This window comes from Streptomyces cinnamoneus (assembly GCF_014650495.1).
Lineage (GTDB): Bacteria > Actinomycetota > Actinomycetes > Streptomycetales > Streptomycetaceae > Streptomyces > Streptomyces cinnamoneus.
Genome location: NZ_BMVB01000015.1, coordinates 1 through 98,975 on the forward strand (window position 1 = coordinate 1; position 98,975 = coordinate 98,975).

Annotated in this window: 93 protein-coding genes, 2 tRNA genes, 1 pseudogene and 1 riboswitch; of the genes and pseudogenes, 46 read left to right on the top strand and 50 right to left on the bottom strand. The window is 72.5% G+C overall.

The genetic code is table 11. From position 1 onward, the window contains the following. From IE182_RS20700 to IE182_RS20715, 4 genes are all read right to left on the bottom strand, one after another. Positions 1-195 (bottom strand): hypothetical protein (locus IE182_RS20700; RefSeq protein ID WP_190111392.1); only part of this gene is annotated, 195 nt, incomplete at its 3' end. Between the two features lie 6 nt (positions 196-201). Next, positions 202-1,218, bottom strand: a complete 1,017-nt coding sequence (locus IE182_RS20705; protein WP_190111393.1) for an AAA family ATPase — start codon at positions 1,216-1,218, stop codon at positions 202-204. Between the two features lie 160 nt (positions 1,219-1,378). Beyond that, entirely contained in the window at positions 1,379-3,517 is a 2,139-nt protein-coding gene (locus IE182_RS20710; protein WP_190111394.1) for a VMAP-C domain-containing protein, read from the bottom strand. After that, complete coding sequence (locus IE182_RS20715; protein ID WP_229844979.1) at positions 3,514-3,999, bottom strand: CU044_2847 family protein; 486 nt, start codon at positions 3,997-3,999, stop codon at positions 3,514-3,516. The genes IE182_RS20710 and IE182_RS20715 overlap by 4 nt, the downstream gene beginning before the upstream one ends. Positions 4,000-4,131: 132 nt before the next feature. On the opposite strand from IE182_RS20715, the gene IE182_RS20720 reads away from it, so the two are divergent. Continuing rightward, complete coding sequence (locus tag IE182_RS20720) at positions 4,132-4,311, top strand: DUF6104 family protein (RefSeq protein ID WP_004937694.1); 180 nt, start codon at positions 4,132-4,134, stop codon at positions 4,309-4,311. A gap of 199 nt (positions 4,312-4,510) precedes the next feature. Here IE182_RS20720 and IE182_RS20725 read toward each other — a convergent pair whose 3' ends face one another. Next, a complete protein-coding gene (locus tag IE182_RS20725; protein WP_190111395.1) occupies positions 4,511-5,341 on the bottom strand; it encodes a hypothetical protein in 831 nt (276 codons plus the stop codon). A 131-nt stretch (positions 5,342-5,472) separates the two neighbouring features. Between IE182_RS20725 and IE182_RS20730 the strand changes: the two genes are divergently transcribed. Further along, positions 5,473-6,363, top strand: a complete 891-nt coding sequence (locus IE182_RS20730) for a DUF4097 family beta strand repeat-containing protein (protein WP_190111396.1) — start codon at positions 5,473-5,475, stop codon at positions 6,361-6,363. Continuing rightward, positions 6,363-7,271: a PadR family transcriptional regulator gene (locus IE182_RS20735; RefSeq protein WP_190111397.1), complete on the top strand. Its 909-nt coding sequence runs from the start codon at positions 6,363-6,365 to the stop codon at positions 7,269-7,271. Before IE182_RS20730 ends, IE182_RS20735 begins: the two co-directional genes overlap by 1 nt. A gap of 159 nt (positions 7,272-7,430) precedes the next feature. Here IE182_RS20735 and IE182_RS20740 read toward each other — a convergent pair whose 3' ends face one another. Continuing rightward, positions 7,431-8,840 (bottom strand): glycoside hydrolase family 5 protein, encoded by a 1,410-nt coding sequence (locus IE182_RS20740; protein WP_229844980.1) that lies wholly within the window; start codon positions 8,838-8,840, stop codon positions 7,431-7,433. A 7-nt stretch (positions 8,841-8,847) separates the two neighbouring features. Continuing rightward, positions 8,848-9,810 carry a zinc-binding dehydrogenase gene (locus IE182_RS20745; RefSeq protein ID WP_190111398.1) on the bottom strand — a complete coding sequence of 321 codons (963 nt, stop codon included), beginning with the start codon at positions 9,808-9,810 and terminating at the stop codon, positions 8,848-8,850. A gap of 188 nt (positions 9,811-9,998) precedes the next feature. Between IE182_RS20745 and IE182_RS20750 the strand changes: the two genes are divergently transcribed. Together IE182_RS20750 and IE182_RS20755 are read left to right on the top strand one after the other, a co-directional pair. Continuing rightward, on the top strand, positions 9,999-11,318 hold the full coding sequence (locus IE182_RS20750; protein WP_190111399.1) for a TolB family protein: 1,320 nt from the start codon (positions 9,999-10,001) through the stop codon (positions 11,316-11,318). A gap of 20 nt (positions 11,319-11,338) precedes the next feature. Then, complete coding sequence (locus IE182_RS20755; protein WP_190111400.1) at positions 11,339-12,661, top strand: TolB family protein; 1,323 nt, start codon at positions 11,339-11,341, stop codon at positions 12,659-12,661. A gap of 55 nt (positions 12,662-12,716) precedes the next feature. Here the strand turns inward: IE182_RS20755 and IE182_RS20760 are convergent, their stop codons facing one another. After that, complete coding sequence (locus IE182_RS20760) at positions 12,717-13,931, bottom strand: NAD(P)-dependent malic enzyme (protein ID WP_190111401.1); 1,215 nt, start codon at positions 13,929-13,931, stop codon at positions 12,717-12,719. A 574-nt stretch (positions 13,932-14,505) separates the two neighbouring features. Here IE182_RS20760 and IE182_RS20765 point away from each other — a divergent pair. The 3 genes from IE182_RS20765 (at position 14,506) to IE182_RS20775 (ending at position 17,658) form a co-directional block, all read left to right on the top strand. Then, the gene (locus IE182_RS20765; RefSeq protein WP_190111402.1) at positions 14,506-15,474 is read left to right on the top strand and encodes an ABC transporter substrate-binding protein; all 969 of its coding nucleotides are present in this window, start codon (positions 14,506-14,508) and stop codon (positions 15,472-15,474) included. A 424-nt stretch (positions 15,475-15,898) separates the two neighbouring features. Further along, a complete protein-coding gene (locus IE182_RS20770; protein ID WP_190111508.1) occupies positions 15,899-16,900 on the top strand; it encodes an amino acid ABC transporter permease in 1,002 nt (333 codons plus the stop codon). 5 nt (positions 16,901-16,905) lie between these two features. After that, positions 16,906-17,658: an amino acid ABC transporter ATP-binding protein gene (locus IE182_RS20775; protein ID WP_190111509.1), complete on the top strand. Its 753-nt coding sequence runs from the start codon at positions 16,906-16,908 to the stop codon at positions 17,656-17,658. Positions 17,659-17,734: 76 nt separating this feature from the next. Here the strand turns inward: IE182_RS20775 and IE182_RS20780 are convergent, their stop codons facing one another. Continuing rightward, positions 17,735-18,076, bottom strand: coding sequence for a hypothetical protein (locus tag IE182_RS20780; protein ID WP_190111403.1), 342 nt, complete (start codon positions 18,074-18,076; stop codon positions 17,735-17,737). Positions 18,077-18,291: 215 nt separating this feature from the next. Between IE182_RS20780 and IE182_RS20785 the strand changes: the two are divergent. After that, positions 18,292-18,750: pseudogene (locus IE182_RS20785) on the top strand (ABATE domain-containing protein); the annotation flags it as partial. Between the two features lie 44 nt (positions 18,751-18,794). Here IE182_RS20785 and sodX read toward each other — a convergent pair. After that, positions 18,795-19,271 carry a nickel-type superoxide dismutase maturation protease gene (sodX, locus tag IE182_RS32145; RefSeq protein ID WP_308432146.1) on the bottom strand — a complete coding sequence of 159 codons (477 nt, stop codon included), beginning with the start codon at positions 19,269-19,271 and terminating at the stop codon, positions 18,795-18,797. Positions 19,272-19,416: 145 nt separating this feature from the next. On the opposite strand from sodX, the gene sodN reads away from it, so the two are divergent. After that, on the top strand, positions 19,417-19,812 hold the full coding sequence (gene sodN, locus IE182_RS20790; RefSeq protein WP_071962366.1) for a superoxide dismutase, Ni: 396 nt from the start codon (positions 19,417-19,419) through the stop codon (positions 19,810-19,812). 64 nt (positions 19,813-19,876) lie between these two features. Here the strand turns inward: sodN and IE182_RS20795 are convergent, their stop codons facing one another. Beyond that, entirely contained in the window at positions 19,877-20,836 is a 960-nt protein-coding gene (locus tag IE182_RS20795; protein ID WP_229844981.1) for an alanyl-tRNA editing protein, read from the bottom strand. 238 nt (positions 20,837-21,074) lie between these two features. On the opposite strand from IE182_RS20795, the gene IE182_RS20800 reads away from it, so the two are divergent. Beyond that, entirely contained in the window at positions 21,075-21,794 is a 720-nt protein-coding gene (locus IE182_RS20800) for a VC0807 family protein (protein ID WP_190111405.1), read from the top strand. A 28-nt stretch (positions 21,795-21,822) separates the two neighbouring features. Here IE182_RS20800 and IE182_RS20805 read toward each other — a convergent pair whose 3' ends face one another. Both IE182_RS20805 and IE182_RS20810 read right to left on the bottom strand, forming a co-directional pair. Then, positions 21,823-22,278, bottom strand: a complete 456-nt coding sequence (locus IE182_RS20805) for a hypothetical protein (RefSeq protein ID WP_190111406.1) — start codon at positions 22,276-22,278, stop codon at positions 21,823-21,825. Between the two features lie 31 nt (positions 22,279-22,309). After that, positions 22,310-23,443: an amidase domain-containing protein gene (locus IE182_RS20810; RefSeq protein ID WP_190111407.1), complete on the bottom strand. Its 1,134-nt coding sequence runs from the start codon at positions 23,441-23,443 to the stop codon at positions 22,310-22,312. Between the two features lie 275 nt (positions 23,444-23,718). On the opposite strand from IE182_RS20810, the gene IE182_RS20815 reads away from it, so the two are divergent. Further along, positions 23,719-24,342, top strand: coding sequence for an HAD family acid phosphatase (locus tag IE182_RS20815; protein WP_190111408.1), 624 nt, complete (start codon positions 23,719-23,721; stop codon positions 24,340-24,342). A 15-nt stretch (positions 24,343-24,357) separates the two neighbouring features. Here the strand turns inward: IE182_RS20815 and IE182_RS20820 are convergent, their stop codons facing one another. Next, positions 24,358-24,624 (bottom strand): GlsB/YeaQ/YmgE family stress response membrane protein, encoded by a 267-nt coding sequence (locus IE182_RS20820; RefSeq protein WP_190111409.1) that lies wholly within the window; start codon positions 24,622-24,624, stop codon positions 24,358-24,360. Positions 24,625-24,767: 143 nt separating this feature from the next. Between IE182_RS20820 and IE182_RS20825 the strand changes: the two genes are divergently transcribed. Continuing rightward, positions 24,768-25,172 carry an ArsR/SmtB family transcription factor gene (locus IE182_RS20825; protein ID WP_190111410.1) on the top strand — a complete coding sequence of 135 codons (405 nt, stop codon included), beginning with the start codon at positions 24,768-24,770 and terminating at the stop codon, positions 25,170-25,172. Further along, a complete protein-coding gene (mgtA, locus tag IE182_RS20830) occupies positions 25,156-27,744 on the top strand; it encodes a magnesium-translocating P-type ATPase (protein ID WP_190111411.1) in 2,589 nt (862 codons plus the stop codon). The genes IE182_RS20825 and mgtA overlap by 17 nt, the downstream gene beginning before the upstream one ends. 73 nt (positions 27,745-27,817) lie before the next feature. Here the strand turns inward: mgtA and IE182_RS20835 are convergent, their stop codons facing one another. Next, on the bottom strand, positions 27,818-29,197 hold the full coding sequence (locus IE182_RS20835; RefSeq protein WP_190111412.1) for a hypothetical protein: 1,380 nt from the start codon (positions 29,195-29,197) through the stop codon (positions 27,818-27,820). A gap of 93 nt (positions 29,198-29,290) precedes the next feature. Further along, positions 29,291-30,781, bottom strand: a complete 1,491-nt coding sequence (locus IE182_RS20840; protein ID WP_190111413.1) for an LCP family protein — start codon at positions 30,779-30,781, stop codon at positions 29,291-29,293. 162 nt (positions 30,782-30,943) lie between these two features. Here IE182_RS20840 and tatA point away from each other — a divergent pair, with 162 nt between their 5' ends. From tatA to IE182_RS20855, 3 genes are all read left to right on the top strand, one after another. Continuing rightward, positions 30,944-31,141, top strand: coding sequence for a Sec-independent protein translocase subunit TatA (gene tatA / locus IE182_RS20845; protein ID WP_190111414.1), 198 nt, complete (start codon positions 30,944-30,946; stop codon positions 31,139-31,141). Positions 31,142-31,238: 97 nt separating this feature from the next. After that, positions 31,239-32,594 (top strand): alkaline phosphatase, encoded by a 1,356-nt coding sequence (locus IE182_RS20850; RefSeq protein WP_190111415.1) that lies wholly within the window; start codon positions 31,239-31,241, stop codon positions 32,592-32,594. A gap of 166 nt (positions 32,595-32,760) precedes the next feature. After that, positions 32,761-33,699, top strand: a complete 939-nt coding sequence (locus IE182_RS20855; protein ID WP_190111416.1) for a beta-ketoacyl-ACP synthase III — start codon at positions 32,761-32,763, stop codon at positions 33,697-33,699. A 7-nt stretch (positions 33,700-33,706) separates the two neighbouring features. On the opposite strand, the gene IE182_RS20860 is transcribed toward IE182_RS20855, so the two are convergent. Beyond that, positions 33,707-34,618, bottom strand: a complete 912-nt coding sequence (locus IE182_RS20860; RefSeq protein ID WP_190111417.1) for a glutaminase — start codon at positions 34,616-34,618, stop codon at positions 33,707-33,709. A gap of 50 nt (positions 34,619-34,668) precedes the next feature. Here IE182_RS20860 and IE182_RS20865 point away from each other — a divergent pair, with 50 nt between their 5' ends. Next, on the top strand, positions 34,669-35,613 hold the full coding sequence (locus IE182_RS20865) for a 1-aminocyclopropane-1-carboxylate deaminase/D-cysteine desulfhydrase (protein ID WP_190111418.1): 945 nt from the start codon (positions 34,669-34,671) through the stop codon (positions 35,611-35,613). A gap of 164 nt (positions 35,614-35,777) precedes the next feature. On the opposite strand, the gene IE182_RS20870 is transcribed toward IE182_RS20865, so the two are convergent. Then, the gene (locus IE182_RS20870) at positions 35,778-37,382 is read right to left on the bottom strand and encodes a Na+/H+ antiporter (protein ID WP_190111419.1); all 1,605 of its coding nucleotides are present in this window, start codon (positions 37,380-37,382) and stop codon (positions 35,778-35,780) included. A gap of 45 nt (positions 37,383-37,427) precedes the next feature. Here IE182_RS20870 and IE182_RS20875 point away from each other — a divergent pair, with 45 nt between their 5' ends. The 3 genes from IE182_RS20875 (at position 37,428) to IE182_RS20885 (ending at position 39,543) form a co-directional block, all read left to right on the top strand. After that, entirely contained in the window at positions 37,428-37,688 is a 261-nt protein-coding gene (locus IE182_RS20875; RefSeq protein ID WP_190111420.1) for a UBP-type zinc finger domain-containing protein, read from the top strand. A gap of 462 nt (positions 37,689-38,150) precedes the next feature. After that, on the top strand, positions 38,151-38,567 hold the full coding sequence (locus IE182_RS20880) for an ATP-binding protein (RefSeq protein WP_071962378.1): 417 nt from the start codon (positions 38,151-38,153) through the stop codon (positions 38,565-38,567). 16 nt (positions 38,568-38,583) lie between these two features. Further along, positions 38,584-39,543, top strand: coding sequence for an RNA polymerase sigma factor SigF (locus tag IE182_RS20885; protein ID WP_229844983.1), 960 nt, complete (start codon positions 38,584-38,586; stop codon positions 39,541-39,543). Between the two features lies 1 nt (position 39,544). Here IE182_RS20885 and IE182_RS20890 read toward each other — a convergent pair whose 3' ends face one another. Beyond that, complete coding sequence (locus IE182_RS20890) at positions 39,545-40,021, bottom strand: hypothetical protein (RefSeq protein WP_190111421.1); 477 nt, start codon at positions 40,019-40,021, stop codon at positions 39,545-39,547. 81 nt (positions 40,022-40,102) lie between these two features. Here IE182_RS20890 and IE182_RS20895 point away from each other — a divergent pair, with 81 nt between their 5' ends. Together IE182_RS20895 and IE182_RS20900 are read left to right on the top strand one after the other, a co-directional pair. After that, entirely contained in the window at positions 40,103-41,071 is a 969-nt protein-coding gene (locus IE182_RS20895) for a diacylglycerol/lipid kinase family protein (RefSeq protein WP_190111422.1), read from the top strand. A gap of 320 nt (positions 41,072-41,391) precedes the next feature. Further along, the gene (locus IE182_RS20900; protein WP_004937597.1) at positions 41,392-41,649 is read left to right on the top strand and encodes a WhiB family transcriptional regulator; all 258 of its coding nucleotides are present in this window, start codon (positions 41,392-41,394) and stop codon (positions 41,647-41,649) included. Positions 41,650-41,791: 142 nt separating this feature from the next. Here the strand turns inward: IE182_RS20900 and IE182_RS20905 are convergent, their stop codons facing one another. The 4 genes from IE182_RS20905 to IE182_RS20920 form a co-directional block, all read right to left on the bottom strand. Next, positions 41,792-43,261, bottom strand: a complete 1,470-nt coding sequence (locus tag IE182_RS20905; protein WP_190111512.1) for a sensor histidine kinase — start codon at positions 43,259-43,261, stop codon at positions 41,792-41,794. Between the two features lie 236 nt (positions 43,262-43,497). Next, the gene (locus IE182_RS20910; RefSeq protein WP_190111423.1) at positions 43,498-44,109 is read right to left on the bottom strand and encodes a helix-turn-helix transcriptional regulator; all 612 of its coding nucleotides are present in this window, start codon (positions 44,107-44,109) and stop codon (positions 43,498-43,500) included. 80 nt (positions 44,110-44,189) lie between these two features. Further along, complete coding sequence (locus IE182_RS20915; protein WP_190111424.1) at positions 44,190-45,374, bottom strand: LeuA family protein; 1,185 nt, start codon at positions 45,372-45,374, stop codon at positions 44,190-44,192. A gap of 116 nt (positions 45,375-45,490) precedes the next feature. Beyond that, complete coding sequence (locus IE182_RS20920) at positions 45,491-47,380, bottom strand: FAD/NAD(P)-binding protein (RefSeq protein ID WP_190111425.1); 1,890 nt, start codon at positions 47,378-47,380, stop codon at positions 45,491-45,493. Between the two features lie 305 nt (positions 47,381-47,685). Between IE182_RS20920 and IE182_RS20925 the strand changes: the two genes are divergently transcribed. The 4 genes from IE182_RS20925 (at position 47,686) to leuD (ending at position 51,524) form a co-directional block, all read left to right on the top strand. Continuing rightward, positions 47,686-48,267 carry a cysteine hydrolase family protein gene (locus IE182_RS20925; RefSeq protein WP_190111426.1) on the top strand — a complete coding sequence of 194 codons (582 nt, stop codon included), beginning with the start codon at positions 47,686-47,688 and terminating at the stop codon, positions 48,265-48,267. Beyond that, positions 48,264-49,442: a pyridoxal phosphate-dependent aminotransferase gene (locus IE182_RS20930; protein ID WP_190111427.1), complete on the top strand. Its 1,179-nt coding sequence runs from the start codon at positions 48,264-48,266 to the stop codon at positions 49,440-49,442. Before IE182_RS20925 ends, IE182_RS20930 begins: the two co-directional genes overlap by 4 nt. Positions 49,443-49,512: 70 nt before the next feature. Continuing rightward, on the top strand, positions 49,513-50,913 hold the full coding sequence (gene leuC, locus IE182_RS20935) for a 3-isopropylmalate dehydratase large subunit (protein ID WP_190111428.1): 1,401 nt from the start codon (positions 49,513-49,515) through the stop codon (positions 50,911-50,913). Positions 50,914-50,936: 23 nt separating this feature from the next. Beyond that, the gene (leuD, locus tag IE182_RS20940) at positions 50,937-51,524 is read left to right on the top strand and encodes a 3-isopropylmalate dehydratase small subunit (protein ID WP_190111429.1); all 588 of its coding nucleotides are present in this window, start codon (positions 50,937-50,939) and stop codon (positions 51,522-51,524) included. Positions 51,525-51,602: 78 nt separating this feature from the next. Here leuD and IE182_RS20945 read toward each other — a convergent pair whose 3' ends face one another. Beyond that, positions 51,603-52,418: an ArsR/SmtB family transcription factor gene (locus IE182_RS20945; RefSeq protein ID WP_190111430.1), complete on the bottom strand. Its 816-nt coding sequence runs from the start codon at positions 52,416-52,418 to the stop codon at positions 51,603-51,605. A gap of 65 nt (positions 52,419-52,483) precedes the next feature. On the opposite strand from IE182_RS20945, the gene IE182_RS20950 reads away from it, so the two are divergent. The 3 genes from IE182_RS20950 to IE182_RS20960 all read left to right on the top strand — a co-directional run bounded on the left by IE182_RS20950 (position 52,484) and on the right by IE182_RS20960 (position 55,478). Next, positions 52,484-53,941 carry an MFS transporter gene (locus IE182_RS20950; RefSeq protein WP_190111431.1) on the top strand — a complete coding sequence of 486 codons (1,458 nt, stop codon included), beginning with the start codon at positions 52,484-52,486 and terminating at the stop codon, positions 53,939-53,941. 23 nt (positions 53,942-53,964) lie between these two features. Beyond that, on the top strand, positions 53,965-54,378 hold the full coding sequence (locus IE182_RS20955; protein WP_190111432.1) for a cupin domain-containing protein: 414 nt from the start codon (positions 53,965-53,967) through the stop codon (positions 54,376-54,378). A 92-nt stretch (positions 54,379-54,470) separates the two neighbouring features. Continuing rightward, positions 54,471-55,478 (top strand): TauD/TfdA family dioxygenase, encoded by a 1,008-nt coding sequence (locus IE182_RS20960; protein WP_190111433.1) that lies wholly within the window; start codon positions 54,471-54,473, stop codon positions 55,476-55,478. A gap of 139 nt (positions 55,479-55,617) precedes the next feature. Here the strand turns inward: IE182_RS20960 and IE182_RS20965 are convergent, their stop codons facing one another. From IE182_RS20965 to IE182_RS20980, 4 genes are all read right to left on the bottom strand, one after another. Next, a complete protein-coding gene (locus tag IE182_RS20965) occupies positions 55,618-56,544 on the bottom strand; it encodes a LysR family transcriptional regulator (RefSeq protein ID WP_190111434.1) in 927 nt (308 codons plus the stop codon). 37 nt (positions 56,545-56,581) lie between these two features. After that, positions 56,582-57,289 (bottom strand): helix-turn-helix transcriptional regulator, encoded by a 708-nt coding sequence (locus tag IE182_RS32645; RefSeq protein WP_308432143.1) that lies wholly within the window; start codon positions 57,287-57,289, stop codon positions 56,582-56,584. 259 nt (positions 57,290-57,548) lie between these two features. After that, entirely contained in the window at positions 57,549-58,139 is a 591-nt protein-coding gene (locus IE182_RS20975) for a TetR/AcrR family transcriptional regulator (RefSeq protein WP_190111435.1), read from the bottom strand. Between the two features lie 47 nt (positions 58,140-58,186). Further along, a complete protein-coding gene (locus tag IE182_RS20980; RefSeq protein ID WP_190111436.1) occupies positions 58,187-59,236 on the bottom strand; it encodes an SIS domain-containing protein in 1,050 nt (349 codons plus the stop codon). A 113-nt stretch (positions 59,237-59,349) separates the two neighbouring features. Here IE182_RS20980 and nagB point away from each other — a divergent pair, with 113 nt between their 5' ends. Beyond that, positions 59,350-60,135, top strand: a complete 786-nt coding sequence (gene nagB / locus IE182_RS20985; RefSeq protein WP_190111437.1) for a glucosamine-6-phosphate deaminase — start codon at positions 59,350-59,352, stop codon at positions 60,133-60,135. A gap of 111 nt (positions 60,136-60,246) precedes the next feature. On the opposite strand, the gene IE182_RS20990 is transcribed toward nagB, so the two are convergent. From IE182_RS20990 to IE182_RS21005, 4 genes are all read right to left on the bottom strand, one after another. Continuing rightward, complete coding sequence (locus tag IE182_RS20990; RefSeq protein ID WP_190111438.1) at positions 60,247-61,731, bottom strand: glycoside hydrolase family 3 protein; 1,485 nt, start codon at positions 61,729-61,731, stop codon at positions 60,247-60,249. 11 nt (positions 61,732-61,742) lie between these two features. Continuing rightward, positions 61,743-62,588, bottom strand: a complete 846-nt coding sequence (locus tag IE182_RS20995) for a carbohydrate ABC transporter permease (protein WP_229844985.1) — start codon at positions 62,586-62,588, stop codon at positions 61,743-61,745. Next, the gene (locus tag IE182_RS21000) at positions 62,585-63,565 is read right to left on the bottom strand and encodes a carbohydrate ABC transporter permease (RefSeq protein WP_190111439.1); all 981 of its coding nucleotides are present in this window, start codon (positions 63,563-63,565) and stop codon (positions 62,585-62,587) included. The genes IE182_RS20995 and IE182_RS21000 overlap by 4 nt, the downstream gene beginning before the upstream one ends. A gap of 96 nt (positions 63,566-63,661) precedes the next feature. Next, positions 63,662-64,933 carry an extracellular solute-binding protein gene (locus IE182_RS21005; protein ID WP_190111440.1) on the bottom strand — a complete coding sequence of 424 codons (1,272 nt, stop codon included), beginning with the start codon at positions 64,931-64,933 and terminating at the stop codon, positions 63,662-63,664. 238 nt (positions 64,934-65,171) lie between these two features. Here IE182_RS21005 and IE182_RS21010 point away from each other — a divergent pair, with 238 nt between their 5' ends. Both IE182_RS21010 and IE182_RS21015 read left to right on the top strand, forming a co-directional pair. Next, complete coding sequence (locus tag IE182_RS21010) at positions 65,172-65,939, top strand: GntR family transcriptional regulator (RefSeq protein WP_190111441.1); 768 nt, start codon at positions 65,172-65,174, stop codon at positions 65,937-65,939. 94 nt (positions 65,940-66,033) lie between these two features. Next, positions 66,034-66,540, top strand: coding sequence for a hypothetical protein (locus IE182_RS21015; RefSeq protein WP_190111442.1), 507 nt, complete (start codon positions 66,034-66,036; stop codon positions 66,538-66,540). Between the two features lie 49 nt (positions 66,541-66,589). On the opposite strand, the gene IE182_RS21020 is transcribed toward IE182_RS21015, so the two are convergent. Next, complete coding sequence (locus IE182_RS21020) at positions 66,590-68,077, bottom strand: SulP family inorganic anion transporter (RefSeq protein ID WP_190111443.1); 1,488 nt, start codon at positions 68,075-68,077, stop codon at positions 66,590-66,592. Between the two features lie 74 nt (positions 68,078-68,151). Beyond that, entirely contained in the window at positions 68,152-68,763 is a 612-nt protein-coding gene (locus IE182_RS21025; protein ID WP_190111444.1) for a carbonic anhydrase, read from the bottom strand. Between the two features lie 410 nt (positions 68,764-69,173). Between IE182_RS21025 and IE182_RS21030 the strand changes: the two genes are divergently transcribed. The 5 genes from IE182_RS21030 to IE182_RS21050 all read left to right on the top strand — a co-directional run bounded on the left by IE182_RS21030 (position 69,174) and on the right by IE182_RS21050 (position 75,391). Then, positions 69,174-69,455: a DUF3311 domain-containing protein gene (locus IE182_RS21030; RefSeq protein WP_190111445.1), complete on the top strand. Its 282-nt coding sequence runs from the start codon at positions 69,174-69,176 to the stop codon at positions 69,453-69,455. Beyond that, positions 69,452-71,083 (top strand): monocarboxylate uptake permease MctP, encoded by a 1,632-nt coding sequence (gene mctP, locus IE182_RS21035; protein WP_190111446.1) that lies wholly within the window; start codon positions 69,452-69,454, stop codon positions 71,081-71,083. The genes IE182_RS21030 and mctP overlap by 4 nt, the downstream gene beginning before the upstream one ends. A gap of 171 nt (positions 71,084-71,254) precedes the next feature. Continuing rightward, positions 71,255-71,356, top strand: a riboswitch (adenosylcobalamin-variant (AdoCbl-variant) riboswitch). A gap of 177 nt (positions 71,357-71,533) precedes the next feature. Then, positions 71,534-73,924, top strand: a complete 2,391-nt coding sequence (locus IE182_RS21040) for a ribonucleoside-diphosphate reductase subunit alpha (RefSeq protein ID WP_190111447.1) — start codon at positions 71,534-71,536, stop codon at positions 73,922-73,924. Continuing rightward, the gene (locus IE182_RS21045) at positions 73,915-74,937 is read left to right on the top strand and encodes a ribonucleotide-diphosphate reductase subunit beta (RefSeq protein WP_190111448.1); all 1,023 of its coding nucleotides are present in this window, start codon (positions 73,915-73,917) and stop codon (positions 74,935-74,937) included. The genes IE182_RS21040 and IE182_RS21045 overlap by 10 nt, the downstream gene beginning before the upstream one ends. A 91-nt stretch (positions 74,938-75,028) precedes the next feature. After that, positions 75,029-75,391, top strand: coding sequence for a YciI family protein (locus IE182_RS21050; protein WP_190111449.1), 363 nt, complete (start codon positions 75,029-75,031; stop codon positions 75,389-75,391). A gap of 58 nt (positions 75,392-75,449) precedes the next feature. On the opposite strand, the gene def is transcribed toward IE182_RS21050, so the two are convergent. The 8 genes from def to IE182_RS21090 form a co-directional block, all read right to left on the bottom strand. Next, a complete protein-coding gene (def, locus tag IE182_RS21055) occupies positions 75,450-76,097 on the bottom strand; it encodes a peptide deformylase (protein ID WP_190111450.1) in 648 nt (215 codons plus the stop codon). A 92-nt stretch (positions 76,098-76,189) separates the two neighbouring features. Next, positions 76,190-77,182 carry a tetratricopeptide repeat protein gene (locus tag IE182_RS21060; protein WP_190111451.1) on the bottom strand — a complete coding sequence of 331 codons (993 nt, stop codon included), beginning with the start codon at positions 77,180-77,182 and terminating at the stop codon, positions 76,190-76,192. A 290-nt stretch (positions 77,183-77,472) separates the two neighbouring features. Further along, the gene (locus IE182_RS21065; protein ID WP_190111452.1) at positions 77,473-78,705 is read right to left on the bottom strand and encodes an HD-GYP domain-containing protein; all 1,233 of its coding nucleotides are present in this window, start codon (positions 78,703-78,705) and stop codon (positions 77,473-77,475) included. Continuing rightward, complete coding sequence (locus tag IE182_RS21070) at positions 78,702-80,057, bottom strand: HD-GYP domain-containing protein (RefSeq protein WP_190111453.1); 1,356 nt, start codon at positions 80,055-80,057, stop codon at positions 78,702-78,704. The genes IE182_RS21065 and IE182_RS21070 overlap by 4 nt, the downstream gene beginning before the upstream one ends. A gap of 135 nt (positions 80,058-80,192) precedes the next feature. Next, positions 80,193-80,516: a mycothiol system anti-sigma-R factor gene (gene rsrA, locus IE182_RS21075; RefSeq protein WP_190111454.1), complete on the bottom strand. Its 324-nt coding sequence runs from the start codon at positions 80,514-80,516 to the stop codon at positions 80,193-80,195. Next, entirely contained in the window at positions 80,513-81,199 is a 687-nt protein-coding gene (locus IE182_RS21080; RefSeq protein WP_190111455.1) for a sigma-70 family RNA polymerase sigma factor, read from the bottom strand. The genes rsrA and IE182_RS21080 overlap by 4 nt, the downstream gene beginning before the upstream one ends. Before the next feature lie 262 nt (positions 81,200-81,461). Next, positions 81,462-82,103: an alpha/beta hydrolase family protein gene (locus IE182_RS21085; RefSeq protein WP_229844986.1), complete on the bottom strand. Its 642-nt coding sequence runs from the start codon at positions 82,101-82,103 to the stop codon at positions 81,462-81,464. A gap of 62 nt (positions 82,104-82,165) precedes the next feature. Further along, positions 82,166-82,993, bottom strand: a complete 828-nt coding sequence (locus IE182_RS21090; protein WP_190111457.1) for an SOS response-associated peptidase — start codon at positions 82,991-82,993, stop codon at positions 82,166-82,168. A 41-nt stretch (positions 82,994-83,034) separates the two neighbouring features. On the opposite strand from IE182_RS21090, the gene IE182_RS21095 reads away from it, so the two are divergent. From IE182_RS21095 to IE182_RS21110, 4 genes are all read left to right on the top strand, one after another. Beyond that, positions 83,035-83,751 (top strand): M50 family metallopeptidase, encoded by a 717-nt coding sequence (locus IE182_RS21095; RefSeq protein WP_190111458.1) that lies wholly within the window; start codon positions 83,035-83,037, stop codon positions 83,749-83,751. Between the two features lie 60 nt (positions 83,752-83,811). Continuing rightward, complete coding sequence (aroA, locus tag IE182_RS21100; RefSeq protein ID WP_190111459.1) at positions 83,812-85,158, top strand: 3-phosphoshikimate 1-carboxyvinyltransferase; 1,347 nt, start codon at positions 83,812-83,814, stop codon at positions 85,156-85,158. Positions 85,159-85,175: 17 nt separating this feature from the next. Further along, positions 85,176-86,180: a ribosome small subunit-dependent GTPase A gene (gene rsgA, locus IE182_RS21105; protein ID WP_190111460.1), complete on the top strand. Its 1,005-nt coding sequence runs from the start codon at positions 85,176-85,178 to the stop codon at positions 86,178-86,180. A gap of 86 nt (positions 86,181-86,266) precedes the next feature. Further along, a complete protein-coding gene (locus IE182_RS21110; protein ID WP_190111461.1) occupies positions 86,267-86,590 on the top strand; it encodes a DMT family transporter in 324 nt (107 codons plus the stop codon). Between the two features lie 21 nt (positions 86,591-86,611). Here the strand turns inward: IE182_RS21110 and IE182_RS21115 are convergent, their stop codons facing one another. Continuing rightward, positions 86,612-87,259 (bottom strand): TetR/AcrR family transcriptional regulator, encoded by a 648-nt coding sequence (locus IE182_RS21115; protein ID WP_190111462.1) that lies wholly within the window; start codon positions 87,257-87,259, stop codon positions 86,612-86,614. Between the two features lie 141 nt (positions 87,260-87,400). Between IE182_RS21115 and hisN the strand changes: the two genes are divergently transcribed. Together hisN and IE182_RS21125 are read left to right on the top strand one after the other, a co-directional pair. Continuing rightward, on the top strand, positions 87,401-88,195 hold the full coding sequence (hisN, locus tag IE182_RS21120; protein ID WP_190111463.1) for a histidinol-phosphatase: 795 nt from the start codon (positions 87,401-87,403) through the stop codon (positions 88,193-88,195). Between the two features lie 194 nt (positions 88,196-88,389). After that, positions 88,390-88,791, top strand: coding sequence for a CBS domain-containing protein (locus tag IE182_RS21125; protein ID WP_190111464.1), 402 nt, complete (start codon positions 88,390-88,392; stop codon positions 88,789-88,791). Positions 88,792-88,872: 81 nt separating this feature from the next. On the opposite strand, the gene IE182_RS21130 is transcribed toward IE182_RS21125, so the two are convergent. Continuing rightward, positions 88,873-90,366, bottom strand: coding sequence for a catalase (locus tag IE182_RS21130; RefSeq protein ID WP_373303592.1), 1,494 nt, complete (start codon positions 90,364-90,366; stop codon positions 88,873-88,875). Positions 90,367-90,526: 160 nt separating this feature from the next. Here IE182_RS21130 and IE182_RS21135 point away from each other — a divergent pair, with 160 nt between their 5' ends. Next, entirely contained in the window at positions 90,527-90,943 is a 417-nt protein-coding gene (locus IE182_RS21135; protein ID WP_190111466.1) for a Fur family transcriptional regulator, read from the top strand. A 103-nt stretch (positions 90,944-91,046) separates the two neighbouring features. Here IE182_RS21135 and IE182_RS21140 read toward each other — a convergent pair. From IE182_RS21140 to IE182_RS21155, 4 genes are all read right to left on the bottom strand, one after another. Next, positions 91,047-91,120, bottom strand: a tRNA-Met gene (locus IE182_RS21140). Positions 91,121-91,212: 92 nt separating this feature from the next. Next, a complete protein-coding gene (locus IE182_RS32515; RefSeq protein ID WP_190111467.1) occupies positions 91,213-93,162 on the bottom strand; it encodes a tetratricopeptide repeat protein in 1,950 nt (649 codons plus the stop codon). Between the two features lie 249 nt (positions 93,163-93,411). Further along, a tRNA-Met gene (locus tag IE182_RS21150) sits at positions 93,412-93,485 on the bottom strand. A 42-nt stretch (positions 93,486-93,527) separates the two neighbouring features. Beyond that, positions 93,528-96,413, bottom strand: a complete 2,886-nt coding sequence (locus tag IE182_RS21155) for a UPF0182 family membrane protein (RefSeq protein ID WP_190111515.1) — start codon at positions 96,411-96,413, stop codon at positions 93,528-93,530. Between the two features lie 145 nt (positions 96,414-96,558). Here IE182_RS21155 and IE182_RS21160 point away from each other — a divergent pair, with 145 nt between their 5' ends. Further along, entirely contained in the window at positions 96,559-97,143 is a 585-nt protein-coding gene (locus tag IE182_RS21160; RefSeq protein ID WP_229844989.1) for a PPA1309 family protein, read from the top strand. 52 nt (positions 97,144-97,195) lie between these two features. On the opposite strand, the gene IE182_RS21165 is transcribed toward IE182_RS21160, so the two are convergent. Beyond that, complete coding sequence (locus tag IE182_RS21165) at positions 97,196-98,284, bottom strand: YlbL family protein (RefSeq protein WP_190111468.1); 1,089 nt, start codon at positions 98,282-98,284, stop codon at positions 97,196-97,198. A gap of 86 nt (positions 98,285-98,370) precedes the next feature. Next, positions 98,371-98,532: a hypothetical protein gene (locus IE182_RS21170; RefSeq protein ID WP_190111469.1), complete on the bottom strand. Its 162-nt coding sequence runs from the start codon at positions 98,530-98,532 to the stop codon at positions 98,371-98,373. Positions 98,533-98,975 lie beyond the last annotated feature (443 nt).

A 98,975-nucleotide genomic window follows, 5' to 3' on the forward strand; every position in this document is an offset into this window, starting at 1 on the left:
GCCGGCGGCGGCCGGGGGCGCGGCGGGCCCGGCGTGCCGGGCCCCCGGGCCGTCCCCGGTGGGCGCCGGGACGCCCCGGCCGGCCCACTGGGCCAGCCACACCGCGTCGGCCAGCTCCTCCGCCGTCAGGTCCCAGTCGGCGGCCCGGAGCCGGGCGACCAGCTGCCCCAGCCGCAGGTCGTCGGGCGCCGTCATCTCGCATCACCTCGGCCGGTCCAGGGGCTGCATGAGCATGTCCGCCAGCCGCTCCCGCGTGACGCGCTCGGTGCGGGGCGCGTGCTGGGTGAGGAACAGGGCGTTGAGCAGCTGGTCGGCGGCGATGACCTCGCCGGGCTCCCGGTCGAGGAAGCGCTGGATGAGCTCGTCGCCGTCGGTCACCGCGTCGTCCCCCAGATGGGCTCTGACCATCGCGGTCAGCTGCTCCTCGCCCGGCGGCTCCAGGTCGAGCTGGATGCAGCGGCGCAGCAGGGCGGCGGGGAAGTCCCGTTCGCCGTTGGAGGTGAGCACGATCAGCGGGAAGGTGGTGCAGCGCACCCGGCCGCCGCGGACGACGGCCCGGCCGCCGTCGTCGGTGAGCACGCCGACCTCGGGTTCGATGTCGGCGATCCGCTCCAGCTCCGGAAGGCGGAACTCTCCCTCCTCCAGGGCGTTGAGCAGGTCGTTGGGCAGGTCCAGGTCGCCCTTGTCCAGCTCGTCGACGAGCAGCACCCTCGGCTGCGGACCGGGCAGCAGGGCCGTGCCGAGCGGCCCGAGCCGGACGTACGAGCCGATCGAGCGGCGCACGCCGCCGGCCGCGCCCCCGCCGGCACCGGCCCGCTCCAGCTGGACGTCCTGCAGCCGGGCGATGGCGTCGTAGTGGTAGAGGCCGTCGCGGAGGGTGGAGCGGCTGACGATGGACCACCGCAGCACCCGGCCGAGACCCAGTTCGTGGGCGACGGCGTGGGCGAGCGTGGACTTGCCGGTGCCGGGGTTCCCCGTGACCAGGAGCGGACGGCGCAGGTAGAGGGCGGCGTTGACCGCCTCCACCTCCTCGGGGCGCGGGTGGTGGTTCTCCACCAGCCGGCGCAGCACGCCCAGCCTGCGGGCGGCACTGGGGTCGGCGTCCGCCCCGGTGTCGGGGCCCGAGGACGCGAAGTCCCGCCAGGGCGGGGGCGGCGGCAGCCGGCGTATCCCGTCGTGCGGCAGGCCGGCTCCCCGATAGATGCGCCAATCGTTCACACTGGGCTCCTCGTAGCTGGTGATGCCCCTGGGGCCTGCTGTGCCCGGGGTTCCCGCGTCGCCGCCGCAGCCACTGCCGGTCCCCCGGCTCGAAGGTACTCGCCCGGCCGGTGCCCTGCCGACCCCTGCCGCACACCCCTGGCCCGGACTTGACGTGTCGTCACGGCGGGCCGCCTGGCCGCACGCCGGGGGCGTACAACGGCGTGTCGGGCAACGGGGGTTGGTCCGGGGAGTCGTAGAGCAGGGCAATCGAGCGTGCCCACAGTGCGTCGGGGTCGGGCGCCTCCGGGTCGGCACAGCGGGTGCGGAGGTTGCGTATGCGGCGGTGGAGCCCCTCGGCGGTCTTCGCCTCGAACACAAGTCGGGACGCCTCCCGGTGGAATTCGGCGCAATCCGTATGGCCGGTGGCGCATCTGCGCCAGATCACCACGGCGTGCCCGGCGGCCAGCGCCGCGTCCATGGCCGTTGCGCCCGCACCGGCCGCCACCTCGCCGCAGTACACCGGCACGGCGGTGTCGGCCGCGTCGGACAACCGTCCGTACGCCGCGTGACCGCCCTCGCGGCCCGGCCCGTCGTGCCCCTTCACCGGCGCCTCGCGCCGCAGCGGTACGGCGGTCAGCGGACCCCGGTTCGTACCGCCCCAGCGCCGGCGCCACTCGGGGATCGCCGGGCGGTCGCGGCGGCGCCGGTCGCGCACGAAGACGGCCCGGCGCTGCCCCAGCGGCATCGTGTGCGGATCGAACCCGTCGGCCGGTGCGCCCGGCGGCACCAGTTGCCAGGCGTCCAGCGGCTCGTCGAACAGCTCGCGCGGCACCACCACGTGCAGGGCGGCCAGGTGCTCTCCCGCGTCCCCCTGCTGCAACGCCTCGGCGACCGGCTCGCGCAGCGCCTCGCGCAGCTCCGCCCGCGGCACGCCCTCCTCGTCGCCGTCCACCGGGTTGACCACGCCGTTCTCCAGCAGCAGCTTGACGCGCCAGGGGTAGCGGTCCCCGTACGGGGCGCGGTCGACCTCCACGATCACATCGCCCCACGGGCGGGCGAGCGTACCGGGGCCGCCCGGCTCGACGTCGCGGCGCTCGGGCTTGCGCAGCTCCACGGTGCCCGCCGGAGCGGGGGCGGGCGGCTCCGCCCCGTCCTGCGCACCGCCGTGCAGGATCTCGTGGATGTCCTCGCGTATCACGTCGGGCAGCGGCTCGGCCTGGCCGCCCAGCCAGGTGCTCAGCTCCCGCAGCGGCTCCAGGTCCCGGGCGTCGCCCAGCCGGCTGACGGCCGCCGCCACCCGGGCCGCGTAGAGCAGCACCGCCTCCAGCTCCAGGTCCCGGCCGGGCTCCGCGGCGGCCGGACCGCCGTCGCGCAGGTCGTACAGCAGGCCCACCCCCTCCCGCCAGGTGCGCGGATCGTGCACCACACCCGGCTGGTACGGGCCCTGGACCACGCGCCGCTTGGCCGCGTCGACCAGCAGCATCACCTCGCCGGGCGTCGTCGGCGGGGACAGCTCGGCGAGCCGCGCGAAGAGATGGGTGCGCAGGACGGGCGTGAAGCCGGCCGCCGCGGCGGGGCGCAGCGCCTGCTGCAGCCCCGTCCAGCTGCCACCGGTCCCCACGGTGCGGTAGCGGCGCAGGTGGTGACGGTCGTGGGCGCGGACGAGGGAGTGCAGCCGGTCGCGGCCCGGCCGGGCGCAGGCGAGACGGCGCAGCGCGGTGATCGGCACGGCCAGGCCCGCGGTGTCCTTGCCGCGCCCCTTGCTGACGCCGATGACCGCGCCCCGGTCCGTGTCCACGACCGGCCCGCCCGAGCAGCCGGCGACCGGGATCTCGCCGCGCAGCAGCATCGCCGAACCGTCCTTGCCGTCACCGCCGTTGGCGACGCCCAGGCCGAAGCGCAGGGCGAGGTCGCCGGTCTCCAGGGACCAGCCGTGCAGGCTCACCGGGGCGGGCACCACCGCCGAACGGTCGCTGAGCCACAGGCACTCGGCGTCCTCCGCCCCCGCCACCTCCAGCAGCGCCAGGTCGGGCAGGCCCCAGTGCCGGGGCGGGGCGTCGGGGTCCGGCGGCATCGGCAGGGCGATCGCCACCCGGCCCTGCAGGGTGCGGCCGTCGGCGTCGGTGACGTCGACGGCCGTCCGCCCGCCGAGCACGCCGGCCCCGCCGTTGCCCACGACGTGGGCGCACGTCAGGGCCAGGCCGGGGGCGACGAAGAAGCCGCTGCCCCAGAACAGGGCACCGGTGGGGTCGTCCGCGCCGCCGGGCGCGGAGATGCGGACGACCGCGCGGCGCACGGTGCCGTCGAGGGCGCTCAAGGGGCGCCGCCGGCGGTGGTGCCTCCCCGGCCGTCCGCGCCGCCGGGATCCCCGCCGTCGCCGGGTGCGGGACCGCCGGCCGCGCCGCCGGGATCCCCGCCGTCGCCGGGTGCGGGCTCGCCGGGCGTGGCGCCGTCGCGGGCGCCGCCGTTCTCGGTCCAGGTGAGCGACACCGTCACCGACGCCTTGCCGCTGCCGTCGGCCAGCAGGCTGACGACGCGCCCCGCCTGGGCGGACAGCTCGATGCCGAACTGCACCGTCACCTCGTGCGGCTTCGCCGCCGCCAGCCCCATGCGGAGCGAGCCCGCGACGCCGCGGACGACGTCGGAGAGGCCGCCCGCCAGGTCCGCCACGCGCCGCGCCGCGCTCGAATCCTCGTACGCGCCCCAGGGCTCCCCCGCCGCGAGCTCCTGCGCCTGTGTGACCCGGGCCCAGACGACCGTGCCGTCGTCGAGCCGGACCTGCGTGATGCCGTCCGCCACGCGCCACCCCCGTTACGCAGATGATGCAGCAGGCTAGTCCTCTGATCGGACCGGCGCGAGAGGCCCTGGCCAACGCCGCCTATCCTGGGCAGGACCGACCGTCCACCCCCTGAACCGTCCCCGGAGACCACCTTGTACTTCACCGACCGCGGCATCGAGGAGCTGGAGAACCGGCGCGGCGAGGAAGAGGTCACGCTCGGCTGGGTCGCCGAGCAGCTGCGCACCTTCGTCGACCTCAACCCGGACTTCGAGGTCCCGGTCGAGCGCCTCGCGACGTGGCTCGCGCGCCTGGACGACGAGGACGACGAGTGACGGGGCCCTCCGGCACGTAGGAACGGGCCGGGCTCAGCACTGCCCGTACCCGCCGCCGCGGAGCCGACCTCTCGGGCCCGCGGCGCCGGGGCCCGCCCCGCCGGGGCCAGCACTGTGGGTGCCCGGCACCGCGGGGGGTCCGCCGCCATGGCGGCCCAGCGCCGTGCCGGGCCCGGCGGCGGGCGGGCCGGGCTTGGTTCTAGCGGGCGCCCCGTGCGCGCCACGCGTCGTAGGCGATCGTCAGCGCGCCGTCCGTGAGCAGGATCGCCCCGGCCGCGGCCCAGCCGCGCCTCGCGCCGCGGCTCCTGCGTGCGTAGACCAGGAGCGACACCCCCGCCGCAACCTCCGCGGCGCCCAGCGCCCGTGCCTTCGGGCCCCGTATCCACTCCCCCAGGGCGCCCTGTTCCGAGGCGTCGAGGCCGGTGCGGACCGCCTCGCGCCAGCCCGGCCACTCCACCGGCTCCGCGTCCGGCGCCGCCGCGGCCGCCGTGTGCAGCATCCGGGCGTCCGAGCCCGGGGCCAGGCCCGGCGGGAGGTGCAGGCCCGCGCGGGCCAGGACCGCGACGAGGCCGAGCACCCGGGCCCGGGCGTCCGCGTCGGAGTCCGGGCGTGTCAGCCGGTCGAACGCCTCCGCGTCCAGCACCGGGTCCAGACCCAGCCGGGCCCGCAGGGCCGTCAGCGCGCTCTCCTCCCCCAGCGGGGAGCCGTCCGCGAGCCACGTGAAGCCGACCGTGCGGCGGAAGCCCGACGCGACCACGAAGCCCGCGCCCTCCGCGTCCCACCACAGCCCCACCGCCGGCCACGACTCGGCGACCGTCAGGGCGTGCGCCCACTCCGCCGTGACCGCGGCAAGGTTCGCGCCCTCCTCCTCGGCCGCCCCCTCCCCCGGCACCAGCACGCTCCACCCCTCGCCCGCGGGGGCGAGGAACAGCGGCTCGCGCAGCAGCTGCGCGGACGGTCGGACGCGGTCGGGTTCGGCCCGGCAGAGCAGCAGTGCCCCCGCCGCCCGGCTGTGATCAATTGCGGACATGTGTCCACGCTATGCCACCCGGCCGTGCTTGACTTCCCCGATCCGCGATATATCGTGTTCAGCATGGAGACGCGATATGTTGCGTCGCCGTCGGAGCCGTCGAGGTCGCACCCCGCCGAGGAGGGCCGGACATGCCGGGCCAGTCTGAGTGGTCAATCGCCGCACCCCAGAAGCTCACGTTCGAGGAGCCGGTCACGGCCCTGAAGGTGAGCGTCGCGGGCGGCACCGTCAACGTCGTCGGCACGGGCAGCGGCCCCGCCCGGCTGGAGCTGTCCGACATCGACGGGCCGCCGCTCGCCGTCTCCCTCGACGGCGGCGCCCTCACCGTCGGCTACGACGACCTGCCCAAGAACGTCCTCAAGTGGCTCGACCGCGCGACGTGGAAGCGGCGCGTCACCGTGACGCTCACCGTCCCGGCGGCCACGCGCGTCGAGATCGCCGTCGTCGGCGCCGACGCCGTCGTCTCCGGCATCTCCGGCCCCACCGACCTCAAGGGGGTCTCCGGCGACACGACGCTCGTCGGCGTGACCGGCACCGTCCGCGCGGACACCGTCTCCGGGCGGTTCGAGGCCCAGGCCCTCGCCGGCGACCTGCGCTTCCACTCCGTCTCCGGCGACCTCACGCTCGTCGAGAGCGGCGGCGGCACGGTCCACGCCGAATCCGTCAGCGGCGACATGCTCGTCGACCTCGCCGCCGGGGCGGCGGTCTCCAGCCCCAGCCTCACCCTCACCAGTGTCTCCGGCGAGGTCGCCGTCCGGCTGCCGCACCCGCGCGACGCCCGCGTGGACGCCGAGGTCGACGCCGGCACCACCACCGGGCCGGTCTCCTGCGCCTTCGAGGACCTGCGCGTCAGCGGACAGTGGGGCGCCAAGCGCATCACCGGCACGCTCGGCGCCGGTTCCGGGGACAAGGCCGGCGGGCGGCTCAAGGTCACCACCGTCTCCGGCGGCGTCGCGCTGCTGCGCCGGCCACCGGCCCAGGACACCGCCGCCGACTCCGCCCCGCACGGAAAGGTCCTCTGATGCCCCCCGTCTTCGCCCACGGCCGGCTGCGCCTGTACCTGCTCAGGCTCCTCGACGAGGCCCCGCGCCACGGCTACGAGGTCATCCGCCTGCTGGAGGAGCGCTTCCAGGGGCTGTACGCACCCTCCGCCGGCACCGTGTACCCCCGGCTGGCCAAGCTGGAGGCCGAGGGACTGGTCACGCACGCCACCGAGGGCGGGCGCAAGGTGTACTCCATCACCGACGCCGGACGCGCCGAACTCGCCGACCGGCAGGGGGAGCTGGCCGAGCTGGAGCTGGAGATCCGCGAATCCGTCGCCGCCCTCGCCGCCGACATCCGCGAGGACGTGCGGGGAGCCGCCGGGGATCTGCGGCGCGAGATGCGCGAGGCGGCGCAGGAGGCCCGGGACGCGTCCGGCACCTCCGGCACGTCCGGCACCTCCGGCACCGGTGACTTCGGCGAGTACTTCGCCGGGGCCAAGGAGGAGCTGCGGCGGGCCAAGGAGGAGTGGAAGGAGCAGGCCCGCCGGGCGAAGGAGGAGAGCCGCCGGGCCCGGCAGGAGGCACAGAGCGCGCGCCGGCAGGCCCGGCAGGCGCAGGAGCACGCGCGGGAGGAAGTGCTCCGCATCCAGGAGCGGGTGCGGGAGCAGGTCAGGCAGCACACCCGGCACGGCGACTGGCCCTCGGGCATCGTGGACGGCGTGAACGCGCTGGCCAAGGAGCTCGGGGCGCTGGCGGGCGGCGACGCCGGGGCGCCGTCGTCCAAGGACGCGGCCCGGGAACTGGACCGGCTGCTGGACAGGTTCCGGGACGAGGTACGGGACGCTGCGCGGGACCACGGGGTGACGGCCGATCAGGTCGCCGAGGTCCGCGGGCACTTGAAGGAGACCGCCGAGCGGGTGGTGGGGGCGCTGCGCGGGCGCCCCTGACACCACCGGCAGGAGGGGCCGGGGTGGGGTGGGCCCTGGCAGGGGGCGTAAAGCGTTATTCGCGGCGCCGTTCGGAGCGCTGTGACCAGGTGCGGTTGCCGTAATAATGCAGCCCCCAGAAGGGCCCACCCCACCCCGGCCCCGCCCCCCTACGGTCGGTCAGTCGCCACCTCGCGCGGCCGTCACCACGACCGGCCCGTCCGCCCCCGGCAGCGAGCGCACCCGCACCGTGCCGCGTTCCCCCGGGCGTACGGTCGTCGCGTCCGCCCGCGCCGGGCCGGCCACGTGGATCCGCCACCCCCGGGGCGTCGGCGGCAGCGACAGCTCCGTCACGCCCGGGCGGCGGCCCGGCACGTACTCCAGGCGGTACGCCGGTGCCTCCGTCTCGGCACGGACCCTCCCCGCCACCGCCACGGCGTACGGCCGCACCGTCCGCTCCTTGTTCGCCCGGAAGCGGGTGCCGCCCCGCTCCATCGCGCAATAGCCACCCCCGTAGCACCACTGCCAGCTCGCCCACCCCGAGGAGTACCGGGCGGTGGAGGCGAGCGTCTCCTCGTAGAAGCGGGCCATGTTCGGCAGCGAGCTGTCGAGCGGGCCCCACTCGCCGACCACGACCGGCACGTGCTCGCGGCGGGGATAGTGGACGATCGCCGCCTCGTACGCCTGGAGCCAGCCGGACGCCGGGTCGTAGTCGCGGCCCGCCTCCATCGCGGCGTTGTAGAAGTGCGGGGCGTAGACGACCTTCCGGTCGTCCACCCGGCCCAGGCCGGTGGGCCGGCCCTCGCCCGCGGCGGGCGTCGGCTCGACGAAGAGCCAGTGGCGGCCGTCCACGCGGCGGATCGCCTCGGCGATGCGCTGGTACATCGGGGTGATCTGCGTGGCCTCGATGCGGCGCGCGGCCGCGAACATGTCCTCGCCCGGCCGCAGGCGGCCCATCGGCTCGTTGATCAGGTCGTAGCCGAACACCGCCGGGTGGTGCGCGAAGCGGCCCGCCAGGACCTGCCACATGCGGGCCTGGGCGCGGCGCAGGTCCGCGTCCTCGTAGAGGTGCTCGAACGCCGCCTGCACGGCGGGCTCGAAGTATTCGGCGAACCAGTCGTCCGGATGCGGGGTGTACGGCAGGCCGTCGGTGCGGGTCGCCCACGCCGGGATGCCCCGGTGGTCGCCGAAGGCCGGTCCGTAGATGTCCTGGTGGGCGTCGATCACGACGCGGATGCGGTGGCGCTGCGCCCAGTCGAGGATCCGCTCGATGCGGCGGAGGTAGCGCTCGCTGTACGCACCGGGCCGCGGCTCCAGGTCGTCCCAGAAGACCGCGAGCCGTGCGAAGTTGAAGCCGTGGGCGGCCAGGTCGCGCAGGGAGCGTTCGGTGATGTCCGCCAGGGCGTCCTCACCCCGGTGGTCCTTGTCGGCGAGGTTCCAGCCGCGCAGGGTGAGGACGCGGCCGCTCTCGTCGGTGAGCCGGGGGATGCCGGGATCGGGGCGGGCGGCGGCCCCGCTCGCCGGAACGAGCAGGGCCAGGACGGTGGTTACGGCGAGGAACGCCGCCATGTGCGAGCGTCTCTTCGGCATCCGTCGTTCATACCGTCAGCACCACCTTGCCGAACAGGTCGCCGCTGGACATCTTTTCGAAGCCCTCACGTGCCCGGTCGAGGGGCAGCACGGAGTCGATCAGCGGGCGCACCCCCGTGGTCGCGCAGAGGTTGAGGAGGTCCGCCAGCTCCTCCTTGGTGCCCATCGTCGAGCCGACGACCTTGAGTTCGAGGAAGAAGATGCGGGTCAGCTCGGCGGCCGCGGGGCGGTCGCCGCTGGTCGCACCGGAGATGACGAGGATGCCGCCGGGCTTGAGGGACTTCACCGAGTGCGACCAGGTGGCCGCGCCGACGGTTTCGATGACGGCGTCCACACGGTGCGGCAGCCGGGCGCCCGGCTCGAACGCCGCTTCCGCGCCCAGTTCGACGGCGCGCTTGCGCTTGGCCTCGTCACGGCTGGTCGCGAAGATCCGCAGGCCGGCCGCGGCGCCCAGCACGATCGCGGCCGTGGCCACGCCGCCGCCGGCGCCCTGGACGAGGACGCTCTGGCCGGGGCGCACGCCCGCGTTGGTGAACAGCATCCGGTAGGCGGTCAGCCAGGCGGTGGGCAGGCAGGCGGCCTCCTCGAAGGACAGCTCCTTCGGCTTGGGCAGCACGTTCCAGGTGGGTACGGAGACCCGCTCGGCGAACGTGCCCTGGTAGCGCTCGGTGAGGATCGACCGGGGCTCGTCGGGGCCCACCCCGTGGCCCGTCTGGCCGATGACGGAGTGGATGACGACCTCGTTGCCGTTCTCGTCGGTGCCGGCGGCGTCGCAGCCGAGGATCATCGGCAGCGCCTTCTCGCTGATCCCCACACCGCGCAGCGTCCACAGGTCGTGGTGGTTGAGGGAGGCGGCCTTGACGTTGACGGTCGTCCAGCCGGGCCGCGCCTCGGGTTCGGGGCGTTCGCCCAGTTCGAGGCCGTTCAACGGCTGGTCACGGTCGATGCGTGCGGCGTAGGCGGCGAACATGTGCCGAACCTAGCCCCGGGGGACGGGGGAGGGAACCGCGCAGCGGTGTGACACGCGCCGCGTCCGTCCAGTGGCGCCTGCTGCAACGGCCGTAACCGGCACGGAGCGCGTACGTCCTCGTTGACCGGGCCGACCGGGACCGGTTGGCTTCGCTTCTGTCCGTACCTGACTGTTCGTGAGGGGGAGGAATGCGCCATCTCAGACGGGCCGCCCTGGTGGCGGCGGTGGGCAGCTGCGTCGTCGTCGCGCCGGCGGCGGCGCAGGAGCACGCGGCGCCGCGCACCGAGCGGGTGAGCGTGTCCGCCGGCGGGGCGCAGAGCGCCGCCGAGACCGGCGACGCCCAGCTCAGCGGGGACGGGCGGTTCGTCGTCCTCCACTCCATGGCCACCGATCTGGTGCCCGGCACCGCGGACCCGCAACGCCGCATCTACGTCAAGGAGCTGCGGACCGGAAAGATCGAACTGGTCAGTGTGGCGTCCAATGGCACGCAGGCCGACGGGCCGTCGTGGTCGTCCTCGATCAGCGCCGACGGACGGTACGTCGTCTTCGACTCCGAGGCGACCAACCTGGCACCGGGCCGCAACCCCGGCGGCTACGGGGACGTCTTCGTGCGCGACCGGCAGACCGGCCGCACCGAGGTCCTCGTCGAGAACAAGGGCACGCAGCCGGCCCACAGCTCCTCCCCGTCCATCAGTGCCGACGGGCGGTACGTGGCCTTCGCCTCCAACCGCAGCGATCTGGTGCCCGGGGACACCAACGACACCACCGACGTCTTCGTGCGCGACCGCCTGAAGGGCACGACCGAGCGGGTGAGCGTCACCAGCGACGGTGCGCAGGGCGACGGCTTCTCCGTCTCGCCCGTGATCAGCGCGGACGGGAGCACGGTGGGGTTCAGGAGCCTGGCCCAGCTGGCGCCCGAACCGCCCGGCGAACGGGCCGGGCTGCGCAAGCCGCAGGCCCGCACGTTCTACGCGCACGACCTGCGCACCGGCCGCACCCAGCTGGCCGCCCAGCGGCTCGACGGAGGGCCCGCCGCCGTGCTGGGCGCGCAGGCCCTGAGCCCCGACGGGCGGTACGCGCTGTTCTCGTCCGCGTCCGCGGGCGTCGTCGCGGGCGACACCAACGGCAAGGCCGACGCGTTCGCCAAGGACCTGCGCACCGGCGTCACCCGGCGTCTGAGCCTGGCCGCCGACGGCTCGCAGGCCGACGGCGCGTCCGGCGACGCGGTCCTCAGCGCCGACAGCCGGCGGGTCTTCTTCACCTCGGACGCCACCAACCTGGTGCCCGGCGACACCAACGGCGCCTCGGACGTCTTCGCCCGCGACCTGCTGACCGGCGCGGTCGAGCGGGTCAGCCTCGCGCACGACGGGTCCCAGGGCAACGGCCGCTCGGCCGGCCCGGGCACCGACCTGGCCGGGCGGACCCTCGTGTTCACCAGCGCGGCGGACAACCTCGTCCCCGGCGACACCAACGCGGTGCACGACGCCTTCGTACGGCATCTGAAGTGACTGCGGACCAGGGGAGAACCATGCGTCACGGCATACGTGCCACCGTGCTCGCGGTGGTCCTGGGCAGCTGCGCGGCGGTGGTCCCGGCCGCCTGGGCGGCACAGGACGGCGGGTCCCGGCCGCGTCTCGAACGGCTGAGCACCGCTGCGGACGGCAGGGCGGGGGACGCGTCCTCGTCCGAGGTCTCCCTCAGCGGGAACGGCCGCTTCGCCGTCTTCACGTCCCACGCGTCGAATCTGGTGCCCGGCGACACCAACGGCGTCGCCGACGTCTTCGTCCGGGACCTGCGGAGGGGAACGGTCGAGCGCGTCAGTGTCGCCGGCGACGGCCGTCAGGCGGACCGGGAGTCCGGCTCCGCGTCCGTCAGCGACGACGGGCGCTACGTGGTCTTCGCGTCGCAGGCCGGCAACCTCGCCCCGGGCAGCACGCCCGGGCTGCTGAACGTCTTCGTCCGCGACCGGGCAACGGGCCGCACCACGGCGCTGGTGAAGGGGAACGGGCAGCAGCCCGCCGCACAGGTCCACTCGCCGTCCGTCAGCGCCGACGGCCGCTACGTGGCCTTCCTGTCCGACCGCACCGACCTCGTCCCCGGCGACACCAACGGCACGACGGACGCGTTCGTCGCCGACCGTCGCGAGGGCACGGTCCGGCGGGTGAGCGTGGGCAGCGACGGCAGCCAGGCCCGGCTGTTCTCGGAGACACCGGTGATCAGCGCGGACGGCGGCACGGTCGGCTTCATGAACCCGGGCACCCTCGGCGGGGAGGGCGCCCCCGCGGCGGCGCTGGGGCCGCGGCCCCGCTACTTCTACGTCCACGACGTCCGCACCGGGCGCACCGAGAAGGCCGCCACCCGGCCCGACGGCTCCAGCACCCGCGTGGGCGACATCGGGCTGAGCCCCGACGGACGCTTCGCGCTCTTCTCGTCGGACGACTCGCAGATCGTGCCGGGCGACACCAACCGGACGGCGGACCTCTTCGCCAAGGACCTGCGCACCGGCAACACCCGGCGCATCAGCCTCGCCGCCGACGGCTCCCAGGCCGACGGCGCGTCCTGGGGGGCGGTCATGAGCGCGGACCACCGCCGGGTGTTCTTCACCTCGGAGGCGACGAACCTCGCGCCGGGCGACACGAACGGCCGGAACGACGTCTTCGCGCGCGACCTGCTCACGGGGGCGGTCGAGCGGCTCAGCGCCCGGGCCGACGGCTCCCCGAGCACGGCCGGGGACGCGGGCGGGGTCCGGGCGGACGCCGCGGGGCGCTCCGTGGTCTTCGAGGCCCCGGGGGACCTGACGCCCGGCGGCAGGCCGGAGCAGCCCGAGGTCTACCTGCGCCGTCGGGGCTGAAAGCCGTGCGGGGCCGGACCGCGGACGGTCCGGCCCCGCACGGGGTGGTCGCGGCTCAGCTGCGCGCGACGCCCTCCGCCCGCGCGGCGGCGGCGACGGCCGCCGTCACCGCGGGGGCGACCCGCTCGTCGAACGGCGAGGGGATCACGCACTCGGCGCTCAGCTCGTCCGCCACCACGGCGGCCAGCGCCTCGGCGGCGGCGAGCTTCATGCCCTCCGTGATGCGCGAGGCGCGCACCTGCAGGGCGCCGGCGAAGATGCCGGGGAAGGCGAGCACGTTGTTGATCTGGTTCGGGTAGTCGCTGCGGCCGGTCGCGACGACGGCCGCGTACTTGTGGGCGACGTCCGGGTGGATCTCCGGGGTCGGGTTGGCCATGGCGAAGATCAGTGCGTTCTTCGCCATCCTGGCCACCGCCGGCTCCGGGACCGTTCCGCCGGAGACGCCGATGAAGACGTCCGCGCCGTCCAGCGCGGTCTCCAAGGTGCCCGACAGGCCGGCCTTGTTGGTGAAGCCCGCGAGCTCCCGCTTGACCTCGGTGAGGTCCTCGCGGTCCGGGGAGACGATGCCCTTGCGGTCGCAGACGGCCACGTCGCCGATGCCCGCTTCCACCAGGATCCGGGCGATGGCGACGCCGGCGGCGCCCGCACCCGAGATCACCGCGCGCAGCTCGCCGAGCGTGCGGTCCGTCAGCCGGGCGGCGTTGCGCAGCGCGGCGAGGGTGACCACGGCGGTGCCGTGCTGGTCGTCGTGGAAGACCGGGATGTCCAGGCGCTCCTGGAGCCTGCGCTCCACCTCGAAGCACCGGGGGGCCGAAATGTCCTCCAGGTTGATGCCGCCGAACGACGGCGCGAGGCGGGCGACGGTCTCGACGATCTCGTCGACCTCGCGGCAGTCCAGCGCGATCGGCACGGCGTCGACGCCGCCGAACTGCTTGAAGAGGATCGCCTTGCCCTCCATCACGGGCAGCGACGCCTCCGGACCGATGTCGCCGAGCCCGAGCACGGCGCTGCCGTCCGTCACGACGGCGACGACCTGGGACTTCCAGGTGTAGTCGTGGACGAGCTCGGGCCGTTCGGCGATGGCGCTGCACACCTTGGCAACACCCGGTGTGTAGGCGAGGGACAAGTCGTCCCTGTCCTGCACGGGCACCGTCGCCCGAATCTCCATCTTGCCGCCCCGGTGCAGCGCAAAGGCCGGATCGAAGAACTCATTCTGAGCTCCGTCGTCCGCACCGTTGTCGCTGCGAGGATTCACGATCTCCGCTGCCACTTTTGTTGACCCCTTTGTCGTCTTGCTGCGTCGAGGGTAGCCGCCCCTGGGTTAGCGGAGCGGGTCGGGCACCGTGTCCGCGGCCCGGAGGGCGGATGAGCCGCCGCGGGGTGGAGTGCGGACACCGGGCGCGCCGCACACACGCGCCCTGAGCCCCGGGTGAGGGGTGTAACTGGTCTTTCTACCGGAAGACCGCTACGGCCGACGAGTGAGTTACGGCTCTGTGTGGCACGGCTCCCCCGCCTGATCACGGCCGGAACGTGTCAACTGGTGACGGATACGGCGAGGTGTCCGAGGAGTGAGACGGCGCGGGCGTGACCTGCGTCTCGCCATCAGAAGCTGCTCAGAAGAGACACGGGAGACGAAAGGGTGTGAACCATGCTCTACCGCTTGGCGATCACCCGTTATCCGATTTTGACATGGCTGGCCCCCCGAATGGGGCAGTCCGGATGGCAAGATGCGCAGACCGCACGAGGTCGCGACACACGAGGAAGTGTGCTGCGGCATCGGCTGTGTATTGCGTGATTGCAGCGTTACCAGTCGGATATCCCCTCACCCGCAGGAGGAACCAGCAATGACCGCAAGCACCACCCCCCGCCCGACCGCCGCCAGGAGTCGTTTGGCTGCGGCCGGCGCGATCGCGGTCGCCGGCACCCTGCTGCTGACCGGCTGTGGCGACCAGCGCGACAAGACGACGACCGGCAATGGCGCCGAGTCGGCCAGGGGCTCGGACGCGCCCCTGTACGGCAAGCTGCCGAAGCGGATCCAGGACTCCAAGCTCCTCAAGGTCGGCTCCGACATCGCCTACCCGCCCGTCGAATTCAAGAAGGACGGCAAGACCGTCGGCATCGACCCCGACATCGCCGCCGCCCTGGGCAAGCAGCTCGGCGTCAAGGTCGAGTTCAACAACGGCACCTTCGACGCCCTGCTGACCGGCCTGCGCTCCAAGCGGTACGACATCGCCATGTCCGCGATGACCGACACCAAGGACCGCCAGGAGGGCATCGACCCCAAGACCAAGAAGAAGGTCGCGGAGGGCGTCGACTTCGTCGACTACTTCAACGCCGGTGTGTCGATCTACACCAAGAAGGGCGACACCAAGGACATCAAGGGCTGGGAGGACCTCTGCGGCAAGAAGATCGCGGTGCAGCGCGGCACGGTCTCCCACGACCTGGCCAAGTCCCAGTCCGAGAAGTGCGAGAAGGACGACAAGGACGCGATCGGCATCGAGGCGTTCGACACCGACCTTGAGGCGCAGACCCGGCTGAAGGCCAGTGGCGTCGACGCCGTCTCCAGCGACTTCCCCGTCGCGGCCTACGCGGTGAAGACCTCCGGTGGGGGCAACGACTTCGAGACGGTCGGCGAGCAGGTGGAGGCCGCTCCGTACGGCATCGCCGTCTCGAAGGAGAACACCCAGCTGCGGGACGCCCTCAGGGAGGCTCTCGAAGCGATCATCAAGAACGGTGAGTACGAGAAGGTCGTCAAGACCTGGGGCGTCGACGCCGGCGCCGTCAAGGAAGCCAAGATCAACGGCGGCTCCTGACCCGCTTGTCCCCTGTCCTCGTACGGCAACGCCCTGAAAGGCATCACCCGTGACTGCTTCCCCCGACAAGCCCGACAAGCCGGAGCCCGAGAAGGAGCCCGAGGTCGGCAAGAAGGACACCGGCGCGCCGGAGGCCGGTAAGGCCGACAAGAAGGCGGCCGCCGAGCCGGAGGCCACCGAGGCCGCCGAGCCCGAAGCCAAGGCTGAGGGCGAGTCCAAGGACGAGGCCCCTGAGGCCAAGGCCGAGGCCGCCGGGTCCAAGGCCGAGGCCGCCGAGTCCAAGGCCGAGACCGAGGCCGCCGAGTCCAAGGACGAGACCGAGCCCAAGGCCGAGAGCGAGCCCGAGCCCGAGGCCGACGCCGAGGGTGCCTCCGCGGCGGACGAGCCCTCCGCCGAGGAGCCCCCCGCCCCGTCCGGCAAGAAGGTGTCCACCGAGAAGGCCGCCGGAAAGGCCACCGGCAAGGCCGCCTCGGCGGACGCCGCCGACCCGGAGCCCGCCGGCAAGCCGGCCGCCCGCAAGACGGCCACCGCGCCCGAGGCGATCAAGGCCATCCCGGTCCGGCACTACGGACGCTGGATCTCCGCCGTCATCGTCCTGGCGCTGCTGGGGCTGCTGGTGAACGCGTTCGCCACGGCGAACGTCCACTACAGCACCATCCCGGACTACCTCTTCGACCCCACGGTCCTCTCCGGCCTCGGCAAGACCGTGCTGATCTCGCTGCTGGCGATGCTGCTGGGCCTCGTCCTGGGCATCCTGCTCGCCGTGATGCGGCTGTCGAAGAATCCGGTGACCTCGTCGGTCTCCTGGCTCTACATCTGGTTCTTCCGGGGCACCCCGGTCTACGTCCAGCTGCTGCTGTGGTTCAACCTCGCGCTGATCTTCCCGTACATCAACCTCGGCCCGATCTACCGGGACGAGATGAGCGACTTCATGACCCCCTTCATGGCCGCGCTGCTCGGCCTGGGTCTCAACGAGGCCGCCTACATGTCGGAGATCGTCCGGGCCGGCATCCAGTCGGTCGACGAGGGCCAGACCGAGGCGTCGCACGCACTGGGCATGAGCCAGGCCAAGACGCTGCGCCGGATCGTGCTGCCGCAGGCCATGCGCGTGATCGTGCCGCCCACCGGCAACGAGTTCATCAACATGCTGAAGACCTCGTCGCTGGCGGCGAGCGCGGCCCAGTACCTCGAACTGCTGCGGTCCACCTCCGACATCGGCCAGACGACCGGCGCCACCGTCGAGATGCTCTTCCTGGCCGCCACCTGGTACCTGATCCTCACCAGCGTCTTCAGCGTCGGCCAGTTCTACCTGGAGCGGCACTACGCCCGTGGCTCGCTGCGCACGCTGCCGCTCACCCCGTGGCAGAAGATCAAGGCGAACCTGTCCTCCTTCAGCAACCGTTCCAAGGGAGGCGTCACCGCATGAACGCCATGGTGAAGGCCGAGGGCGTCCACAAGTCCTACGGCGCCGTGCAGGTCCTCAAGGGCATCGACCTGGAGGTCGCCCCCCGCGAGGTGTTCTGCCTCATCGGTCCCTCCGGGTCCGGCAAGTCCACGTTCCTGCGGTGCATCAACCACCTGGAGCAGATCAACGCCGGCCGGCTCTACGTGGACGGCCAGCTCGTCGGCTACCGGGAGCAGGGCAACAAGCTCTACGAGCTCAAGGACAGCGAGGTGGCGCGCAACCGCCGGGACATCGGCATGGTGTTCCAGCGCTTCAACCTCTTCCCGCACATGACGGCGCTCGGCAACGTCATGGAGGCGCCGATCCAGGTCAAGGGCGAGACCAAGGCGGTCGCCCGGGAGCGCGCGCTGAAGCTGCTGGACCGCGTCGGCCTCGCCGACAAGGCCGGCAACTACCCCTCCCAGCTCTCCGGCGGCCAGCAGCAGCGGGTCGCCATCGCCCGGGCGCTGGCGATGGAGCCGAAGCTGATGCTCTTCGACGAGCCGACGTCGGCGCTGGACCCGGAGCTGGTGGGTGACGTCCTGGACGTCATGCGCGGCCTCGCCGAGGACGGCATGACGATGATCGTGGTGACCCACGAGATGGGCTTCGCCCGTGAGGTGGGCGACTCGGTCGTCTTCATGGACCAGGGCGTCGTGGTCGAGTCGGGCCACCCGCGCGAGGTGCTGACCAACCCGCAGCACGAGCGGACGAAGTCCTTCCTGTCCAAGGTGCTCTGACGGGTCCCGCGGACACGACGTGCGGGGGTACGGGCGCGCAGCCCGTACCCCCGCACGTTTTTGCCGTCCGGCCGGCTCAGTTCGTGTGGATGTGGAGAATGTCCTTGAACTGGCCCGGCAGGTGCTGGCCCTTGTCGAAGGTCACCTTGGAACCGTCCCGGAAGACGACGAAACCGGAGTTGGTGCCGGTGGTGAACGACGACACGATGCTCTGCACGACGTCCAGGTCTCCCGTGCCCTTGTAACAGGTGGGAAGCAGGGAGGCGAAGCCGTAGAAGCGCAGCTCGGCCGGGTCGTCGGAGCAGCTGACCTTCTGCAGCGGCTGCGTGGCGGCGTTGGCCGGGGCGGCGGCGAGAGCCATGCCCGAAGCGGCGCAGGCGGCCACGACGGCGAACTTCGCCTTGTTGGCAAGACGCACGGTGATCTCCTTCTTCTCGGAGCGAAGGCCACGGAGGCCCTCGGAACCCGTCCATCGTTCGCAGTCACCCGGTGCCCCCACCACCCATTTGCAGCAAACTGCCAGCCGTCTGTAATACCCTCGAATAAAGAAGGGCCATTACTGTCCCTTAGCTGCGCATTCTGCCCTCCGGACAAGGACCGAAAGTGGAACTGGCCTCTTACTCGGACTACGCCGTGCGGCTGGTCAATACCGAGCAGCCGGCCCGGGGAATCGACACGCTCACCTCGCTGGATGCCGTGCGCGAGCTCTTCGGCCCCGCGTCCCAGTCCTCGCGGCGGCTGACCGACGGCGACCTCACCCGGCTGCGCTCGGTGCGCGGCCGGCTGCGCTCGGTCTTCGAGGCGGCGGCCGAGGGCGACGAGACGCGGACGGTGGACCTGCTCAACGCGCTGCTGATGGAGTTCCCGGTCAGCCCGCAGATCTCCGGGCACGAGTACCGGGACGAGGACGGCCGCCCCAAGTGGCACATGCACATCGCCGACCACGCGGCCAACGCGGGCGCCACCTACACCGCCACCGCGAGCATGGGCCTGGCCGTCCACCTCACGGAGTACGGCGTCGACCGCCTGGGCATCTGCCAGGCCACGCCCTGCCGCAACGCCTACCTGGACACCTCGACCAACCGTTCCCGCCGCTACTGCTCCGACCGTTGCGCCACCCGCGCCAACGTCGCCGCCTACCGCGCGCGCAAGCGCCTGGAGAGCGGGCGCCCCGAGGAGCCCGCGGACCGCGCCGACGAACGCAGCGGCCGTACGGCCGAGGCCGCCCACGACAGCAGCGCCACCGGGGAGCGCTGACCCGCCTCCGGGGGCCGGCGCAGCCGCACCCAGGCCCGGGCCACCACGAACTCGTCCGGCACCGTCCCGAACTCCCGGCTGTCGTTCTCCACCAGCGGGTTGTCGCCGGTCACCCACCAGCCGCCCTCGCGCCGCTCCACGGCCCGCTTGACGATCAGCAGGTCCTGCCGGAACGGATGCCGCATGACCACCACGTCACCCGGACGCACCACCGCCCCGTACCGCACGACCAGCTGGTCGCCCGGGTTCAGCGTCGGGACCATGGACGGGTTGTAGACCTCGGCGAGCCCGATCCGCAGCAGTCCGCGGCGCTCGCGGTCCACCTCTTGCCCGCGCTCGTCCAGCTGCTCCTGCACCACGGCACCTCCGCGTCCGTATCCTCCATCAGTCCCAGACTGACACTGGACTTTTGCCCTGGGCCCCCCGGGGCACTCGGGAAAAGCCTTCCCGCACCGAGTAATCTCGCACCTGAGAAGACGATCACGAGGAAGGACAGCATCCATGCTTTCCCGACTGTTCGCCCCCAAGGTGAAGGTCAGCGCCCACTGCGACCTGCCCTGCGGCGTGTACGACCCGGCCCAGGCCCGCATCGAGGCGGAGTCGGTCAAGGCGGTCCAGGAGAAGTACCTGGCCAACGAGGACCCCCATTTCCGCGCCCGCGCCACCGTCATCAAGGAGCAGCGCGCCGAGCTCGCCAAGCACCACGTGTCGGTGCTGTGGAGCGACTACTTCAAGCCCCCGCACTTCGAGAAGTACCCTCAGCTGCACCAGCTGGTCAACGACACCCTCAAGGCCCTGAGCACCGCGAAGGCCTCGACGGACCCGAAGACGGGCGAGAAGGCGCTGGAGCTCATCGCCGAGATCGACCGCATCTTCTGGGAGACCAAGAAGGCGTGACGCCCGCGTGCCCGGGCCTCCGGCGGACCCGTACGGGTCCGCCGGAGGCCCGGGCACGGTCCGTTCAGGAGTTCGGGGCCGCCCCGTCGGGTTGCCGGACGGTGGTCTCCATCACCAGCTGTGCGCCGTCCTCCGAGAGGACGAACGTCACCGACGCGGCGCCCAGCCGGCCGGTGCTCGCGGCGTGGGTGCCACCGCACGCGAAGCGCAGCGCCCCCTCGCCCTCGCCGACGCACATCCAGCGGCGGTCGGTCACTCCCGGACCCTCCGCGACGATCCGCACCGGGACGTCCCGGGCGATCCACTCCTCGATGCGTGCGGTGACCTGCTCCGCGATCCGGGGAAGCTCCTCCGCCAGCCCCTCGGTGGTGAACCCCTTGCGGCGCAGCGACTTGCCCAGGCGGTAGGTGTCCCGGCTGCCGTAAGGGTGGATGCGCGAGGTGACGAGCGCCGCTCCGTCGAAGTCCGGGACGCCGGCGACGTCCGCGGCGGTCTCCTTGCGCCAGCGGCCGGCCACGGCCTCGTTGAGGGCCAGCGATGCCAGGTGGCAGGCGGTGTGCCCGGCGGACAGGGCGTGGCGGTGCGGGGCGTCCACGGTGAGCTCGCAGGGCTCGCCGACCGCGGCCGGCTCGAAGTCCTCGACCATGTGCAGCACCAGCCAGCGCCAGCCCTCGGCGTCCCGGCGCACGGGGATGTCACTGCCCGCCCGCAGGGTGCCCGTGCCGGGCCCGCCGGCCTCGACGGCGCCGATCAGGCAGTCGACGACGGGGTGACGCCGGCCCGCAACGGTGATCGAGCCCCGGTCGGCAGGGTGGTCCGGCCAGGTGTGGTCCACCGGGTGGAAGGGCGTCTGCCCGGTGATGACGGCCGTGCGGCCGTCCACCGGGACGACCGCCAGCACCGTCGAGGTGCCGTGCACGGCGCCGCCGGGGAAGGTGACGTGCGTGGGGTCGCCCGCGCCCGGTGCCGTGGGTGCGTGCCCTGCTTCCCCCATGTCCCGTGCCGACCCTGCGTGCTGCTGCATGTGCTGCTCACGTCCTCTTCCTTGCCGATGATCACCTCGGGCAGCGTACCGGGGGCGAAGTGGCGGTCGGCGGTGGGGTGTTCACGTACGCTGCGCGCGCCCGGCGTCCGGTGGCCCCGGCATCTGACAAAAGTCACGGCGATCCGCTGACGGTCCTCTCTGCCGTCGGCCGGGCCCCGTGCGCGAGCCTTCAGGGGCCGGGTACGGCACCCGGCCCCGTGGAACGAAGGACCCGACCATGCAGACGGCCGTACGCACCGAGGCGCCCACCGCTCCGGCCCCCGCGGCACCCACCGCCGGCCCCGGCCGGCGCCGTGCGCTGGCGGAGAGCCTCGCGCCGCTGGTCGTGGACGCCCTGATCCCGCTGGCCGCCTACTACGCGCTCACCGGCGGCTTCGGCATGAGCACCCTGGCCGCCCTGGCCTGGAGCAGCACCCTCCCCGCCGCGCGGACGGTGTGGGGTCTGATCGCCCACCGCCGCCTCAACGGTCTCGCGGTGCTCGTCCTCGCCGTCAACGTCGTGGGGCTGGCGCTCGGCACGGTCACCGGTGACGTCCGGCTGATGCTCGCCAAGGAGAGCGCGGGCAGCGGCGTCGTCGGCCTCGTGGTGCTGGCCTCCGTGCCGGCAGGGCGCCCGCTGATGACGGCCGCCCTGCGCCCGTGGGTCACCAAGGGCGCGCCCGCCGGGCAGGCCGCCTGGGACCGGCTCGCCGCCGCCTCGCCCCGCTTCCGCCGCGCCGAGCGGACGTTCTCGCTGGTCTGGGGCAGTGCGTTGCTGGCCGAGGCCGTCGCCCGCGTCGTGGGCGTCTACACCCTGCCGACGGACACGATGGTGTGGCTCGGCCATGTGGTCCTGGGCGTCGCCGTGGTCCTGGCCATGCTGGTCGCGGGCGCGCTGGCCGTCGACCCGATGGAGAGGATGGTCGGGGCGGAGGCCGGGACGCCCCGGGCGTCCTGAGCGGGCCCGGCCGCCCCTGCGGGACGGGTCACCCGGGCCGTGACGTGCCCGAGGACGGCTTGGGCGTCCCCCCGGCCTTGCGGCCCAGGGGGACGTACCACGTCTTTCCGTCCCGTTCGAGCGCCAGGCGCTCGCGGTGGTCGCGGCCCCGGCCGTCCGTGGCGGTGATGGCGACGTCCGCGAAGTCGGGGCCGAACTCGTGGGTGACGTCCATGCCGGTGACCTTCAGCCCCTGCCCGCCCCGCTCGGCGACGATGCCGCGGGCGTCCTCGGCGGCCCCCTCCCGACCGGGCCGGCCCAGGGCCGCGAGGGCGTCCGCGTCACGGGCGTTGAGGGCGTCGACGTAGGCGGTGGCCGTCTCCCGCTCCGCCCTCGTCCGCCCCTGGGAGTCGCTGTCACAGCCGGCCAGGGCCAGCACGAGGGCGGCGCCGAGCGCGGTGCCGAGCGCGGCGACGCCACGACGTGTTCCCGGACGTGTTCCCATGCGTCCCCCAGGGGCGGGTGAGGTTTCCGGATCAGGTGCGGTGGGCGTAGTACCAGGCGTCGGGACGCTTGGCGAGCAGGTTGCTCAGCTTCCGGTTGTGCGTGTTACCGGTGTGGTACGTGAGGTACCGCTCGGTGCGGGTGATCGCCGTGACGATCATGCTGTGGTCGATGTTGTTGTTGGGGCGCGGGCCCCAGTCGGCCTGCAGCACGTCCGCGGTACCGAGGGCCCAGATGTTGCGCAGCGGCTTGGTGCGCTTGGAGTGCACCTGGGCGAAGAAGTACCAGTTCTCGGCGCCGGCCCAGGTGTAGCTGGTCCACGGCTGGGGGCCGTAGAACCACTTGCTGTTCTTCCTGCGGTCGAGGAGCGACCCGCCCACGGGCTTCCAGCCCCCGGCGTACATGGCCTGGGAGATGAAGTTGGTGCAGTCGTTGCCGTAGGTGCGGTAGTCGTTGTTGGGGTGCTTCCAGTACTTGTTCGCGTAGGCGACCATCTTGGAGTAGTTGTACGACGCCGCCGCCTTCTGCGGCGCCTGCTCCGCCGGACGGGCCGGCGAGGCCCGGACGGCGGGCGCGCCCTTGTCCTCCGAGTCGGGCTCCGTGCTGCCCTCGGCCGGCGTCTCCAGGTAGGTGGTGACGTCACCGGTGCCCAGGTCGGGCCGGTCCGCGGCGAGGAGCCAGCGGCCCGCGGCGTCGCGCGTGAAGGTGAGGGTGTGCTCGACCGCGTACTCCTCGGCGTCCGGTTCGCCGGCCTTGACGTCCGGGTAGAGGAGCCGGGTGTCCTCGGTGAGCCGGACGGTGGCGGTGCCGCCCGCCACGGTGGCCTCGCCCGGGGTGAGCTTCACCTCGGCGCGCGTGTAGCCGCCGCTGGCCTTCTCGTAGGCGCGGCCCTGGGCGGCCAGCTGCCGGAACTCCGTGGCGAGGCGGCTGCCGAGTTCGGCGGTCGCGGCCTGGGGCGGCTCGGGCGCGAGCGCGGTGCGGCCGGTGGCCGTCACGGTGTCGGCGCGCCGCTGGAGGTAGTTCTCGGCGATCTTGTGCAGGGCTGCGGCGTCGGCGGCCGGCAGCGGGGCGGGCCCGGCCGCGGCCGGGCCGTCCGCCGCCAGGGCCGAGGGCGCTGCTCCGAGCCCCAGGGCGGCGACGACCACCGCGCAGGCGGCACGGTGCATCGTTTTTCTCATTCGCATGATTCCCCCATGAATTGGCGAACGATCAGCTCCACCGTCCCCCGGTACATCGCATTCAGCAGGGGCTGCAGTTGCGTCATGGCCGGAAACGCATGCATGTTGACCAACAGGCGTACGCCACACATCAGTTCGCCCGACCGTGGCTCCCCTCGCGTGGATACGGACGGCTCACCCGGGCCCGTACCGTCCCGGCCCGGCCATCCGCGCGTAAGGCGCGCGTCGCCGTCCGGCCACCACCGGTCGTGAGCATGCCACTCATGACGCAAACGATCAGGGCGCGCCGCGCCGCCGCGGCCGTCGTGGCCGCCACCGCACTGACCCTCGTGGGCACGGCCGCCGCCCCCGCCGGCGCGGCCACCCGGACCAGCGGCACCGCCGGCCTCAAGGGAGTCGACTACGACACCTGGCAGCGCGACGTCCGGACGGCCGTCGACGGGGCGATGCCGTACATCACCGAGCGCACCGCCGGCGCACACGGACAGAAGCAGGCCGTCGTCCTCGACATCGACAACAGCTCGCTGGAGACGGACTTCCACTGGACGACGTTCCCCACCCCCGCGATCAAGCCCGTCCTCGACCTGGCGCGGTACGCGCACGCCCGGGGCGCCGCGGTCTTCTTCGTCACCGCCCGCCCCGGAATCCTCGACGGGGTCACCGAGTGGAACCTGCGCCAGGTCGGCTATCCCGTCAGCGGCCTGTACGTACGCCACCTGCCCGATCTGTTCCGGGACGTGAGCACGTACAAGACCGCCAAGCGGACGGAGATCGAGGCACAGGGCTACACGATCATCGCCAACATCGGGAACAACACCACCGACCTGGCCGGCGGACACGCCGAGCGGACGGTCAAGCTGCCGGACTACGACGGCAAGCTGTCCTGACCCCCGGCGCCGCGTTCACTGCCTTCGTGACCGGAAACGTTCGAGCGCGACGATGCCCAGGGCGGCGAACCCGATCTGGATGATCCACACGACCCAGAAGAGACCCCTGTGGTCGTACAGGCCGAGCAGGTGCCCCACCCACGCGCCCAGGAACGCCGCCAGCAGACCGACCAGGACCGTTGCGAGCACGCCGATGTGCTGACGCCCCGGCACGACCAGCCGGCCCAGGAGACCGATGATCGCCCCGATCACGATCGCACTGATAACTCCCGAGATTTCCATGCCCCTCCCCCTTGTGACCGATTCCTGTCGATAGAGCTGCCCAGCGGCGGGTGCGTGCATGTCACGCGTGGCGCCCCTCCGGCGGTGCCTAGACTGGGGCCTTCCCGGGCGTAGGGACGCCCGACGGGGACGGGAGAGCGACAGTGACGGCAGGCGTCGGGAGCTTCGAGAGTTTCGAAGAGCCCTTCGACGGCTCGTGCGACCCTTCGGCCGAGGTCCTGGCCGAGGCGGCCGCCGCCTTCGGCCTGCTCGCGTCCTCCGCCCGGCTGCACCTCGTCTGGGCCCTGGCCCAGGGCGAGAGCGACGTGAGCGGACTCGCCGAGCGGGTGGGCGGCGCGCTCCCCGCGATCAGCCAGCACCTGGCCAAGCTGAAGCTCGCGGGGCTGGTGCGGTCCCGGCGCGAGGGGCGCCGGGTGGTGTACCTGGTGGACGACCCCGACGTGGTGACCATCGTCCGGCTCATGGTCGGCCAGCTCGCCGACCGCCGGTCGGACGCCGGACGGGGCGCCGGCGCCGCCGCCGGACGCCTCCGTGGCCTGGGCGCCTGAGGCCCACGCGGCCCCCGGCGCGGGCGGCGGCAGCACGCTGGAGGTGCTCCGCGCCCTGGCGAGCGGGCCCCGCGGGCTCACCGAGGCGGAGGCCGGGGACCGTCTCGCCCGGCACGGCGAGAACGTCTTCCCGGGGCGCCGCCCGGCCTCCTGGCCGCGCCGCCTCGCCCGTAGCCTGCGCGACCCCTTCACCGCCGTCCTCCTGTGCCTGGGCCTGGTCTCGGCGACCCTGGCCGCCTGGGGAACGGCCTGCGTGATCGCCGTCCTGGTCGGCGTCAGCTGCCTGCTGCGGGCCACGGGCGAGCACCGGGCCGACCGGTCGGTGGCGGCGCTGCGCGAGCTGGTCGCCACGACGGCCACCGTGCGCCGCCGCCCGAGCCGGGACGCCCCGCCCGTCACCCGTGAACTGCCCGTCGACGCGCTCGTCCCCGGCGACGTGGTCCTGCTGGCCCCCGGCGACCTGGTCCCGGCGGACCTGCGACTGCTGCGGGCGACGGGGCTGACCGTGCACGAGGGTGCGCTGACGGGCGAGTCGACACCCGTGGAGAAACGCGCCCGCCCCGGCACCGGGGCGGCCCCGGCGGCCGCCGGGAGCGAGAGGCCGGCCCTGTGCCTCCAGGGCAGCAGCGTCGTCTCCGGCACCGGCAGCGGGGTCGTCGTCGCCACGGGGCGCGCCACCGTGCTCTCCGGCGCCCTGCCGGGCGCCCGGTGGCGGACGCGGCGCCCGGCCGGCCCCTTCGAGCGCTCCGTCAACGGCATCGCGTGGACCCTCATCCGGTTCATGCTGCTCACCGCGCCGCTCGTGCTGATCGCCGGTGCGCTGGTGCGGGGGCGCGGGCTGGAGGCGCTGCCGTTCGCCGTCGCGGTGGCGGTGGCCCTGACGCCCGAGATGCTGCCGGTGATCGTGACGAGCGCGCTCGCCCGCGGCGCGGGGCTGCTCGCGCGGGGCGGCGAGGTCGTCGTCCGGCGGCTGCCCGCCCTGCACGACCTCGGCGCCGTCGACGTGCTGTGCGTCGACAAGACGGGCACCCTCACCGAGGACCGCCCCGTCCTCGCCCTCTGCGAGGACGGCGACGGCCGCCCCGACCCCGGCGTCCTGCACTGGGCCGCCGTCAACGCGCTGTGGACGCTGCACCTCGCCGAGCTTCCCGTGCCGGACGCCCTGGACGAGGCGGTCCTCGACGCCGGGGCGGCGGCGGGCGAGGAGTACGGCGAGGAGTACGAGGGCGTCGAGGCACTGCCCTGCGGGCCGGGGCGGCGGCTGTCCACCGCGGTCGTGCGCCGGCCGGGCGACTCCCGGTTCGCCCTGGCCCGCACCCACCTCCTCGTGGTCAAGGGCGCACCCGAGGACGTGCTGGACCGCTGCGCCCTGGCACCCGCCGACCGCGAGCGCCTGGCCCGCCGGGCCGCCGGGCTGGCCCACGAGGGCCTGCGGGTGCTCGCGGTCGCCCGCGCCGAACGGCCCGTGCCCGGCCGCCCCTACGGGCCCGCCGACGAGCGCGAGCTGACCTTCACCGGCTTCCTGGGACTCAGCGACGCACCGGCGCCCACGGCGGCCGCGGCGCTCGCCGACCTCACGCGGCACGGGGTGACGGTCAAGGTGCTCACCGGCGATCACCCCGGCACCGCCGCCCGGGTCTGCCGCGAGCTCGGCCTGCGGCCGGGCACCCCGGTCACGGCCGACCGCATCGACGCCCTCGACGAGGCGGAGCTCGCCCGCCTCGCCGACCGCACGACCGTCTTCGCCCGCTGCACTCCCGAGCACAAGGCCCGCATCGTCCGGGCGCTGCGCGCCGGCCGGCACACCACCGGCTTCCTGGGCGACGGCGTCAACGACCTGGCCGCCCTGCACGCCGCCGACGTCGGCGTCTGCCCGCGCCAGGGGGTGGACGTGGCCCGGGAGAGCGCGGACGTCGTACTGGCCTCGAAGGACCTCACCGCGCTGGACCGGGCGATCGTCGTGGGGCGGCGCAGCACGGCCAACATCGCCTCGTACCTGCGGATCACGCTGTCGTCGAACCTCGGCAACGTCATCGCGATGCTGGTGGCGGGGCTGATGCTGCCGTTCCTGCCGATGTTCCCGGCGCAGGTGCTCGTGCAGAACCTGTGCTTCGACGCCGCGCAGCTGGCCCTCGCCTTCGACCGCCCGGCGCCCGGCGCCGGGGCCCGCCCGGCGGTCCTGCGCCCGCGCGCCCTGCTGCGCTTCATGACGGGCTTCGGCCTGCTGAACGCGGCGGCGGACCTGGCGACGTTCGGGGTGCTGGTGCTGGCGGCGGGCGAGGACGGTTTCCAGGCCGGGTGGTTCACGGAGAACTTGCTGACGCAGGCGATGGTGATGGTGCTGCTGCGATCGGGACGGGGCCGCGCCCCGGGCCCGGTGCGGTGCGCGGTGGCGGGGCTGGCGGTGGTGGGGCTGCTGTTGCCGGTGACGCCGGTGGGGGCGATGTTGTCGATGTCGCCGTTGCCGCCGCTGTACTACGGGCTGCTGGGGTTGGTGCTGGGGCTGTACGCGGTGTGCCTGGCGGTGGCGCGGGGGCGGTGGGTCTCTCCCCTGCCCCGCCCCTTCCCGTAACCGGGGATGCGCCCCGGGCCCCGGTCCTCGATCGCCGGACGGGCTGCATGTGCAGCCCGTCCGTCCGCCGGGTTCACCACCCGCCGCCACCGAAGTCGCCGCCGCCGCCTCCGAAGCCGCCGCCACCGCCGTCGCCCCAGCCTCCGCCGCCGAAGTCGCCGGAGTCGAAGTCCGAGCCGGTGTAGTCGCCGCCGTCGGGGCCGCCCGCTTCCGGGCCGGCCGCGTAGGCCGGGCCGCTCATCAGGCTGCCCAGCATCGTGCCGAACAGCAGCCCGGGCAGCAGGCCGCCGCCGAAGTAGCCGCCCGCCCACGGGCCGTAGGCCGGGCCGGCGTTCCAGTACGGCTGCGGGCCGCTCGCCGTCTGCACCTGCCGGGACAGCGGCTCCTCGCCCTCCGCCAGCCGTGTCGCGTCCGCCGCACAGGCCGGCACCGTGCGCACGGCGCCGCCGGGCGGGGCCCACTCCACGTCCCGGGCCGACGGCCCGTGGCGCGGGTCGAAGAAGCACGGCAGCCGCCGCTCCGGCAGCGGGGCGCCCGAGCGGCGCGCGGCGAGGGTGGCGAGGGCGAAGCGGCCGCTGTCCAGCGCCTCGGTGACGCCCTGCACCTCCTGCGGCTTCACGGCCGCCGCCATCTTCGACTTGGCCTCCTCGTAGGCGTCGAGCGCCTGCTCGTAGTCGCGCCGCATCTCGTCGGTGGCGCCCGCCTCGGAGGGGGAGAAGTCCAGCCGGTCCAGTTCCTCGCCGAAGGCGGTGATGTCCTCGTCGACGACCACCCGCAGCGCGTCCAGCTCGGCCCGCTCGCGCTCCTCGCGCCGGCGCCTGTTCCGCCGGTACACGGCGTACGCCCCGGCGCCGCCCGCCACCACGACCGCGCCGCCGGTGATCAGCCCGGCCGTGCCGATGCCCTCGTGCTCCACGCCCCAGGAGCCGGGTGCGTGGCCCTTGGCGAGCCGGTCGGCCTGGTCGACGAAGGCGTTCACCTGGGTCTTGGCGTCGCCGCCGGAGCGCTGGACGGAGCCGACGAGGTTGGCGACGGCGTTGCGCGACATCACCGAGCGGTCGGCGGCCGCGTTGAAGGCGTCGCCGAGGTGGACGGCGTAGACGCCGGCGATGCCGACCTTGGTGCGCAGGTCCTGCAGGACGGTGGCCCGGGGGTACTCGGGGGCGTTGGGCAGGACGGCCACGAAGACGGGCTTGTCGGCATCCTTGATCTTCTCGGCCAGGGCGTCGGCGTCGGCCGCGGAGAGCTGGCCGGCGGCCCGCGGGTCGACGTAGACGGGGCTCTTGCGCAGCGCTTCGGCCGCCTGGTCGAGCCCGGCGGCGGCGACGGTGTCCGGGGCGGGGCCGGCGTGCGCGGCCGGGGCGTAGAGCAGCGCGCCCGCCCAGACGAGGAGCGCGGCGAGCAGGGCCGGTACGGGCCTGGGCAGCGCCCGGTGAACGGCGGTGGCGGACATGATGTCGCTCCTTGGGCTCCTGGCAGCACTCACTGCTTACTCTGCACCTACCACGAAAACGGACCAAACAGGCATACGTGTTCCCCTGTGCGATCAGCCGTACGAGAGGTTGGCGCAGGGGTCGTCGTCGGCCGACCGCACTCCGCTCACGACGTCGGAGGAGAGCGTGCCCGGCGGCCGGGCCGACGAGGACGGGCCGGGCGCGGACGGCCCCGGTGAGGGTGCGGCGTCGTAGTCGCGTCCGAGGGTGACGGTGATCCCGTCGGCCGCCGCACCGCGGACGTAGGAGCCGGGGAAGAGGCGGGCCAGCTCCCGGGCATGGCCGGCCTCGCCCGGGCCGAACTCGATCACGGTGGTCGACGCGCCGCCCGCCCGGGCCGTCGTCGTGCCGGTGACCTCGAAGCCGTGCTCGGTGAGCACGGTCGCGGCGCGGGCGGCGAGCCCGGTGACGTCGGTGCCGTTGCGGACGGCAACCTTCACCCCGGCGCCGGAGACGGGCGCGGAGGCCGGGGCCGACGGTGTGCCCCTCGTCCCGCCGGCCCCGCCGCCCTTGCCCGCGTCCTTGCCGTCGACCGTGCGGTCCGCCCGCAACGAGGCCCACAGCGCGTCGGCGTCGGGCTGGACGATCGCGACGCGGTTGCCGTCGTAACGCCAGGGCAGGGTCAGGAACTTCATGTCGTGCAGGTCGATGTCCTTGAGCGACATCGCGAACGACAGCATCTTGCCGGCCGATCCGAGCCCGGGGTCCACGGTCATCGACTTCGTGGCCGCGTCGGCCAGCGGCAGCAGCGTCGTCGGGTCGTAGCCCTGCTCCTTCACCTTCTTGACCATGGCGGAGAGGAACGCCTGCTGGCGCTGGATGCGGCCGATGTCCGAGCCGTCGCCGATCCCGTGCCGCACGCGCACGTAGTCCAGGGCCTTCTGGCCGGAGATGCTCTGCCGCCCCCGGGGGAAGAGGAGTTGACCGCGCGAGCCCAGGTTGGGGTTGAGGTCGCCCTGGTAGACGTCCTTCGGTACGCACACGTCGACGCCGCCCACGGCGGAGGTCATCGCGGAGAAGCCCGCGAAGTCGACGACGACGGTGTGGTCGACGCGCAGGCCGGTGAGTCTCTCGACGGTGTTCTGCGTGCAGGCCGGGTTGCCCTTGGCCGATTCGCCCAGCGAGAAGGCGGAGTTGAACATCACGTGCTGCTGCCCGGAGGTCCAGCTGCCGTCGGGGAGTCTGCACGGCGGGATGTCCACCAGGGTGTCCCGGGGGATCGACACTGCGACGGCGTGCTTGCGGTCGCCGTAGACGTGCAGCAGGAAGGCCGTGTCCGAGCGGCCCACGTCCCCTTCCCCGCCGCCGAGGCCGCTGTTCTCGCCGGCGCGCGAGTCCGAGCCGATGACCAGGACGTTCTGCCCGGCGACGCCCGCGCCGGGGCGGTTCTTGGACAGGCCGTCCGCGTCGAAGGTGTCGATGTTGCCGTTGAGCCGGAAGTACAGCCACCCGGCGCCGGCGGTCACCAGCACCAGGAACGACACCACCACGGCCCCGGCGATCCGTATCCGGCGCCGCCTGGGCCTGCCTCGCCTGCCAGTCATATCCGCGCCCTCATCCGCTCCCCCGGTCCGTGCCGTGTCGCCGGGTTAGACGGCCTGCCCCGCACTTTGGTTGTCCAGTTGCGCAATCTAGCAAGTATGGTGAGGGCAGCCGTTACGGCATCGCGTACGAGCGTCGGATGAGATGAGAGGTGGTGGGGCGGCGTGTTCCGCAACGCCCTGGAGCCGTGGCACGTCCTGGTGGTCGTGCTCGTCATGGTCGTGCTGTTCGGGTCGAAGAAACTCCCGGACACCGCCCGCGCCCTGGGCAAGTCCCTGCGCATCCTCAAGAGCGAGACCAAGGCGCTGAAGGAGGACGGCACTCCGGATCCGGCGCCGTCCGCTGTCGACAGCACCCGGTGACCTCCACGTCACCTCGGCGTCCCCTGCGGTACACCCGCCCCTGGTGAGCTTCCTCCCGCCGGGCACCTCGCCCCGGTCCAGCTAGGAGGAATTGACCATGGGTTCTCGTCCGTACCGACGCCGTCTCGCCTGGGGTGCCGCCGCGCTGCTCGCCGCGGGCGTCGCGGTGCCCGCCGCGGCCGCCGCCTCGGACCACGGCAGCCCGTCGGACGTCGGCGGTCACGGCCCGAAGAAGGCCAAGAACGTCATCCTGCTCATCGGTGACGGCATGGGCGACTCGGAGATCACCCTGGCCCGCGACTACACCGTGGGCGCCGCCGGCCGTCTCACCATGGACAAGTTCCCCATGACGGGCACGTACACGACGTACTCCGTCGACAAGAACGGCAAGCCGGACTACGTCACCGACTCGGCCGCCAGCGGCACCGGCTGGGCCACGGGACAGAAGACGGTCAACGGCCGGATATCCAAGACGCCCGGCACCGACAAGCCGATGACCACCATCCTGGAGCTGGCCCAGAAGAAGGGCCTGGCCACCGGCAGCGTCACCACCGCCGAGCTCACCGACGCCACCCCGGCCGTGCTCGCCTCGCACGCCACCGACCGCAGCTGCGCGGGCCCGGCCGACATGAAGGCGTGCCCGAACGACACGATCGCCAAGGGCGGCCCGGGCTCCATCGCCGAGCAGAGCGTCAACCACAAGGTGGACGTGCTGCTGGGCGGCGGCAAGGACCGCTTCGACCAGAAGATCACCGAGGGCCCGTACCGCGGCCTGACCGTCACCCAGCAGGCCGAGAAGCTCGGCTACCAGGTCGTGACCGACTCCGAGGGCCTGCGGACCGCCCGCTCCGGCAAGCCCGTGCTCGGCCTCTTCGCCCCCGGCAACGTGCCCGTGGAGTGGACCGGCAAGGCCGCGGCCGTCGGCGGCACCGCCGCCCAGCGCTGTGTGACGAGCAACCCCGAGCGCAAGGCCGGCACCCCGGCCCTGGAGGAGCAGACCCGCCGGGCGCTGTCCCTCCTGGACACGCCCAAGGCCAAGAAGAATGGTTTCTTCCTCCAGGTGGAGGGCGCCTCGATCGACAAGCGCGACCACGCCGCCGACCCCTGCGGCCAGATCGGTGAGACGGCCGCCCTCGACCGCGCGGTGAAGGTCGCCCGCGACTACGCGGCCAAGCACCCCGACACGCTGGTGGTCACCACCGCCGACCACGGCCACACCAGCCAGATCGTGCCGCTGGAGGCCACCCCGCCCGGCCTGTCCTCGACGCTGATCACCAACGAGGGCCGGCAGCTGAAGGTGAACTACTCCACCAACACCCCGGGCAAGGCCCAGGAGCACACCGGCACCCAGGTCCGCATCGCCGCCCAGGGCCCCGGGTCCCAGCGCGTCCTCGGCGTCACCGACCAGACCGAGCTCTTCACCACCCTCCGCACGGCGCTCTCCCTGCGCTGATCCCCGCCCCGCGATCGGGGGCCCGGCCGCCGCGGGCGGCCGGGCCCCTTTGCCGAATGCGCCAGTTATCGCGGCCGAACATTGGCGGATCACGCACCCGGCTCCGGCCCCGCAGCATCAACACTGAGAGGTCACGTCACCCGCCGCCGCGCAGGAGGAACCACCGATGACCGGGTCCCGGGTCCTGGCCCTCGGCCACTACCAGCCCGCCAGGGCGCTCACCAACGACGACCTGGCCGCCATGGTCGACACCAGCGACGAGTGGATCCGCTCCCGCGTCGGCATCCGCACCCGCCGCATCGCCGGGCCGGACGAGAGCGTCGCCTCCATGGCCACCGAGGCCGCCGCGAAGGCCCTGGCGAACAGCGGCCTCGACCCCGCCGACATCGACCTCGTCCTCGTCGCGACCTGCACCGCCGTCGACCGCAGCCCCAACACCGCGGCCCGCGTGGCCGCCGCCCTGGGACTGCCCTCCCCGGCCGTCATGGACGTCAACGTCGTCTGCGCCGGCTTCACCCACGCCCTGGCCAGCGCCGACCACGCCCTGCGCGCCGGAGCCGCCCGCAACGCCCTGGTGATCGGCGTGGAGAAGTTCACCGACGTCGCCGACTGGACCGACCGCACCACGTGCGTCCTGGTCGGCGACGGCGCCGGCGCGGCGGTGGTCACCGCCGCCGAGGAGCCGGGGATCGGCCCGGTCGTGTGGGGCTCGGTGCCGGAGATGGGACACGCGGTCCGCATCGAGGGCACCCCCTCCCGCTTCGCCCAGGAGGGCCAGTCCGTCTACCGCTGGGCCACGACCACGCTTCCGCCGATCGCCCGCCGGGTGTGCGAGCGCGCCGGGGTGCGGCCGGAGGACCTGGCGGCGGTCGTCCTCCACCAGGCCAACCTGCGGATCATCGAGCCGGTGGCGCGCAAGCTGGGCGCGACGAACGCGATCGTCGCCACCGACGTGACCGAGTCGGGCAACACCTCGGCGGCGAGCATCCCGCTGGCACTGTCGAAGCTGGTCGCCTCCGGCAGGGTGGAGCCCGGCGCCCCGATCCTGCTCTTCGGCTTCGGCGGCAACCTGTCCTACGCGGGACAGGTCATCCGCTGCCCCTGACCGGGGCTCAGAACACCGACCACCCGGTCAGCGACGTGAAGTGGTCCAGCGCCGCCACGCCCGCGACGGAGTTGCCGCGCGGGTCCAGGCCCGGGCTCCACACGCACAGCGTGCACCGGCCCGGTATCACGGCGACGATGCCGCCGCCCACGCCGCTCTTGCCCGGCAGCCCCACCCGGTAGGCGAAGTCGCCGGCCGCGTCGTAGGTCCCGCACGTCAGCATCACGGCGTTGATCTGCTTGGCCTCGCGCCGCGGCAGCAGGCGCGTCCCGTCCGCCCGCAGCCCGTGCCGCGCGAGGAAGCCGGCGGCCAGGGCGAGGTCCTTGCAGCTCATCTCGATGGAGCACTGCCAGAAGTAGTGCTCCAGCACGGTCGGCACGGGATTGTCGAGGTTGCCGTAGCTCGCCATGAAGTGGGCCAGGGCGGCGTTCCGGTCACCGTGCTCGGACTCCGACTTGGCGACGGCCGCATCGAACGAGACGTCCGGATTGCCGCTCTCGGCCCGCAGGAACTCCAGCATCGTGGTGCTCGCGTCACCGGTCAGCGTCTGCAGCCGGTCGGTGACGACCAGCGCGCCGGCGTTGATGAACGGGTTGCGCGGGATCCCGTGCTCGTATTCGAGCTGCACCAGCGAGTTGAAGGGGTTGCCGGACGGCTCCGTCCCGACCCGCTCCCAGATCCGGTCGCCGCCCTCGGCCAGCACCAGGGCGAGGCCGAACGCCTTGGAGATGGACTGCACGGAGAAGGGCCGCTCCCAGTCGCCCACGCCGTACACGCCACCGTCGACGTCGGCGATGGCCATCCCGAACTGCGCGACGTCCACCTCGGCGAGCGCCGGAATGTAGTCGGCCACCTGACCGCGACCGACCAGCGGCCGCGCGTAGGCGGCGACCTCTTCGAGTACGGCCTGGTAGTCCACTGCAGCTCCGTGCCTTCCTAGCGTCATTGCCGGCCGGGCAAGAGTACAAAATGGACGGTGTGACCAGCGACAATCCCCCCGGCACGATGGATCCCGCAGCGTTGCGGCCCCTGCTGCCGTCCCCGCTCGTGGAGGCGGCGGACGAGCGCTTCACCCGACGCGGCCTGCGACTGCTGCTCAAACGGGACGACCTGATACATCCGGACCTGCCGGGCAACAAGTGGCGCAAGCTGGAGCCCAACCTGCGGGCGGCGGCGGCAGCCGGAGCGGACACCCTCCTCACCTTCGGGGGCGCGTACTCCAACCACCTCCGGGCGACGGCGGCGGCGGGCCGCCTCCTGGGCTTCGACACCATCGGCATCGTGCGCGGCGAGGAGCTGGCGGACCGCCCGCTGAACCCGTCCCTGGCGAGCTGCGCGGCGGACGGCATGGAGCTGCGCTTCGTCTCCCGCGCGCTGTACCGCCGCAAGACGGAGCCGGAGGTGGTGACCACGCTGGTCCCCGAGGGCGCCTTCGTCATCCCTGAGGGCGGCAGCAACGCGGCGGCGGCGCAGGGGTGCACCCTGCTGGGCCGGGAGCTGCGCGGGATCGCGGACGTCGTGGGCGTGGCCTGCGGCACGGGCGGCACCCTGGCCGGCCTGACCGCGGGGCTGACCGAGGGACAGCGGGTGATCGGCTTCCCGGTGCTGAAGGGCGGCTTCCTGGGCGAGGAGATACTCCGCCTGCAGCAGGAGGCGTTCGGCGAGCGCCGGGGCGACTGGACGCTGGACGACCGCTTCCACGGCGGCGGCTACGCGAAGACCTCCCCGGAGCTGGAGTCCTTCGCGGCGGACTTCGAGACCCGCCACGACCTCCCGCTGGAGCGGCTGTACGTGGCGAAGATGCTGTACGGCCTGACGACGCTGGCGCTGGACGGCGCGTTCGCACCCGGCAGCACGGTGGTCGCCGTGATCACGGGAGGGGCCGGTGCGGGAGGGGCCCTGGCAGGGGCGTAAGGGTTATGTGCGGCGACGTGCCGGGTGAGCAAGCAGGTGACGGGGGCCGTAAATAATCCAGCCCCAGAAGGGCCCCTCCCGCACCGGCCCCGCCCCGGACAACGAACCTCAGCCCCCACCCGCACCCGCACCGGCAGCACCGGCACCCGGCACCCGGCACCCGCCTACCCCGCACCCCCCTGCTCCCGATACGCGGCCGCCTCCTCCAGGTCCAGGCGCCGCAGCAGCGTCCGCAGCATCTCGTCGTCGATGCGCCGGGCGTCGCGCAGCGCCACGAACACCTCCCGCTCCGCCCCGATCACCTCCCGCGACAGGCGCCGGTAGGTGTCGTCCACCGACTCGCCCGTGCGCTCGTCCACCGTGCCCAGCCGCTCCCACACCGCGTTCCGCCGCCGTTCCAGCACCGCCCGCAGCCGGTCCGCGAGCGGCGACGGCAGCGCGTTGCGCTCGTCGGCCAGCAGCTCCTCCAGCCGCGCCTCGGCCGCCGCGGACGCCTCGCTCTGCGCCTGGGCCTCCGCGAGCGTGACCGCTCCCGCGTCCGGCTCCGGCAGCCGCAGCCGCCGGATGAGCGGCGGCAGCGTCAGCCCCTGCACCACCAGCGTGCCGATGACGGTCGTGAAGGTGAGGAAGAGGATCAGGTTGCGCGCCGGGAACGGCGCGCCACTGTGCGTCGTGGCCGGGATCGAGAAGGCGATCGCGAGCGAGACCACGCCCCGCATCCCGGCCCAGCCCACCACCACGGGCGCCTTCCAGGTGGTGTCGGGCTCCCGCTCGCGGATCCGCGCCGACAGCAGCCGCGGCAGGAACGTGGCCGGGAAGACCCAGACGTACCGGACGACCACGACGGCGACGAACACGGCGAGCGCGTACCCGGCGACCTCCCCCGGCCCGTACGCCCCCAGCCCGCTCACCACCACCCGCAGCTGCAGGCCGATGAGGGCGAAGACGGCGGACTCCAGGACGAAGGCGACCACCTTCCAGACCGCCTCCTCCTGCAGCCGGGTGGCGAAGTCGACCTGCCAGGACCGGTGCCCGAGGTAGAGCGCGACGACCACGACGGCGAGCACGCCGGACGCCCCGACCTGCTCGGCGGCCGCGTAGGCGGCGAAGGGGATGAGGAGCGAGAGGGTGTTCTGCAGCAGCGGTTCGCGCAGGTGCGTGCGCAGCCAGTGGATCGGCACCATGAGGACCAGGCCCACGCCGATGCCGCCGAGGGACGCCACGGCGAACTCCCGGATGCCGGTCGCCCACGTGGCGCCCGCGCCGACGGCGGCGGCCAGGGCGACCCGGTAGGCGGTGATGGCCGTCGCGTCGTTCACCAGGGATTCGCCCTGCAGGATGGTGGTGATCCGCGAGGGCAGCCCCAGGCGCCGCGCGATGGCGGTGGCGGCCACGGCGTCCGGCGGCGCGACGACGGCGCCGAGGACCAGCGCGGCGGGGGCGGACAGGTCGGGCACCACGCGGTGGGCGACGTAGCCGACGGCCAGGGTGGCGAAGAGGACGTATCCGACGGACAGCAGCGCCACGGGCCGCACGTTGGCCCGCAGGTCGAGGTAGGAGCTGTCGAGGGCGGCGGTGTGCAGCAGGGGCGGCAGCAGCAGGGGCAGGACGACGTGGGGGTCGAGGGTGTAGTCGGGGACGCCGGGCACGTACGAGGCGAGGAGGCCGGCCGCGACGAGCAGCAGGGGCGCCGGCACGGGCGTGCGGCGGGCGGCGCCGGCGACCGCCGCGCCGCCCGCCACCAGGATCAGCAGAGGCATGACGTCCATGCGGTCCCCCACTTGCTCGTCGTCGGGCGTTCTAACCTGGCAATCATGATCGAGTGTTCTCATCTCGCGCAGCTGCCGCGCCCCGAGCCCGCGCCGCTGCACCCCACCTGTCCGGAGTGCGAGGCGGCGGGCAGCCACCCCGTCCAGCTGCGGCTGTGCCTGGAGTGCGGGCACGTGGGGTGCTGCGACTCCTCGCCGTACCGCCACGCGACGGCGCACTTCGAGGAGACGGGTCACGCGGTGATGCGCAGCTACGAGCCGGGTCAGAGCTGGCGTTGGTGCTACGTCGACAAGCACATCGTCTGAGCGAGCGGGGGCGTGGGCGCCCGGACAACACCCGTGGGAGTAGCGGAGAGTGACGGAATCGGCGGCCCCGCAGGCGCTGCGGCCCGCCACGCCGTGCCGTGCCGCTCGGGGGCGCCGCACCGGCACGGCCGCGACACACACGCACAGTGAGCGACCGGCGGTGCGGGGGTCGCCGCTGATGTCGGAGGAAACGCCCGGGGGCTCTTGCGGCGCTCGCGCAGAGTGACGAAAATCCCCAACAGGCCGACTTCTCTTTCGATTTGAGACCGCAAGACCCTACCCACCTTCCGTACTCATGGGCTTACCATGAGTGACAGTCGTGGGCCTGCGGCGCGGAACCGCAGATCGCGATAGCGTCTCAGCCGGACCATGTGCCGCACCGGCCCGCTCCTCCTTCCCCCGAAGGCCGCGGGACCGGCGCTCCCGACAGCTCAATGAGCTTGTGCCACCTTGGAGGTGAGGGTGTCCCCAATCGCAGGCGAGCCTGGGACGACCCAGGACTTCGTGGAAGTCCGGCTGCCCGCTGCGGGTGCCTACCTGTCGGTGCTGCGGACGGCGACAGCCGGCCTCGCGGCCCGCTTGGACTTCACCCTCGACGAGATCGAGGACTTGCGCATCGCCGTCGACGAGGCGTGCGCGATCCTGCTGCAACAGGCCGTTCCCGGCTCCGTGCTCAGCTGCGTCTTCCGGCTGGTGGGCGACGCCCTGCGGGTGACCGTCTCGGCGCCCACCACGGACGGCCGCGCTCCCGAGCGCGACACCTTCGCCTGGACGGTGCTCTCCGCGCTGGCCGGTGAGGTCGACTCCACCGTCGCGGACGACCGCACGGTCAGCATCAGCCTGCACAAGAAGCGCGGCGCCGGCCCCGGGCAGCCGTGACGGAAGAGGGGGCTCCGTGAGTACTGCGTCATCGCGGGGAGTGCGTACCCCGGCCATCCCGCAGCAGCCTGCCCGGCCGCAACCGGAGGAGGTCCAGCCGGACGGACCGCCGCCGGAGGAGGGCCGGCCGGAAGAGGGCCGGGCGGGCGAGTCATCAGAGCGGGCGGACCACATGGATCAGCAGCGGCACCAGCACCGGCAGCGGCACGCGCATCCCGATCCGCACGACCGCAGCGGCGCCCGGGCCCTGTTCGTGGAGCTGCGCGCGCTGCCGGACGGCTCGCCGGAGCGGGCCGAGCTGCGCAACCACCTGGTGCGGATGCACCTGCCCCTGGTGGAGCACCTGGCGCGGCGGTTCCGCAACCGCGGCGAGCCGCTCGACGACCTGACCCAGGTCGCCACGATCGGCCTGATCAAGTCCGTGGACCGCTTCGACCCGGACCGCGGGGTCGAGTTCTCCACGTACGCGACGCCCACGGTCGTCGGCGAGATCAAGCGGCACTTCCGCGACAAGGGCTGGGCGGTGCGGGTGCCGCGCCGGCTCCAGGAGCTGCGGCTGGCGCTGACGACCGCCACGGCCGAGCTGTCCCAGCGGCACGGCCGGGCCCCCACGGTCCACGAGCTGGCCGAGCACCTGGGCATCTCCGAGGAGGAGGTGCTGGAGGGGCTGGAGTCGGCCAACGCCTACAGCACGCTCTCGCTGGACGTGCCGGACACCGACGACGAGTCCCCGGCGGTCGCCGACACCCTCGGCGCCGAGGACGAGGCGCTGGAGGGCGTGGAGTACCGCGAGTCCCTCAAGCCGCTGCTGGAGGACCTGCCGCCGCGGGAGAAGAAGATCCTGCTGCTGCGTTTCTTCGGCAACATGACCCAGTCGCAGATCGCCCAGGAGGTGGGCATCTCCCAGATGCACGTCTCCCGGCTGCTGGCCCGCACGCTGGCCCAGCTCCGGGACCGGCTGCTGATCGAGGAGTGAGTCAGCTCTCGCGCGGGCCGATGCCGAGCGCCTCGGTCGCCGTGGGGTTCACCAGCAGGACGAGGGTGGCCACGGCGACCAGGGCGAGCGCCACGGCCCCCGCGACGAGCGCACCGCCGCCGTTGTAGAACGTCCAGGCCACCGGCAGCGCCATGATCTGCGTGATCATGGCGGGGCCGCGGCTCCAGCGGCGGCGCAGCCACAGTCCGCGCGCGGCGGCCAGCGGCAGGGCGGCCAGGGCCAGCACGGTCAGCCCGCCCATCTCGGCCTGCTGGGGGCTGTCCGGCCGGCCCAGCAGGCCCATGACCAGCAGATAGATGCCCGAGAGGGCGAGTGCCAGGCCCTCGGCGGCGACCAGCGCGGCCGCGGCCGTCAGCCGGGCGGGCCGGGGGCCGGCGGGCTCGGGGGCGGCGCTCTGCGGGGCGCTCGGCGCGGCACCCTTCCGGGCGGATTTCGAGGCGGACTGCTTGCTGCTCACCCTTGCAGGGTATCTGTCCGCAAACGTGCGGAGCCGGGCCTGGGATGGGTCGTGTACCGACAGGTAGGTAGGCTGGCGCGCATGCGTGCGCTTCTCGTGGTCAATCCGTCGGCCACCACCACCAGTGCCCGTACTCGCGATGTCCTGGCGCACGCACTCGCGAGCGACCTCAAGCTGGACGTCGCCACCACCGAGTACCGGGGCCACGCCCGCGACCTGGCGCGGCGGGCCGCCGAGAGCGGCAACATCGAGCTGGTGGTCGCCCTGGGCGGGGACGGCACGGTCAACGAGGTGGTCAACGGCCTGCTGCACGCCGGGCCGGACCCGGAGGGCCTGCCGCGGCTGGCCGTGGTGCCGGGCGGCTCGACGAACGTCTTCGCCCGTGCGCTGGGCCTGCCCAACGACGTGGTCGAGGCGACGGGGGCCCTGCTGGACGCGCTGCGCGAGGGCTCCGAGCGCACGGTGGGCCTCGGCCTGGCAGCCGGCACGCCGGGCACGGACGACGAGGGCGCGCCGTCGCGCTGGTTCACCTTCTGCGCGGGCTTCGGGTTCGACGCGGGCGTCGTCGGCCGGGTGGAGCAGCAGCGCGAGCGCGGCAAGCGTTCGACGCACGCCCTGTACGTGCGACAGGCGATGCGCCAGTTCTTCGGAGAAACGAACCGCCGGAACGGCGCCATCACCCTCGAACGACCGGGCGAGGAGCCACTCCGCAATCTCGTCATGTCGATAATCTGCAATACCGCCCCGTGGACCTACCTGGGGAACCGGCCGGTCTACGCGGCACCCGAGGCGTCCTTCGACACCGCCCTTGACGTGCTGGGATTCACCAAGCTGTCGACGCTGACCGCCGCCCGTTACGCGACCCAGCTGATGACCTCGACGCCGGAGCGCGGCCCGCAGGGCAAACACGCTGTGTCACTGCATGACCAGACCTCTTTCACCTTGCATTCGCAGGCTCCCCTGCCGTTCCAGATGGACGGCGACCACCTGGGAGTGCGTACGAGCGTGACGTTCACAGGCGTACGCCGTGCACTGCGTGTGATTGTGTGAGTGCTAGGGCCTAAAGTCCTTCCACTCGAACGTTTAGACTGGGTTCCACCCCCTGGAATGACGGCTGTGACCTAGCCGACACCGAGGAATCAAAAAAAACTTTCCGGAAGGGGTTGTATCCGTCGCCGAGGTTTGCGAGTCTCTTCATGGCGATCGGGACGGCCCGCTATCAAGGCTTCCCGGACAGCCCGAACCCCCTCCTTCATTCTCTGGACCGCATCCAGCCCTGCCTGGGCGTCGGCCCTTCCCTTGCGGGGGGATTCGTGAAAGCGTTCACATTCACAAGCCACGTAGCCGTAACACGAGGAGATGGAGCAGCCATGGACTGGCGTCACAACGCCGTTTGCCGCGAGGAAGACCCCGAGCTGTTCTTCCCCATCGGCAACACCGGTCCTGCGCTGCTGCAGATCGAGGAAGCCAAGGCCGTCTGCCGCCGCTGCCCCGTCATGGAGCAGTGCCTGCAGTGGGCGCTCGAGTCCGGCCAGGACTCCGGCGTCTGGGGTGGTCTCAGCGAGGACGAGCGCCGCGCCATGAAGCGCCGCGCCGCTCGCAACCGGGCGCGTAACGCGACCGCCTGACGCACCCCTTCGGCCCCCGAGCCGCAGCGCGCAGTACCCCCCCACCCGTGCGCTAAGCACAACAAAGCTTTGAGCCCCGGACCTCTCAGGAGAGGTCCGGGGCTCAGTGCTTTTCACACCACCGCTGCGTCGGCCGGAGGCGTTACGGCTTCTCCGCCCGCACCGGGATGTCGAGCACGACGCGCGTTCCCTGCCCGGAAGCGGGCAGCATGTCGAACTTTCCGCCCAACTCCCCCTCGACCAGGGTCCGTACGATCTGCAGTCCGAGGTTGCCGGCGCGGTGCGGGTCGAAGCCCTCGGGCAGTCCCCGGCCGTCGTCCTGCACGGAGATCAGCAGCCGGGCGTCGCGCCGGGTGCCGCCGCGCACCGCGGTGACCTCCACCGTGCCCTGCTCCCCCGGCCCGAAGCCGTGTTCCAGGGCGTTCTGCAGCAACTCGGTCAGCACCATCGACAGCGGCGTGGCGACCTCGGCGTCGAGTATGCCGAAACGGCCGGTCCGCCGGGCGGCGACCCGGCCCGGGGAGATCTCGGCGACCATGGCGAGGACACGGTCGGCGATCTCGTCGAATTCGACCCGTTCGTCAAGGTTCTGCGACAGCGTCTCGTGGACGATCGCGATGGAACCGACCCGGCGGACCGCCTCCTCCAGCGCCTCGCGGCCCTCGGGCGAGCCGATGCGGCGGGCCTGGAGGCGGAGCAGGGCGGCCACGGTCTGCAGGTTGTTCTTCACCCGGTGGTGGATCTCCCGGATGGTGGCGTCCTTGGTGATCAACTCACGCTCGCGACGTCGCAGTTCGGTCACGTCGCGCAACAGTACGAGCGAACCGATGTGACTGCCCTTGGGTTTGAGCGGGATGGCCCTCAGATGAATGACGCCGTCGTTGGCCTCGACCTCGAACTCGCGGGGCGCCCAGCCGCTGGCGAGCTTGGCCAGCCCTTCGTCGACCGGGGTCCGCGAGGGCGCCAACCGGGCGGTGGTCTCGCCCAGATGGTGCCCCACGAGATCGGCGGCCAGGCCGAGCCGGTGGTAGGCGGAGAGGGCGTTGGGGCTGGCGTACTGCACGATGCCGTCGGCGTCGAGCCTGATCAGCCCGTCGCCGGCGCGCGGCGAGGCGTCCATGTCGACTTGTTGACCGGGGAACGGGAAGGCGCCGGCGGCGATCATCTGGGCGAGGTCGGAGGCGCTCTGCAGATAGGTGAGCTCCAGCCGGCTGGGCGTGCGGACGGTCAGCAGGTTGGTGTTCCGGGCGATGACGCCCAGGACCCGCCCCTCCCGGCGGACCGGGATGGACTCGACCCGCACGGGCACCTCCTCCCGCCACTCCGGATCACCCTCCCGGACGATCCGCCCCTCGTCGAGCGCGGCGTCGAGCATGGGCCGGCGGCCGCGCGGCACGAGGTGGCCGACCATGTCGTCCTGGTAGGAGGTGGGACCGGTGTTGGGCCGCATCTGGGCGACCGACACGTAGCGGGTGCCGTCGAGCGTGGGCACCCACAGGACCAGGTCGGCGAAGGACAGGTCGGAGAGCAGCTGCCACTCCGAGACCAGCAGATGCAACCACTCCAGGTCGGAGTCGTCGAGTGCGGTGTGCTGACGTACGAGGTCGTTCATGGAGGGCACGGCAGTGAGCCTACCCGGGGCGGGCTGTCCGAAAGTTTTTCCGACAGTGGTTGAACGAGCATGGACAGTGAAGAATGGTCTAGTCCACAATGCTGGCAGTGCCGCCGGCCCCGGGCCACCGGACCCGGCCGCGCGCAGACCTCCGTCCTCCCCGCACAGGAGGGCGGAACGAGGACCGGACGCCCTCGGCCCCGACGGCGCCGGGTCCTCAGGCCGGCCGGACCCCGTCACGGAGCACCGCACACTCCGTACCGCGGACCGGTCGGTGGCAGCTCCGGGCTGCGGTGCCGGACGGGTCGAGGGTCCTGTCCCGGCGCCGCGGCCCGCGGGTCCCGCGCCATGAGCACCGCCTCGATGCGGGTGCGCACCCCCAGCTTGGCCAGGGTGTGCGAGACGTGGCTCTTCACGGTCGCCGGCGTGATGGCGAGGCGCTCGGCCACTTCGGCGCTGGAGAGCCCCTGCCCGAGCAGGGCCAGGACCGTGCGCTCACGGGCGGAGAGGGTCCGCAGCAGCTCCGCCCGGCGCGCTCCGGCCCCGGCGGCGGCCGGCCGGGTCGCCTCCCTGCGCAGCTCGAACAGCTCGGGCGATATCACCACGTTCCCGGCGGCGACCGCCCGGACCGCGGCGGCCAGCCGCGGCCCGTCGGTCCCCGCCACCAGGCAGCCGCGGACGCCGAGCGCCAGTGCCCGCTCCAGCCGCGGCCGGGTCCAGCCGGAGGAGACGAGCACGACCCGCCGGCCCCGGTCGGTCAGCGCCGCGACCGCGCCGGTGACGTCCTCGTACCGGCCGACCGCCACTACCGCCACGTCCGTACCGGCCGTCACTGTGGCGAGGCTCATCGGACTGCTCCCCTTCCCTGGCCTTCCCCGGCCCTGCCCGTCTTCCCGTCGTTCTTCGCCGTCCGGCCGGCGCCGGCCGCTCAGGTGCCGACCAGCTCGCCCGCACCCTCGAACGACCGGATCAGCCGCTCCTTGAGCACCGAGAGGTCCTCGCAGTCGCCGCCGACCCGCTCGGCGATGTGGACCCGGTACAGCTCGTCGATCCGTGCCTCGTCGACGGACACGCCGATCTCGTCGACGAGGTGGCGCAGCACCGCGCGGCCGGAGTGGCGGCCGATGAGGATGGAGCGCTCGCGGCCGAAGCGGGCGGGCTCGACGTACTCGTAGGTGGCGGGGTTGCGCAGCAGCCCCTGCTGGTGGATGCCGGCCGCCGTGCCGAAGGCGTAGGTGCCGAAGATCGCCTTGTTGCGGGGCTCCTCCAGGCGGATCGCCTTGCGCAGGTGGGTGTAGGCGTCGTACATGGCCGCGAGGTCGATGTCGGTGTAGATGCCGAGCCGGTCGCGCTTGTAGGCGAGGAGCGCGGCGACCTCTTCCAGCGGGGTGTTGCCGGCGCGCTCGCCGATGCCGCCCAGGGTCGCCTGCACCTCGTCGGCCCCGGCCTGCAGGCCGGCGACCGCGTTGGCGAGGGAGAGGCCGAAGTCCTGGTGGCAGTGGGTGGCGATGCGGACGGGCGCCGGGGCCCAGGCGCGGAAGGTGCGGATGAGGTCGGCGTACTCCTCGGGGGTGAGGGCGCCGGAGGTGTCGGCGACGACGATGCAGGTGGCGCCGGCCTCGATGGCGCCCTCGGTGAGGGCGCGCAGCAGCTCGTGCTCGCCGCGGCTGGCGTCCTCGATGCCGACGGAGACCTCGGCCACGCCCAGCGAGCGGGCGTAGGCGACGGCGTCGGCGACCTCGGCGACGCCCTGCTCGCGGGTGATGCCCCGCTTGTGCCGCAGGTGCATGTCGCTGCCGGTCGCCGCGACCTGCACCTGGTGGTTCTCCGTGCCGCCGGCCTCCACCGCGGTCGCGACGTCCTGGCGCACGGCGCGGGCGAAGGTGGTGAAGCGGGCCCGGGTCAGGTTCCGGGAGATGAGCTGGGCGGCCCGGAACTCGCTGGGCGAGGAGGCCGGGAAGCCGGCCTCGATGTAGTCGACCCCGAGTGCCTCGATGCGCAGCGCGATGTCCAGCTTCTGCTGGGGGGTCAGCGCGTTGCCGGGGGCCTGCTCGCCGTCGCGGAGCGTCGTGTCGAACACGGATATCCGGCGGGCCTCAGCGGTGTTCTGCATGGCTTCCTGCACTTTCTAGCCTCGCACCATGCGGCGCATGGTGACGGTCCGGTGCGTGGGTGGCGTGAGTCGCGTGAATCGCATGAATGGCTTGTGGTGCTGGTGTTCCGGCTGGGTCAGCCGAGGGTGGGCCGGCGGGCGGTGATGCCGCCGAGGGCGTGGCCGGCGATGGCGTCGGCGTCGCGGACGAAGTCGGTCCAGAAGCCCGGCCGGCTGCTGCCGCCCTGCATGAACCAGCGGGTGTGCTCGGTGGGGATCCCCAGGACGTACAGCCCGGTGTCGGGCAGGCCGTCGCGGCCCACGGGGTGGTACGGGCTGTCGGTGACCGCCACCCCGCCGGTGCGGAAGGCGTCGGCGCCCTCGCCGTTGACGTAGTCGGTCCACAGGCCCCGCTCGACGAGCCGGCGGGTCAGGGGAGCCGGGTCGTGGCGCAGGTCGGGCGAGGGGATGCGGGCGTCGATCACCGTGGTGACGGGCACGGCGGAGCCGGCCACGAACGGGGAGGAGACGAGGAAGGCGTCGGTGTCCCGGTCGCCGGCGAAGCGGGTGTGCGGGCCGGCGATGCGCAGCAGGCCGCATTCGATCAGGGCGGCGGTCTGCCGGAGGCGGAGGCGGGGCGGGCCGGCCGCGAGGAAGGAGCTGCGGGCCCCGTACCAGCCGATGAAGTCGTCCCGGTGCGAGGCCGGTTGCAGGCCGGCGAAGTCCACGAGGGAGCGGACGAGGGCGCGGGTGTCGCGCAGTACGTCCAGGGCGGCCTTGAGCGGGGAGTCGGTGTTTCCCTGTTCGGCGTGGGCGAGGTCGTCGTCGATGGCCTGGAGGAGCTCCTTCTCGAACGCCTCGGGTCCGGGGTAGGAGCGGCCCTCGAAGGGTCTGGCCAGCGCGTCGAGGTCCAGCGGCGGCAGGTCGCCGGCCCCGTGGCGGGCCGCGATCGCGGCGACGGGGGGCGGGCCGTCCGCCGCGGCCCGTGCGGTCTCGTCGGTGAACGCCGCGGCCGCCTCGGTGCCGTTCCTGCGCCGCAGGGCGGTGGCGTAGTAGACGAGCCGGGCCTCGGCCAGCAGCCAGGGCAGGATGTCGGCCTTGAAGTCCAGCGTGCCGTGGGGGCGTTCGCCGCGGACGCGGTCGGCGGTGAAGAGGAGCGGCGTGTAGGTGAAGTCGGCGTGCTTCTGGTTGCGGCCGCGGGCGGGCAGGGGCATTCCGCTGCGGGAACCGGCCACGAGGAACGGCTCGTTGCCGCTGGGCAGGTAGGTGAGTCCGCCCGCGCCGTCGTCGGCGAAGCGTCCGCCGCGGCCGAGGGTGAGGGCGGCCATCACGTCGTAGAACGACAGCCCGAGGCCGAGGACGCCCACCGAGGAACCGGCCGGGATGGCCTCCAGCGGCATGTCCGCCGCGGAGTCGCCGCGAATGTAGCGCAGTGCGGGGCGGGTGGCCGCGAATTCCGCCAGCTCCTTTTGCAGTCCGCGCAATTCGGGGCGGGCGTGGCCGGTGACGAGGACGACGCGGTCGGCGAACAGCGGTGTGCCGTCGGACAATTCCAGCCGGTATCCGCCGTCGAAGGGTTCGACGTCCGTGACCGAGGCGCGCAATTCCTGCAGCGTGACGTTCGGGGGCAGGGCGGCCTTCACGGCGTCGAGGACGAAGAGCATGTAGCGGCCGTGCAGGGCGCGGGGGGCGTAGCCGTTGGCGCCGGCGCGGCCGGCGTCGACGGTGCTCCACCACTGGGCGAGCGAGGGGCCCGCGCCGGGGCGGGCGGGGCCGCCGTCCGGGGGGCCGGAGAACGAGGAGACCTCGCCCGCCACGGTGTTCATCAGGAAGTGTCCGGGCTGGTCCGAGCGCCACACCCGGCCGCAGCCGACCTGGACTTCGTCGATCAGGTGCAGGTGCACGGGCCGGTCCGGCCGGTCCGCGGCCAGCCGGGCGGCCAGCCGTTCGACGACGGAGAGGCCGCGCGGGCCGCTGCCGACCACGGCGATGCGGTACGGGACCGCGTCGGACGCGGCCGGGTCCACGGTCTCCGTTATCCCGGGGAATCGCCGGAAAACACGGTCCGCGGCAGGGTGCGTCAAAGCCATATCTCTCTCCCAAGCGATTTCTGGGGCGAGCCTACGGCCGTCCGGAAACCCCGTTCAACACCTGCCTGTTCATGCTTTTCATGAATCCTGCTCATGCTCGGCCGGCGGGCTTTTCCCAGGGAATCCCGGTGGTACTGTGTGCCCGCCCCGAGTTCTGCTTCAGTCAATTGGAGAAGTCCGTGGAAAGCCCTGTCGGCCAGGTAATGCCCGTAGACCACTCACGGCGTCCGGCGCTTCTGGTGATGGACCTCATCAACGAGATCGTGCATCCCGACGGGAAGTACGCGCAGGAGGGCTACCTGGAACAGGTGGAGCGGCGCCAGGTCCTGGAGCGGGCCGCCGAGGCCATCGCCCTGGCCCGGGCGGGCGGCGTGCCCGTGGTGTACGTCGTGGTCGGCTTCTCGCCCGGCTATCCGGAGTGGCCCGCCACCTCGCCGGTCTTCCGGGAGGCGCGCGAGGACGGGCGCATCGTGCTGGGCACCTGGGCCACCGAGGTGCACGCCTCGCTCGCCCCGGCCCCCGGCGAGCCCGTGGTGGCCAAGCACCGCCTCAGCCCGTTCCACGGCACCGAGCTGGACCGCGTCCTGCGCGCGCGCAACGTCAACACCCTCCTGCTCACCGGGGTCACCACCGACCTGGTCGTGCTGTCCACCGCCCGCGAGGGCCACGACCGCGACTACGGCGTGGAGGTCCTGGAGGACGCCACCGCCACCGCGGACGACGCGCTGCACGCGGCGGCCCTCACGGTCCTCGCCCGCACCGCGACGATCACCACCGTGCGGGACGCGCTGGGCGCCGGCCGGGAGCGGGAGGACGCGGCATGAGCCGGGTGGCGGCCCGGGTGTCCGGAATAGAGAATTCAGCAACGTTCGCGGTCTTCGACGCGGTGCGGGATCTGCGCGCCCGGGGCGTACGGGTCCTCGACCTCGGCGGCGGAGAACCGGATTTCGACACTCCGGGGCATGTCGTGGCGGAAGCCACCGCCGCCCTCGCCGCCGGCGATACGCATTACACGCCGAGCCGCGGAATACCGGAGCTGCTCACGGCAATATCGGAAAAGCTCGGAAAGGACAACGGCATCACCGCCGACCCGGCCCGGGACATCATTGTCACGCCGTCGGCGAAACACGCGCTTTTCCTCTCCTTGATGACGCTGCTCGACCCGGGCGACGAAATCATCGTCCCCACCCCGAGCTGGGTCAGCTATTCCGCGATGGCCCGCCTCGCCGGCGCCGTGCCCGTACCGGCCGAGCTGAGCGCGGCGGACGGCTTCCGCATCAGCCGGGAGGTCCTCGACGCGCACGTCACCGAGCGCACCCGGGTCCTGCTGGTCAACACGCCCAACAACCCCACGGGGCGGGCCCTGACCGCGCAGGAGGCGGCGGACATCGCCGCGTTCGCGGCCGAGCACGACCTGTTCGTCGTCGCCGACGAGATCTACGAGCACATCCGCTACGACGGCACGCCCCACCTCAGCCTCGCGGCACTGGCCGGCTGCGCGGGCCGCACCCTCACGGTGAACGGCTTCTCCAAGGGCCATGCCATGACCGGCTGGCGGCTCGGCTACCTCGCGGGCCCGTCCGACGTCATCGCCCAGGCGCTCAAGGTCCAGCAGCACACGGTCGGTTGCGCCGGCTCGTTCGTCCAGCGCGGGGCCGTCGCCGCGCTCACCGGGCCGCAGACCGACGTGGCACGGATGCGGGACGCCTACGCGGCGCGCCGGGATCTGATCACCGAGGGGCTCAACGCCCTCCCGGGGATCCGCTGCACCGCGCCGGACGGCGCGTTCTACGCCTTCGCCGACATCCGCGGCACCGGCTTCTCGGAATCGGCCGCGTTCACCGACTGGCTGCTGCGGGAGGCGGGGGTCGCCCTCACCCCCGGCACCGCCTTCGGGCCCGGCGGCGAGGGACACGTCCGGCTCTCCTTCGCCACCTCCCCGGCGGTGATCGGCGAGGCGCTCGACCGGATGGGCACCGCCCTGGCGCAGCGCGGCTGAACCCCCCGGACCGTACGCGCGCGGTCCGCGCACCACCACAGGCACCACGAGACGAGGAGCGGGAAGACACATGGGTTCGACACTGGCGCAGAAGGTGTGGGACGCGCATGTCGTGCGGCACGGCGGGAGCGGGGAGGACCTGCTCTACGTCGACCTGCAGTTGCTGCACGAGGTGAACACCCCCCAGGCGTTCGACGCGCTGCGCGCGGCGGGCCGCACCGTGCGCCGGCCCGGCCTCACCCTGGGGACCGAGGACCACAACACCCCCACCCTCGCCCTGGACCGGATCATCGCGGATCCGGCGGGCCGCCGGCAGGCGCAGCTGATGCGGGAGAACTGCGCGCAGTTCGGCATCCCCCTGCACCGCCTGGGCGACCCCGGGCAGGGCATCGTGCACGTCATCGGCCCCGAACTCGGCCTCGTCCGCCCGGGCATGACCATCGTGTGCTGCGACTCGCACACCACCACCCTCGGCGCGTTCGGCGCGCTCGCCTTCGGCATCGGCGCCAGCCAGGTGGAGCACGTGCTCGCCACGCAGACGCTGGGCATGCGGCCGCTGAAGAACATGGTCGTCGACATCCCGGGCCGGCTCCCCGAGGGGGTCACCGCCAAGGACCTGGTCCTCGCGCTGATCGCCCGGATCGGCACCGCCGGCGGCCAGGGCCACATCGTCGAGTACCGGGGCGAGGCCGTCGACGCCCTGTCGATGGAGGCCCGGATGACGCTGTGCAACATGACGGTGGAGGCGGGGTCCCGGGCCGGGATGATCGCCCCCGACGAGACCACCTTCGCCTACCTGGCGCAGCGGCCCGGGATGCCGCAGGGCGCGGCGTGGGAGGCGGAGGTGGCGTACTGGAGGAGCCTGCGCAGCGACGACGACGCGGTCTTCGACCGGTCGGTGACCCTCGACGCGAGCACCCTGAGCCCGTACGTCTCCTGGGGCACCAACCCCGCGCAGGCCGTCCCGCTGGACGGCCGGGTGCCGGCCCCCGGCGACTTCGCCGGCGAGGCCGAGCGGGCGGCGGCCGAACGGGCCCTGTCCTACATGGACCTGCGGCCCGGCACCGCGATGCGGGACGTGGCCGTCGACGCGGTCTTCCTCGGGTCCTGCACCAACGGCCGGATCGAGGACCTGCGGGCGGCGGCCGACGTGCTGCGCGGCCGACGGGTCGCCGACGGCCTCCACATGATGATCGTCCCCGGTTCGGCCCGGGTGCGCCGGCAGGCCGTCGACGAGGGCCTGGACCGGGTCTTCGCCGAGGCGGGCGCCGACTTCCGGGCCGGCGCGGGCTGCTCGATGTGCGCCGCGCTCAACGAGGACCGGCTGCGTCCGGGACAACGCGCCGCCTCCACCAACAACCGCAATTTCGAGGGCCGGCAGGGCAAGGGGTCGCGCACCCACATCGTCTCGCCCCCCGTCGCCGCCGCCACGGCCGTGGCCGGCCGGCTCGCCGCCCCCGCCGACCTGTGAGGGAACGACCGACAGTGACTGGCATGGAGAAGTTCACCGTCCACACCGGCACGGCGGTCCCGCTGCGCCGCAGCGACGTCGACACCGATCAGATCATCCCCGCCCGCTTCTGCGTGAGTTCGAGCAGGTCCGGTCACGCCGCCTCCCTGTTCGCCGACTGGCGCGAGGACCCGGAGTTCGTCCTCAACCGTCCCGCACACCGGGGCGCGACCGTGCTGGTGGCCGGGAACGACTTCGGTACCGGCTCCTCGCGCGAGTACGCGGTCTGGGCGCTGCAGGACTACGGCTTCAAGGCGGTGATCGCCCCGCGCTACGGCGACATCTTCCGCGGCAACTCGCTGCTCAACGGCCTGCTGACGGTCGTCGTGCCGGAGGAGGTCGTCGAGCGGCTGTGGCAGCTGGTCGAGGCGGATCCGGCCGTCGAGGTCGTCGTGGACCTCGAACGGCTCGAAGTGCGCTGCGCCGGCCTCGTCCAGCCGTTCGCCCTGGACGAGGACGTCCGGGCCCGGCTGCTGGCCGGGCACGACACGATCTCCGCGACCCTGCAGTACGAGGACGAGATCGCCGCCTACGAACGGGGCCGCCGCCCCGCGCTGCCCACGACGCTCTGACCGCCGCCCCCCCACGGCCGCGAGGGCCCGGACGCATCACCGCGTCCGGGCCCTCGTCGTGTGTGCGGTGCCGGGTCCCTAGGCGGGGACGGCCAGCCCGAAGGTCCGCAGGAGCCCGTCCGCGCCCGGCTCGGTCAGGTGCACCACGCGCGGGCTGACGCCGTAGCGCAGCCAGCCCAGGCCGAAGAGCCGAGCAGTGATCGCCGCGCCCAGGGCGCCCGCGAGGTGGTGCTGGTGCTCGCTCCAGTCCACGCAGTAGCGGATGGCCGGGCGGCGGCTCGGCAGCCGGTCCGGGTCGACGCCGAAGGAGAGCAGCTCCGCGCGGCCGCTGCCGGTGAGCCGGTAGGCGCTGTCGTGCCCGTACGCCGACGGCCGGTCGCGCACCGCCTCCTCGGGGCGGTGGACGCCGTCGTGGCCGGTGAGCACCTCCCGGTCGATCAGGGCGCGCATCAGGGCCACCCCCAGCTGGCCGGCCAGGTGGTCGTAGCAGGTCCGGGAGCGGTGCAGGGCGTTGGCGACGCTGCTCTCGCGCAGCGAGGTCACCGGCAGCGGCGGGGCGATGAGGGCGAGGGCCTCCAGCGCGCTGCTGATGTCGGGGCCCGCCAGCCGGTAGTACCGGTGGCGTCCCTCGCGGACGGCGGTGACCAGGCCGCCCTCCACGAGCTTGGCGAGGTGGGCGCTGACCGTGGGGGCGCTGACGCCCGCTTCGCGGGCCAGGGCGCCGGCGGGCAGCGCACGCCCGTCGCAGAGGGCTTTGAGGATCCGGGCGCGGGAGGGGTCCGCGATCAGGGCGGCGGCCCGGGCGATGTCGGTCTGCCGGTGCGGCCGGCCGGCGGTCCGCCCGGCCGGCCCTGCCCCGTGGGGTGCGTCCGGCGTGGTGGTCGAGGCGCTCATGCCCCGCACCCTACGCCGACGACACTTCGGCGCCCGGCGAAGTGTCCGGGGCGGAGACTGCCGTCATGACCGTCACCGACCCCTCGGCCGAACGGCGGCCCGTCGCCGATACCGGCGGGGCACCCGCCCGCCCACCCCTGGCCCTCACCCCCCTGATCGCCCTGAGCCTCGGCTACTTCCTGGTGATGCTGGACGTCACGGTCGTCACCGTGGCCGTGCCGGACATCCGCTCCTCGCTGGACGCCGGCCCGTCCGCCCTGCAATGGATCGTCGACGGCTACAGCACCCTCTTCGCCGGACTGCTGCTGCTCGGCGGCGGCCTGGGCGACCGGCTCGGGCACCGCCGGATGTTCCTCGTGGGCCTGGCCGTCTTCACCCTCGCCTCGATCGGCTGCGGCCTCGCCGGCACCACGGCCGTGCTGGTGGCGGGCCGGCTGGCGCAGGGCGCCGGCGCCGCGTTCCTCGTCCCGGCCTCGCTCGCGCTGCTGCAGGCCACCTACCCCGACAAGGCCGTGCGCGCCCGGGCGATCGCCATCTGGGGGGCCGTCGCCTCGATCGCGTTCGGCGCCGGGCCCGTGGTCGGCGGTCTGCTGATCGCCGGGCTGGACTGGCGGGCCGTGTTCTGGCTGAACCTGCCGGTGGGCGCCCTCGCCATGGCACTGACGCTGCGTCACCTGCCGGCCGCCACCCGCAAGCCGGCGACCCACCGCATGGACCCGGCGGGCCAGATCCTCGGCGTCGTGGGCCTGATCGCCCTGGCCGGCGGCATCAACGAGGCCGGCTCGGCGGGCTGGGGCTCCCCCCTGGTGCTGGGCGCCTTCGCCGTGGGCGTGGTGGCCCTCGCGCTGTTCGTCGTCGTCGAACGGCGCCTGGAGGCGTCCGTGCGCATCCGGCCGGAGGGCCGGGCGCCGCTGCTGCGCCTGTCGTTGTTCCGCACGGGCGCCTTCTCCGCCACCGCACTGGTGGGCCTGCTGATCAGCCTCGGCTACTACGGCATGCTGTTCCTCTCCACCCTCTACTTCCAGCAGGAGCGCGGGTACGACGCCCTGACCACCGGCCTGGCCCTGCTGCCCTCGGTCTGCATGGGCCTGATCGCGGCCCCCGTCTTCGCCCGCGTCGCCGCGCGCACCGGCCCCTACCTCCCCATGACGCTGGGGCTCTTCCTGGGCGCCGCGGGGTTCCTCGGCTGGCTGCTGGCCGGCTCCGACACCCCCTACCCCGTCCTGCTGTTCGCCCTGATCGCCACCGGCCTCGGGCAGACCATGACGGCCCTCGCCTCCATGGCCGCGATCATCGAGTCCGCCCCGGCGGACGGGGCCGGCGTGGCCTCCGCGGTCTTCAACGTCTCGCGTCAGGTGGGCAGCGCGGTCGGCGTCGCCCTGTTCGGCACGCTCGTCGCCACGGCCGACCGTCTCACCGACGGCCTCCACCTCTCCGCCGCCCTCGCCACCGCGGCCTTCCTCACCGGCGGCGTCCTCGCCGTCGGCGCCCGGCGCAAGACCGCCGCCACCACCACCGCCTAGAACCCGCAAGGAGCCAGCGCACCATGAGCACCACCCCCACCACCACGCAGACCGGCCGCCCGGCCGACGGCCACCGCCCCGCCACCGTGCTGCGCGGCCTGCTGAGCCCCGAAGGGCTCGACGCGCTCGACTGGACGACCTGGTCCGAGCCCGGCCGCGCCGGCGTCGAGGCCGTACGGCTCTACACCACCGACGGGCCCAGCCCGGCGACCGGCCTCATCAGCCGCATGGGCCCGGGCGCCCACGGCGACCTGCACGAACACCTCGGCTACGAGGCGATGTTCGTCCTCCAGGGCGAGCTGTGCGACGACAGCGGCGCCCGCTACACCACCGGCGACCTCATCGTCGTGGAGCCGGGCAGCGTGCACCAGGTGAGCACCGAGACGGGCTGCGTCGTCCTCGGCTTCCGGGACGCACCCACCGCACCGCTGGGCTGACGCCTTCCTCCATCGGACGATGCGGGCACCCACGGGTGCGGCCGAGACTGAAGCCGACCACAAGTCGGCCGCACCCCGGGGAAAGCGAAGACATGGAACCCTTCTACGTACTGACAGACGCCGAGCGCGACGGACTCCGAGCCGTCCTGGAAACTGTCGGCAAGAACCCGTACGAGGACTACCCGGCCTTCTCCCGCGCAGTGGCGGACGTCGTGGACCGGGACGAGGTCCCGGCCTTCTTCCGCGAGGTGTGCGCCCGCATCCGCGCCGAGCGCGAGTCCGGCGCCTCCGACGCCCACGTGCTGCGCAACTGCCCGCTGGACAGGGAGATTCCGGAGCTCGACCTGGACGACCCGATCGCGGACAAGCACGCGAAGAAGAAGACCTTCGTCGGCGAGGTGTTCCTGGAGCTCTTCGCCCGCCTCGTCGGCACGCCCCTGCTCTCGTACGCGACGCGTTTCAACGGCGACTTCTTCACCGACGTCGTGGCGATCAACCGCTACAGCGGCAAGCAGACGGGCTTCAGCGACAGCGAACTCGTCTTCCACAACGACCGCACCGCCCACCCGGTGCGCGCCGACTTCATCTCGCTGCTCGGCATGCGCTGCCCGGAGGGCGACTACATCTACACCGGGTTCGTCGACGGCCGCCAGCTGCTGGCCCACCTCACCGAGGAGGAGCAGGAGATCCTGCGGCAGCCGCACTTCATCACGCCGTTCGACGTCCTGTCGCGGGACAACAACGGGGACCTCACGGACTCCGGGGAGCACCCGATCCTGGAGAACCACCACAGCTTCCGCTACCTCGACACCAGCACCACGGTGGTTCCCGGCGGCCCGGAGAAGGCGAAGGACGCGCTGCTGGCGCTGAAGAACGCACTCGTCAAGGCGGAGAAGAAGCGGCACCGCATCCAGAACGGCGACCTGTTCACGTTCGCCAACCAGGACGGCCTGCACAGCCGGGACAAGATGGAGATCAACGACCCGGCGCGGGCCCGGCGGCGCTGGCTGCTCAAGACCTACGCCTTCCGCGACCAGGCGGCCGCGGACCGGCACGCCGACCGCTGGATCGGGGGGATCGCCGGCCGGGTCGGCGACTGACCGCTCCCCGGCCGCCGTTCACGGCCCGTGGGCCCCGCTTCCGCCGGGGCCCACGGGCCGTTCCCGTGGTGCCGTGCCCGTGGCGCCCGTTCCTTCCGCGCCCGTTCGCCGTGCCCGCCTTCCGGCTCCGGCCGGGCGGCTACCGCAGGGCGTCGTCCTCGCGGACCGCCGGACCCCCGCTGCGCCCGCACCACTCGTTGCCGTGGGCGAGCGCCTGGGCGGTGGTGATGAAGGCCATGACCGCCGACGACTCCTCGGGCGTCGTGCGGACCCCGATGCCGAGGCGGCGCTTGACCGCGGGCTCGAAGGGCACGGCGCGCAGCGTCGGCAGGACGGCGGACAGGGCGAGGGACGGCAGCACGGTGACCCCGATGCCGGCGGAGACCATGCTCAGCAGGACCTGCAGGTCCTGGATGCGGTGGGTGACCCGGAGCCGGCTGTCGGCGGCCGCGAACAGCGCCCGGAGCGTGGGTTCCACGCCGTCGGTGGGAAGGAGGATCTCCTCCTGCGCGAGCTGGCGCACGGACAGGCCGGAGGTCGCGGCCCAGCGGTGCTGCTCGGGCAGGACGACGCACATCTCGTCCTGCAGCAGCGGGAACGTCCGCAGGCCGGGCTTGGGCAGCGTCACGACGCCGACGTCGACCATCTGCTCGTGCAGCATTTCCGTGATCTTGCTGTCATTTCCCTCGCGCAGCACGATCTCCAGGTTCTGGAACCGGGCCCGGAATTCCGTGATGAGCCTGGGGAGTAACTGGAGGGAGAAACTCTGGCTCGTACCTATGACGATCCTGCGGTCGGCGCCCCGCGGCGCCGCGTCTGCGGCGTCCAGGCGTATCTGCTCGACGTTGCGTAATGCGGAACGGGCGTGCTCGATGATGCGCTGCCCCGCCTGGGTGAGGTCCACGCCCCCGCGGTCCCGCGTCATGATTCCCACCCGGAGTTCGGCCTCCAGGCTCGCCATCGCATGACTGACCGCCGATTGACTGACACCCAATAAATCGGCCGCCTTGGTAAAACTTCCGGTGTCGGCGATGGCAACAAAGGCAGCCAGCTGTGAAAGTTTCATTGATTTCCCGTTTCATCGACCGGACCGGACGAGCCGGTCAGCCCTGACCGCACGGCCGGCCGTCCGGCGCGTGCTGCATCAACAGCACGGCTTCGAGCCGGCTGCGGACGCCGAGCTTCGTGAGCACGTGCGAGATGTGACTCTTGACCGTGCTGGGGGCCACCTGGAGCGAGGACGCCGCCTCGGCGGTGCTGAGCCCCGCGGCGAGCAGGGCGAAGACCTCGCGCTCCCGCTCGGTGAGGGTCCGCAGGGGATCGGGCCGCCGGAAGGCGGCACGCCCGCCCTCGGCGTGGACGGGGACGGCGGCGCGGGGCCGGGGGCCGGGGCCGCCGACGTCGAGCAGTTCGGGGGAGAGCAGCCGGTGTCCGGCGGCGACCGCGCCGGCCGCGGCCGCCAGGCCGTCGCCCCTGCCGGTCCTGACCAGGCAGCCCGCGGCCCCCGCGGCGAAGGCGGCGTCGAGGGCGTGCCGCGTCCAGTGCGCCGCCACGAGCAGGGCGGGGACGCCACGGGCGGCCAGGCCCCGCACGGCGGCGGCGGCGGGCAGCAGCCCCCGCTCCACGGCGAGGACGGCCACGTCCACCCGGTCCAGCGGCCACTGCGGCAGCGGCCGCCGGGCGTCCACGGCCCGCACGACGCACGGCCGGCCGCCCCCGCGCAGGGCGGCGCCGAGGAAATCACGGGATTCGGGATCGTGAACGGCCAGCAACACGACGGGGCGAGCGAGAAGTCCGCCTGACGCTTCCATGCCGGCCTTTCTCCTATCTCTCATCCGGGAGGGGGAAAGAAAGGAAAATGCACAGCGCAATACGGTCGGACGACCCCCCATGCCGACTCAGCGCAGAAGCTGATGCGTAACTTACATTCAGAGATCTCCTGCAGCAAGAGCGGACGGAATGCACACCGGCTAAACCCGGGGTATTCATTCCGTGGCCCCTGCACATGAGGCATTGCCCATACATCATGCGGCCCGTCTTCCGCCAGGGCCGCCCGGTCCCTTCGGGCCGCTAGGGCCAGCCCCGCAGGGCAGCCGCGGCCACCTTCTCCAATTCCGTGCGGCTCGCGCCGTCCCGGGCCTGCTGGGCCATGCCCTGGAACACGGCGAGCACGAGGCGGGCCAGTGCCGGGGCTTCCTCCGCGGGCAGTTCGCCCGCCCGCGCGCCGCGGCGGATGCGTTCCTCCAGGACCCCGGTGGCCGCGCGGCGCCGCATGCGCAGCGCCTCCTCCGCATCGCCGCTGGTGGTGGTGCCCTGGTCGCCGGCGCCGATCAGGAGGCAGCCCCGGGGCCGGCCCTCCGCCGTCAGCTGGGCCGCCGCCTCGCGCAGCAGCCGCTCCACGGCGGCCCGGGCGGTCGGCTCCTCCTCGACGGCGCGCACGGCCCAGCCGCCGTACCGCTCCTGGTAGCGGTCGAGGGCCTCGCGGAAGAGCGCCGCCTTGTCGCCGAAGGCGGCGTACAGGCTGGGTGCGCCGATGCCCATGGCGCGGGTGAGGTCGGCGATCGAGGTGGCTTCGTAGCCGCGGGCCCAGAAGGCCAGGACGGCCTGTTCGAGCGCCGCGTCACGGTCGAAGGATCGCGGCCGGCCGCGCGTGGGAGCCATGACCCAAATTCTATAGCGGCCACTAGACAATGCGCTACGGCCGCCGCCTATCGCGTCTCGGTCACCTTGGCCAGGGCCCGCGGCGCATCCGGGTCCTGCCCGCGGGCGACGGCGACCTCGTGGGCCAGCATCTGCAACGGAAGGATCTCCAGCACCGGTTGGAGCTCCTCGGCCACCGCCGGGGCCGGCAGGGCGAAGCCGGCCGATGCCCGGGCGACCTCGGCCCGGCCGCCGACGACGAACAGGTCGGCACCCCGGCCGCGCAGCCGCTGCAGCACCGGCTGGAGCGCCTCGCCGCCCCTGCCCCCGGGGACGACGGCGATGACGGGCGAGAGGGCGTCGACCATGGCCAGCGGGCCGTGCAGCAGGTCGGCGCCCGAGTAGGACAGAGCGGGGACGTAGCTGGTCTCCATCAGCTTCAGCGCCGCCTCCTTGGCGGTGGCGTATCCGTAGCCGCGGGAGGTGAGGAGCATGCGCTCGGCGAAGCGGTAGCGGTCCGCCAGCCGCTTGACCTCCTCGCCGCGCTCCATGATCCGCAGCGCCGCCTCCGGCAGCGCCCGCGCCTTTGCACCGTCGCCGCCGCGCAGCGCTTCGACGAAGAGGTAGAGGGTGAGCAGCGAGGCGGTGTACGTCTTGGTCGCGGGGAGGGCCCGTTCCGGGCCGGCCAGGATGTCGAGGTGGTGCTCGCAGACGCCCGCCAGCGGGGAGTCCGCGTTGTTGGTGACCGCCAGCGTGACGGCCCCGGCCGCGCGGGCGGCCCGGGTGGAGGCCACGAGGTCGGGCGAGCCGCCGGACTGGCTGACGGTGACGACCAGGACGTCCCTGAGGTCGGGCCGCGCCCCGTAGATCGTGGTCGTCGACATGGAGGTCAGCCCGCACGGCAGGCCCAGCCGCACCTCCAGGAGGTACTTGGCGTACAGGGCGGCGTTGTCGGACGTGCCGCGTGCGGTGAGGAGGACGAACCGGGGCCCGCGGGCGGCGATCCGTGCGGCGGTCTCCCGGATCCGGTCGGCGCCCTCGTCGAGGATGCGGCGCAGGACGACGGGCTGCTCGGTCATCTCGCCGGACATGAGACGGCCCGGCCGCTCCCTGGTCATGGCTCCCAGTCGACCACGCTGCGGGGGCCGCCCGCCAGCCGGCCGGGCGGCGGGCGCTCTCTGCTAGATTGGTCTATACCACCGAGTTTATACTTCAGATCGGCAGGCCCAGCGTGGAAATTGTCATCGTTCCGGACGCCAAGGCAGGCGGCGAACTGATTGCGGACACCATCGCCGCCCTGCTGGGCCGCAAGCCCGATGCCCTGCTCGGCGTGGCCACCGGCTCGACCCCGCTGCCCGTCTACGAGGCGCTGGCGGCCAAGGTCCGCACGGGTGCCGTCGACGCCTCGCGCGCCCGCATCTGCCAGCTCGACGAGTACGTCGGACTGCCCGCCGACCACCCCGAGTCCTACCGCTCGGTGGTGCTGCGCGAGGTGGTCGAGCCGCTCGGCCTGACCGAGGCGTCCTTCATGGGCCCCGACGGCACCGCCGAGGACGTCCAGGCCGCCTGCGAGGCGTACGACCGCGCGCTGCCGGCGGCCGGCGGCGTGGACCTGCAGCTGCTCGGCATCGGCACCGACGGGCACATCGGCTTCAACGAGCCGTGCTCCTCCCTCGCCTCCCGCACCCGCATCAAGACGCTGACGCAGCAGACCCGCGTCGACAACGCGCGCTTCTTCGACGGCGACATCGACCAGGTGCCGCACCACGTCATCACCCAGGGCATCGGCACCATCCTGGAGGCCCGCCACCTGGTGCTGCTGGCGACGGGCCAGGGCAAGGCGGACGCCGTGGCAGCGAGCGTGGAGGGCCCGGTCTCGGCGTTCGTGCCCGCCTCCGCGCTGCAGCTGCATCCGCACGCGACGGTCGTCGTCGACGAGGCCGCGGCCTCGAAGCTGAAGCTGGCCGACTACTTCCGCGCCACGTACGCGGCGAAGCCGGCCTGGCAGGGGCTGTAATTTCCTTGTCCTCCATCGCCGGACGGGCTCGATTCGAGCCCGTCCGGCGATGGAGGACCGGGGGTCCGGGGGCGGAGCCCCCGGTTACGGGGAGGGGCGGGGCGGGGAGAATTACGCCTCCGCGATGACCTCCGCCGCAGCCAAGCCGCACACCCGCGCCGCACCATGCGTCGCGATGTGCAACGCCCCGGTCGGCGGCGCCTCGTTGAGCCCCATCTCCACGACGACCGTGTCCGGCCGGGCCGCCACCAGCGCGCCCAGCGCACGGGCCATCCACGGATGCCGGTGGACGTCGCGCACGACCGCGACGACCCGCCGCTCCCCCGCCGCCGCCAGCACCGCTTCCGCGCCGGCCGACCCGGGTCCGTACGTCCCGGTCTCCGTTCCCGGCAGCAGCCGCACCAGTTCCGCGCCCACGCCCCACGGCGTCTCGTCGCCGACGGCGATGTTGGCCAGTGGCGTGAACGCCGCGACGTGCACGGGCGCCGAGAGGGGCGCGCAGCCGGGCGAGGCCGTCACCCGCAGGGCCCGCCGCGCCGCCTCCAGCCCCACCTCCGGGGCCGGTGCGGCTCCCTCCCGTGCCGCACCCGCCCCCGAGGTCCAGGCCGCGAGCGACCGCACCCGGGCGGCGGCGTCCGCGAGCCGCGACTCCGCCAGCTCCCCGCCCCGCACGGCCGCCACGAGCGCGTCGCGCAGCCGCAGCACCGTCTCCTCGTCGGCCAGGCCGCCGCCCACGCAGATGGCGTCGGCGCCCGCGGCGAGGGCCATGACGCTGCCGCGTTCGATGCCGTACGTCGCGGCGATCGCCTGCATCTCCATGCCGTCGGTGACGATCAGGCCGTCGAAGCCGAGGCCGCCGCGGGTCACCGGGGCGCGCAGCAGCCCGTGCAGGGCGACGGGGCTGAGGGTGGCGGGCAGGACGGGGTCGAGCGCGGGCAGCAGGATGTGGGCGCTCATCACCGCCTTGGTGCCGGCGGCCACGGCCGCCCGGAAGGGCACCAGTTCGCGCGCGTGCAGCGTGGTGAGGTCCGCGTCGATGCGCGGCAGGTCGTGGTGGGAGTCGACGGCGGTGTCACCGTGTCCGGGGAAGTGCTTGGTGCAGGCGGCGACGCCGGCGGACTGCAGCCCCTCGACGTAGGCGGCGGTGTGCCGGGCCACGAGGTGCGGGTCCGCGCCGAAGGACCGGACGCCGATGACGGGGTTGTCCGGGTCGGAGTTGACGTCGGCGGACGGCGCCCAGTTGAGGTTGACGCCGCACGTGGCGAGGCGGCGGCCGAGCTCGCGGGCGACGGCCCGGGTGAGGGCGGTGTCGTCGACGGTGCCGAGGGCGAGGTTGCCGGGGAAGGAGGAGCCCGTGCGGACCTCCAGGCGGGTGACGTCGCCGCCCTCCTCGTCGATGGCGACGAGCACGTCCTCGCGCTCGGCGCGCAGCTGTGCGGTCAGGGCCGCGAGCTGCTCGGGCGAGGCGATGTTGCGGCCGAAGAGGCCGACGGCGGCCAGGCCCTCGCCGAGCCTGCGCAGCAGCCAGCCGGGGGCGGTGGTGCCGGTGAAGCCGGGCTGGAGGACGGTGAGGGCGTCCTGCGTGAGCGTGTCCATGGGAAGTAGTGCTAGCCCTTCACTGCGCCGGACGTCAGTCCCCCGACCGCCTTGCGCTGGAGGATGACGAAGAGGATGAGGATCGGCACGGCGAAGAGCGAGGAGGCGGCCATCGTGGCGCCCCAGTCGTCGCCGAAGGTGGTGCGGAAGCCGGTCAGCCAGAGCGGGAGGGTCTGCGAGCCGGGGTCCTTGTTGAGGATCAGGACCATCGGGAACTCGTTCCACACGGTGATGAAGCCGAAGAGCGAGGTGGCCATCACGCCGGGGGCGAGCAGCGGGAAGACGACCCGGACGAACGCCTGGAAGCGGGTGCAGCCGTCGACCATCGCGGACTCCTCCAGCTCCTTGGGCACGGCGGCGACGTAGCCGCGCAGCGTCAGGACGGTGAAGGGCAGCACCATCACGGTGTAGATGGCGGCGAGCGGCAGCAGGCCGTTCAGCATCTCCGCGTCGCGCACGATCATGTAGTACGCGATGACCATGACCTCCCAGGGAGCCATCTGGGCCATCATCATCACGAGGATGAAGCTCTTGCGGCCCTTGAAGCGCATGCGGGCGACGGCGAAGGACGCGAGCAGCGCGATGACGAGCGAGAGCCCGACCGCGACGAGGGTGACGGTGAGCGAGTTGCCCACGAGGGTCCAGAAGCCGTCCGCGTCGACCGCCTTGGTGAAGTGGTCGAGGGTGGGACGGGTCGGGAACCAGACGGGGGTGTCGCTGACGATGTCCTTGTTGGCCTTGAAGGCCGTGGCGAACATCCAGTAGACGGGGAACGCGAAGACGGTGAAGAGGACGACCGCCGCCGCCCCGGGCCAGACGCGGCCGATGCTGCCGGACAGGGAGCGTGAGCGCCTCACAGCTCGTCCTCCTCTTGCTTGAGAACCAGGCGCAGGTAGTACGCGGTGAGGGCCAGCAGGATCACGATGGTGAGGATGGAGATGGCGGACCCCATGCCGAAGTGCTGGCTGCCCATGCCCTCCTGGAAGGCGTAGACGGGCAGGGTCTCGGTGAGCCGGTCGGGGCCGCCCTCGTTGATCGCGAAGACCTGGGTGAAGGACTTGAAGACCCAGATGACCTCAAGGAAGGTCGTGGCGAGGAAGAAGGGCTTGAGGAAGGGGAAGGTCACCGAGGTGAACTGCTTCCGGCTGCCGGCGCCGTCCAGTGAGGCGGCCTCGTACAGCTCCTTGGGGATCGTGGTGGTCGCGGCGTAGAGGTTGATCGCCACGAAGGGGATCGACTGCCAGACGATCAGCACGGTGATGACGAAGAAGGTGGACAGCTGGCCGCTGGTCCAGTTGAAGTCGGCCATCGCGTGCCAGCCGAGCCCGTCCAGCACGTGGTTGACGACGCCGAAGCGCTGGTCGAAGAGCCACTGGAAGACGGTGGTCGCCGCGACGACGGGCATGGCCCAGGCGAGGACGAGGCCGAGCGCGAGCAGCAGCCGCAGCCTGGTGCCCAGGCGGGCGAGCAGCAGGCCGATCAGGCAGCCGAGCGTCATGATCAGCACGACGTTGACGGCGGTGAAGACCACCGAACGGCCGGTGACGGACCAGAACTCGGAACTGCCCAGCACCTCGCCGTAGTTGTCGAAGCCGACCCACTCGGTGACGTGCCGGATCAGCTGGCGCTTGTTGAGGTTCTGCAGCGACAGCAGGCCGTTCTTGACCATCGTCCAGCCGAGCAGCAGCACGGTGAGGAGGACGGCGGGGAGGATCAGCAGGTACGGGACGCTCCGGGCGGCCCGCTCGCCGCGGGGGCGGGACGGCGGTGCGCCGCCCTTGCCGATCGGGGGCGCGGGCCGGGTGGCCGGCACCTCTTCGGTCTGCGCTGACATCGTCGTCCGCCTTCTCCCCTGTGCAAGCTGTGGAACGGTGTTACGTGGGAGGCGGTCGCGTGGACGTACGGGCGTCCGCCCGCGCGACCGGCCGGGTCACTGCTTCTGACTGAGGCGCTTGTTCATGTCGGCCTCGACCTGCTTGGCCGCCTCCTCGGGCGACTTGCCGCCCAGGACGGCCGTCATGTACGCCTTGATCGGGTTGGGGGCGTTCTCCACCGCGGCCCACTCGGGGATCAGCGGGGTGGTGCCGCCGCCCTTGGCGGCGGGGGCGGCGGCCTCGGCGGCCGCGTTGCCCTTCACGTTGGCCAGCAGCGCTTCCTTGTTGGGGATCGAGCCGACCTCCCTGGAGAGGGCGCCCTCGTTCTTGTCGGACAGTGCGATCTTCAGGAACTCCTTCGCGAGGTCCTTCTTCTTGCTGCCCTCGGAGATCGCGAGGTTGGAGCCGCCGAGGAAGACGCCCTCGGGCTTGTCGGCGCTCTCACCGGGGACGGTGAAGTAGCCGATCTCCTTCTCGATCTCCGGGTTCGCCTTGATCGCGGTCTGGGCCTCCCAGCCCATGCCGATGAACGCGCCGGTCTTGCCCTTGGCGAAGACGTCGGCCTGCTGGGGGGTGGCCTCGTCCTTGTCCTTGGGGGCCTTGGAGAAGGACTGGTACTGCTTGTAGATGTCCATGGCCTTGGCGACCTTGGGGTCGCCGAGGTTGGAGACGTACTTCTTGCCGTCCTTCTTCACCAGGTCCGCGCCGGTGCCGATGGTCAGGCCGTCGAAGAAGTACCAGTTCTGGCCGGGGAGGTAGAGCGGCTCGGCGTCGCCCTTCTTCTGGATGGCCTCAAGGTCCTTGAAGAACTCCTCCCGGGTCTTCGGGGTGTCCTTGATGCCCGCGTCGGCCCAGATCTTCTTGTTGTAGATGACGACGCGGTTGGCGGCGTACCAGGGGGCGGCGTACTGCTTGCCCTCGAAGACGGCCGGCTTGTTGAGGGACTCGGTCCAGTCGCCGCCGATCTCCTTCTTGAGGTCGTCGAGCTCGGCGAGGCCGCCGGTCTGGGCGTAGGAGGGCGTCTGGGTGTTGCCGATCTCCACGACGTCCGGCGGGCTGGACTCGGAGAGGGCGGTGGTGAGCTTCTGCTGGATGCCGTCCCACTTCTGGATCTGGACGTCGAGCTTCGCCCCGGTCTTCTGTTCGAACTCGGCCTGCACGGCCTTGGTCCAAGCAGGCGGATTCGAGCCATCCATGAACCAGACGGTCAGGGTCTTGCCCTGGGAACCGCCGGCATCCGACTCCTTGTCACTGTCGCTGGACCCACAGGCAGCAACACTCACCAACATGGCCGCGACACCCGTCGCCGCTATGAGCCCACGCTTCACAGCACTCTCCTCAAGGACCGGATGGTCTTTAATGGTTTAGACCAGTGCCCGCAGCTTGGCCTAGACCTTTTGGGGTGTCAAGGGTGTATAAGAGTCGCAGTCGGCTCCGTTACCGGACCGACACCTCAAGGTCGACCCGGGCTTCTCGGCCCCCTCGGGCCCTGCCCGTGCCACCATGTGACCGCGAAGTACGGAGGAGCCGGTGACGGCAGCAGGAACGGAGTCGGGAAGGCGCGCCATGGCGACCGAGGGCGGCACGACGGAGGGCGGCGGCACCGCGGGGGGCGCGCGGACCGCGCGCGTTCCCAAGTATTACCGGCTCAAACGGCACTTGCTGGACATGACCGAAACCATGCCCCCCGGCACCCCCGTGCCGCCGGAGCGCACCCTGGCCGCGGAGTTCGACACCTCGCGCACGACGGTGCGCCAGGCCCTCCAGGAACTGGTCGTCGAGGGACGACTCGAACGAATCCAGGGCAAGGGGACATTCGTCGCGAAGCCCAAGGTCTCCCAGGCGCTGCAACTGACCTCCTACACCGAGGACATGCGCGCCCAGGGCCTGGAGCCCACCTCGCAGCTGCTCGACATCGGCTACGTCACCGCCGACGACCGGCTCGCCTCCCTGCTCGACATCGCCACGGGCGGCCGCGTCCTGCGCATCGAGCGGCTGCGGCTGGCCAGCGGCGAGCCCATGGCGATCGAGACGACGCACCTGTCGGCGAAGCGCTTCCCGGCGCTGCGCCGGAGCCTGGCCAAGTACACCTCCCTCTACACCGCCCTGGCGGAGGTGTACGACGTCCACCTCGCCGAGGCCGAGGAGACCATCGAGACGTCCCTGGCCACCCCCCGCGAGGCAAGCCTGCTGAGCACGGACGTGGGGCTGCCGATGCTCATGCTCTCCCGGCACTCCCTGGACGCCGAGGGCAAGCCGGTGGAATGGGTCCGCTCGGTCTACCGGGGGGACCGCTACAAGTTCGTGGCGCGGCTGCAGCGACCGGCGGCGTAGGCACCGCCGGGCCCCGGCGCGGGGCGCGCGGGGGCGTTCGGCCGGGCGGGGACCCAGGGTGAGCAGTGCCTTGATCACCGCGTACGGTGTCGGAATGAGCCAAGCCGTCGATGCTGTCGATGCCGCCGCGATCGCTCTGAACGAGCGTTCCTGGACCCCTTCGGACTACGAGCTGGCCCTCGGACGGGAGTTCTTCGCCCGCCGTGACGGGCTGGAGCAGCGTCTCCTTCCGGGCATGCCCGCGTGCCCCACCCCTCAGGGCTGGGGCACGCAGCACGTGCTGTGGCTGGAGGACGTGGCCCGCCTGGCCGACGAGATGCTCGCCACCTGGCAGGCGTGGCTGCCGGGCAGCCACATGATGGCGCTGCTCGGCGCCTACGCCGGGCTGGCCCGGTCGGTCGCACCGCTGTCGGCGCAGCTGGCCCAGGCGTGGGAGGCCGAGTGGACCGGCCCCGCGAGCCAGCAGGAGACCTCGTGGTGGGAGGACTGGCACCTGCCGCCCGAGCAGCGGCAGCAGATCGACGCGCTGACCGACCGCCTGGTCGTCGTCGGCTCGGTCATGGTCATGGCCGTCGGCCGGGGGGCCGAGACGGGCCGCTGAGGCCCGCCCCGGCCGCCCGTCCCCGGCCGGTGGCGCCGGATACGGCCGGCTAGGCCGCCGTCGTCAGCTCCTCCCGGTGGCGCAGCCGCACCGGCTCCGTCCCGTCCTCGTTGTGCCGCGCCGCCCATACCTCCAGTGCGGTGCGGCACGCGTGGTCGAGGTGGCGCAGGCCGGAGAGGTCGAGCTCCAGCGGGCGGTCGCGGGGCAGGGCGTGGAGGGTGTCCAGGAGCGGGGGCAGCCGGAGGAAGGTGGCGTTGCCGGTCAGGGTGACCAGCACCCGGCCGTCCGTCCTGTCGTCGACGGCGACGCCGACCTTGGAGGTCTCCCACGCCGACTTCACGACCGCGAGCAGCAGGCCGAGCACCACGCCCTCGAACATGCTGGTGGTCACGATCGCGACGGCCGTGACGCCCAGGATCACCGCCTCGCCGCGGTGCTCGCGCCACAGCGGCACGAGGTCCTTGACCGGTACGAGCTTGCAGCCCGCGTGGACCAGCACGCCGGCCAGGGCGGCCAGCGGGATGAAGCCGATGGCGACCGGCAGCAGCACCGCGAACAGCAGCAGCCACACGCCGTGCAGCACCCGGGAGAGCGAGGTGCGGGCGCCGGCCTGGACGTTGGCGGCGCTGCGCACGATGACCGCGGTCATCGGCAGGGCGCCGAGGACGCCGCAGACGGTGTTGCCGACGCCCTGGGCCATCAGCTCCCTGTCGTAGTCCGTGGACGGGCCGTCGTGCATGCGGTCGACCGCTGCGGCACTGAACAGCGACTCCGCCGAGGCGATCAGGGTGAAGGCGAGGACCGTGCCCAGGGCGGCGACGCTACCCAGGCTCGTCATGTCGTTCAGGCCGGGCGGCTGGATGGCGTCGATCAGGCCGCGCACCTCGACGCTGGCGACGTCCAGGCCGCCCGCGGCGGTCACGGCCGTGGCCAGGGCGACGGCCACCAGCGGGGCCGGTACCAGCTGGGCCTTCGCCGGGAGCTTCTTCCACAGCACCAGCACGGCGATGGTCCCGGCGCCGACCGCGAAGGAGACCAGCGCGTCCCGGTCGGTGACGACGTCCGCGACCAGTCCCGGTATGCCGGCGATCTTCTCGACGCCGGAGCGCGGCTGCCGGACCCCGGCCATCGTGTACAGCTGGCCGAACAGCAGGACGAGCCCGATGCCGGCGAGCATGCCCTGGACGACGGCGACGGAGATCGCTCTGAACCAGCGGCCGAACTTCAGGACGCCCAGGGCGAGTTGCAGCAGCCCGGTGACGAGGACGATGGCGCCGAGGGTGCCGAGCCCGAACTCCCGCACGGCTTCGAAGACGAGCACGGTGAGACCGGCCGCCGGGCCGCTGACCTGGAAGGTGCTGCCGGGCAGGGCGCCGACGACCAGGCCGCCGACGATGCCGGTGATCAGTCCGAGCTCGGCCGGCACGCCGGAGGCGACGGCGACGCCGACGCACAGCGGGAGGGCGACCAGGAAGACGACGAGCGACGCGAGTGCGTCACGCCGCAGGGCGGGAGGGTCTTTGAGGGTGGAGAACATGGTTGAGGGTTCCTTGTGATTCAAGGTGTCGTGCACGGCGGAGTGCTGAGCGATGCTTCGCTGGAAACCGCTTGCTACAGCGGCCCGAACGAGCGGCCGCCGCCGGGCCGGTGCGCCCTGACCGCACCGGTGTGTACCTCGTAGTACCAGGCGTGAAGGGACAGCAGCCCTTCCGCCATGCGTTCGCGCACGCACGGGTAGGCGCGCAGCCGTTCGAGCTGGGCCACCGCGTGGTGCTGCACGGCATCGGCCATGTCGGCCGAAACGGGGGCCGGTTGACTCCGCGGGGCCCGCACGGCCCGCGGTACGGCGCGCTCCAGCCAGCCCCGCACGGCGGGGGCGGAGGAGAGGTCGTCGTCCTGCACGATGGCGGTCACCGCGCCGCAGTGGGAGTGACCGCAGACGATGATGTCGCGGACGCCCAGGACGCGCACGGCGTACTCGATGGTGGCCGTCTCCCCGGCCGGGTGGTCGTGGTGGTACTCGGGCACGATGTTGCCCGCCGTACGGAGCTCGAAGAGTTCGCCGGGGCGTGCGCCCGTGATGAGGGACGGCACGACGCGCGAGTCGGAACAGCTGATGAACAGCACCTCGGGCGACTGTCCGGCCTCCAGGGCGCGGAAGCTCTCGGCGTTCTCGGCGACGTGACTCGCGAAGGATCGGGCGTTGTCGATGAGCGACTTCATGGTGGCCTGCCTCCTGCGTCTCGCGGTTCGGGACGCGGTGTGGTCGGGTCGGGTCATGTGGATCGGCATTGCCTGGTTCGGGCGCCACTGCAACGGGGCGCCGGCGGCCGCCGGTCCGATTCTCCGGTGCGGCCGCGACGAACACTTTACCCACACATTACTTGTTGATGACAGACTTTATTTTCCTCAAACAGGGCGCATAGAGGGGCACTTGCGCCCCGCACGGCGCCCAACGCGCCCCACCGTCGCAAGCCCCCCGCGCACGGTTCGGACGGAGTTCAACCATCCGAATCCGTGACCCGCCACGGGTGTTGCCGTTCCGATATGCGGATGGGGGGTGACGTCCGGAGGCCGCCTCCCCTAAATTCCTGCGCATTGCACAAGTGATCGCTCAGGGGACGGAGTCACGCATGTCGGAACCACCCGCTCAACCACCGGGGAGCAGCACCGGGCCGGCCGTCAGCCTGCCGCTGGTCGTCGCCGGCGTGTGCCTGGCGCTGCCGTTCGCGGCGATGCTCTGGGTCGACTCCTACTCCCGGCTCACCCCGGCCTTCATCGGCATTCCGTTCTTCTACTGGTACCAGATGCTGTGGGTGGTCGTCTCGACGCTCCTCACCGTCACCGCCTACGTCATCGTCCGCCGTCACGAACGGCGGCGCACCCGTGCTCACGAGGGGGGTGAGTCCCGGTGAAGGACGGCGTGAACGGTGTCGCGCTCACCGTCTTCATCGTCTTCTTCCTCGCCGTCACCGTGATGGGCTTCATGGCCTCGAAGTGGCGGCGCGCGGAGAACGCGAACAATCTTGACGAATGGGGGCTCGGCGGCCGTTCCTTCGGCACCTGGGTCACCTGGTTCCTGCTGGGCGGCGACCTCTATACCGCTTATACGTTCGTCGCCGTCCCGGCGGCCATTTACGCGGGCGGCGCGGCGGGCTTCTTCGCGGTGCCCTACACGATCCTCTGCTATCCGCTGGTGTTCACCTTCCTGCCCCGGCTCTGGTCGGTCTCCCACAAGCACGGCTATGTGACCTCCTCGGACTTCGTCCGGGGCCGTTTCGGCTCCAAGGGCCTCTCGCTCGCCCTCGCGCTGACCGGAATCCTGGCCACGATGCCGTACATCGCCCTGCAACTGGTCGGCATACAGGCCGTTCTGGACGTGATGGGCGTGGGCGGCGGCGAGAACACCAACTGGTTCGTGAAGGACCTGCCGCTGCTGATCGCCTTCGGCGTGCTCGCGGCCTACACCTATTCCTCCGGGCTGCGCGCGCCCGCGCTGATCGCCTTCGTCAAGGACACCTTGATCTACATCGTGATCATCGTGGCGATCGTCTACATCCCGATCAAGCTCGGCGGCTTCGACGACATCTTCGCGAAGGCCGGTCACGCGTTCGCGGCCGAAAACCCGGCAACCGGAAAACCGCGCGGATCGCTCGTCACCGCCCCGCAGGCGCAGTGGGCGTACGCGACCCTCGCCCTCGGCTCGGCGATGGCCCTCTTCCTCTATCCGCACTCCGTGACGGCGGTGCTCTCCAGCCGCAGCCGCAACGTCATCCGTCGCAACACCACCATCCTTCCCCTCTACTCCCTGATGCTGGGGCTGCTGGCGATGCTCGGCTTCATGGCGATCGCCGCCGGGGTGAAGGTCAAGAACGGCCAGCTGGCCATCCCGCAGCTGTTCGAGGACATGTTCCCGGACTGGTTCACGGGCGTGGCCTTCGCGGCCATCGGCATCGGCGCGCTCGTACCGGCCGCCATCATGTCGATCGCCGCCGCAAATCTCTTCACGCGCAACATCTACAAGGACTTCCTCAAACCGGACGCCTCGCCCGAACACGAGGCGAAGGTCTCCAAGCTCGCATCGCTCCTCGTCAAGGTCGGCGCCCTCGTTTTCGTCCTGACCATGGACAAAACGGTCGCCATCAACTTCCAGCTGCTCGGTGGCATCTGGATCCTGCAGACCGTGCCCGCGCTCGTGGGCGGGCTCTTCACCCGCTGGTGCCACCGCTGGGCGCTGCTCGCAGGCTGGGCCGTCGGCATGACGTACGGGACGTGGCGGGCGTACGACACCCCGAGCGCCACCCAGGATCACTTCGGGAACACCAACCTCATCCCTCTCATCGGCGAGAAGGGGTACATCGGACTCACGGCGTTCGTCCTCAATGTGATCGTCGTCATCGTCGCCACGTTCGTCCTGAAGGCCCTGAAGGCGCCCGACGGGGCCGACCAGACGAAGCCGTCGGACTACACGGCCGACGCCGGCGACCCGGGCGTCCGCACGGACCTCCCCCCGGCCACCGTGGGAGCCCCCGGCGGGCACTGACCCACCCCCTCCACCCGAGGGCCGTCACACCCCCGCCAGGGGGCGTGACGGCCCTTTCCGCTTGCCCGCCGGGAGGCGTCCGTTAGCACATTCCGCGACCGGCTCATGACGGGACGACACAACATGTGGGGGCGCGTACGAGGCCCGGCACTAGATGTATGCTCGTCCTCGCTGTCGTCGCAGGGGAATCCGGTGGAAATCCGGAACTGTCCCGCAACGGTGTATGTGTGCGCATATACCCAGTGCACCCGAAGTCCGAGGACCTGCCGGCAGCAGCGTCCGCCACCGAGCCTGCCCTGGGCTCGGCTATGGGCGTTGAATTCGTCCGGGCCCCGCGGGTTGGGCCGACGGGACGCCTACGCGTCATGCCCCGGTGCAAGCGGCATGCCCGTACGCGACCGTCGCGCTCTCCCGCCCGGCCCACCCCAGCCGAGCGAGGGAGAGCCACACGTGACCATCGCGCCCGCCGAACCGGTCTCAGAGAACGCGGAAGCGACCGGCGGTCCCGGGACCGCGCTGCTGCGCACCCTGACCGATCTCACCGCAGACCTTCCCGCCACCGACCCGGGCAAGGTCGCCGCCGCAGCACTGCGCGGCCGCAGCGCCGCCTCGGACGAGGCGGAGCTGCGCTCCCTCGCCACCGAGGCCGCCGCCGGCCTGATCGCCGAGGAGCCGGAGTACTCCCGCCTCGCCGCCCGGCTGCTCACCCTCGCCATCGCCGACGAGGCGGCCGGCCAGGGCGCGACGTCCTTCTCCGCCTCGGTGGCCGTCGGCCACCGCGAGGGCCTCATCGCGGACGAGACCGCCGCCTTCGTGGCCACGCACGCCGAGCGCCTGGACGCCCTGGTGGCGAAGGCCCTCTCCGACGGCGCCGACGACCGCTTCGGCTACTTCGGCCTGCGCACCCTGCACAGCCGCTACCTGCTGCGCCACCCGATCCACCGCGACGTGATCGAGACCCCGCAGCACTTCCTGCTGCGCGTGGCCTGCGGCCTCGCCGAGGACCACTCCGAGCGGGCGCTGGAGGACGTCGCGGAGCTGTACCGCCTGACGAGCACGCTCTCCTACCTGCCCTCCTCCCCCACGCTCTTCAACTCCGGCACCCGCCACCCGCAGATGTCGTCCTGCTACCTGCTGGACTCCCCGCTGGACGAGCTGGACTCGATCTACGACCGCTACCACCAGGTGGCGCGCCTGTCGAAGCACGCGGGCGGCATCGGCCTGTCGTACTCGCGCATCCGCTCCCGCGGCTCGCTGATCCGCGGCACCAACGGCCACTCCAACGGCATCGTGCCGTTCCTGCGCACCCTCGACGCCTCCGTCGCGGCCGTCAACCAGGGCGGCCGGCGCAAGGGCGCGGCCTGCGTCTACCTGGAGACCTGGCACGCGGACATCGAGGAGTTCCTGGAGCTCCGCGACAACACCGGTGAGGAGGCCCGCCGCACCCACAACCTCAACATCGCGCACTGGATCCCGGACGAGTTCATGCGCCGCGTCGAGGCCGACGCCGACTGGTCGCTCTTCTCCCCCGCCGACACCCCGGACCTGGTCGACCTCTACGGCGACGAGTTCGACGCCGCCTACCGCGCCTACGAGGCCGCCGGCAAGGCCGTCAAGCAGGTCCCGGCCCGCGTGCTGTACGCCCGCATGATGCGTACCCTCGCGCAGACCGGCAACGGCTGGATGACCTTCAAGGACGCCGCCAACCGCACGGCCAACCAGACGGCCGAGAAGGGCGCGGTCGTCCACTCCTCGAACCTCTGCACCGAGATCCTCGAGGTCACGAACGACGGCGAGACCGCGGTCTGCAACCTGGGCTCGGTCAACCTGGCCCAGCACCTCGGCGCCGACGGCGAGATGGACTGGGAGAAGCTCGACCGTACGGTCCGTACGGCCGTCACCTTCCTCGACCGCGTCGTGGACATCAACTTCTACCCGACCGAGCAGGCCGGCAGCTCCAACAGCCGCTGGCGCCCGGTGGGCCTGGGCCTCATGGGCCTGCAGGACGTCTTCTTCCGCCTGCGCCTGCCCTTCGACTCGGCCGAGGCGAAGGAGCTGTCGACCCGCATCTCCGAGCGGATCATGCTCGCGGCGTACGAGGCGTCCGCCGACCTCGCCGAGCGGCACGGCCCGCACCCGGCGTGGGAGGCCACCCGCACCGCCCGCGGCGTGCTGCACCCCGACCACTACCCGAACGCGGTGGCCGGCTGGGCGGACCGCTGGGAGGCGCTGCGCGCCCGCATCGCCACCGTCGGCATGCGCAACTCGCTGCTGCTGGCGATCGCCCCGACGGCGACCATCGCCTCCATCGCGGGCGTCTACGAGTGCATCGAGCCGCAGGTCTCCAACCTCTTCAAGCGCGAAACGCTCTCGGGCGAGTTCCTGCAGGTCAACACCTACCTGGTGGACGACCTGAAGAAGCTCGGCGTGTGGGACCGCACCACCCGCGACGCGATGACCGACGCCAACGGCTCGATCCAGGACATGAAGTGGATCCCGCAGGAGGTGCGCGACCTCTACCGCACCGCCTGGGAGATCCCGCAGCGCGCCCTGATCGACATGGCCGCGGCCCGGACGCCGTACCTGGACCAGAGCCAGTCGCTGAACCTCTTCATGGCCTCGCCCACCATCGGCAAGCTCAGCTCGATGTACGCGTACGCCTGGAAGCAGGGCATCAAGACGACGTACTACCTGCGCTCCCGCCCGGCGACCCGGATCGCCCGCGCCGCGTCCGGCTCCGGCACCCCCGCCGCCACCATCCCCGTGCAGCAGGCCGCGCCCGACGCGGACGCCATCGCCTGCTCCCTTGAGAACCCCGAGTCCTGCGAGGCATGCCAGTGACCGCCCCCGTCCAGAAGAACCTGCTCGACCCGGGCTTCGAGCTGACCCTGCGCCCGATGCGGTACCCAGACTTCTACGACCGCTACCGCGACGCGATCAAGAACACCTGGACCGTCGAGGAGGTCGACCTCCACTCGGACGTCGCCGACCTCGCCAAGCTGTCCCCGGGCGAGCAGCACATGATCGGCCGCCTGGTCGCGTTCTTCGCGACCGGCGACTCGATCGTGGCGAACAACCTCGTGCTGACGCTGTACAAGCACATCAACTCCCCCGAGGCGCGGCTGTACCTGTCGCGGCAGCTCTTCGAGGAGGCCGTGCACGTCCAGTTCTACTTGACGCTGCTCGACACCTACCTGCCCGACCCGGACGAGCGCGCGGCCGCGTTCGACGCGGTGGAGAACATCCCCTCCATCCGCGACAAGGCGCAGTTCTGCTTCAAGTGGATCAACGAGGTCGAGAAGATCGACCGGCTGGAGACGAAGGCCGACCGCCGTCGCTTCCTGCTCAACCTGATCTGCTTCGCCGCGTGCATCGAGGGCCTGTTCTTCTACGGCGCCTTCGCCTACGTGTACTGGTTCCGCAGCCGCGGCCTGCTGCACGGCCTGGCGACCGGCACCAACTGGGTCTTCCGCGACGAGACCATGCACATGAACTTCGCGTTCGAGGTCGTGGACACCGTCCGCCAGGAGGAGCCCGAGCTCTTCGACGACGAGCTCCAGCAGCAGGTCACCGACATGCTGAAGGAGGCCGTCGAGGCGGAGCTGCAGTTCGGCCGTGACCTGTGCGGCGAGGGCCTGCCGGGCATGAACACCGAGTCCATGCGCGAGTACCTCCAGTGCGTGGCCGACCAGCGCCTGCAGCGCCTGGGCTTCGCCCCGGTCTTCGGCTCGGAGAACCCGTTCTCCTTCATGGAGCTGCAGAACGTCCAGGAGCTGACCAACTTCTTCGAGCGCCGCGCGTCCGCGTACCAGGTGGCGGTCGAGGGCACGGTCGCCTTCGACGACGAGTTCTGATGATCCAGGCGGGCTAATTCCGCCGGCACGTCGCATCGCGTGTCTCCCGTCCGGGAACCCACAGCGGGTCCGGACGAACGGGAGGCACGCGATGCCGCGTTTCATGATGATCGTCAAGGCGAGCGAGGACTCCGAGGCCGGCGTGCTGCCGACCCGGGAGCTGATCGCCGAGATGGGGCAGTACAACGACCAGCTGGTCGAGGCCGGGGCGTGGCTCACGGGCGACGGCCTGCGTCCCACGTCCGACGGCGCGCGGGTGACGTACTCCGACGGCGCGCCCGTGGTCACGGAGGGGCCCTTCGGCCCGGCGAAGGACCTGGTCGCCGGCTTCTGGGTCATCCGGGCCCAGTCCATGGACGAGGCCCTGGAGTGGGCCCGGCGCATCCCCTTCCGGGAGGGCGAGGTCGAGGTGCGCCGGCTCTTCGAGGCCGACGACTTCCCGGCCCAGCCGTAGGACGCGTGTGGGGGGCGCTCCCGTAGGAGCGCCCCCCACACGCGTGGTGCGACGAGGGTCAGTCGTTGGCGACGACCGGGTAGCGCGGGGTGCCCTCCGCCATCTGGCGCAGCGCGTCCTTGCGGTCGCGCTTGGAGAGGCGGTCGATGTACAGGTAGCCGTACAGGTGGTCCGTCTCGTGCTGCAGGCAGCGGGCGAAGTAGCCGGTGCCCTCGACGGCGATCGGGTTGCCGTGCATGTCCTGGCCGCGGACGACCGCGTAGTCGGGACGGGCCAGCGAGGCGTAGGCCGTCGGCACCGACAGGCAGCCCTCGTTGGAGTCGTCGAGGATGCGGCGGTCGGCCGGCAGCTCGTCGAGGACGGGGTTGACGACGTGGCCGACGTGGCGGACGCCCTCGTCGTCCGGGCAGTCGTAGACGAAGACCTTGAGGTCGACGCCGATCTGGTTGGCGGCCAGGCCCACGCCCTCCGCGGTGCGCTGGCTGGCGAACATGTCGTCGATCAGCTGGGCGAGCTCGTCGCCGAACTCCGTCACGTCCTTGCACTCCTTGTGCAGGACGGGGTTGCCGACGACCGTGATCGGCCGGGAGGTGCCGCGCTCACGGTGCGCGAGCTCACGCGCCTCGCAGTCCTCGGTGTCCACGATGAACTCGCCGGACTCCTTCGGCTCTTCGTTCACCGAGTGCTCAGTGTCTTGCTGCGCCATGTCCGCCGTATGCCTCTCTCACAACCCGAAAGCACTGTCTTGCCCTGAATCCACGGGGCCCCGTACAGAGTAAAGGGGACCTGGGCGGCCGCTCAGCAGACCTCTTCGAGATCGCGCCATTCACGGGTGTCGGGGCTGTCGGCGACCCAGCCGTCGAGCAGCCCGCGGACGAGCCCGGCGGGCGCCGCGATGCCGCACTCGCGCTCGGGTACCCACAGGGAGCCCGAGCCGGTGCCGGCGGTGCGGTGGCCCAGCGGGCCGGGATGGCCGGGCTCGCTGTGGTCGTGCGGGTCGAGGTGCTCGCCGTCGCCCTCGTCGCTGGGCATCCGGCTCTCCGAGCACGTGCGGCACAGCAGGCGCACGGAGGAGGACCAGTCCTCGGCGGCGAAGCCGGCGTCGGCCGCGAGCCGCTCCAGGGCGTCCCGGTCGGCCTCGGTGGCGGCCTCCAGGAGCACGACCCAGGTCGGGACGGGAGAGGGGGCCCACAGCTCGATCTCGTCGAAGACGGGGTAGGAGGGCCCGGCGGCGGTGACGCGCTCGCCGTGCGGGACACCGTCGTGCAGCACCACCTCGCCCCAGCGGCGGCCGGAGGACGGCAGCGGGATGGAGAGCACCTCGATCCGTGCCGGGTCCAGCCGGCGGCCCCAGACGACCTCGGCCTCGCCCTCCGGGGAGAGCCGGACGGCCGCGCTGCCGAGCTCCATGCCGACGGGCTCGGCGGCCGGCCCGCCCTCGGTGGGCACCCGAAGCCCGTACGCCTGCCAGGCGCGGCGGGCCAGCGGCCAGTCCTGCAGGGCCGTGGCCGCGATGCCCACGTTCCACCAGTCCGGGGCGCCCGCCTCGCGGTCCAGCAGCGCGACGGCCCGCAGGCCGGCGGCGCGGGCCTGCTCCCAGTCGTGCCGGAACTTGTGCAACAGGGCCAGGTTGAACCAGGACTCGGACAGCCACGGCTCCATGTCGGCCGCGCGTGTGAGCAGCGCGCCCGCGTCCTCGTACCGGCCGTCCCCGATGAGCGTGAAGGCACGGTCGGTGGCCTGCCGCCACGAGGCGGAAGGCCGGTGCCGTACCCTGCCGAAGATCCTCACGATTCCCGCCTGCCGGTTTCTGCGTGCGACCACGCCGGATGGACCGGGTGACGGCCGCCGTCCGCGCGGACGGCGCCCCACCACTCCTCGACTCCGGGGAGCGGTGCCCACCACACCTCCTTGCCGAAGCGAGCGCGCACGACACCCCCCGTTTTCCGCATTCTCGCCATTCTCTGCGTCTCTTCGCATCCAACCATGCCCCTTCGGACGCCCGCTCATTACCCGTGGGTTCGGCGGGCCAGTCCCCCTTCGCCCGGTTTTCTCCGGGGGCTTTCGGGTGCTGCGGGGCGCTACGGGGGCGGAGGGGCGGGGCGGCCGCGCGCGAGCACCGTGGCGAGCGCCTCCACCACCCGGGGCTCGTGGTCGTAGGCGGTCGCCAGGCGCAGTCGCTCCAGCGCGCGCAGGGGGCCGCACGCCGGGTCGCCGGCGAGATCGTCGTAGGCGTTGACGGTGCGCACGACGCGGGCGGTGAGCGGCTGGTCGCGGTACGGGTCCGCCTGCCGCTCGACCACCAGGGCGACCTCGGGGGCCACGCCGGTCTGGCGCACCACGGCGCCGCCCAGCAGGGCGATGCGGCGGCGCTGCTCGGGGGGCAGCGGCTCGGTCGCGCCGGCGGGCACGGGGTCGAGGAGGGAGAGCTGGCCGATGTCGTGCATCAGGGCCGCGTACTCCACGACGGTGAGGTCGGCGCCGGACAGGCCGAGCTCCCGGCCGACCGCCCGGCTGAGGGCGGCCACCCGGCGGGCGTGCCCGGCGGGGGTGTACCCGGCGATCTCGGTGGTGCGGGCGAGGGAGGCGATGGTCTCGCGGCGGGTGGCCCGTACGGCCTCGTAGCGGTGGATGGAGAGCTGGGTGACCAGCAGGGGCAGGCAGAACACCGGCAGCGCCCACAGCCCCGCCGCGGCCACGGCCAGGGCCATCACCGCGCCGGTGGCCCCGATCGCCGAGCCGATGCCGGGCAGGGTGCGCAGCTCCTCGCGCAGGGCGGCCCCGTAGCCGCCGCCGTGGCGGGCGTGGGTGAGGGCGGCGGCGAGGACGGCGTCGCACAGGGCGGTGAGGGCGAGGAGCAGCAGCAGGAACACCCCGTAGCAGGGGCTGTGGGCGGGCCACCGGCCGAGGGCTTCCACGGTGTGCAGCGGCTGGAAGCAGACGGCGGCGAAGCCGGCGCCCAGGATGCGGCGGGCGAGCCGGTCCGGGGCGGGGGGCCGGCCCACCGCGCCGGCCAGGGTGGCGCCGAGGACGACGGCGACGACCTGGGGCGCCCCGTGCGAGGTGGGCTCTCCGCCGACCTCGCCGAGCAGGGCGTAGGCGAGGGTCCCCGCGGAGCCGACGGGCGCGGTCTCCCGGCCCCCGGCCGAGGGGCGCGGCCGGCGCCGTGCGGCCTCGCCCAGGGCGATGAGCGCCCCGTAGGCCAGGGCGACGTGGGGCTGCTCGACGCCGCGCCAGGCGGTCCAGGCCAGGGCGGCGACGGCTGCCGTGCCGGCGACGGCGTACACGCCCCGCACGAGGGGCTCCCCGGTCATCCGCGGCCGCCCGGTCGCGCCTCGCCGGAAGCGGGCGAAGCCGTGGAACAGTGATCAAGAGGGACGTTTCGGCTGGCGGGCGTACGGCCCGGCGGGCGCAGCGGGGAGAGCTCTGCCGCGCCCTCGGCGGGGCGCCAGCCGTGGCGGTCCAGCGCCCGGGAGAGCGCGGCCACCATCCGGGGGTCGAACTGGGATCCGGAGCAGCGCTGCAGCTCGGCCAGGGCGACGGGGACGGGGCGGGCGCGGCTGTAGCTGCGGGTGGAGGTCATGGCGTCGAAGGCGTCGGCGACGGCCACGACCCGGGCCGACTCGGGGATCTGACGCCCCGCCAGGCCGTAGGGGTAGCCGCTGCCGTCCAGGCGCTCGTGGTGGTGGAGGATCGCCGCGCGCGCCTCGTCGAGGAAGCCGATGCCGCGGACCATTTCGTGGCCGTACTCGGGGTGCAGCTCGATGGCGCGGCGCTCCTCCGGGGTGAGGGGCCCGTCCTTGCGCAGCACGCGGGTGGGGACGCCGAGCTTGCCCACGTCGTGCAGGGTGCCGGCGAAGCGGAGCGCTTCGAGGCGGTCGCCGCTGATGCCCAGCTCCCGGGCGATCAGCACGGAGGCGCGGCCGACGCGCTCGCTGTGGCCGCGGGTGTAGTGGTCCTTGAGGTCGACGGCCTGGACGAGCGCCCGGACGGTGGCCTGGTGCGCGGCGCGCTCGCGCCGGCAGCGGTCGAGGACCCAGGCGGTGACGGCCATGGGCAGCAGCACCAGCAGCGCGGCGGCGCGGCCGTAGGGGCCGTGCCACAGGACGGCGGTCAGCAGGGCGGTGGGGCCGTGGGACAGGGGCGGCAGCAGCACCTCCGGCAGCGGGCGGCGCCAGGCGGTGCGCGGGGAGCGGCCCTCGGCGGTGACGAGCACGCCGCCGTCGAGCGCGGCGGCGACCAGGGCGAGGACCAGGGCCGCGGCGAGGGCGGGAAGGACGGCGCGGGGGAAGGCCGGCCCTTCGAGGACGCGCGGGGCGCCCAGGCCGTAGACGTACGAGGCGGCGCCGGCGGCGAGGGAGGACTGCGCGGCGTGCCACAGCCGCCGCACCCCGGCCGGCTCCCGTCCGGGCCGGCCGGCGAGCCCGCCCGCCGCCGCGACCAGCGCGGCGGCGCCCGGCGGCAGCAGGAACGCTCCGGCGAGCAGCACCGGCACCGTCAGGGGACAGCGCGGCAGTCGCTCACAGGCCGCCCCGACGCCGGCGAGGAGCACGACCGTGCCCCAGGGCACCGCGGGCGCCTCCCGCACGGCGGGCACGGCGCACACCGCGGCGGCGAGTACGGCGCACGTGATGTACACGCGTGCCGCCGCCGGAAGTGCCCACATGGCGCGTCCTCCCCGACCCTCGGACATGGCGTCTGGATGGGGAGAATAGGCTCAGCAGCGGCCGGAGAACGAGGCTCCGGGTATTGCACCGTCCGTTCGGGTGACGTTCCCCGTTACGGTGGTTTGGATCAGTGGTCAGTCCTGCTGCGCTGCGGCCTCCGCCGCCTTCGCCTCGGCCACCAGGTCCTGGTCGGGCACCGACTGCCCGGACCGGATGAGCTCGATGCGGCCCATGACCTTCGAGCGGAGGTCGGCCGGCACGTCGTCGTGGCCGCAGCAGCGCTTGACGAGCTTCTTCACCGCCTGCTCCAGCCCGTACTTCTCCAGGCACGGGGAGCACTCGTCGATGTGCACCTCGAACTCGGCGCACTTGCCGTCGGGCATCTCGTGGTCGAGGAACTCGTAGAGGTGGTCGAGGACTTCAGAGCAGTCCGTCTCGTGCGGGTCTCCGCAGCTCATGAGTCCGAGCCTTTCCGATTGTGCGACTCGTCGGAACCGTTCGACGCGGGGGCGGCCCCGGCCGGGACCAGACCGCGCTCGCGGGCGTAGTCCTCCAGCAGTCCGCGCAGCTGACGACGGCCCCGGTGCAGCCGGGACATCACCGTGCCGATGGGGGTACCCATGATGTCCGCGATCTCCTTGTAGGCAAAGCCCTCGACGTCCGCGAGGTAGACCGCTATGCGGAACTCCTCGGGAATGGCCTGGAGGGCCGCCTTGACGTCGGAGTCGGGAAGGTGGTCGAGCGCCTGGGACTCCGCGGAGCGCAGACCCGTCGACATGTGCGACTCGGCGCGGGCGAGCTGCCAGTCCTCGATCTCCTCGGACGCGCTGCGCAGCGGCTCCCGCTGCTTCTTGCGGTACGAGTTGATGAAGGTGTTGGTCAGGATGCGGTACAGCCACGCCTTGAGGTTCGTGCCGTCACGGAACTGGTGGAAGGACGCGTAGGCCTTGGCGTACGTCTCCTGCACCAGGTCCTCGGCGTCGGCTGCGTTGCGCGTCATGCGCAGGGCGGCCGAGTACATCTGGTCGAGGAAGGTCAGGGCGTCGCGCTCGAAGCGCGCGTTGCGCTCCGCCGTCGTCTCGGCGGGCTCCCGCTTGCGGTTGTCGTCGGCCCCCGCGTCGGTCCCGGTAACCGGACCCACCTCCTCCAACACCACGGCGGCGCCCGGACCGGACCCGCTCGAATCGGAGAATAGACGACGTTCCGGTGCGCTCGCCGCTCCAGCCAGGGCCGACTGGGCCACGCCCATGACCGCCCAACCGCGATCGGCCGAGTGCGGGCGGGACGGGCATGCGATCGAACCCATGCGGGGAGCTCCCATTCCTTCGTCTGTGCCGGTACATGACTACAGAGGGCACAACAGCAGCACCTCGTGGATCATTCCCGGCCGAACGGAAGTCGTTCTAGATCGACTTCAGCCAGGTCCTGACCGCGTACGTGATCACTCCCAGCGCCTCCTCCTGGGTGACGTCCGCCTTCTTCGGCACCGCGAAGCCGTGGTCGGCGTGCGGCACCGCGACGGGTTCGGTGCCGGGCGGGAACTCCTCGGGGCGGCCGAACGGGTCGCGGGCGCCCTGCACCACGAGGGTGGGCAGGCCCGCACCGGCCAGCTCGTCGGCCCGGGACTTCTCCGGCTTGCCCGGCGGGTGCAACGGGAAGCTCAGCGCCAGCACGCCGGCCGCCCCGAGCTCCGCCGCCGTCCGGCAGGCCACCCGGGCACCCGCGCTGCGTCCGCCCGCGACGACGGGCAGCCCGGGCGCCGCGAGCGCCGGCCACAGCGCGCGCCACGCCTCGTCCAGGGCGCGGGGCGCCGGGGCCACCCGCTTCCCGGCGACCCGCCAGGGCTGTTCGACGAGCGCGACGCTCACCCCCGTCAGCGGCAGGTCGGCGGCCAGCGCCCGCAGGTCGCGCGCCTCCACCCCGCCGCCCGCGCCGTGCCCCAGGGCCAGCACGAGGCGGGCGCCGGGCGCCAGGTACCAGTGGATGCGGGCGTCCCCGGCGGGGGTCGGCACGTCCTGCACGGTCTCCGCGATCTTTGTCGTCACCCGGCCCATCCTGCCGTGCGCGCGGCCGCCCGTCCGTCATGCGAGGCCGTCGGGCCGGCCCGTCAGAAGAGCGTCGCCTCCTCCGGCGCCGCCAGCTCCGTCAGCAGTTCGGGCCCGTTGTTGCGCACGTCGCTGACCGCCGTGGCGACCGGGTACGCCCGGACGAGTCCGGAGGGCGGGGGCGCCAGCAGCTCCCGCAGCTCCGCCGGGTCCGTGCGCCCCGGGTCCAGCCAAGCCGCCCACTTCCCGGGGGGCAGGACCAGCGGCATCCGCGGGTGGATCTCCGCCAGCGACCGGGGGCCGTCCTCCCCGTCGGCCCGCTCCGCCCCGGCGAACGGCCCGGGATCCGCTTCGGTGGTGAGCACCGAGCACGTGGCCCACCAGGCCAGCGGATGGTCCGGCGGCAGCACCGGGTCGCGCCAGAACTCGTACACCCCGGCCAGCGCCATCACCGATCCGTCGGCCGGCGTGACGAAGTAGGGCTGCTTGCGGGTCCGCTTGCGGCGCCCCTTCTCCTCCAGCTCCCGCTCCTGCGCCCCCGTGACCCACTCGTAGTAGCCGTCCGCCGGGAGCAGGCAGCGCCGCGCCTCGAAGGCCCGGCGGAAGGACGGCTTCTCGTGGACCGTCTCCGCCCGGGCGTTGATCATCTTCGCCGCGCCCTCCGGGGACTTCGCCCACGACGGCACCAGCCCCCACCGCAGGACGCGCAGCTGACGAACCGGACGGCGGTCGGCGGCGTCTTTCAAGGGACGTTCGAGCACCGCGTGGACGCTCTTCGTCGGCGCCACGTTCCAGTCCGGAGCAAGCGTCTCCTCCGGTTCCCACTTCTCCACCCCGAAGAGCCCGGCCAGGTCCTCCGGCCTCCGGCTCGCCGCATATCGCCCGCACATGAGTTCCACACTGCCACGAAGACGCAAGGAGCGGCTCACAGATGGACAACAGCACCACCGCCACCGACCTCTGGAACCGCATCTTCGGCACCCAGCCCCACCCCTCGACGTGGCTCGTCGCCGGCACCGCCCTCGTCGCGCTCGCGGCCGTCGCCCCGTACGGCGTCTGGCGGATCACCCGCAACGCCGTCACCATCGCCCACGAGGGCGGCCACGCCCTGGTGGCCCTGCTCAGCGGGCGGACCCTGGACGGCATCCGGCTGCACTCCGACACCTCCGGGCTGACCGTCTCGCGCGGCCGCCCGACCGGCCCCGGCATGATCCTCACCGCGGCCGCCGGCTACACCGCCCCCTCCCTGCTGGGCCTCGCGGGCGCCTGGCTGCTGGCCGCCGGGCACATCACCGCCCTGCTGTGGGGCGCCACGGCCCTGCTCGCCGCGATGCTGGTGATGATCCGCAACGCCTACGGCGCCCTGACCGTGGTGCTCGCCGGAGGCGCGTTCGTCGCCGTCTCCTGGCTCGCGGGGCCCGCGGTGCAGGCGGCGTTCGCCTACGGGGTGGTGTGGTTCCTGCTCCTCGGCGGCATACGGCCCGCCTTCGAGCTGCAGCGCAAGCGCCGGCACGGCGGCGCCCCGGACTCCGACGCCGACCAGCTCGCCCGGCTGACGAACCTCCCCGCGGCGGTGTGGCTGGTCCTCTTCCACATCGTGTCGCTGACCTCCCTGACCGGGGGCGGCCGGTGGCTGTTCGGCCTGTGAGGGGCCGGGCCGGGCCCTTCGCGGAGCCGACCACCGGGAGAACCTCAGTAAGGTAAGGGCATGACCGAGAGCCCCGCGCACCCCGATCTCTGGCCCGCCCCCCTCGCGACAGGGGCCGTCGACGCGACGGTCACCGTGCCCGGATCGAAGTCGGTCACCAACAGGGCCCTCGTGCTGGCCTCCCTGGCCGCCGAGCCCGGCTGGGTGCGCCGCCCGCTCCGCTCCCGCGACACCGTGCTGATGGCCGAGGCGCTGCGCGCCATGGGCGTCGGCATCGAGGAGGGCGTGGGCCCCGACGGCACCGGCGAGGCATGGCGCGTCATCCCGGCCCGGCTGCACGGCCCGGCCACCGTCGACGTCGGCAACGCCGGCACCGTCATGCGCTTCCTGCCGCCCGTCGCCGCGCTGGCCGACGGCCCCGTCCGCTTCGACGGCGACCCCCGCAGCTACGAGCGTCCGCTGCACGGCGTGATCGACGCGCTGCGCGCGCTGGGCGCCCGCATCGACGACAACGACCGCGGCGCCCTCCCGCTCACCGTGCACGGCGCCGGAGCGCTGGACGGCGGCCCGGTCGAGATCGACGCCTCCTCGTCCTCCCAGTTCGTCAGCGCCCTGCTGCTGTCCGGCCCGCGCTTCAACCAGGGCGTCGAGGTCCGGCACGTCGGCTCCGCCCTGCCGTCCATGCCGCACATCCGCATGACCGTGGACATGCTGCGGGCGGCCGGCGCCCAGGTCGACACCCCCGAGTCCGGCGGCGAGCCCGACGTCTGGCGGGTCTCCCCCAGCGCCCTCCTCGGCCGCGACCTGGTCGTCGAGCCCGACCTGTCCAACGCCGCCCCCTTCCTGGCCGCGGCCCTGGTCACCGGCGGCAAGGTCACCATCCCCGACTGGCCCGAGCGCACCACCCAGCCGGGCGACGCGCTGCGCGAGATCTTCACCGCCATGGGCGGCAGCTGCGAGCTCACCGACGCCGGCCTGACCTTCACCGGCACCGGACGCATCACCGGCATCGACGCCGACCTGCACGAGGTCGGCGAGCTGACGCCGGTCATCGCGGCCGTCGCGGCCCTGGCCGAGACCGAGTCCGTCCTGCGGGGCATCGCCCACCTGCGGCTGCACGAGACCGACCGGCTGGCCGCCCTGGCCAAGGAGATCAACGAGCTCGGCGGCGACGTCACCGAGACCGAGGACGGCCTGCGCATCCGCCCGCGCACCCTGCACGGCGGCGTCTTCCACACCTACGAGGACCACCGGCTGGCCACCGCGGCCGCCGTCATCGGCCTCGCCGTCGACGGCGTCGAGGTGGAGAACGTCGCCACCACGGCCAAGACCCTGCCCGACTTCCCGGAGCTGTGGACCGGGATGCTCGGCTCCGTCGCGGGGGCGACGACGGCGCCGAGAAGCTGAGAGATCCTGGAAGCACCATGCGCCGCTACGGCAAGCACACCGACGAGGACGACGTCCGCGTCCGCCCCAACCGCAAGGGCAACCGCCCGCGCACGACCATCCGGCCCAAGCACGAGGACGCCGCCGAGGGCTTCGTGCTGACCGTGGACCGCGGCCGGCTCACCGTCCTCGTCGACGACCGGCCCGTCGTCGCGATGAAGGCGCGCGAGCTCGGCCGCAAGAGCGCCGTGGTCGGCGACCGGGTCGCGGTCGTCGGCGACCTCAGCGGCGCCAAGGACACCCTCGCGCGCATCGTGCGGGTCGAGGAGCGCAGCTCGGTGCTGCGCCGTACGGCCGACGACGACGACCCGTACGAGCGGGTGGTCGTCGCCAACGCCGACCAGCTGGCGATCGTCACCGCGCTCGCCGACCCGGAGCCGCGCCCGCGCCTGATCGACCGCTGCCTGGTCGCGGCGTACGACGCGGGGCTGGAGCCGCTGCTGGTGCTGACCAAGTCGGACCTGGCATCGGCGGAGACGCTCATGGAGTCCTACGGCTCCCTGGGCATCCGCTACGTGGTCACCAGCCGCGAGGAACTGGCCGAGGGCGCCGCCGCCCGCCGGGTCCGCGAGCAGCTGGAGGGACGGATCACCGCGTTCGTCGGGCACTCCGGCGTCGGCAAGACCACCCTCGTCAACGCGCTCGTGGAGCGGCAGCGGGCCACCGGCCACGTCAACGCCGTCACCGGGCGCGGCCGGCACACCACCACCTCGGCGCTGGCGCTGCCGCTGCCGGAGGGCACGGGCTGGGTCATCGACACCCCGGGCGTGCGCTCCTTCGGACTGCACCACGTGGACCCCTCGCGGGTCATCCACGCCTTCCCCGACCTGGAGCCCGGCACGGAGGGCTGTCCGCGCGCGTGCAGCCACGACGAGCAGGACTGCGCGCTGGACCAGTGGGTCGCGGACGGCCACGCCGACCCGCAGCGCCTCTACTCGCTGCGCCGGCTGCTGGCGACCCGGGAGCGGCGCGAAGGCGACTGATCGCCTACGTTTGCGAACGGCCCCGGGCGGCAAGGGCATGAAGAGCGCCGGGGCTGGCGGGCGGCCCGCGAACGGGAGGCAATGAGATGGCGTGGCTGCTGGTCGTCGTCGCCGGGCTTCTGGAAACCGGCTTCGCCGTCTGTCTCAAGCTCTCGCACGGCTTCACCCGGCTGTGGCCCACCATCGCCTTCGCCTGCTTCGCGCTCGGCAGCTTCGGCCTGCTGACCCTCTCCCTGCGCAAGCTCGACGTCGGTCCGGCCTACGCCGTCTGGACGGGCATCGGCGCGGCCGGCACCGCGATCTACGGCATGGTCTTCCTGGACGACCTGGTCTCCACGCTCAAGCTCGTCTCCATCGCCCTCGTGATCGTCGGGGTCATCGGGCTGCAGCTGTCGGGCTCGGCGCACTGACCCCCGTGTGGGCCCCGCCGCTCACGCCGGCGCGTACCGCAGCAGTGCGCGCACCAGGCGGGCGACCTCCCGCGCCGCCTCCTCGTCGGTGGCGGCCGGGGCGATGACGTAGGACAGCGTCAGCCGCACCGCTGCCTCACAGGCCCTCAGTACGACCTCGCCGCCCGGCCCGTCCTGCCCGTGCTGCCCGTCCTGCGGGGGTGTGCACCGGCCGATCGCGGCGGCCGCGCTGTCGCGTATCCGCTCGGCCAGCAGCCCGGGGGCGGGGCCGCGGGGCGGCCGCCCGTCGCGCGGGGCGCGCGGGGGCGGGACGGGGGGTGCGGCGGCGGGCGGGAGCCGGTCCCCGCGGCAGCCGGTCAGCGCGGCCCGCACGAACGGGTTGGCGCGCGCCGTGCGCAGGGTCCACAGGGCCGCTGCGGCGCAGCAGTCGCCGGCGTCGCCGGAGGCGGCGGCCTCGGCGAGGGAGCGTTCCGCCCCGGTGAGGAAGGCGTCGGTCTCGCGGCGCACCAGGGCGCGGGCGAGTCCGTCCTTGCTGCCGAATTCGTTGTAGAGGGTCTGCCGGGAGACCCCGGCCGCGGCGGCGACGTCGACCATCCGGACCCCGTGCCAGGGCCGGGCGCCGAGCGCTGTGAACGCCGCGTCCAGTAAGAGTTCTCGTGCCGCGGGCATCGTCGCCTCCCCGGCCGTACGGCCGCACGACGGTTGTGGCGTTGTGGCCAGGCCACAGGATTGACGCACCGCCAGACGCTGTCAAGGGCGTCGGCAGGTCGCGCCGCGCGTGACCACGTGGCCGCGGGTAGTGTGCGTGGCATGTCCGACTACCACGATGATCTGCGACTGGCCCATGTCCTGGCCGACGCCGCCGACGCGGCCACCATGGACCGGTTCAAGGCCCTCGACCTGAAGGTCGAGACCAAACCGGACATGACTCCGGTGAGCGAGGCCGACAAGGCCGCCGAGGAGCTGATCCGTGGTCATCTGCACCGCGCCCGGCCCCGCGACGCCGTGCTGGGCGAGGAGTTCGGCAGCGAGGGCATGGGCCCGCGCCGCTGGGTGATCGACCCGATCGACGGTACGAAGAACTACGTACGCGGGGTTCCGGTGTGGGCCACGCTGATCTCGCTGATGGTGCAGGCCGAGGGCGGTTTCCAGCCCGTGGTCGGCGTGGTGTCGGCGCCGGCGCTGGGGCGCCGCTGGTGGGCGGCGAAGGACTCGGGCGCGTACACCGGCCGGAGCCTGACGTCGGCGTCGCGGCTGCAGGTCTCGCGGGTGGGCCGGATCGACGACGCCTCCTTCGCGTACTCCTCGCTGACGGGCTGGGAGGAGCGCGGGATGCTGCCCGGCTTCCTGGACCTGACGCGCGACTGCTGGCGGACGCGCGGCTACGGGGACTTCTGGCCGTACATGATGGTGGCCGAGGGGTCCGTGGACATCTGTGCGGAGCCGGAGCTGTCGCTGTGGGACATGGCGGCGAACGTGGTCATCGTCGAGGAGGCGGGCGGCCGCTTCACCGGTCTGGACGGCCGGCCGGGTCCGCACAGCGGGAACGCCGCCGCGTCCAACGGACTGCTGCACGATGAGCTGTTGAGCTATCTACGGCAGTAACGGCCTTAAACCCACAAGGACGTCGTAAAAATTCGGCAAAATCCAGCCCTGCTCAGACCTTGTTCAGCCCGGCACGGCATGCCACGCTGACAGTCCCGACGCTTGTGAACTTGTGAACCCCCGGCGTTCCGCCCGGGGCGGAGTTCATTCTTCCGGGACTGTTCCGCAGTCCACCAAGGAGGTGGCTTACGGCCATGCTCGTCCGCGACGCCATGAGCACGGTGGTCCTCACCATCGGCCCGGCACACACCCTCCGGCAGGCCGCACGGCTGATGTCCGCGCGCAGGGTCGGCGCGGCGGTCGTCCTCGACCCCGACACCTGCGGGCTCGGCATCCTCACCGAGCGCGACATACTCAACGCGGTCGGGGCGGGGCAGGACCCCGACCGCGAGACCGCCCACGGCCACACCACCACGGACGTGGTCTTCGCCGCCCCCGGGTGGACCTTGGAGGAGGCCGCCGCGGCGATGTCCCGTGGCGAGTTCCGGCACCTGGTCGTCCTCGACGAGCACGAGCCCGTCGGCGTGGTGTCGGTGCGCGACATCATCCGCTGCTGGCTGCCGGCCCGGGAGCGGGCGGGCGCCGTGCCCGTGTGAGGACGGCCCGGACAGGCCGGAGAGGCCGGAGCCCCATGGCGTCCGGCCTCTCCGGTTCGTACGGCAAGCGTCCAGTGGCCGTCAGCCGCGCAGGGCCTGGACCGCGGCGTCGAGCCGCTTGCCGTAGTCGGGGTCCGCCTGGCGGAAGTTGGCCACGGCCCGCTCGACGATGTCGTCGCGCGAGACCTTGGCGATGAAGCCGGCCAGGTTGGCGATCAGGCGCTCCTTCTCCCCCTCCGACATCAGCCGGTAGAGGTTGCCCGCCTGGACGAAGTCGTTGTCCTCGGCGTGCGAGGGGGCCTCGGTGTTGCCCGTCACCCCGGTGAGCGGGAGCGGCTGCCACAGCGGGCGGCCGGTCTCGACGGGGCCGCCGAAGCTGTTGGGCTCGTAGTTCTTGGCGCGGCCGTGGCGGCCGTCGTAGGCGTAGCCGTCGCGGTTGTTCGTGCGGGCCACGGTGGCGTGCGGGCGGTTCACCGGCAGGTGGTCGGCGTTGATGCCGACGCGGTAGCGGTGGGCGTCGCCGTAGGCGAACAGCCGGCCCTGCAGCATCTTGTCGGGGGACGGGCCGATGCCCGGCACGAAGTGCGCCGGCGAGAAGATCGCCTGCTCGACCTCGGCGAAGATGTTGTCGGGGTTGCGGTTGAGCTCCAGCTTGCCGATCTCGATCGGCGGGTAGTCCTCGTGCGGCCACACCTTGGTGAGGTCGAACGGGTTGAAGCGGTAGTTCGCCGCCTCGTCCGCCGGCATGATCTGCACCTGCACGGTCCAGCTCGGGAAGTCGCCGCGCTCGATGGCCTCGCGCAGGTCGCGCTGGTGGCTGTCGGGGTCCATGCCCGAGACCTGCACGGCCTCGTCGACCGTGAGGTTCTTGATGCCCTGGTCGGTCTTGAAGTGGTACTTGACCCAGAAGACCTCGCCGGCCTCGTTGTTCCACTGGTAGGTGTGGGAGCCGTAGCCGTTCATGTGGCGGTACGAGGCCGGGATGCCGCGGTCGCCGAAGAGCCAGGTCACCTGGTGGGTGGCCTCGGGCGACAGGCCCCAGAAGTCCCAGACGTTGTCCGCCTCCTGCGAGCCGGTGTACGGGTCGCGCTTCTGGGTGTGGATGAAGTCGGGGAACTTGATGGCGTCCTTGATGAAGAACACCGGGGTGTTGTTGCCGACGAGGTCGTAGTTCCCCTCTTCGGTGTAGAACTTCAGCGCGAATCCGCGGGGGTCGCGCACGGCGTCCGCCGAGCCGAGGTTGCCGGCGACGGTGGAGAAGCGCAGGAACGTCTCCGTCTGCTTGCCGACCTCGGAGAGGAACGCGGCCCGGGTCCAGCGGCTGACGTCCGCGGTCACGGTGAAGGTGCCGTAGGCGCCGGCGCCGCGGGCGTGCACGATCCGCTCCGGGATGCGCTCGCGGTTGAAGTGCGCGAGCTTCTCCAGCAGCAGCTGGTCCTGCACGAGGACGGGACCGCCCTGGCCCGCGGTCTCGCTGTTCTGGTTGTCCGCGACCGGAGCACCGGACTCCGTGGTCAGCGGGCCCGCCGCCGTTGCCGCCTGGCCGTTCGTCGTCACGTACGCCTCCGTCGTCAGATCGTCTTCATGGCCCGAGCCACAGATTCCGCGTCTCGAACCGGCTTCGATCCTACATTGGACATTGTCTAAGTCAAGATGGGTGAGACATAAATATCGATTCCATGGATGGACAAGGGCCGCTGCTACGCTGGTCCTATCTGACTGATAGGTGAATGGCATGAGTGACCTGCTGGAACGGCTCCGCGGCCGGGGCTGGCGGCTGACCGCGCAGCGGCGCGTCGTCGCCGAAGTCCTGGACGGCGACCACGTCCACTACACCGCCGACGAAGTGCATGCGAAGGCGGCCGATCTGCTGCCCGAGATCTCGCGCGCGACGGTCTACAACACCCTCGGGGAGCTCGTCTCGCTGGGCGAGGTCCTGGAGGTGAGCACGGACGGGCGCGCCAAGCGCTACGACCCCAACGCGCACCACGCGCACCAGCACCTGGTGTGCTCGCGGTGCGGCACGATCCGCGACGTGCACCCCGCGGGCGACCTCCTGGCCGGGCTCCCCGCCGAGGAGCGCTTCGGCTTCCAGGTCTCGACGGTCGAGGTCACCTACCGCGGGATCTGCCCCAGCTGCAGCACGGCGTGAGCTGCGGGCCACCTCGGCCCGGTCCGCCCCGCCGAGCTGCGGTGGCACGGCGGCGAGCACAACAAAGGCCCGGATCCTGAAGGATCCGGGCCTTTGCCCAGAGTAGCGGGGACAGGATTTGAACCTGCGACCTCTGGGTTATGAGCCCAGCGAGCTACCGAGCTGCTCCACCCCGCGTCGTTGACACCACCCTAACCCGTCCGTGACCCCAGGGGCAAATCCCTTTACACAGCCGCTTACGCCGCCCCTCCGGCCGCCCGCGTCCGCGGCTACGCGCTGAGCTCCTGCTGCAGGGCGTCCCGCAGCCGGGCCGCGCGCTCGGCGACCTCGGGCGGGCCCAGCTCCACGGCCCGTGCGCACCACATCTGGCCCTCGGCCAGGCCGCCGCGGCGCGCGGCGAGCAGGGCGAGCCGCAGCGCGGCGCGGCCGTGCCCGGCCTCGGCGGCCCGGGCCCACCACATCGCGGCCTCCGGCTCGCTGCCCTCGCGGGCGAGCAGCAGGCCGAGGTTGAAGGCGCCGTTGCGGCTGCCGGCCTCGGCGGCCTCGCGGTACCAGTGGGCCGCGGCGGCCAGGTCGCCGCGCTCGGCGACCAGCATCCCCAGGCGCACCTGGGCGCGCCGGTGGCCCTGGCGGGCGGCCCGCTCGTACCACTCCTCGCACTCGAAGCGCGTGTCCTCGTCGCGGTCGAGCAGCGCGCCCAGCCGGAAGGCGGCCTCGGGGCTGCCGCCGCGCACGGCGACCCGCAGGTGGCGCTCGGCCGCCTCCACGTCGTCGGCCCCGCCGTCGCGCAGCAGCACCATGGCGACCTGCAGCGCCGCGTCGGTGTGCCCGGCGGCGGAGGCGCGCTCGTACCACTGGAAGGCCAGCTGCTCCTCGCCGCGCTCGGCGTAGAGGATGCCCAGGTTGAAGGCGGCGTCCACGCTGCCGGCCTCGGCGGCCTTGGAGAACCACGGCTCGGCGCCCGCGGAGTCGCCGCCCTGGAGCAGCAGCACGGCCAGCGCGTTCGCCGCCTCCCGGTGACCCGCGTAGGCGGCCCGGCGGTACCACTGCTCGGCCTGGGCCGTGCGGCCCTGTTCGGCGCAGAGCAGGGCGAGGTTGTACGCGCCGTTGACGTCGCCGGCGTCCAGGGCGGCGCGGTACCAGCGCTCGGCCTGCTGGGGTTCGCCCCGGTCGGCGTGCAGGGCGCCCAGGGCGTTGGCGGCGTTGCCGTCGCCCTCCTGGGCGGCGCGGCGCCACCAGACGGCCGCGCTGTCGCAGTCGCCCGCGTCGCGCAGCAGGAAGCCGAGGGCACAGGCCGCGCGCGGCTCGCCGTCCTTGGCGGAGGTCAGGTACCAGCGGGCGGCCTCCTGGGTCTCCCCGCGCCCCTCCAGCAGGGTGCCCAGATGCAGGGCGGCGCGCCGGTGGCCGCGGGCGGCGGCCTGGCGGTACCACTGCTCGGCCTCGCCGGCCGGGCCGTCCTGGCGGCGGCCGCCCGCGGCGGCGGCGCGCAGGTCGCGCACGGAGGTGTCGCCGCCGCCGGCGGAGACGTGCCGCGTGCCGGTGGCGGGGCCGAGGCTCCCGGCGAGGCCGCCGGCCGCGGAGCCCGCCCGCGGCGCCCGGCCGTCGAGTATCCGGGCCAGGCGGTAGGCGGCCTCGCGGTGGCCGCGTTCGGCGGCGGCACGGAACCAGCGTTCGGCGCCCACGTCGCTGCGGTGCTCCAGCAGGTCGGCCAGGGCGTACGCGCCCAGGGCGTGGCCGGACTCCGCGGACTGGCGCAGCCAGTACTCGGCGGCGGGCTCGTCGCCGCGCTCGCGGTGGTAGCGGCCCAGGGCATGGGCGGCGGGCGCGGAGCCGGCGACGGCGGCGACGCGCCACCAGGTGGCGGCCTCGTCGGCGTAGCCGCGCTGGTGCAGCAGGACGCCGAGGTTGTTGGCCGCGGAGCGGTCGCCCTCGGCGGTGGCGGCCCGCAGGTGGCGTTCGGCGCCGTCGAGGTCGCCGCGGCGCAGCAGCAGGGCGCCGAGCATGCTCAGGGATGCGGGGTCCCCGGACTCGGCGGCGCGGCGGCGTGCTGTCTCCAGCTCCAGGTCCGCCGCTTCGGTGGCACAGCCGGCGTCCGGGGCGGTGGTCTCCCCCGGGCCGAACGACGACGGGTCCTGGTCGTCCTGATCGCTCCCGTCCCCGGGAGCTGCTACAAGCCGGCGCGTTTCCAACAGCCTCGCCTTGTCCCCCATAAGTCCCATCGTCGCACTCCCGCAACCTGCGTACACCTGGAATACCGCAGCCAGTGAGGTCACTTCGGCGTTTTGTCGACTTCCCGACTTCCCGACACGGCGCTGCCCCAAACTCTAATCAAAAGCCCCGCACACAACCCGCACAGACGAGGCGTGTCCGGTCGGCCGCCGGCCGTCTTCCGTGCGCCGCAGGGCCGTCGGGCCGCCCGGACGTACAACAAGGCCCGGAGTCCGAGGACTCCGGGCCTTGTCTTTCAGTAGCGGGGACAGGATTTGAACCTGCGACCTCTGGGTTATGAGCCCAGCGAGCTACCGAGCTGCTCCACCCCGCGCCGTTGTGGAACAACCGTACCACGGGCGCGGGGCGGTACCGGCTAACTGCCCGGCTTGGGGGCGTTCTGTGCTGCCTTGGCCTCCGCCTTGGCAGCGCGTTCGAGCGCGTCCTTCAGGTCCTGCTGGGCCTTGCCGTAGGCCGCCCAGTCCTTGGAGTCGAGCGCCTTCTGGCCGGCGTCGAACGCGTCCTGGGCGTCCTTGAGAGCCTGCTTGACCGTCGGGTCCTGGGTCGCCGGGGGCTTGGTCGTCCCCTCGGCGGGCGGCTTGGTGCCCTGCTCGGGCGCCTTGACCCCGAACACCACGTCGAGCGCCTGCGTGAGGTTGTCCTCGAAGGCCGTCTTGTCACCGTAGGTGACCAGAACCTTCTTCAGCAGCGGGTAGTTGGTGCCCGCACCCCGGACGTAGACGGGTTCGACGTAGAGCAGTCCGTCGTCGAGCGGCACGGTCAGGAGATTGCCGTACTCGATCTCGGAGTCGCCGCGCTTGAGGATATTGATCTTATTGGCGATCTCGGGATCGCCGTTGAACTTGCTCTGCACCTGCTGGGGGCCGGACGTCGGGCTCTCTGCGGGCAGTTTCAAGACCCGGATCTTCCCGTAGTCCGGGCTCTTCGCGTCGGCGTCCACGGCCATGAACGCACCGAGGTTCTCCCGGCTCTTCGGGGTGAACGTGGTCGTCAGCGAGAAGGACTGCTGCTTCTGGTCCGGCATCCGCATGCTCAGGTAATACGGCGGAACGGCGTTGCCCGACTTGTTGGTCGGGTCGTCCGGCACCTGCCAGCGCTCGCTTCCCGTGTAGAACGTCCCCGGATTGGTGACGTGGTAGCGGGTGAGCAGTTCACGCTGGACCTTGAAGAGGTCCTGCGGGTACCGGAGATGGTCCATCAGGCCGGAGCTGATCTCGCTCTTCGGCTTCACCGTCCCGGGGAACGCCTTCATCCACGTCTTGAGCACCGGGTCCTTGGTGTCCCACTGGTACAGCTTGACCGTGCCGTCGTAGGCGTCGACCGTCGCCTTGACGGAGTTGCGGATGTAGTTGACCTGGTTCTGCTGGGCCACCACGGCACGCTGACCGGTGGTCAGCGAATCGGCGGTGGTGTCACCGAGGGTGGTGCGCGAGGCGTACGGATAGCCGTTGGTCGTGGTGTACGCGTCGACGATCCACTGGATGCGCCCGTCGACCACGGCCGGATAGGCGTCGCCGTCGATCGTCAGCCACGGGGCGACCGATTCCACGCGCTGCTTGGGGGTGCGGTTGTACAGAATCCGCGAGCCCTCCCCGATGGCCCCGGAATAGAGGATCTGGGGCTCGCCGAAGGCCACGGCGTAGGCGGCGCGGTTGACGGGGCTGGAGAGGTCGACACCGCTCTTGCCCTTGTAGCTGTAGCTCTTCTCGCCCTGGTCGCCGGAGTAGTCCAGCTCCTTCTGCGGACCGCCCACGATCGAGTACTGCGTGGTCTTCTCGCCGTAGTACACGCGCTGCTCGTACGAGCCGAGCTTGCCCTCGGTCGGCAGGTTCTTCTCGGTGAAGTCCGGGGAACCGCCGTCGCCGGTCGAGGTGCCCTTCGCGGTGATGGCGCCGTAGCCGTGGGTGTACTTGAAGTGGTCGTTGATCCAGTTGCGCTCGGGAATGCCGTTGATGTTGAGCTCGCGCAGACCGATGACCGTGTCCTGCTCCTTGCCGTCGACCTTGTAGCGGTCGACGTCCAGCGTGGACGGGAACTGGTAGTAACCGCGCACCTGCTGGAGCTGCTGGAAGGTGGGCGAGACGATGTTCGGGTCGAGGAGGCGGAGGCTGGCCGTGGAGTCGGCGTCGGCCCGCAGCTTCTCCTTGTTCTTGCCCTTGAGGTCGCTGGTGCCCTGGTAGTCCTTCACCTGGGCGCCGTCGATGCCGTACGCCTCACGCGTGGCGTTGATGTTCTTCTTGATGTACGGCGCTTCCTTGGCCTGCTCGTTCGGCTGGACCTGGAACTTCTGCACGATCGCCGGGTAGAGCCCGCCGATCAGCACCGCCGACAGCACCATGAGGCCGAAGCCGATCACCGGCAGCTGCCAGGTGCGCCGCCACAGCGTCGCGAAGAACAGCACCGCGCAGATCAGCGCGATGATGAAGAGGATCGTCTTGGCCGGCAGGTAGGCGTTGGCGTCCACGTACCGCAGGCCCGTCCAGCCCTCGGTCGACTTCAGGCCGCTGGACTTGACCGCGAGCCCGTACCGGTCGAGCCAGTACGCGACGGCCTTGAGCGTCACGAAGATGCCGAGCAGCACCGACAGGTGGCCGGTGGCCGCGGCCGTGGCCCGGCCGCCCGGGCTGGTCAGCCGCAGGCCGCCGTAGAGGTAGTGCACCAGCGCGGCCGCGATCAGCGACAGGACCGCCGCGGCGAAGCCGAAGCTCAGCAGGAAGCGGTACCAGGGAAGGTCGAAGGTGTAGAAGGAGATGTCCTTGTGGAACTGCGGGTCCGTCTGCCCGAAGGACACGCCGTTGACCCACTGCAGCCATGTGCGCCACTGGCCGGCGGCGGAGGCTCCCGCGACCAGGCCGACCAGCGCGGTGACCGCCAGCAGCACCCACTTCTTGTACGGGGCGATGCTCATGCGGTAGCGGTCGAGGCTCTGCTGCTCGGCCGACATCGCGCTCAGCGGCGGCCGCAGGCGGTGCGCCAGCCAGATGTTCGTCCCCACCGCCAGGGACATCAGCAGGCCGAAGACGGCGAAGAGGCCGATCTTGGTGCCGAGCGTGGTGGTGAAGACCGACGAGTAGTGCACCGAGCGGTACCAGAGCCAGTCCGTCCAGAACCCGGCGAACATGACGAAGAGCATGGCCAGCACCGCCAGCACGCCCAGGGTGGTCAGCAGGGTCCGGACACGCCGGGACGGTCGGCCGACTCTGATCCGTGGCCCTGTCGGGCCTCCGCCGCGGTCCGGCATCTGGAAAGCCAAGGTGCGCACCTCGAAGTTCGCTGTCGATGGAGCTGTCGATCAGGGCCCCGGGGATGAGGGAACCCACTGCTGCAACTTACCGAGGCTTTACTCGGTTCCCGTTTTCGGGCTTTCTCAGGGCACGATATTGACCATGTCCAGCAATACCGGTTCGAACCTTCCCGGCTCGCACGAGCCCAGCACCCCCATGGCAGCCAGCCCGCTGACGCGCGCAGTGCTCGAAATCGACATGTATGCGTCCGGTCTCGGCTGGGACCAGCCCGCGCGGCTGTTCGCCCTGGTCGACACGGCCAGGCTCCGTACCCAGGAGCCCGGTCTGGCCGCCCAGCTCGGCCTCGACGACGAGGCCGCGAACACCGCCTCCTTCACCCCCATCGAGCAGGAGGAGCTGCCGCCCGGCACCGCCCTCGACAAGTTCCTCGGCACCATCGCCTGGCCGGACGCCGTGGCAGGGTGCGCCCTGACCGTGGAGCGCCTGATGCTCCCGCCGTCCGCCGAGGCATCGGTGCCCCACGGCATGAACGAGAAGCAGCTCGCCGCATGGGTCGCCAAGCACCCGGACCGCCAGGAGGTCCGGATGACGGTGGCGGTGCTGCGCGACGGCGCCCGCGAGTCGGCCGTGCGGCTGCGCGAGAAGGACTCCCCCACCGAGGTCCTCACCGGCGCCGACCTGGTGCCGGGCCTCGCGGAGGCCCTGGCGGCGACGTTCGCCGACTGACCGCCGCCGGGGGGCCGGCCGGGCCGGGGGGCCGGCCGGGCCGGGGGGCCGGCTAGCGGGCCGCGCACTGCGGCAGGCCGGCCGTGTCCCCCTTGCGGAGCTTCTCCAGGGACTGCAGCGCGTCCTTGATCGTGTCGACCTTGATCAGGGTCAGGCCCGAGGGGGTGTCCTTCGCGGCGGCCGCGCAGTTGTCCTTCGGGGTCAGGAAGTAGCGCGCGCCCTTGGCGCGCGCCCCGACGGTCTTCATCTGCACGCCGCCGATCGGCCCGACCTTGCCGGTGTCGTCGATCGTTCCGGTGCCGGCGATGAACTTGCCGCCCGTGAGGTCTTCCGGGGTGAGCTTGTCCACTATGCCGAGAGCGAACATCAGCCCGGCGCTCGGACCGCCCACGTCGGCCAGCTTGATGTTGATCGAGAACGGGAAGGTGTGGTCCGTCCCGGCCTGGATGCCGACGATGGCGCGGTCGTCGTCGGGGGCCTTGTGCGTGACGAGCGTGACCGTGTCCTCGACCTTGGGCCGGCGCTTCTCCTTCTCCGCCGCGGCCGCCTCCTTGGCGGGAACGATCAGGAAGGACACCTTCTCGCCCGCCTTGTGCCGGGTGACCAGCTTGGCCACGTCGCCCGGCTGCTTGATCTCCGTACCGTCGACGGCCTTGATCACGTCGCCGGCGTGCAGCGCCCCCTCGGCGGGGCTGCCCTTGACCACGGAGGAGACCACGACGCGGGCGCCGACCGGGATGCCCAGCTCCTTGAGCGCGGCCACCTTGGCGCTCTCCTGGGACTGGCTGAATTCCTCCGCCGTCTCCTGGTTCAGCTCGTCCGGGGACTTGTCGTCCGGGTAGAGCGTGCTGTGCGGAACGACCAGGTTGTCGTGCGCGATCCAGCCGTAGACCGCTTCGACCAGATTCATGCGGTACTGCGAGCCCGTCACCCGGACCGTGGTCATGTTGAGGTGACCGGTGGTCGGGTAGGTCTGGTGGCCGGAGATCTGCAGCACCGGCTCGCCGCCGTGCTCACCGAGGGTGTTGACCGTGGGCCCCGGGGACATCTCCGAGTAGGGCACGGGGATCAGCACGCCTGCGCACAGGAGCGCGATCAGCATCAAGAGGGAGGCGAGCATCGTCGCGGTGCGGCGGGGCATGGAACGACAGTACGGGACGGGTCCGACAGTCCACTTCCGGGGCGGTCCGTACGGGGCAGGTACCGGACGTTCCGCCACAGCGGTCGTTACGAACCGGACTCGGTCCGCTCCATCGCCCGCCGGAACTTCTCATAACCGGCCAGCTCCGCAACATCACCGCTCTTGCGGTTACGAGCCGCCCAGCTTCCCCACAGGGCGGCAGCGACCGCCGCACCTACCGGAATCAGCAACCAAGCGAGCGCCGCCATGCCGGCCTCCGACCCCTACGCGATCACAACTGAACTGATGAGCAGATTAGACGTCTTCGGTCTCAACGCTTACGTCAGGGTGCCGGTTACGCAACCAGGGAGGCCCATAAGTGGGCGAGTTTGACCCACCCTGGCGGACCGCGGGGAGGTCCCCCAGACTTCCCAGCTCGACGGCGCTACGCGCCCACCCTCCCCCAGCTACCGCTGGGAGGTGCCCCCAGACCTCCCTGCACGACGACGCTACGCGCCCACCCTCCCCCAGCTACCGCTGGGAGGTGCCCCCAGACCTCCCTGCACGACGACGCTACGCGCCGACCCTCCCCCAGCTACCGCTGGGAGGTGCCCCCAGACCTCCCTGCTCGACGGCGCTACGCGCCGACCCTCCCCCAGCTACCGCTGGGAGGTGCCCCCAGACCTCCCTGCTCGACGGCGCTACGCGCCGA

What these genes read in the sequence shown, in the direction of transcription:
- IE182_RS20750 (WP_190111399.1), top strand. Translation starts at nt 9,999, where the DNA reads ATGCGCCATCTCAGACGGGCCGCCCTGGTGGCGGCGGTGGGCAGCTGC.
- IE182_RS20840 (WP_190111413.1), bottom strand. Translation starts at nt 30,781, where the DNA reads ATGACTGGCAGGCGAGGCAGGCCCAGGCGGCGCCGGATACGGATCGCC.
- leuC (WP_190111428.1), top strand. Translation starts at nt 49,513, where the DNA reads ATGGGTTCGACACTGGCGCAGAAGGTGTGGGACGCGCATGTCGTGCGG.
- IE182_RS32515 (WP_190111467.1), bottom strand. Translation starts at nt 93,162, where the DNA reads ATGGGACTTATGGGGGACAAGGCGAGGCTGTTGGAAACGCGCCGGCTT.
- IE182_RS21065 (WP_190111452.1), bottom strand. Translation starts at nt 78,705, where the DNA reads ATGACCGGGGAGCCCCTCGTGCGGGGCGTGTACGCCGTCGCCGGCACG.
- IE182_RS20815 (WP_190111408.1), top strand. Translation starts at nt 23,719, where the DNA reads ATGACGCAAACGATCAGGGCGCGCCGCGCCGCCGCGGCCGTCGTGGCC.
- IE182_RS21010 (WP_190111441.1), top strand. Translation starts at nt 65,172, where the DNA reads ATGGCGACCGAGGGCGGCACGACGGAGGGCGGCGGCACCGCGGGGGGC.
- IE182_RS20855 (WP_190111416.1), top strand. Translation starts at nt 32,761, where the DNA reads ATGACCGGGTCCCGGGTCCTGGCCCTCGGCCACTACCAGCCCGCCAGG.
- IE182_RS21015 (WP_190111442.1), top strand. Translation starts at nt 66,034, where the DNA reads ATGAGCCAAGCCGTCGATGCTGTCGATGCCGCCGCGATCGCTCTGAAC.
- IE182_RS21095 (WP_190111458.1), top strand. Translation starts at nt 83,035, where the DNA reads ATGGACAACAGCACCACCGCCACCGACCTCTGGAACCGCATCTTCGGC.
- IE182_RS20835 (WP_190111412.1), bottom strand. Translation starts at nt 29,197, where the DNA reads ATGTCCGCCACCGCCGTTCACCGGGCGCTGCCCAGGCCCGTACCGGCC.
- IE182_RS21135 (WP_190111466.1), top strand. Translation starts at nt 90,527, where the DNA reads ATGAGTGACCTGCTGGAACGGCTCCGCGGCCGGGGCTGGCGGCTGACC.
- IE182_RS20975 (WP_190111435.1), bottom strand. Translation starts at nt 58,139, where the DNA reads ATGGCTCCCACGCGCGGCCGGCCGCGATCCTTCGACCGTGACGCGGCG.
- IE182_RS21020 (WP_190111443.1), bottom strand. Translation starts at nt 68,077, where the DNA reads ATGTTCTCCACCCTCAAAGACCCTCCCGCCCTGCGGCGTGACGCACTC.
- IE182_RS20910 (WP_190111423.1), bottom strand. Translation starts at nt 44,109, where the DNA reads ATGAGCCTCGCCACAGTGACGGCCGGTACGGACGTGGCGGTAGTGGCG.
- IE182_RS21110 (WP_190111461.1), top strand. Translation starts at nt 86,267, where the DNA reads ATGGCGTGGCTGCTGGTCGTCGTCGCCGGGCTTCTGGAAACCGGCTTC.
- IE182_RS21155 (WP_190111515.1), bottom strand. Translation starts at nt 96,413, where the DNA reads ATGCCGGACCGCGGCGGAGGCCCGACAGGGCCACGGATCAGAGTCGGC.
- IE182_RS20930 (WP_190111427.1), top strand. Translation starts at nt 48,264, where the DNA reads ATGAGCCGGGTGGCGGCCCGGGTGTCCGGAATAGAGAATTCAGCAACG.
- IE182_RS20795 (WP_229844981.1), bottom strand. Translation starts at nt 20,836, where the DNA reads ATGCAGCAGCACGCAGGGTCGGCACGGGACATGGGGGAAGCAGGGCAC.
- IE182_RS20895 (WP_190111422.1), top strand. Translation starts at nt 40,103, where the DNA reads ATGCGTGCGCTTCTCGTGGTCAATCCGTCGGCCACCACCACCAGTGCC.
- IE182_RS20900 (WP_004937597.1), top strand. Translation starts at nt 41,392, where the DNA reads ATGGACTGGCGTCACAACGCCGTTTGCCGCGAGGAAGACCCCGAGCTG.
- def (WP_190111450.1), bottom strand. Translation starts at nt 76,097, where the DNA reads ATGGCGCAGCAAGACACTGAGCACTCGGTGAACGAAGAGCCGAAGGAG.
- IE182_RS21050 (WP_190111449.1), top strand. Translation starts at nt 75,029, where the DNA reads ATGCCGCGTTTCATGATGATCGTCAAGGCGAGCGAGGACTCCGAGGCC.
- IE182_RS20955 (WP_190111432.1), top strand. Translation starts at nt 53,965, where the DNA reads ATGAGCACCACCCCCACCACCACGCAGACCGGCCGCCCGGCCGACGGC.
- IE182_RS20980 (WP_190111436.1), bottom strand. Translation starts at nt 59,236, where the DNA reads ATGACCAGGGAGCGGCCGGGCCGTCTCATGTCCGGCGAGATGACCGAG.
- IE182_RS20805 (WP_190111406.1), bottom strand. Translation starts at nt 22,278, where the DNA reads ATGGGAACACGTCCGGGAACACGTCGTGGCGTCGCCGCGCTCGGCACC.
- IE182_RS21090 (WP_190111457.1), bottom strand. Translation starts at nt 82,993, where the DNA reads ATGTGCGGGCGATATGCGGCGAGCCGGAGGCCGGAGGACCTGGCCGGG.
- aroA (WP_190111459.1), top strand. Translation starts at nt 83,812, where the DNA reads ATGACCGAGAGCCCCGCGCACCCCGATCTCTGGCCCGCCCCCCTCGCG.
- sodN (WP_071962366.1), top strand. Translation starts at nt 19,417, where the DNA reads ATGCTTTCCCGACTGTTCGCCCCCAAGGTGAAGGTCAGCGCCCACTGC.
- IE182_RS21045 (WP_190111448.1), top strand. Translation starts at nt 73,915, where the DNA reads ATGCCAGTGACCGCCCCCGTCCAGAAGAACCTGCTCGACCCGGGCTTC.
- IE182_RS20865 (WP_190111418.1), top strand. Translation starts at nt 34,669, where the DNA reads ATGGACGGTGTGACCAGCGACAATCCCCCCGGCACGATGGATCCCGCA.
- IE182_RS20810 (WP_190111407.1), bottom strand. Translation starts at nt 23,443, where the DNA reads ATGCACCGTGCCGCCTGCGCGGTGGTCGTCGCCGCCCTGGGGCTCGGA.
- IE182_RS20800 (WP_190111405.1), top strand. Translation starts at nt 21,075, where the DNA reads ATGCAGACGGCCGTACGCACCGAGGCGCCCACCGCTCCGGCCCCCGCG.
- IE182_RS21170 (WP_190111469.1), bottom strand. Translation starts at nt 98,532, where the DNA reads ATGGCGGCGCTCGCTTGGTTGCTGATTCCGGTAGGTGCGGCGGTCGCT.
- IE182_RS21165 (WP_190111468.1), bottom strand. Translation starts at nt 98,284, where the DNA reads ATGCCCCGCCGCACCGCGACGATGCTCGCCTCCCTCTTGATGCTGATC.
- IE182_RS20870 (WP_190111419.1), bottom strand. Translation starts at nt 37,382, where the DNA reads ATGGACGTCATGCCTCTGCTGATCCTGGTGGCGGGCGGCGCGGCGGTC.
- IE182_RS20915 (WP_190111424.1), bottom strand. Translation starts at nt 45,374, where the DNA reads ATGCAGAACACCGCTGAGGCCCGCCGGATATCCGTGTTCGACACGACG.
- IE182_RS20905 (WP_190111512.1), bottom strand. Translation starts at nt 43,261, where the DNA reads ATGAACGACCTCGTACGTCAGCACACCGCACTCGACGACTCCGACCTG.
- IE182_RS20875 (WP_190111420.1), top strand. Translation starts at nt 37,428, where the DNA reads ATGATCGAGTGTTCTCATCTCGCGCAGCTGCCGCGCCCCGAGCCCGCG.
- IE182_RS20745 (WP_190111398.1), bottom strand. Translation starts at nt 9,810, where the DNA reads ATGTTCGCCGCCTACGCCGCACGCATCGACCGTGACCAGCCGTTGAAC.
- IE182_RS20765 (WP_190111402.1), top strand. Translation starts at nt 14,506, where the DNA reads ATGACCGCAAGCACCACCCCCCGCCCGACCGCCGCCAGGAGTCGTTTG.
- IE182_RS21030 (WP_190111445.1), top strand. Translation starts at nt 69,174, where the DNA reads ATGTCGGAACCACCCGCTCAACCACCGGGGAGCAGCACCGGGCCGGCC.
- IE182_RS20820 (WP_190111409.1), bottom strand. Translation starts at nt 24,624, where the DNA reads ATGGAAATCTCGGGAGTTATCAGTGCGATCGTGATCGGGGCGATCATC.
- IE182_RS20960 (WP_190111433.1), top strand. Translation starts at nt 54,471, where the DNA reads ATGGAACCCTTCTACGTACTGACAGACGCCGAGCGCGACGGACTCCGA.
- IE182_RS21125 (WP_190111464.1), top strand. Translation starts at nt 88,390, where the DNA reads ATGCTCGTCCGCGACGCCATGAGCACGGTGGTCCTCACCATCGGCCCG.
- IE182_RS20725 (WP_190111395.1), bottom strand. Translation starts at nt 5,341, where the DNA reads ATGTCCGCAATTGATCACAGCCGGGCGGCGGGGGCACTGCTGCTCTGC.
- IE182_RS20730 (WP_190111396.1), top strand. Translation starts at nt 5,473, where the DNA reads ATGCCGGGCCAGTCTGAGTGGTCAATCGCCGCACCCCAGAAGCTCACG.
- IE182_RS32645 (WP_308432143.1), bottom strand. Translation starts at nt 57,289, where the DNA reads ATGGAAGCGTCAGGCGGACTTCTCGCTCGCCCCGTCGTGTTGCTGGCC.
- IE182_RS20735 (WP_190111397.1), top strand. Translation starts at nt 6,363, where the DNA reads ATGCCCCCCGTCTTCGCCCACGGCCGGCTGCGCCTGTACCTGCTCAGG.
- IE182_RS20850 (WP_190111415.1), top strand. Translation starts at nt 31,239, where the DNA reads ATGGGTTCTCGTCCGTACCGACGCCGTCTCGCCTGGGGTGCCGCCGCG.
- rsgA (WP_190111460.1), top strand. Translation starts at nt 85,176, where the DNA reads ATGCGCCGCTACGGCAAGCACACCGACGAGGACGACGTCCGCGTCCGC.
- IE182_RS21070 (WP_190111453.1), bottom strand. Translation starts at nt 80,057, where the DNA reads ATGTGGGCACTTCCGGCGGCGGCACGCGTGTACATCACGTGCGCCGTA.
- IE182_RS20775 (WP_190111509.1), top strand. Translation starts at nt 16,906, where the DNA reads ATGGTGAAGGCCGAGGGCGTCCACAAGTCCTACGGCGCCGTGCAGGTC.
- IE182_RS21025 (WP_190111444.1), bottom strand. Translation starts at nt 68,763, where the DNA reads ATGAAGTCGCTCATCGACAACGCCCGATCCTTCGCGAGTCACGTCGCC.
- leuD (WP_190111429.1), top strand. Translation starts at nt 50,937, where the DNA reads ATGGAGAAGTTCACCGTCCACACCGGCACGGCGGTCCCGCTGCGCCGC.
- IE182_RS20990 (WP_190111438.1), bottom strand. Translation starts at nt 61,731, where the DNA reads ATGGACACGCTCACGCAGGACGCCCTCACCGTCCTCCAGCCCGGCTTC.
- IE182_RS20925 (WP_190111426.1), top strand. Translation starts at nt 47,686, where the DNA reads ATGGACCTCATCAACGAGATCGTGCATCCCGACGGGAAGTACGCGCAG.
- IE182_RS20950 (WP_190111431.1), top strand. Translation starts at nt 52,484, where the DNA reads ATGACCGTCACCGACCCCTCGGCCGAACGGCGGCCCGTCGCCGATACC.
- IE182_RS21160 (WP_229844989.1), top strand. Translation starts at nt 96,559, where the DNA reads ATGTCCAGCAATACCGGTTCGAACCTTCCCGGCTCGCACGAGCCCAGC.
- rsrA (WP_190111454.1), bottom strand. Translation starts at nt 80,516, where the DNA reads ATGAGCTGCGGAGACCCGCACGAGACGGACTGCTCTGAAGTCCTCGAC.
- IE182_RS21115 (WP_190111462.1), bottom strand. Translation starts at nt 87,259, where the DNA reads ATGCCCGCGGCACGAGAACTCTTACTGGACGCGGCGTTCACAGCGCTC.
- hisN (WP_190111463.1), top strand. Translation starts at nt 87,401, where the DNA reads ATGTCCGACTACCACGATGATCTGCGACTGGCCCATGTCCTGGCCGAC.
- IE182_RS20740 (WP_229844980.1), bottom strand. Translation starts at nt 8,840, where the DNA reads ATGCCGAAGAGACGCTCGCACATGGCGGCGTTCCTCGCCGTAACCACC.
- IE182_RS20945 (WP_190111430.1), bottom strand. Translation starts at nt 52,418, where the DNA reads ATGAGCGCCTCGACCACCACGCCGGACGCACCCCACGGGGCAGGGCCG.
- IE182_RS21000 (WP_190111439.1), bottom strand. Translation starts at nt 63,565, where the DNA reads ATGTCAGCGCAGACCGAAGAGGTGCCGGCCACCCGGCCCGCGCCCCCG.
- IE182_RS20755 (WP_190111400.1), top strand. Translation starts at nt 11,339, where the DNA reads ATGCGTCACGGCATACGTGCCACCGTGCTCGCGGTGGTCCTGGGCAGC.
- IE182_RS20965 (WP_190111434.1), bottom strand. Translation starts at nt 56,544, where the DNA reads ATGAAACTTTCACAGCTGGCTGCCTTTGTTGCCATCGCCGACACCGGA.